The sequence below is a fragment of the Myroides odoratimimus genome (assembly GCF_004337635.1).
GTDB classification, from domain to species: Bacteria; Bacteroidota; Bacteroidia; order Flavobacteriales; family Flavobacteriaceae; genus Flavobacterium; species Flavobacterium odoratimimum.
Window position 1 is genome coordinate 173,015 of record NZ_CP037427.1, and the last position, 115,343, is coordinate 288,357.

Annotated in this window: 90 protein-coding genes, 14 tRNA genes and 6 rRNA genes (2 of these 110 running past the window's edge); 38 read left to right on the forward strand and 72 right to left on the reverse strand. The window is 35.7% G+C overall.

Translation table 11 applies throughout. The annotated features are described in order from the left end of the window. The 4 genes from E0Z07_RS00775 to E0Z07_RS00790 all read right to left on the reverse strand — a co-directional run. Window positions 1-135: the start of a metallophosphoesterase gene (locus E0Z07_RS00775; protein ID WP_006258730.1), read on the reverse strand. Its footprint begins 987 nt before the window's first position; the window shows 135 of its 1,122 coding nt (coding positions 1-135); the start codon lies at window positions 133-135; its stop codon lies off the left edge, out of view. A 3-nt stretch (window positions 136-138) separates the two neighbouring features. Next, window positions 139-3,096 carry a sensor histidine kinase gene (locus E0Z07_RS00780; protein ID WP_131540149.1) on the reverse strand — a complete coding sequence of 986 codons (2,958 nt, stop codon included), beginning with the start codon at window positions 3,094-3,096 and terminating at the stop codon, window positions 139-141. Further along, window positions 3,093-3,818: a LytR/AlgR family response regulator transcription factor gene (locus tag E0Z07_RS00785; RefSeq protein ID WP_006265922.1), complete on the reverse strand. Its 726-nt coding sequence runs from the start codon at window positions 3,816-3,818 to the stop codon at window positions 3,093-3,095. Before E0Z07_RS00785 ends, E0Z07_RS00780 begins: the two co-directional genes overlap by 4 nt. A 797-nt stretch (window positions 3,819-4,615) precedes the next feature. After that, complete coding sequence (locus tag E0Z07_RS00790) at window positions 4,616-6,214, reverse strand: ABC transporter substrate-binding protein (protein WP_131540150.1); 1,599 nt, start codon at window positions 6,212-6,214, stop codon at window positions 4,616-4,618. An 89-nt stretch (window positions 6,215-6,303) separates the two neighbouring features. On the opposite strand from E0Z07_RS00790, the gene mtaB reads away from it, so the two are divergent. Beyond that, on the forward strand, window positions 6,304-7,620 hold the full coding sequence (gene mtaB, locus E0Z07_RS00795; protein WP_006258735.1) for a tRNA (N(6)-L-threonylcarbamoyladenosine(37)-C(2))-methylthiotransferase MtaB: 1,317 nt from the start codon (window positions 6,304-6,306) through the stop codon (window positions 7,618-7,620). 160 nt (window positions 7,621-7,780) lie between these two features. On the opposite strand, the gene E0Z07_RS00800 is transcribed toward mtaB, so the two are convergent. Continuing rightward, window positions 7,781-8,062, reverse strand: a complete 282-nt coding sequence (locus E0Z07_RS00800; RefSeq protein ID WP_006258736.1) for a GNAT family N-acetyltransferase — start codon at window positions 8,060-8,062, stop codon at window positions 7,781-7,783. 341 nt (window positions 8,063-8,403) lie between these two features. Here E0Z07_RS00800 and E0Z07_RS00805 point away from each other — a divergent pair, with 341 nt between their 5' ends. The 3 genes from E0Z07_RS00805 to E0Z07_RS00815 all read left to right on the forward strand — a co-directional run bounded on the left by E0Z07_RS00805 (window position 8,404) and on the right by E0Z07_RS00815 (window position 10,286). After that, a complete protein-coding gene (locus E0Z07_RS00805) occupies window positions 8,404-9,081 on the forward strand; it encodes an alpha/beta hydrolase (RefSeq protein ID WP_131540151.1) in 678 nt (225 codons plus the stop codon). Next, window positions 9,065-9,964, forward strand: coding sequence for a lytic transglycosylase domain-containing protein (locus tag E0Z07_RS00810; protein ID WP_041893503.1), 900 nt, complete (start codon window positions 9,065-9,067; stop codon window positions 9,962-9,964). The genes E0Z07_RS00805 and E0Z07_RS00810 overlap by 17 nt, the downstream gene beginning before the upstream one ends. A gap of 118 nt (window positions 9,965-10,082) precedes the next feature. After that, window positions 10,083-10,286, forward strand: a complete 204-nt coding sequence (locus E0Z07_RS00815) for a hypothetical protein (protein ID WP_006261845.1) — start codon at window positions 10,083-10,085, stop codon at window positions 10,284-10,286. Here the strand turns inward: E0Z07_RS00815 and E0Z07_RS00820 are convergent, their stop codons facing one another. The 6 genes from E0Z07_RS00820 to E0Z07_RS00845 form a co-directional block, all read right to left on the reverse strand. Next, window positions 10,287-11,069, reverse strand: coding sequence for an alpha/beta fold hydrolase (locus E0Z07_RS00820; RefSeq protein WP_131540152.1), 783 nt, complete (start codon window positions 11,067-11,069; stop codon window positions 10,287-10,289). It abuts the gene before it with no gap. Window positions 11,070-11,354: 285 nt separating this feature from the next. Then, the gene (locus E0Z07_RS00825; RefSeq protein WP_225581751.1) at window positions 11,355-11,558 is read right to left on the reverse strand and encodes a type II toxin-antitoxin system HicA family toxin; all 204 of its coding nucleotides are present in this window, start codon (window positions 11,556-11,558) and stop codon (window positions 11,355-11,357) included. A 48-nt stretch (window positions 11,559-11,606) separates the two neighbouring features. Beyond that, window positions 11,607-11,993: a hypothetical protein gene (locus E0Z07_RS00830; RefSeq protein ID WP_006258743.1), complete on the reverse strand. Its 387-nt coding sequence runs from the start codon at window positions 11,991-11,993 to the stop codon at window positions 11,607-11,609. A 146-nt stretch (window positions 11,994-12,139) separates the two neighbouring features. Then, window positions 12,140-12,213 (reverse strand) — tRNA-Arg (locus E0Z07_RS00835). Window positions 12,214-12,244: 31 nt separating this feature from the next. Then, a tRNA-Pro gene (locus E0Z07_RS00840) sits at window positions 12,245-12,319 on the reverse strand. Window positions 12,320-12,326: 7 nt separating this feature from the next. Next, window positions 12,327-12,410: transfer RNA gene (locus tag E0Z07_RS00845), tRNA-Ser, on the reverse strand. A gap of 280 nt (window positions 12,411-12,690) precedes the next feature. On the opposite strand from E0Z07_RS00845, the gene E0Z07_RS00850 reads away from it, so the two are divergent. The 3 genes from E0Z07_RS00850 to E0Z07_RS00860 all read left to right on the forward strand — a co-directional run bounded on the left by E0Z07_RS00850 (window position 12,691) and on the right by E0Z07_RS00860 (window position 16,243). Further along, window positions 12,691-13,869, forward strand: a complete 1,179-nt coding sequence (locus E0Z07_RS00850) for an acetyl-CoA C-acyltransferase (RefSeq protein WP_006265928.1) — start codon at window positions 12,691-12,693, stop codon at window positions 13,867-13,869. A gap of 79 nt (window positions 13,870-13,948) precedes the next feature. Next, on the forward strand, window positions 13,949-14,710 hold the full coding sequence (locus tag E0Z07_RS00855) for a C40 family peptidase (protein WP_006258745.1): 762 nt from the start codon (window positions 13,949-13,951) through the stop codon (window positions 14,708-14,710). A gap of 183 nt (window positions 14,711-14,893) precedes the next feature. Further along, the gene (locus E0Z07_RS00860; protein ID WP_006258746.1) at window positions 14,894-16,243 is read left to right on the forward strand and encodes a DEAD/DEAH box helicase; all 1,350 of its coding nucleotides are present in this window, start codon (window positions 14,894-14,896) and stop codon (window positions 16,241-16,243) included. Between the two features lie 91 nt (window positions 16,244-16,334). Here the strand turns inward: E0Z07_RS00860 and E0Z07_RS00865 are convergent, their stop codons facing one another. The 6 genes from E0Z07_RS00865 to E0Z07_RS00890 all read right to left on the reverse strand — a co-directional run bounded on the left by E0Z07_RS00865 (window position 16,335) and on the right by E0Z07_RS00890 (window position 24,657). Beyond that, window positions 16,335-17,675: an MFS transporter gene (locus E0Z07_RS00865; RefSeq protein WP_006258747.1), complete on the reverse strand. Its 1,341-nt coding sequence runs from the start codon at window positions 17,673-17,675 to the stop codon at window positions 16,335-16,337. 80 nt (window positions 17,676-17,755) lie between these two features. After that, window positions 17,756-18,442, reverse strand: a complete 687-nt coding sequence (gene cmk / locus E0Z07_RS00870) for a (d)CMP kinase (RefSeq protein ID WP_006258748.1) — start codon at window positions 18,440-18,442, stop codon at window positions 17,756-17,758. A gap of 320 nt (window positions 18,443-18,762) precedes the next feature. Beyond that, complete coding sequence (lon, locus tag E0Z07_RS00875; protein WP_006258750.1) at window positions 18,763-21,231, reverse strand: endopeptidase La; 2,469 nt, start codon at window positions 21,229-21,231, stop codon at window positions 18,763-18,765. Window positions 21,232-21,432: 201 nt separating this feature from the next. Next, window positions 21,433-22,404, reverse strand: a complete 972-nt coding sequence (locus E0Z07_RS00880; RefSeq protein WP_006261852.1) for a hypothetical protein — start codon at window positions 22,402-22,404, stop codon at window positions 21,433-21,435. Window positions 22,405-22,491: 87 nt separating this feature from the next. Next, a complete protein-coding gene (locus E0Z07_RS00885; RefSeq protein WP_006258752.1) occupies window positions 22,492-23,790 on the reverse strand; it encodes an MFS transporter in 1,299 nt (432 codons plus the stop codon). Window positions 23,791-23,841: 51 nt separating this feature from the next. Further along, complete coding sequence (locus E0Z07_RS00890; protein ID WP_006258753.1) at window positions 23,842-24,657, reverse strand: M48 family metallopeptidase; 816 nt, start codon at window positions 24,655-24,657, stop codon at window positions 23,842-23,844. A 115-nt stretch (window positions 24,658-24,772) separates the two neighbouring features. Between E0Z07_RS00890 and E0Z07_RS00895 the strand changes: the two genes are divergently transcribed. Both E0Z07_RS00895 and msrB read left to right on the forward strand, forming a co-directional pair. Then, a complete protein-coding gene (locus E0Z07_RS00895) occupies window positions 24,773-25,639 on the forward strand; it encodes an alpha/beta hydrolase (protein ID WP_006258754.1) in 867 nt (288 codons plus the stop codon). A gap of 4 nt (window positions 25,640-25,643) precedes the next feature. After that, window positions 25,644-26,120, forward strand: coding sequence for a peptide-methionine (R)-S-oxide reductase MsrB (gene msrB / locus E0Z07_RS00900; protein ID WP_006258755.1), 477 nt, complete (start codon window positions 25,644-25,646; stop codon window positions 26,118-26,120). A 357-nt stretch (window positions 26,121-26,477) separates the two neighbouring features. Here the strand turns inward: msrB and E0Z07_RS00905 are convergent, their stop codons facing one another. Then, window positions 26,478-27,209 carry a biotin--[acetyl-CoA-carboxylase] ligase gene (locus E0Z07_RS00905; protein WP_006258756.1) on the reverse strand — a complete coding sequence of 244 codons (732 nt, stop codon included), beginning with the start codon at window positions 27,207-27,209 and terminating at the stop codon, window positions 26,478-26,480. Window positions 27,210-27,308: 99 nt separating this feature from the next. Here E0Z07_RS00905 and rsfS point away from each other — a divergent pair, with 99 nt between their 5' ends. The 7 genes from rsfS (at window position 27,309) to E0Z07_RS00940 (ending at window position 32,910) form a co-directional block, all read left to right on the forward strand. Beyond that, the gene (gene rsfS / locus E0Z07_RS00910) at window positions 27,309-27,680 is read left to right on the forward strand and encodes a ribosome silencing factor (protein WP_006258757.1); all 372 of its coding nucleotides are present in this window, start codon (window positions 27,309-27,311) and stop codon (window positions 27,678-27,680) included. An 18-nt stretch (window positions 27,681-27,698) separates the two neighbouring features. Continuing rightward, entirely contained in the window at window positions 27,699-29,663 is a 1,965-nt protein-coding gene (ftsH, locus tag E0Z07_RS00915) for an ATP-dependent zinc metalloprotease FtsH (protein WP_006258758.1), read from the forward strand. A gap of 114 nt (window positions 29,664-29,777) precedes the next feature. After that, the gene (locus tag E0Z07_RS00920) at window positions 29,778-30,389 is read left to right on the forward strand and encodes an LUD domain-containing protein (RefSeq protein WP_006258759.1); all 612 of its coding nucleotides are present in this window, start codon (window positions 29,778-29,780) and stop codon (window positions 30,387-30,389) included. Between the two features lies 1 nt (window position 30,390). Continuing rightward, entirely contained in the window at window positions 30,391-31,191 is an 801-nt protein-coding gene (locus E0Z07_RS00925) for a phosphatidate cytidylyltransferase (RefSeq protein ID WP_006258760.1), read from the forward strand. A gap of 2 nt (window positions 31,192-31,193) precedes the next feature. Next, on the forward strand, window positions 31,194-31,847 hold the full coding sequence (locus E0Z07_RS00930; protein WP_006258761.1) for a phosphatidylserine decarboxylase family protein: 654 nt from the start codon (window positions 31,194-31,196) through the stop codon (window positions 31,845-31,847). Between the two features lie 3 nt (window positions 31,848-31,850). Further along, on the forward strand, window positions 31,851-32,123 hold the full coding sequence (locus tag E0Z07_RS00935) for an acyl-CoA-binding protein (RefSeq protein WP_006258762.1): 273 nt from the start codon (window positions 31,851-31,853) through the stop codon (window positions 32,121-32,123). Beyond that, window positions 32,110-32,910, forward strand: coding sequence for a superoxide dismutase (locus tag E0Z07_RS00940; protein WP_006258764.1), 801 nt, complete (start codon window positions 32,110-32,112; stop codon window positions 32,908-32,910). Before E0Z07_RS00935 ends, E0Z07_RS00940 begins: the two co-directional genes overlap by 14 nt. A gap of 62 nt (window positions 32,911-32,972) precedes the next feature. On the opposite strand, the gene dnaB is transcribed toward E0Z07_RS00940, so the two are convergent. The 7 genes from dnaB to E0Z07_RS00975 all read right to left on the reverse strand — a co-directional run bounded on the left by dnaB (window position 32,973) and on the right by E0Z07_RS00975 (window position 41,074). After that, complete coding sequence (gene dnaB / locus E0Z07_RS00945; protein ID WP_006258765.1) at window positions 32,973-34,550, reverse strand: replicative DNA helicase; 1,578 nt, start codon at window positions 34,548-34,550, stop codon at window positions 32,973-32,975. 135 nt (window positions 34,551-34,685) lie between these two features. Then, window positions 34,686-35,639, reverse strand: coding sequence for an acetyl-CoA carboxylase carboxyltransferase subunit alpha (locus E0Z07_RS00950; protein ID WP_006258766.1), 954 nt, complete (start codon window positions 35,637-35,639; stop codon window positions 34,686-34,688). 63 nt (window positions 35,640-35,702) lie between these two features. Then, the gene (locus E0Z07_RS00955; protein ID WP_006258767.1) at window positions 35,703-36,596 is read right to left on the reverse strand and encodes a DMT family transporter; all 894 of its coding nucleotides are present in this window, start codon (window positions 36,594-36,596) and stop codon (window positions 35,703-35,705) included. Further along, on the reverse strand, window positions 36,583-37,656 hold the full coding sequence (locus E0Z07_RS00960; RefSeq protein WP_006258768.1) for an LptF/LptG family permease: 1,074 nt from the start codon (window positions 37,654-37,656) through the stop codon (window positions 36,583-36,585). Before E0Z07_RS00960 ends, E0Z07_RS00955 begins: the two co-directional genes overlap by 14 nt. A gap of 38 nt (window positions 37,657-37,694) precedes the next feature. Continuing rightward, window positions 37,695-38,825, reverse strand: a complete 1,131-nt coding sequence (tgt, locus tag E0Z07_RS00965) for a tRNA guanosine(34) transglycosylase Tgt (protein ID WP_006258769.1) — start codon at window positions 38,823-38,825, stop codon at window positions 37,695-37,697. 90 nt (window positions 38,826-38,915) lie between these two features. Next, window positions 38,916-39,929: an iron ABC transporter permease gene (locus tag E0Z07_RS00970; RefSeq protein WP_006258770.1), complete on the reverse strand. Its 1,014-nt coding sequence runs from the start codon at window positions 39,927-39,929 to the stop codon at window positions 38,916-38,918. A 2-nt stretch (window positions 39,930-39,931) separates the two neighbouring features. Then, window positions 39,932-41,074, reverse strand: a complete 1,143-nt coding sequence (locus tag E0Z07_RS00975) for an ABC transporter substrate-binding protein (RefSeq protein WP_131540153.1) — start codon at window positions 41,072-41,074, stop codon at window positions 39,932-39,934. 168 nt (window positions 41,075-41,242) lie between these two features. On the opposite strand from E0Z07_RS00975, the gene E0Z07_RS00980 reads away from it, so the two are divergent. Together E0Z07_RS00980 and E0Z07_RS00985 are read left to right on the forward strand one after the other, a co-directional pair. Continuing rightward, window positions 41,243-41,473 (forward strand): hypothetical protein, encoded by a 231-nt coding sequence (locus E0Z07_RS00980; protein ID WP_006258772.1) that lies wholly within the window; start codon window positions 41,243-41,245, stop codon window positions 41,471-41,473. Window positions 41,474-41,475: 2 nt separating this feature from the next. Continuing rightward, window positions 41,476-41,994, forward strand: a complete 519-nt coding sequence (locus E0Z07_RS00985) for a DUF4252 domain-containing protein (protein ID WP_006265942.1) — start codon at window positions 41,476-41,478, stop codon at window positions 41,992-41,994. Window positions 41,995-42,046: 52 nt separating this feature from the next. Here E0Z07_RS00985 and E0Z07_RS00990 read toward each other — a convergent pair. Then, window positions 42,047-42,119 (reverse strand) — tRNA-Lys (locus E0Z07_RS00990). A gap of 464 nt (window positions 42,120-42,583) precedes the next feature. Here E0Z07_RS00990 and E0Z07_RS17975 point away from each other — a divergent pair. Further along, window positions 42,584-42,742, forward strand: coding sequence for a hypothetical protein (locus E0Z07_RS17975; RefSeq protein WP_006258775.1), 159 nt, complete (start codon window positions 42,584-42,586; stop codon window positions 42,740-42,742). Window positions 42,743-42,815: 73 nt separating this feature from the next. Here E0Z07_RS17975 and E0Z07_RS00995 read toward each other — a convergent pair. The 6 genes from E0Z07_RS00995 to E0Z07_RS01020 form a co-directional block, all read right to left on the reverse strand. Continuing rightward, window positions 42,816-42,897, reverse strand: a tRNA-Leu gene (locus E0Z07_RS00995). Between the two features lie 91 nt (window positions 42,898-42,988). Beyond that, a tRNA-Lys gene (locus E0Z07_RS01000) sits at window positions 42,989-43,061 on the reverse strand. Between the two features lie 34 nt (window positions 43,062-43,095). Continuing rightward, window positions 43,096-43,168, reverse strand: a tRNA-Lys gene (locus E0Z07_RS01005). A gap of 39 nt (window positions 43,169-43,207) precedes the next feature. Beyond that, window positions 43,208-43,280, reverse strand: a tRNA-Lys gene (locus E0Z07_RS01010). Window positions 43,281-43,328: 48 nt separating this feature from the next. After that, window positions 43,329-43,401, reverse strand: a tRNA-Lys gene (locus tag E0Z07_RS01015). Between the two features lie 36 nt (window positions 43,402-43,437). After that, window positions 43,438-43,510: transfer RNA gene (locus E0Z07_RS01020), tRNA-Lys, on the reverse strand. A 129-nt stretch (window positions 43,511-43,639) separates the two neighbouring features. On the opposite strand from E0Z07_RS01020, the gene E0Z07_RS01025 reads away from it, so the two are divergent. Then, window positions 43,640-44,158 carry a shikimate kinase gene (locus E0Z07_RS01025; RefSeq protein ID WP_006264370.1) on the forward strand — a complete coding sequence of 173 codons (519 nt, stop codon included), beginning with the start codon at window positions 43,640-43,642 and terminating at the stop codon, window positions 44,156-44,158. Here the strand turns inward: E0Z07_RS01025 and E0Z07_RS01030 are convergent. Genes E0Z07_RS01030 through E0Z07_RS01040 form a run of 3 tightly spaced genes read right to left on the reverse strand, consistent with a single transcriptional unit; the run spans window position 44,155 to window position 45,662 of the window. Then, window positions 44,155-44,652: a phosphoribosyltransferase family protein gene (locus tag E0Z07_RS01030; protein ID WP_006261908.1), complete on the reverse strand. Its 498-nt coding sequence runs from the start codon at window positions 44,650-44,652 to the stop codon at window positions 44,155-44,157. The genes E0Z07_RS01025 and E0Z07_RS01030 overlap by 4 nt on opposite strands. Continuing rightward, the gene (locus tag E0Z07_RS01035) at window positions 44,645-45,229 is read right to left on the reverse strand and encodes a class I SAM-dependent methyltransferase (protein WP_016648848.1); all 585 of its coding nucleotides are present in this window, start codon (window positions 45,227-45,229) and stop codon (window positions 44,645-44,647) included. The genes E0Z07_RS01030 and E0Z07_RS01035 overlap by 8 nt, the downstream gene beginning before the upstream one ends. Further along, window positions 45,222-45,662, reverse strand: coding sequence for an RNA-binding S4 domain-containing protein (locus E0Z07_RS01040; protein WP_006261910.1), 441 nt, complete (start codon window positions 45,660-45,662; stop codon window positions 45,222-45,224). Before E0Z07_RS01040 ends, E0Z07_RS01035 begins: the two co-directional genes overlap by 8 nt. Window positions 45,663-45,742: 80 nt before the next feature. Between E0Z07_RS01040 and E0Z07_RS01045 the strand changes: the two genes are divergently transcribed. Continuing rightward, entirely contained in the window at window positions 45,743-46,906 is a 1,164-nt protein-coding gene (locus E0Z07_RS01045; protein ID WP_131540154.1) for an EF-hand domain-containing protein, read from the forward strand. Between the two features lie 134 nt (window positions 46,907-47,040). Here E0Z07_RS01045 and E0Z07_RS01050 read toward each other — a convergent pair whose 3' ends face one another. The 5 genes from E0Z07_RS01050 to E0Z07_RS01070 all read right to left on the reverse strand — a co-directional run bounded on the left by E0Z07_RS01050 (window position 47,041) and on the right by E0Z07_RS01070 (window position 56,188). Further along, the gene (locus E0Z07_RS01050; RefSeq protein WP_006261912.1) at window positions 47,041-48,003 is read right to left on the reverse strand and encodes a transketolase family protein; all 963 of its coding nucleotides are present in this window, start codon (window positions 48,001-48,003) and stop codon (window positions 47,041-47,043) included. A gap of 21 nt (window positions 48,004-48,024) precedes the next feature. Then, window positions 48,025-48,876, reverse strand: coding sequence for a transketolase (locus E0Z07_RS01055; protein WP_006258784.1), 852 nt, complete (start codon window positions 48,874-48,876; stop codon window positions 48,025-48,027). Between the two features lie 189 nt (window positions 48,877-49,065). After that, window positions 49,066-51,531: a phosphocholine-specific phospholipase C gene (locus tag E0Z07_RS01060; protein WP_131540155.1), complete on the reverse strand. Its 2,466-nt coding sequence runs from the start codon at window positions 51,529-51,531 to the stop codon at window positions 49,066-49,068. A 5-nt stretch (window positions 51,532-51,536) separates the two neighbouring features. After that, window positions 51,537-53,009 carry a SusD/RagB family nutrient-binding outer membrane lipoprotein gene (locus E0Z07_RS01065; protein WP_131540156.1) on the reverse strand — a complete coding sequence of 491 codons (1,473 nt, stop codon included), beginning with the start codon at window positions 53,007-53,009 and terminating at the stop codon, window positions 51,537-51,539. 11 nt (window positions 53,010-53,020) lie between these two features. After that, window positions 53,021-56,188 (reverse strand): SusC/RagA family TonB-linked outer membrane protein, encoded by a 3,168-nt coding sequence (locus E0Z07_RS01070; RefSeq protein ID WP_131540157.1) that lies wholly within the window; start codon window positions 56,186-56,188, stop codon window positions 53,021-53,023. 249 nt (window positions 56,189-56,437) lie between these two features. Here E0Z07_RS01070 and E0Z07_RS01075 point away from each other — a divergent pair, with 249 nt between their 5' ends. Continuing rightward, the gene (locus tag E0Z07_RS01075; protein WP_131540158.1) at window positions 56,438-57,223 is read left to right on the forward strand and encodes an ABC transporter ATP-binding protein; all 786 of its coding nucleotides are present in this window, start codon (window positions 56,438-56,440) and stop codon (window positions 57,221-57,223) included. Here E0Z07_RS01075 and E0Z07_RS01080 read toward each other — a convergent pair. The 3 genes from E0Z07_RS01080 to E0Z07_RS01090 all read right to left on the reverse strand — a co-directional run bounded on the left by E0Z07_RS01080 (window position 57,207) and on the right by E0Z07_RS01090 (window position 59,724). After that, window positions 57,207-58,211: a cation diffusion facilitator family transporter gene (locus tag E0Z07_RS01080; protein ID WP_006258789.1), complete on the reverse strand. Its 1,005-nt coding sequence runs from the start codon at window positions 58,209-58,211 to the stop codon at window positions 57,207-57,209. The genes E0Z07_RS01075 and E0Z07_RS01080 overlap by 17 nt on opposite strands. Window positions 58,212-58,222: 11 nt before the next feature. Further along, a complete protein-coding gene (locus tag E0Z07_RS01085; protein ID WP_006258790.1) occupies window positions 58,223-58,792 on the reverse strand; it encodes a pseudouridine synthase in 570 nt (189 codons plus the stop codon). A 104-nt stretch (window positions 58,793-58,896) separates the two neighbouring features. After that, window positions 58,897-59,724, reverse strand: a complete 828-nt coding sequence (locus tag E0Z07_RS01090; RefSeq protein WP_131540159.1) for an alpha/beta hydrolase — start codon at window positions 59,722-59,724, stop codon at window positions 58,897-58,899. 838 nt (window positions 59,725-60,562) lie between these two features. Here E0Z07_RS01090 and pepT point away from each other — a divergent pair. Next, entirely contained in the window at window positions 60,563-61,807 is a 1,245-nt protein-coding gene (gene pepT / locus E0Z07_RS01095) for a peptidase T (RefSeq protein ID WP_006258792.1), read from the forward strand. Between the two features lie 77 nt (window positions 61,808-61,884). Here pepT and E0Z07_RS01100 read toward each other — a convergent pair whose 3' ends face one another. The 19 genes from E0Z07_RS01100 to E0Z07_RS01190 form a co-directional block, all read right to left on the reverse strand. Continuing rightward, complete coding sequence (locus E0Z07_RS01100; protein WP_006258793.1) at window positions 61,885-62,973, reverse strand: toxic anion resistance protein; 1,089 nt, start codon at window positions 62,971-62,973, stop codon at window positions 61,885-61,887. A gap of 9 nt (window positions 62,974-62,982) precedes the next feature. Next, window positions 62,983-63,741: a hypothetical protein gene (locus E0Z07_RS01105; RefSeq protein WP_006258794.1), complete on the reverse strand. Its 759-nt coding sequence runs from the start codon at window positions 63,739-63,741 to the stop codon at window positions 62,983-62,985. Then, the gene (locus E0Z07_RS01110) at window positions 63,741-64,532 is read right to left on the reverse strand and encodes a hypothetical protein (RefSeq protein WP_006258795.1); all 792 of its coding nucleotides are present in this window, start codon (window positions 64,530-64,532) and stop codon (window positions 63,741-63,743) included. Before E0Z07_RS01110 ends, E0Z07_RS01105 begins: the two co-directional genes overlap by 1 nt. A 180-nt stretch (window positions 64,533-64,712) precedes the next feature. Further along, window positions 64,713-66,467, reverse strand: a complete 1,755-nt coding sequence (gene rpsA, locus E0Z07_RS01115; protein ID WP_006258796.1) for a 30S ribosomal protein S1 — start codon at window positions 66,465-66,467, stop codon at window positions 64,713-64,715. Window positions 66,468-66,734: 267 nt separating this feature from the next. Continuing rightward, the gene (locus E0Z07_RS01120; RefSeq protein WP_006258797.1) at window positions 66,735-67,757 is read right to left on the reverse strand and encodes an EamA family transporter; all 1,023 of its coding nucleotides are present in this window, start codon (window positions 67,755-67,757) and stop codon (window positions 66,735-66,737) included. 2 nt (window positions 67,758-67,759) lie between these two features. After that, entirely contained in the window at window positions 67,760-68,236 is a 477-nt protein-coding gene (locus E0Z07_RS01125) for an Lrp/AsnC family transcriptional regulator (protein ID WP_006261921.1), read from the reverse strand. Between the two features lie 259 nt (window positions 68,237-68,495). Further along, a 5S ribosomal RNA gene (gene rrf / locus E0Z07_RS01130) occupies window positions 68,496-68,605 on the reverse strand. A gap of 109 nt (window positions 68,606-68,714) precedes the next feature. Beyond that, window positions 68,715-71,598, reverse strand: a 23S ribosomal RNA gene (locus E0Z07_RS01135). 119 nt (window positions 71,599-71,717) lie between these two features. Continuing rightward, window positions 71,718-71,791: transfer RNA gene (locus E0Z07_RS01140), tRNA-Ala, on the reverse strand. Between the two features lie 91 nt (window positions 71,792-71,882). Further along, window positions 71,883-71,956, reverse strand: a tRNA-Ile gene (locus E0Z07_RS01145). Between the two features lie 80 nt (window positions 71,957-72,036). Beyond that, window positions 72,037-73,554: ribosomal RNA gene (locus E0Z07_RS01150) — 16S ribosomal RNA — on the reverse strand. A gap of 266 nt (window positions 73,555-73,820) precedes the next feature. Next, a 5S ribosomal RNA gene (gene rrf / locus E0Z07_RS01155) occupies window positions 73,821-73,930 on the reverse strand. A gap of 105 nt (window positions 73,931-74,035) precedes the next feature. After that, window positions 74,036-76,919: ribosomal RNA gene (locus E0Z07_RS01160) — 23S ribosomal RNA — on the reverse strand. A 151-nt stretch (window positions 76,920-77,070) separates the two neighbouring features. After that, window positions 77,071-77,144 (reverse strand) — tRNA-Ala (locus tag E0Z07_RS01165). Window positions 77,145-77,235: 91 nt separating this feature from the next. Further along, window positions 77,236-77,309 (reverse strand) — tRNA-Ile (locus tag E0Z07_RS01170). 82 nt (window positions 77,310-77,391) lie between these two features. Next, a 16S ribosomal RNA gene (locus E0Z07_RS01175) occupies window positions 77,392-78,909 on the reverse strand. Together the 16S, 23S and 5S rRNA genes with 4 tRNA genes alongside form the textbook arrangement of a ribosomal RNA operon. 690 nt (window positions 78,910-79,599) lie before the next feature. Next, window positions 79,600-80,787, reverse strand: coding sequence for a porin (locus E0Z07_RS01180; RefSeq protein WP_006260171.1), 1,188 nt, complete (start codon window positions 80,785-80,787; stop codon window positions 79,600-79,602). Between the two features lie 30 nt (window positions 80,788-80,817). Beyond that, window positions 80,818-82,164 carry an anaerobic C4-dicarboxylate transporter family protein gene (locus tag E0Z07_RS01185; protein WP_006264384.1) on the reverse strand — a complete coding sequence of 449 codons (1,347 nt, stop codon included), beginning with the start codon at window positions 82,162-82,164 and terminating at the stop codon, window positions 80,818-80,820. A gap of 113 nt (window positions 82,165-82,277) precedes the next feature. Next, the gene (locus E0Z07_RS01190; protein ID WP_006260173.1) at window positions 82,278-83,348 is read right to left on the reverse strand and encodes a type II asparaginase; all 1,071 of its coding nucleotides are present in this window, start codon (window positions 83,346-83,348) and stop codon (window positions 82,278-82,280) included. An 809-nt stretch (window positions 83,349-84,157) separates the two neighbouring features. On the opposite strand from E0Z07_RS01190, the gene E0Z07_RS01195 reads away from it, so the two are divergent. Then, complete coding sequence (locus E0Z07_RS01195; RefSeq protein ID WP_225581972.1) at window positions 84,158-84,568, forward strand: hypothetical protein; 411 nt, start codon at window positions 84,158-84,160, stop codon at window positions 84,566-84,568. 58 nt (window positions 84,569-84,626) lie between these two features. Here E0Z07_RS01195 and E0Z07_RS01200 read toward each other — a convergent pair whose 3' ends face one another. The 3 genes from E0Z07_RS01200 to E0Z07_RS01210 form a co-directional block, all read right to left on the reverse strand. Further along, window positions 84,627-85,004: a DUF2752 domain-containing protein gene (locus tag E0Z07_RS01200; RefSeq protein ID WP_006260175.1), complete on the reverse strand. Its 378-nt coding sequence runs from the start codon at window positions 85,002-85,004 to the stop codon at window positions 84,627-84,629. A 9-nt stretch (window positions 85,005-85,013) separates the two neighbouring features. Then, window positions 85,014-85,367: a CD225/dispanin family protein gene (locus tag E0Z07_RS01205; RefSeq protein ID WP_006261922.1), complete on the reverse strand. Its 354-nt coding sequence runs from the start codon at window positions 85,365-85,367 to the stop codon at window positions 85,014-85,016. Window positions 85,368-85,474: 107 nt separating this feature from the next. Next, window positions 85,475-86,056, reverse strand: coding sequence for a hypothetical protein (locus E0Z07_RS01210; RefSeq protein WP_006260177.1), 582 nt, complete (start codon window positions 86,054-86,056; stop codon window positions 85,475-85,477). Between the two features lie 389 nt (window positions 86,057-86,445). Between E0Z07_RS01210 and E0Z07_RS01215 the strand changes: the two genes are divergently transcribed. Beyond that, window positions 86,446-86,856: an NUDIX hydrolase gene (locus E0Z07_RS01215; RefSeq protein WP_006260178.1), complete on the forward strand. Its 411-nt coding sequence runs from the start codon at window positions 86,446-86,448 to the stop codon at window positions 86,854-86,856. 264 nt (window positions 86,857-87,120) lie between these two features. On the opposite strand, the gene E0Z07_RS01220 is transcribed toward E0Z07_RS01215, so the two are convergent. Beyond that, the gene (locus tag E0Z07_RS01220; RefSeq protein WP_006260179.1) at window positions 87,121-87,702 is read right to left on the reverse strand and encodes a PhnA domain-containing protein; all 582 of its coding nucleotides are present in this window, start codon (window positions 87,700-87,702) and stop codon (window positions 87,121-87,123) included. A 303-nt stretch (window positions 87,703-88,005) separates the two neighbouring features. Between E0Z07_RS01220 and E0Z07_RS01225 the strand changes: the two genes are divergently transcribed. The 6 genes from E0Z07_RS01225 (at window position 88,006) to E0Z07_RS01250 (ending at window position 101,452) form a co-directional block, all read left to right on the forward strand. Further along, entirely contained in the window at window positions 88,006-89,673 is a 1,668-nt protein-coding gene (locus E0Z07_RS01225; protein ID WP_006261923.1) for a formate--tetrahydrofolate ligase, read from the forward strand. 202 nt (window positions 89,674-89,875) lie between these two features. After that, complete coding sequence (locus E0Z07_RS01230; protein ID WP_016650495.1) at window positions 89,876-92,209, forward strand: TonB-dependent receptor; 2,334 nt, start codon at window positions 89,876-89,878, stop codon at window positions 92,207-92,209. A gap of 216 nt (window positions 92,210-92,425) precedes the next feature. After that, a complete protein-coding gene (locus E0Z07_RS01235) occupies window positions 92,426-93,151 on the forward strand; it encodes an OB-fold-containig protein (protein WP_006261925.1) in 726 nt (241 codons plus the stop codon). A gap of 25 nt (window positions 93,152-93,176) precedes the next feature. After that, window positions 93,177-95,252 carry a flotillin family protein gene (locus E0Z07_RS01240; protein ID WP_006261927.1) on the forward strand — a complete coding sequence of 692 codons (2,076 nt, stop codon included), beginning with the start codon at window positions 93,177-93,179 and terminating at the stop codon, window positions 95,250-95,252. A 118-nt stretch (window positions 95,253-95,370) separates the two neighbouring features. Continuing rightward, the gene (locus tag E0Z07_RS01245; protein WP_006261930.1) at window positions 95,371-100,212 is read left to right on the forward strand and encodes a DNA repair ATPase; all 4,842 of its coding nucleotides are present in this window, start codon (window positions 95,371-95,373) and stop codon (window positions 100,210-100,212) included. 76 nt (window positions 100,213-100,288) lie between these two features. Next, window positions 100,289-101,452, forward strand: a complete 1,164-nt coding sequence (locus E0Z07_RS01250) for an MFS transporter (RefSeq protein ID WP_006261931.1) — start codon at window positions 100,289-100,291, stop codon at window positions 101,450-101,452. 36 nt (window positions 101,453-101,488) lie between these two features. Here E0Z07_RS01250 and E0Z07_RS01255 read toward each other — a convergent pair whose 3' ends face one another. From E0Z07_RS01255 to E0Z07_RS01265, 3 genes are all read right to left on the reverse strand, one after another. Further along, window positions 101,489-101,791, reverse strand: coding sequence for a helix-turn-helix transcriptional regulator (locus E0Z07_RS01255; protein WP_006260186.1), 303 nt, complete (start codon window positions 101,789-101,791; stop codon window positions 101,489-101,491). Window positions 101,792-101,942: 151 nt separating this feature from the next. Next, complete coding sequence (locus tag E0Z07_RS01260) at window positions 101,943-104,987, reverse strand: SbcC/MukB-like Walker B domain-containing protein (protein WP_131540160.1); 3,045 nt, start codon at window positions 104,985-104,987, stop codon at window positions 101,943-101,945. A gap of 6 nt (window positions 104,988-104,993) precedes the next feature. After that, complete coding sequence (locus E0Z07_RS01265) at window positions 104,994-106,211, reverse strand: metallophosphoesterase family protein (RefSeq protein ID WP_006261933.1); 1,218 nt, start codon at window positions 106,209-106,211, stop codon at window positions 104,994-104,996. A gap of 362 nt (window positions 106,212-106,573) precedes the next feature. Here E0Z07_RS01265 and E0Z07_RS01270 point away from each other — a divergent pair, with 362 nt between their 5' ends. Both E0Z07_RS01270 and E0Z07_RS01275 read left to right on the forward strand, forming a co-directional pair. Then, complete coding sequence (locus E0Z07_RS01270) at window positions 106,574-107,335, forward strand: hypothetical protein (protein ID WP_006261934.1); 762 nt, start codon at window positions 106,574-106,576, stop codon at window positions 107,333-107,335. Window positions 107,336-107,435: 100 nt separating this feature from the next. Then, on the forward strand, window positions 107,436-107,903 hold the full coding sequence (locus E0Z07_RS01275; protein ID WP_006261935.1) for a hypothetical protein: 468 nt from the start codon (window positions 107,436-107,438) through the stop codon (window positions 107,901-107,903). 78 nt (window positions 107,904-107,981) lie between these two features. On the opposite strand, the gene E0Z07_RS01280 is transcribed toward E0Z07_RS01275, so the two are convergent. Further along, the gene (locus E0Z07_RS01280; protein ID WP_006260189.1) at window positions 107,982-108,686 is read right to left on the reverse strand and encodes a DsbA family oxidoreductase; all 705 of its coding nucleotides are present in this window, start codon (window positions 108,684-108,686) and stop codon (window positions 107,982-107,984) included. 140 nt (window positions 108,687-108,826) lie between these two features. Between E0Z07_RS01280 and E0Z07_RS01285 the strand changes: the two genes are divergently transcribed. The 3 genes from E0Z07_RS01285 to E0Z07_RS01295 all read left to right on the forward strand — a co-directional run bounded on the left by E0Z07_RS01285 (window position 108,827) and on the right by E0Z07_RS01295 (window position 111,049). Next, entirely contained in the window at window positions 108,827-109,042 is a 216-nt protein-coding gene (locus E0Z07_RS01285) for a DUF2905 domain-containing protein (protein WP_230456751.1), read from the forward strand. 107 nt (window positions 109,043-109,149) lie between these two features. Beyond that, window positions 109,150-110,598, forward strand: coding sequence for an ATP-binding protein (locus tag E0Z07_RS18115; protein WP_006261937.1), 1,449 nt, complete (start codon window positions 109,150-109,152; stop codon window positions 110,596-110,598). Continuing rightward, the gene (locus E0Z07_RS01295; RefSeq protein WP_006261938.1) at window positions 110,588-111,049 is read left to right on the forward strand and encodes a hypothetical protein; all 462 of its coding nucleotides are present in this window, start codon (window positions 110,588-110,590) and stop codon (window positions 111,047-111,049) included. Before E0Z07_RS18115 ends, E0Z07_RS01295 begins: the two co-directional genes overlap by 11 nt. 46 nt (window positions 111,050-111,095) lie before the next feature. Here the strand turns inward: E0Z07_RS01295 and E0Z07_RS01300 are convergent, their stop codons facing one another. Beyond that, window positions 111,096-112,292: a CynX/NimT family MFS transporter gene (locus E0Z07_RS01300; protein WP_006261939.1), complete on the reverse strand. Its 1,197-nt coding sequence runs from the start codon at window positions 112,290-112,292 to the stop codon at window positions 111,096-111,098. A 100-nt stretch (window positions 112,293-112,392) separates the two neighbouring features. Between E0Z07_RS01300 and E0Z07_RS01305 the strand changes: the two genes are divergently transcribed. Both E0Z07_RS01305 and E0Z07_RS01310 read left to right on the forward strand, forming a co-directional pair. Further along, window positions 112,393-113,175, forward strand: a complete 783-nt coding sequence (locus tag E0Z07_RS01305) for an AraC family transcriptional regulator (protein ID WP_131540161.1) — start codon at window positions 112,393-112,395, stop codon at window positions 113,173-113,175. 17 nt (window positions 113,176-113,192) lie between these two features. After that, window positions 113,193-113,510 carry a hypothetical protein gene (locus E0Z07_RS01310; protein ID WP_006261941.1) on the forward strand — a complete coding sequence of 106 codons (318 nt, stop codon included), beginning with the start codon at window positions 113,193-113,195 and terminating at the stop codon, window positions 113,508-113,510. Between the two features lie 49 nt (window positions 113,511-113,559). On the opposite strand, the gene E0Z07_RS01315 is transcribed toward E0Z07_RS01310, so the two are convergent. After that, window positions 113,560-115,343, reverse strand: partial view of a dipeptidyl-peptidase 3 family protein gene (locus tag E0Z07_RS01315; RefSeq protein WP_006261942.1) — the 3' portion only. 253 nt of this gene lie beyond the right edge of the window; 1,784 of the gene's 2,037 nt are visible here — the last part of the coding sequence; its start codon lies off the right edge, out of view; the stop codon is at window positions 113,560-113,562.

The following is a 115,343-nucleotide window of genomic DNA, read 5'->3' on the forward strand; positions in this document are numbered from 1 at the left end:
CGTCAATGCTATAGCACCAAATAACACCTTTATACTAAAATCACTATCTCTAACTAATGCACTATAATTAAAAAACACATACACATTAGACAGCATATACATAATGAATATGCCTAAAAAAAGAAATCTCTTCATTGATTACTTTAAAACATTTTTTAATACTATTCTCACTAATGTTCCTTCGCTATCATGCTTGATGATTAAGTCATCATCTAGATACGATTGGATTAGTGAGATTCTCTCTTTCACGATCGCCATACCTTTAGACTCATGTTTCTTATTATTCACAGCAGTATTTCCTACTCCATTGTCCTTTATTTCTATAGCTAAATACTCTTCTTCTGTTTTATAAATACGAATCACAATACGAGGACTCTTTATATGCTGAGGAAAAGCATGTACTAAACTATTCTCTACGAAAGGCTGTAGTAATAAAGGAGGAACTAATATACCTCTTAGATCTACTCCCTTTGCATCTATCTCGAAACTCACCCTTCCGTCTAATCGCATATTTTCAATCTCGACGTATGTGCTCAGGTACTCGCATTCCTCATTTAAGGTAATGCGTTCTCTGGTAGACATATCTAATGTTGTCCTAATCAATTGAGCAAAACGCTCTAAATAAAAGAGTGCATCATCTACCTCTTCTTTTATAATATAGTACTGAATAGAACTCAATACATTAAAGATAAAGTGAGAGTTCATTTGACTACGTACAGACTGTAGTTTTACCTCTGCTAATCTCTTTTGATATTCTAGCCTTTTACGTTCTGCTATTTGAACTTTTCTCAACTGTTTAAACCTAAATAAATAGAATAAAGAAGAAACAGTTAATAGTAGAATAGCACATAGTATAATAAACCAAGCCTTTGCATAAAAAGGCTTATCTACCTCTACTAATAAGAGTGGGTATATCAATTCATTACCACTGTCATAGTCATACACCTTAATATCGATAGGATATAGTCCTGACTCTAGATAATGTAAATCTAGTCTATTCTCTTTTACACTAATCCAATTCTCGCCTAACTTTAAGCGATACTGAAACTCTAATTTGCCTGGAAACTTCGTTCCTAATACTTCGAAGCCTATCTGAATATTATTCTCTCTGCTATCTAATTCTAACTTTCGTATATGATGATAGACCTCTCCATTTTTTTCTAATTCATGTCCATTGACTGTAATCTCTGAAATATTGACCTCATACTGAACATTTCTTCTTTTAAAATAAGTGATATCTAACGTATACACCCCATCTACTGTCCCTATGAATAGTAAATTATCCTTTAACTCATAAGATAGGACCTCTTCATTGCCAAAGCCTTGTTCCTTATTAAATTGAAACTTGTGATTATCATCTATAACGGTTAACCCTTTACTCGTTCCTATTAAGATCTTTTGTCCTATACACTTGAGCAAGGTTATATTGGCTCCTACAATATCTTTATTTGAGATAAAATCCTTCACCATATACTTTCCGCTCTGCGTCTCTAGTATATAAATGTCATTAAAGTCCGTAGCTACGTAAAGCGTATTATTAGCTCCTCTCTCTATCTTCTTTAATCTATTCTCAGGAAACAGATTGCGCTTAGACAAGGACATAAAGTTCTTTCCATCGAAAGTATACAATCCATCTAGAGCTCCTGCCAAAAACATCTTGTCTCCTACATACTCTATATCTACGATATCTCTTGGTATATCCTCACTATCTACCCTAAAGTGGTACTGATAGTTCATCTTATTCAAATCCTGATACACCCTTACTCCTCCAAAAGGATTAGTCTCAATAAATCGGTTTTGATAAAAGCCAAACTGGTAGGTATGAATAGAATGATAAGATAAAATATACCCATTATACCCTATCTGAAACACACCTATATTACTACTAACCCAAATCGCACCATTATACTCTACTGCGGAGTAGAATATAATCTTATCTGCAGGCACCGTATAATCAATCTCAAAAAAGTGATTGCTTTTCGTAGTTATAGCTAAATGTTTGCGATAATGCTGTTCTTGATAATGCTTAAATGCTGATAGAGGTATAGTCCCTACTTCCTCATCTTTATTCTGTATCAACACTCCTTTTTGAGTAAAGAAGAACACTCTGTCTTTCAACTTTTTTATAACAGATACTCCTCCGTGTGAGCTATCATAACTCAGAGGAGAGAATAAATCGATCTGAAATACCCCTTGAGATTTAGTCCCTATATATAAGAAGTCATTCTTTTCATCATATCCCACAGAATAGAAGTCCGTAGAAGCTACTCCTAAGTACTCTGTGATATTATCTAATGAGACTCCATCCCATCTATACAGTCGCCCATTATTATCATCTACTCCACCACTGACGATATACAGCTGATTATTTGCTTTCTTTATATCCTTGACTGGTGGAATATCATACTTGGCTATCACTTTTTTAGTAGATAAATCTTTGACTACTAAGCCATCCTGACCTCCGATAAACACCTTATCGTCAAAACCAATAGCAGCAAATATTCTTCCCTCTTTTTCTACTAGAACTAACTCATTATTTATGAGCTTAAATATTCCATCATTAATCGTAGCTACATATACCTCTCCTCGATACTCAAAGAAATCACTTACCTCAAATGGGTGATGCTTATTCGTAACAAAACTAGGAGTAATAACTGAGAAGTCTTTTTTAGAGATCAGAGACACCCCATCAGAGGTAGCTACATAGATATAATCACCATTGTGATATAATCGCCTTATTCTATTAGAGATAAGCCCTTGCTGTACACTGATGATGCGTACCTCACCTTTACCTCTATATAAGATACCTTGCCCATAACTCCCTACCCAGATACCCTGCTTATCATCCTCTATGATATCTGTTATATTAGTATATCGGTATCGAGCAGCATCCTCATTGGCTTTTACTAATCCTTGTATTTTTTGTGCTAGACCAGATCGAGATCCTATCCATACTATTCCCTTAGAATCCACACATAGCGCACGTACATCATTAGCCATCAGACCATTCTCTATGGTATACTGCTTCGTGATAATCCCCTGCCCGAATCCTATAAAGTAAAAGAATACAAAAAATACGGTTAGTAAATATCTCATATATTAAGGCTATTAAGCTCCTTCATCATAGCAGAAGCCACCGTAATCACATTATCCACCTCTTCATGATTCACTACCATCTGTTCTTTAAAACAAATCACATTCGTATCCTTATCGATATAATCGATATGATCTACATTCACTAAATAAGAGCGATTCACACGTTTAAAGTTTTTATGCTTTATTTTATCTTCCACATTCTTTAATGTCTTAGACACTAAATATTTCTGATCTTTTAAATAAATCTCACAGTAGTTATCCGCAGCCTTACAGTACACGATGTCCTCTACTCGTACGATATAGCGCTTCTGATTATTCTTTATGATCTTATAAAAGTAGTGATACCCCTCTAACTCTTTATACTTGTCGAATACGTTCTGTACATCCTGTATCCCTATCGGCTTCAGTAGATACTTCAGACAGTCATACTTATTAATGGCCTCTATAGCATACTGGTCATACGCTGTAGTAAACACCACCTCAAAAGTACTTTGATCAACATAATTAAATAACTCAAATCCATCCTCTTCTGGCATGTGAATATCTAAGAATACTATATCTGGCAAAATAGCATTAACTTCTTTTGCAGCTTCTTGCACAGAATGGGCAGTATGTACGACTATTCGTTCGTGGTATACTACTTTTTTCTCTATAATCGTTTTGAGTACTTCAGCTACTTTAGGTTCATCATCTACAACTAAAACAACTAGTTCATTCATCATGTTCGTAAGGTATTTATTTTATAATAATGGTGGTATACGCAAAAATAAACAATACATCCATATCCTCACTACATCTACTGATATAAATAGGCAATAATATTCATCCTACTGGTACTTACAGCTGATGACTCACTTATGTTTTACTTGATGAAATACAATCAAAACACGACACTATTCTAATGCATTTCTGATTTATGTGATACATTCAAAACTACAACACTGATTCTCAATTCCTACAAACCTGTAAGATGTATTCAAAATTAATTAGTTTACTTTTTTATTTTTCAGCTAGTATAAAGACTTATAAAGACTAAAAAAGTCACTTCTATCTCTCTTTTTTTATCCTTCTCCCCCAAAAAACCTGCTAAACAGAGTAATTAATAAAAAAACAATCTCATTTTTTTTACACCCTAAAAATAATCAAAACTCTATATATCAACACATTAAACACAAAATACCTAATTATACACTTCCTCTTAAAATGCCCACAACCCCTATAAACATTAACGATATCTGCAAATCCCTCGACAATACATGGACAATACCTCGAGAATGGTGGAGCTAGAAGCTTGTTTGTCGAACAATGCTTCTTTTGTATTCCACCTATTCTCCTCTAACAAGCTCATCTGAATAACAGAAAAAAAAGGAGAAGTTTCTCTAAATGATCTCATACTATCTATTCATAAATAAGCACAAAACTGATACACTTCTAAAAACAAAAAAGTCAGTCCACACAAGATCGTGTGAACTGACTTTTTGTATTCTTATCCCACAGTAGGTACTGCGGCGGGACTATATTATTCTTTGTAAACTCTCTTTAAGAATAAATTGTTCATAGGGTTAATCCCTAGTCCTTTTACATTCTGATGAGAGAACCTCGCTGCTCTGTCGTAAAACAAGATGATAGCGGGTACCTCATCTGCTATAATCTGATCCATCTGTTGATAGATACTATTTCGCTTCTCTTCTGACACTTCTTTAAAAGCTTGTTCATAGAGCTGATCAAACTTTTGATTAGTGAAGCGAGTATAGTTAGGCCCATTAGGAGCCTTGTTCTTTGAATAAAATAACGAAAGGTAATTCTCTGCATCAGGATAGTCTGCTATCCAACTTCCTCTGAAGAATGACACCTTACCTGATGCCATACCCTGACGTAGAGAAGCAGGCGGTGTCACATCTACTATTACTTCTATCCCTAGTTTTTTCCACTCGCGTTGTAGGTATTCTGCGATATCGAGATAGTTAGCATTCGTAGACAAGGTGATCTCTACCTTACTCTCTTTACTCGTCTTCTTATAATCATCCACTAGTGCTTTAGCCTCTTCTGGATTATAGAGTTTATCAGTACTAAAGTGCCCTCCGAGACCCTGTGGTATAATTCCTCCTACTGCTCCATCTCCCATACCACTACGCAGATACAACAACATCTTGTTTCGGTCAAACCCCATATTTAGGGCTTTGCGTATTCTTACATCTTGTATAGCACCTGGTGCCTCTAAGTTAAAGCCTAGGTACTCTGTATTTAGATAAGGGCCTGTCACCATCTGCACCTTCTCCTTATACTTCGGATTTAACTCTCCATTCTCTGTGATAATATCATCCTTATAAGATGGATCTAAGCCGGATATAAAATCTAGATTACCTTGCAAAAACTGTAAAAAACCACTCTGCTTATCTGGCAAGAATGTTATAGCTACTGCCTCAAGATAAGGTAACTGATTGCCTTTCTCATCTTTTTCAAAATAATTTGGATTTTTGCGAAGGACTAACTTAATGTTCTCTTCCCAAAATTTAAAATAGAAAGGCCCTGTCCCAATGGGATGAGAACGAAAGTCTATCGTCTTATCCTCTACTATCTCTCTCGGCACTACAGAAGCGTACCTCATCGACAGCAATCCTAAAAAGGCAGGAAAGGCTTCTTTTAATTCGATGCGAAAGACGGTATCATTAATTGCCTTAAAATTCTTTACCTTCTGGAATATCCACGCTCCTGGCGAAACCACATCTGCATCTAATACTCTATTAAAGCTGTATTCAAAATCACTAGCTACTACTGTACGAGTACTATCTGCCCCAAAGTGGCTATGCTTGTGAAAATAGACATCCCTTCTCAGCATAAAGTCATACTGCTTACCGTCTTCACTGATTGTCCATGACTTGGCGATATCTGCTTGTATATGCAGGCTATCGTCTAACTGCACTAATCCGTTAAAGAGTTGATTACACGGCCAGATGATAGCCATATTTCTGGCAAAAGCAGGGTCTAGTGTCTGAATATTAGCATTCTCGTTATATCTAAAAACTAAATTTTTATCCTGATTAGCTGTTTTTTTCTGACAAGAAAACGTCAGTGCACAGACACAAAATATTGAAACGTAATGAATTATTGATTTCATCAAACCGATTTTTGTACGTAAATTTGCAAACCTTTTCAATATTGAAAAAGTAAATATAATTCAAAGTTACTACTTAGTAAGTAATCATTATGGAAAATAGAAAAAAAGTAGCTTTCTATACATTAGGTTGTAAGCTTAACTTCTCAGAAACTTCCACTATCGCTAGAAATTTTGCAGAGGAAGGATTCGATAGAGTAGATTTCGAAGAAGTGGCTGATATATATGTTATCAATACATGTTCTGTAACAGAAAATGCAGATAAACAATTTAAGCAAATAGTAAAAAAGGCTCAGAAGAAAAACGATAAAGCTTTCGTAGCTGCAGTAGGATGCTATGCTCAATTAAAACCAGAAGAACTAGCTTCTGTAGATGGTGTAGACTTAGTATTAGGAGCGACAGAGAAGTTTAAAATAACAGATTACATCAATGACTTGTCTAAAAATGAAATGGGACAAGTGCATTCATGCGAAATTTCAGAAGCTGACTTCTACGTAGGGAGTTATTCTATAGGTGACAGAACACGTGCTTTCCTTAAAGTACAGGATGGATGTGATTATAAATGTACATACTGTACCATCCCATTAGCTCGTGGTATCTCTCGTAGTGATACTATGGATAACGTATTGAAAAATGCAGCTGAGATCTCTGCTCAGAATATAAAAGAGATCGTACTGACAGGAGTGAATATCGGTGACTATGGTAAAGGAGAGTTTGGGAATAAGAAACACGAACACACTTTCTTAGAATTAGTACAAGAATTAGATAAAGTAGAAGGTATCGAGAGACTTCGTATCTCTTCTATCGAGCCTAACTTATTAAAGAATGAGACAATAGATTTCGTATCGAAGAGTAGAACATTCGTTCCTCACTTCCACATTCCTTTACAGTCTGGATGTAACGACATTCTTAAAAAAATGAAACGTCGTTACCTACGCGAATTATATGTAGAGAGAGTAGAGAAGATCAGAGAAGTGATGCCAGACTGCTGTATCGGTGTGGATGTGATCGTAGGGTTCCCTGGGGAGTCTGACGAGAAATTCTTAGAGACGTATAATTTCTTAAGTGATTTAGACATTTCATACCTACACGTATTTACATACTCAGAGCGCGATAATACAGAGGCTGTAGATATGGATGAAGTGGTACCTATGAATGTACGTAATAAGAGAAGTAAAATGCTAAGAGGACTTTCCGTAAAGAAACGTCGTGCGTTCTATGAGTCTCAAATCGGCAAAGAGAAAACAGTTCTGTTCGAAGGTGAGAATAAAGAAGGTTATATCCACGGATTCACAGAAAACTATGTGAAGGTAAAAACACCATGGGATCCAGCGTTAGTAAATACATTACACGCAGTGAAGTTAACGAAGATAGATGAGGATGGTATCGTAAGGTTAGAGTTTATCTAACACAAGTTTATACACGACATCAATAGACCGTCACAGATTAGAAATCTGATACAATATAGAAATATAAAAAAGCCTGTTTAGAAGATTCTAAACAGGCTTTTTTATATAATTACATTCTAGTCCTTATTATTTTAAAAGGCTATAACGTGTATAATATTACTTAGATACGGATACCAGGAGGTAACATCTCTTTATACGTAGGGTTCTTTCTAAAGAAAGAAACAATCTTAGGATGTGTAGGTACTACTCTTAACCTTTTCTCTCTTAACATCTCCAAAATACCTTTTAAAAAGTCAGATGCTTGTGTTGGTAAAGCTTCTTCTAATCCAGTAAGTTTTGTAAGAAAAATCTTTCTTTCTTGTAGTGAATACTCTACACTAAGCAACCCTTGCTCAGTCTCATACTCGAACTGACGTAGTAACTCATTGTCTTTAATTTCCATTATATCTCCAAGTTTTATGATTACAAAACAAATTATAATAACTGCAGTGCTTCCTAAACTAATTAGGAGGGTAAGTGTATACTCCTACTCTCTAACGACCAACTAATACACTATAGCATATAACAGTACCTCAGGTATGCTAAATGATTATCTCTAATCACTAATATACCTCATGATGTGTATGCGATAAATCTGCTCTTATTGGATTATTTGTCGTTAAAACTGTAGTAAAAAATAAAATATCTAGTATTTCTTTTTTTAAGTTACTATAATCTCTATATTTAGCAAAGTTCGGGATTTTTTTCCACATAACCTTATAAAAACGATTTAAAATATTTATAATGAGCAAAATACCTATTTATTTCTTCCCAGGTATGTCCTCTACTTCTTTGATTTTTGAACATCTTAGTTTGAATCAAGAAAAGTTTGAAATTGTCTTTTTAGAATGGTTACCTATAAATAAATCTGAATCACTAGAACAGTATGTAAAGCATTATCTCCCCCTGATCACACATGATAATCCTATCTTAATAGGCGTTTCTTTTGGAGGAATTATAGCTCAAGAAATAAGTAAATTAATTTCTGTAAGAAAGACAATTATTATTTCGAGTGTACGTTCTAATAAAGAGTTCCCTAAACGCTATCGAATCGCTAGAAAAACAGGACTCTATAAATGGTTGCCTACATCTTTTATCCCTACTCTTTGGAACGTTATCAAAAAAACAGCTTCAGAGAAAAAAAAGAAAAGATTAGCACTATATGATCGCTATCTCCCAATAAGAGATAAGGAATATGTAGACTGGTGTATCAGAGAAGTACTGCATTGGAAACAAGACAAACCATTAGCTAACGTAGTACACATACACGGGACTAACGATGAGATATTCCCTTACAAGAATATACAATCTGCCATCGAGGTAAAAGGAGGTACTCATGCGATGATTATCATCAAGCACAAATGGTTTAATGAAAATTTAGAAACGATTATACTTAAGAAAAATAATGAAAAAGACACTTAGAACTGTATTTGTAACCGCTGCTATTATAGCAGTAGCTTCTTCGTTTATGTTTGCTACTACTATATCTAGCGCTACGGAGGATCATAATGAAGCTGCCTTACACGCTCATCCTCTACCGCTATCTGCTAACTTCGCTGGAGAAAAAGCTCCTTTAGACAAGATAGATGTAAAAGAAAGATTTGACCGAGAAATGATCATCAATACGAATCTTCACGGTACTACTATAACAACGATAAAAAGAGCGAATAGATTCTTCCCTATCATCGAACCAATCTTAAAAAAGAATGGTATTCCTGATGACTTTAAGTACTTATGTGTGATAGAGAGCGGACTAGCTAATGCGGTATCTCCTGCTGGAGCTAGTGGATTCTGGCAGTTCATGAAAGGAACATCTAAGGACTTTAACTTATACATAGATGAATACGTAGACGAACGATACGACTTAATCAAAGTAACAGAAGCTGCGTGTAAATACTTCCAAAGTGCCAAAAACCGTTTCGGTAGCTGGACAATGGCTGCTGCGTCTTATAATAGAGGAATGGCAGGTATGTCACGTGCTATGGAAAGTCAATATGTAGAGGACTACTATGACTTATTCTTAAACCAAGAGACTTCTAGATACGTATTCAGAATATTAGCCTTAAAAGAGATTATGTCTAACCCTGTAAAATACGGTTTTGACGTACCTGAATCTGAAAAATATCCAATAGTACCTACTAAAAAAGTGAGTGTATCTTATGATATAGATGATTTAGCTTTATTCGCAAAAGAACAAGGTATCAACTACAAATTACTAAAACTATACAACCCGTGGTTAGTAAACACTAGTTTAAAAGTAAAAGGTAAAGTATATGAAATAGAGATTCCAACTAAAGGAATCTAATCTAGATATAAAACCAAGACAAAGAGCGCTTATTTAATGTATTAAATAAGCGCTCTTTGTTTTTTTAATGCTTCTGAATTCTGTGTACCTTTGTACTCTAAATTACATCTGTAGAATCATGGATAAACAACAATACATCAACAACGCATTCGAAATTATTCTTTCTAAGAATCTAAGTACACCTTTTCACCTAGACCCTGGAAGTACTGTACCTGATCTAAACAAATACTTAGAAAGCTTAAAGAGCGCTTATTTGAGTAGTGTTGATCCAAGATTAGAAAAACTATTCTATGACAAAATAGAAGCGCTAAAAGCACTCTAATTAGATGTTCTTTTGAAAGAACGATACTATGACCTCTAGCGTCTGCTCTTTTATCTCTTTATGCGGAGTATGCCCTACATTAGGAAAAATAACCTTCTCTGCAATTCCTTGAGCCTTCGCTATTGTTTTCTCTACTTGGTCTAGACTACCGTACTCATCTTGATCTCCTTGTATAAATAACAATGGAGACACTATTCCCTTCATCTCCTCTTCTACTGTCCAATCTTGGTATTCTGAAGATAACCAAGTATCTACCCATGCTCGGACTACATCATCTACCTTAGTTCCGTGATATTTCACTAAGCGCTCAGCTAAATCTGTAGTTTCATAAGCAGTCTTAGCAGCTTGCACTCCTTCTAAAGTTACTTTCTCTACAAAGATATGTGCAGCCTCAGCCACTAAGGCTAAAGTGTGATCTGGATACATTGCTGCAAATAATAAAGCAATAGACGCACCATCACTATGCCCAAATAAAGCAACGCGCTCTAACTCTAATTCTTCCAATAAGTCTTTTAAGAATACTGCTTCTTGCTTTAGATAGTCTTTTCCTCTCTTCGTAGTATCCATCTTATCTGATAGTCCATACCCTACTCTGTCATATACTAATACATCACACTGCAACCGTTCTGCTAACAATTCTGGCCAATCTCTCCACAGGGTAACACAGCCTAATGAATCATGTAGTAATACTAGTGTGTACTTACTCTCTCCTTGATAAAAAAAGTGTTTATAAAAAATATTCTTTTGATTGACTAAGACACAATCTTGAATAGCTGTAATCATTTACGGTAAGTTTTATTGTCGTTAGTCTCAAAAATAAAAAGGATATCTGGGGTGTGCAAATAAGATTCTGTAGGATATTCTTATTCTATCAGACCTAGATTATAGGATAGATTTGATTTTACCTAGTGACAAAATATTGACACCACTTCTAGATTTAACTATTCTCCCTCCTAACAAGACACATTACTGTAAAAAAGAAAAGAACTAAAAACTACTGTTATGAAGAATAAAATAAGCATTCCATTTGAACGCAAAAAGACAAATAATCTCTTATATATTCTATACTTAATAATAAGCTTTTAAATACTCATGAAACTGCTTTTTATCAAAACCTAAATGCCGAAGAATCTGCTTAACAATAAACTCAGGCACAGGATCTATATGTGATTGTATAATAATCGGTCTAGTCAAGTCTTTTCTTACATATTTTTTATGCCCACCTATTCCTCCGACATCCTTACATCCATTATGTTCTATAAACCAACACATTGTTTTGAGAGGAATGTTACTGAGCTTATAGGTATTCATACGTAGTTATTAAATAGGGATTACTACTTCTTTACTTGAGGTTTGTAAAGATTGATTATTCAATAAATCCGCTAAATAATCATTTTTTATTATCAACTGACTCAATAGAGGAGCTGATATTTTTTTTGGCTTTTTCTCACTCCCTTTTATAAGTTTCCAACCTAAATCAGATAAAGTCTTATACAAAGTATTTTTATTAGTTGTATAGTCTAGAAACATCTCTAGCGAATTCTCGAAAGAATTTAGGGCTTCTTCATAAGTATTACCATATCCACTTATATCTAATTGAGGAGTATACACTATGAATGTATTATCTTCTTTAAAAGACAACACAGAAATACTAGCAACTACACTTCCTGCTTTATTTGTAAACCTTAAAGACACTTGTTTACCCATAATTAGATATTATTCAATTATTTAGTTTATATAAAGATATAACATTTAAGCTTTTATAGAATAAAATAAATGTTATTATTCTGTTTAAAGAAATCAACTAAAACAATTTAAAAACAAAAAAGCCTCAACTTACGTTGAGGCTTCTGTGATCCAATCAGGATTCGAACCTGAGACCTACTGCTTAGAAGGCAGTTGCTCTATCCAGCTGAGCTATTGGACCTAACCAAAAAACATTAGATGTTTTTCTTTCGTCGGGGTGGCAGGATTCGAACCTGCGACCTCCTGCTCCCAAAGCAGGCGCGATGACCGGGCTACGCTACACCCCGAAAAAAGCGGAGAGACAGGGACTCGAACCCTGGCATCGGTTACCCGATGACAGATTAGCAATCTGCTCCGTTACCACTCCGGCACCTCTCCGTTGCTAAGAGAATTACTTCTCTAATGCGGATGCAAACTTAGCACTACTTTTGGTTCTATGCAAGCTTTTGAAAGAAAAAAACAACAAAAAATTACCACATAAAAACAAACCTATTCATAGTCAATGAAGTAAACACAAATAAAAAAAACATTATTTTTTTATTTCTTAGATAATTATCCAAAATCAAGATATTTTATGTATTTTCCCACATCTTTATTGAGCCTTACAGAAGGTCTAAAGTTTTAAAACAAAAATCAAACTTAATTAATTCTATAAATTATGAGTAAAAAAGTAGTTATTGTTTCTGCTGCTAGAACACCAATAGGAAGTTTCTTAGGAAGTTTATCAACTGTACCAGCTACAGTATTAGGTGCTACTGCTATTAAAGGGGCACTAGATAAGATCAACCTTGATGCTAATCTAGTAGATGAAGTATTGATGGGGAATGTAGTTCAAGCAGGAGAAGGACAAGCACCTGCACGTCAAGCGGCTTTAAAAGCAGGTTTGTCTAAAGAGGTAGCTTGTACTACAATAAATAAAGTTTGTGCATCAGGTATGAAAGCGATTATGCAAGGGACACAAGCTATTATGGCAGGTGATGCAGAAATAGTTGTAGCGGGTGGAATGGAGAATATGAGTATGATTCCTCATTATGTACACATGCGTAATGGTAACAAATTTGGTCCTGCAACTATCATTGATGGTTTACAAAATGACGGTCTAGTAGATGCTTATGACAATAATGCTATGGGAGTATCTGCTGACTTATGCGCTAGTACACATAATATCTCAAGAGAAGAACAAGATAACTTCGCTATTAAATCTTATGAGCGTTCTGCAAAAGCATGGGATGCTGGTAAGTTTAACAACGAGGTAGTTCCTGTATCTGTACCTCAACGAAGAGGAGATGCTATCGTAGTTTCTAAGGATGAGGAATACACAAATGTAAAATTAGATAAGATTACTTCTTTACGCCCTGCTTTTACAAAAGAAGGAACTGTAACTGCTGCTAATGCTTCTACTATCAATGATGGAGCTGCTGCTGTAGTAATCATGAGTGAAGAAAAAGCATTAAGCTTAGGATTAAAACCTCTAGCTTATATCAAAGGATATGCGGATGCTGCTCAAGAGCCTGAGTGGTTTACTACTGCTCCTGCTAAAGCATTGCCTAAAGCGCTTAAAAAAGCGAATGTAGCTATCGAAGATGTGGACTTCTTCGAATTTAACGAAGCGTTCTCTGTAGTTGGTATTGCAAATACTAAATTACTTAATATCGATCCAGAAAAGGTAAACGTAAACGGTGGAGCTGTTTCTTTAGGTCACCCTCTAGGATGTTCTGGTGCTCGTATCATCGTAACATTATTAAGTGTATTAGAACAAAACAATGCAAAAATAGGAGCTGCTGCTATCTGTAATGGTGGTGGTGGTGCATCAGCATTAGTTATCGAAAGAGCTTAATTTTTAATAATATATTCAAGATGAGTTTGATTAGTTCAAACTCATCTTTTATTTTTGTACTTTAATTCAAACCTATATTATGTTTGCATATTGCAACCTTGCCATTGTACCCTTAAGACTTGAACCAAGCGACAGAAGCGAAATGGTCTCTCAAGTCCTTTTCGGTGAACACTTTACTATTTTAGAAAGAACAGAGAAGTGGTCGAAAATAGAATTAGCTTTCGACAAGTACCAAGGTTGGATAGATAATAAACAATATCAAGAAATCTCTGAAGAAGATTATAAATACCTTCAAAACACATCTGTTATTCACTCTGCGGAGTTAGTAGACTTTATTTCTTCTAACAACAATCACTTAATGGCAGTACCTCTTGGTAGTTGTCTTACAGGATTAAAAAAGAACAGCATCAATACAGATAACTTCACTTATGAAGGACTGACTATCACTGGTCAATTTACAAAACAAACTTTTCTAAAGACTGCGTTTATGTACTTAAATACTCCTTACTTATGGGGAGGGAAAACGCCTTTCGGAATAGACTGTTCTGGTTTTACACAAATGGTTTACAGAATCAATGGATATAGAATTCCTCGTGATGCCTCACAACAAGCAGCTATAGGAGAAGCCTTAAGCTTCATCGAAGAAAGCGAAATAGGTGACTTAGCTTTCTTTGACAATGCTGAGGGTAATATCATCCATGTAGGGATAATCATGGAGAACAACTATATCATACATGCTCATGGAAAAGTCCGTATAGACAGACTAGATCACTTAGGAATTTATAATATCGATTCTGGTAGACATACTCATAAACTAAGAGTAATCAAGAAAATCATTTAAGTCTATAGTAAGTTTAGGTCTCCACTTTTCTAATGGGAGCACAATTCATTACAAGGACTTATGTAATTGTTTTTTTATTAGCTATTTTATCCTATTTAGCTCAAAAACTATTCGTTAAGACAATAGAAACTATTTGATATTGCAAAAAAAATAAACGTATCTTTGCTGCAAATATCGACATATATGAATACTTTCGAGCAATTTAATCTACCGAAAGCCCTTGAAAAAGCTCTTAATGAGCTTAATATTATTTCACCAACTCCTATACAAGCTAAATCATTTCCAGTTATTCTTTCTGGAAGAGATATGATGGGTATTGCCCAAACAGGTACAGGAAAGACATTTGCCTACCTTCTACCTATCTTAAAACAATGGAAGTTTAGCCATGCTGAATCTCCTAGAGTAGTGATACTAGTACCTACACGTGAACTTGTAGTACAAGTAGTAGATGAAGTAGAAAAGCTTACAGCCTATATGTCTGTAAGAACATTAGGGGTATATGGTGGTACCAATATCAATACACAACGAAAAGCTGTCTATGAAGGTGTAGATATCCTAGTAGGTACACCTGGACGTATGATGGACTTAGCTCTAGATGGAGTATTGCGTTTTGATAATTTACAGAAGTTAGTCATTGATGAATTTGATGAAATACTAAACTTAGGGTTTAGAACACAGCTTACATCTATTCTTACAATGATGAAAGGAAAACGTCAAAATATCTTATTCTCTGCTACTATGACAGAAGAAGTAGACGAAGTACTTGACGAATATTTTGACTTCCCTGAAGAAGTATCTCTTGCTCCTTCTGGAACTCCGTTAGAGAATATAGATCAACAGATATATAATGTACCTAACTTCAACACGAAGTTAAATCTATTAATGCACTTACTTAGCAATAAAGAAGAGTTTAATAGAGTACTTATCTTTATCAACAGTAAACGTCTTGCAGATGTTGTAATGGAAAAGCTAGACGCAGCCTTTCCTGAAGAGTTCACTGTAATTCACTCTAACAAATCTCAGAACTTCCGTATGAGATCTATGGCTGAGTTCCAAGCGAATGAATTAAGAGGTCTTCTAACTACAGATATAATGGCTCGTGGACTTGATATCTCTGATATTAGCCACGTAATCAACTTACAGTTCACTGACTCTCCAGAACAGTATATTCACCGAATAGGACGTACAGGACGTGCTGATAAAAAAGGTACGGCTATCTCTATCGTAGACCCTAAAGAGGAAGAAGTAAAATTAGCTGCAGAGATTCTAATGGAGAAAGAACTTAGAGCAATGACAATCCCAGAAGAAGTAGTCATCTCTGAGTCACTTATGGAGTTTGAAAAATCTAAGTTAAAGTCTAAACAACTTGCTAAGGTTAAAAAGCCAATAGAAAAAGGAGCTGCTTTCCACGAGAAAAAAGACAAAAACCAAAAGGTAAATCTTGGAGGTCCTGGTAAACGTAACCCACGTAAAACTAAACCTCGTAACAGAGCAGTAGAAGCCAAAAGAGCTGCTAAACGCAAGAACAAATAAGATAATCGAACCATAAAAAAGCGTGCTAAATCAAGATTTAGCACGCTTTTTTTATATCTAAAAATATTCTCTTAAAAGAAAGAATACATATTTACTCTTTTATGTTTTCTTCTACAGCCTGTGGATTGTGTTTATACTTAAATATAATAGCAAACAATATAGTTACTACTAAAGCATATCCTGCGAATATAAGCCATGAATGTCTCCAACCTTCTAACTGTAAAGTAACATCTTCTTGGCTATATACAAAGTGATTCACAATGTACTGAGCGATAAGCATACCTATTGTTGCTCCAAAACCGTTAGTCATCATCATAAATACTCCTTGTGCAGAAGAACGAATATCTTCACTTGTCTCATTATCTACATATAGAGAACCTGATACATTAAAGAAGTCAAATGCAATTCCATAAACAATCATAGACAATATAAACATCCATACTCCATTTCCTGGATCACCTATACCAAAGAATCCAAAACGAAGAACCCAAGCAAACATTGACATCAACATTACTACTTTAATACCAAATTTTCTAAGAACAAATGGAATTAACAAGATACACAAGGTTTCTGAAACTTGTGATAACGAGATTAACGCATTAGCATTATGTGCTCCCCAAGAGTCAGCGTATTCTGGTACTTTAGAGAAACTCGTAATAAAAGGATTCGCATACCCATTCGTAATCTGTAATGACACTCCTAGCAACATTGAGAAGATAAAGAATACTGCCATCTTCTTCTCTTTAAACAAACTGAATGCCTTTAGTCCAAAAGCATCTGCTAAACTCTGCTTCTCATTAGATTTATTAATAGGGCAATTAGGCAATACGAAACTGTATAAGAAAAGAACTATTCCTAAAACACCTGATACAAAGAATTGATAATAATTAGATTGAAAACTCTCAAAAGCGATATCTCCACCAAAGTTAAACCCTAAAGAACCATCACTGTGGAACCCAAAAAAGTTAACAAACAACATCGCACAGATAAATCCTACTGTACCAAAAGTACGTATAGGCGGAAAGGCCTTAATCGTATCGAGGTGATTCTGTTTTAATATTGCATAAGAAGTTGAATTAGATAAAGCGATTGTAGGCATAAAGAAAGCTACACTACAAGTGTAAAGTGTAAAGATCGTTGTAAAGTCTACATCCCCTCCTGCTATAAAACCGTAATAACCTGTAGCAATCATAAAAATAGCTGCGGCTAAGTGATTCAATCCTAACAACCTCTGAACTGGTATCCATCTATCAGCTACTATTCCCATGATAGCAGGCATAAAAATAGATACTATACCTTGCATGGCATAAAAAAGACCAATCTTAGGCCCTAGCCCAACTGATCCTAAATAGTTCCCCATAGATGTTAAATAAGCCCCCCAAACAGCAAATTCGAGGTAACTCATCAACGTCAATTTTGCTTTTACATTCATTACGTGTGATATTATTTCTGTGTTATTAGTTTAAGAGTTTATGCCCTTAAACCTCGTTTTATAAGTGTGTTTATAATAATTTATTTAATTCTTTTTTGCGCTAAATCCAGAATTAAATTAAACTGTTCTTCTATAGTTAAATTAGAATTATCTACCTCTACAGCATCATCTGCCTTTACTAGTGGTGAATCTGCTCTGCTTGTATCTATTTTATCCCTTTCTACTACATTGTGAAACACTGCATCATAACTCACATTAGGGTCTTTATCTTTCAATTCATCAAAGCGTCTTTGAGCACGTATTTCTGGAGAGGCAGTCATAAATATCTTTAACTCTGCATCAGGAAACACAACTGTTCCTATATCTCTTCCATCCATTACTACCCCCTTAGACTTACCTAAATTTTGTTGTTGTTCTACCAACTTTCTTCTTACCTCAGGTACTTCTGCTATCTGACTTACAAACTGTGATACCTCTAAACTGCGTATCACACCTTCTACATTCTCTTGGTTTAAGAACACTTCTGCAAATCCTTTCTCTGGATTGTACTCAAAGTGTAGTTCTACTGATGGTAATGACTCTATTAACCCTTCTCTATTGAAGTAATTTTCTTTTATCAAACCTTTTCTCATTGCAGACAAAGTAACCGCTCTATACATAGCTCCTGTGTCTATATATACATAGCTAAGAGACTTCGCTAATGATTTCGCTAATGTACTTTTCCCGGTAGAGGAAAAACCATCAATCGCTATAGTAATCTTTTTCAAATTGAAAAATTTAAAATTAGTTTAAAACTCATTGATTTGTCAAATATAGTAGTATTTATAAGCTTTCGTATCTTTTTAAAAACACTTTATAAATAGCTATTTCTAATCAAAACACCTTTTTAAAACACTCATTGTAAAACAAATACTAAAAAAGCACCTTAAAAATACGACTATTTTCTACAATAATGGCTAGCAAAAGTAAGTTAATCTGTAAAAATTCCCATCATTTTAAGGTCACAAAATACAGCCAAGAACCTCTTATAACTAAAAAAGCCTCACTTTTATAAAAGTGAGGCTTTCTCTATCCTATCTAATAAGTTTTACTTTTTAGCTACTTCTAGCTTCTTAGCATTCTTTACCTTCTGATTTGTAATTGCGATCTCTAAGACTTCTTCCATTTTATCTACATAATGGAAAGTCAATCCTTTAAGATACTCTTCTTTAATATCATCGATGTCTTTTCTATTATCTTTACACAAGATGATCTCTTTCACATTAGCACGCTTAGCTGCAAGAATCTTCTCTTTAATACCTCCTACAGGAAGCACCTTTCCTCTTAAAGTTATCTCACCTGTCATCGCTAAGTTCTTTTTCACCTTGCGTTGAGTAAATGACGATACCATAGAGGTTAACATCGTAATACCTGCACTAGGTCCGTCCTTAGGCGTTGCCCCTTCTGGTACGTGGATATGTATCTTATAATTATCAAATACTTCTTGAGCTATATCTAACTCTTCTGCATGAGCCTTAATATACTCTAATGCGATAGTAGCAGACTCTTTCATCACTGTACCTAAGTTACCCGTGATAGATAGTTCTCCTTTACCTTTAGAGATAATTGATTCTATATATAGAATATCTCCTCCTACACTAGTCCACGCTAATCCTGTTACTACACCAGCCACATCATTATTCTCATACTTATCATTTTCAAAACGTGGTGTACCTAAGATCTTTTTGATATCCTCTTCTGTCATCTTCACATTATACTCCTCTTCCATCACGATATTCTTAGCCACACCTCTAGCGATGTGTGCTAGTTGTTTATCTAAGCCACGTACTCCAGACTCTCTTGTATAATTCGTGATGATAAACTCCATCTGTTTTTTACCAATCACTACATCTTTAGAAGTTACTCCATGTGCCTTTAATTGTTTTTCTAACAGGTGCTGTTTTCCTATCTCTACTTTTTCTTCTATCGTATACCCTGTCATCTCGATAATCTCCATACGGTCTCTTAATGCAGGTTGTATAGTGCTTAGACTATTAGATGTCGCGATGAACATCACCTTAGACAAGTCATACCCCATCTCTAAGAAGTTGTCATAGAACTCGTGATTTTGTTCTGGATCTAATACTTCTAACAATGCAGAAGAAGGATCACCATTATGACTAGAAGACAGCTTATCTATCTCATCTAATAAAAACACAGGATTAGATGTCTTTGCTTTCTTTAGACTCTGAATAATACGTCCAGGCATAGCCCCGATATATGTCTTTCTATGCCCTCTGATCTCTGCCTCATCGCGTAACCCTCCTAGAGAAATACGTACATACTCACGACCTAATGCATCTGCTATAGATCTACCGATAGAGGTCTTACCTACTCCTGGAGGTCCATATAGACATAGAATAGGAGACTTAAGATCGTTTCTTAACTTCAGAACAGCCATGTGCTCTAAGACACGCTTCTTCACCTCTTCTATTCCATAATGATCTTTATCTAACTGCTTCTGAGCATTCTTTAAATTAAAGACATCCTTAGAATAATGATTCCAAGGCAACTCTAAAAACAATTCTAAATAGTTTCGTTGAATACCAAACTCAGCTACTTGAGGGTTCATTCTTTGGAACTTCATTAACTCCTTATCGAAGCGCTCCTGTACTTCCTTAGACCACTTTTTATTAGCAGCTTTCTTACGCATTTCTTCAAACTCCTCTTCATTTGAGAAACCACCCAATTCTTCTTGGATTGTTTTCATTTGTTGGTGTAAGAAATACTCTTTTTGCTGCTGGTCTAAATCAACTCTAACTTTCGTTTGAATATCATTGCGCAACTGAAGTTTTTGCAACTCTAAAGTCATCATCTTTAAAGCTTCTAATCCTCTAGCATTTAGATCATCTATATTAAGTAATCGTTGCTTATCAGCAATATCCATACTCATATTAGAAGAAACGAAGTTAATTAAGAAAGATTCACTAGAAATATTCTCAATAGCAAATGCTGCATCTGATGGTATATTAGGATTCTCTTTGATAATTTCTAAAGCAGTCTCCTTAATAGAATCAACTATAGCTGAGAACTCTTTATTCTTCTTGCTAGGGCGCTTCTCTTCACGAGCCACCACATTAGCCTTCATATAAGGTTCTTCTTGTGTTAGTTCTGTAATCTCAAAACGTTTTTTACCCTGTAAGATAACTGTGATATTTCCGTCAGGCAACTTTAATAACTTGATAATACGAGCCACTGTCCCTGTATGGTATATCTCATTGATACCAGGATCATCAGTACCCTCATCTATCTGCGCTACTACACCTATCGTTTTATCTCCTTTATTTGCTCTATTTAATAATTCAATAGACTTATCTCTACCTGCTGTAATAGGAATCACTACACCTGGAAATAATACCATGTTTCGCAATGGTAATATCGGAAGTGAAGTAGGTAACTCTTCTTTATTCATTTCTTCTTCATCTTCACTCGAAAAAATTGGAATAAACTCTGAATCACCATCTCCTAAATCTTGTAACGACAAGTTGTCAAATGTTATTATTTTTTGATTTGCCATATGTATTTTTACGTCATTTTGTCAGTTAACAGTTTTTTTTCGACATAGCCTAACTACAACCACACCCATAACCTACTGATTACCAACAAAAACATTAATTTTTAATTGTTCTACCTATATAATATTTCAATCTTTATGCCACAAAAAAATCCTTACTCTTATGGCAAGGATTTTTTCTCTTTTATGTTAAAATACAAAATATTATTTACTCGGAGAAGAAATAATTATAACAGAAAAATCTCCATAAGTGATTTTTACTCTTTTATCTTGGTCTTCTTCTTCCACTCCTACTAAAGTAGCTTCAAATCTACCTTTTAATAAAAACTTATTAGGATCATCTTTATCTTTCTCTGCATAATCAAAACGCAAGAAACCTTCACTCTCTGCCACATCTTTAGACGTGTACTTAACTCCATAAGGAGAAGTATACTCTACGTTAAACCATCCTAATTTCTTAAAATCTTTAGGATCATTCGATACAACGATATCATTATTATAAGGAAAATCTAATACTATCTTCTGTGTCTTCTCTACACCATCTATACTAGATACGTATGCTCTTCCTGCCTTTACTTCTACAGACTCCTCAGGATTAGTAAAAGGTTCATTATCTGCAAACGCTTCTAAGTACGTAGCCTCTTTTCTAACAAAAGGGATATCTACAAAGTTTCCACTAATAGGAAATGACTTTAAGTTAGGGTCATCTTGTATACTTGGCATCATGCGCTTAATATCAAAATCACCAGACAATACTCTTGCCTTTCTATTAATATTACCTATAGACATAATCCCTGTCACGATATTAGGACGCAATGTGTCCTTCGTAGTATACAGAAGCTTATTCTCCCAAGAATAGTAATTACTCTCATTCACATTAGTAGGAAAGTTACCTGACTGAAACTTTAAAGTTCTAAGGATCAGTTCGTCATTTTCATAATTCTCACTTCCTGTTAACTTCACTTTTATTTCTAAACGTCCGTTTTTATCTAACTCAGCTACTATTCCTTCTCTCATTAAGATAGTCTCTCCCTGATTATGAATAGTCATAATCGGCTTACCTACTCCCTGCTCACCTTCTATGATAGAGTCATAAGATTCATTATCACACGAAGCTACGGTCATAGCTGTGATAGAAAATAAACTAATCGCTAATATTCTAAATGTCTTTTTCATATTATATCTTACTATTCGTAAAGTAATCAATTTTTAAAAATATTTCAATAACAAAAATACAATCTTATTTCTTTTTTAATACTAATTCTATCTTTTATTAGGTATTCTTAATAGTAGAACGAAACCTACAGCAAAAAATAAGATTAAAAACAATATAGCATTCTGCATCTTACCTGTTATATCACTCACTAGTCCATACATAGACATCCCTAGTACAATACCCAACTTCTCCGTTACATCATAAAAGCTAAAGAATGAAGTAGTATCCGTAGTCTCTGGTAGTAGTTTAGAATAAGTAGATCGAGACAACGATTGTATTCCTCCCATTACTAATCCCACAAAACTAGCTGCCACATAGAACTCATTAGGTGTGATTATAGTATATGCATATAGACATATTATAATCCATAACGCATTTAATACACATAACGTATAAATATTTCCAATTTTTTTTGACAATAGAGAAGTCAGATAAGCTCCTAGTACAGCTACTAACTGGATCATCAGTATACTTAATATTAAGCCTGTCGTACGCTGAGTATCGTTTTCCCATGCGATTTCCTTTTCTCCAAAATAAGCTGCGATAATCATCACCGTCTGTACAGCCATACTATAAACAAAAAAAGCGACTAAATACCTCTTTAATGCAACATACTCTTTTAGCTCTCCCCACACTCTTTTTAACTCTCTAAATCCTTTAAAAAATAACGATTTAGTAATTTTCTTCTCATTTTTAAAATCTGGTAAATACCTAAAAGTATAAAGGCTAAACCCTATCCACCATAACCCTACTAATATAAAGGAGAAACGCATCGCTGTCATCGCTGTTGTAAAACCAAAGAAGTCATACTTCATGACTAACAATAAGTTTAATAATAACAGTATCACACTCCCGATATATCCTAGTGCATATCCTTTTGCACTTATTCTATCTTGTTGTTCAGTAAATGCTATATCAGGAAGATATGAATTATAAAAAACCAAACTTCCCCAAAAACCAATTAACCCAAACATATAGATCAATAAGCTCAATAGCATATAGTCTAGACTAAAAAAATAAAGAAGCATACACGATATAGACCCTATACCACAGAACAACTTCATAAAGAACTTTTTAGTCCCTAGATAATCTGCTATTCCTGATAATATAGGCGATAGTATACATACTATTAAGAATCCTATCGCAGTGATATAACTAATAATTGACTCACTCTTAATAGAGGTTCCCCAAAAGTCAAAACTATCAATGTTCAACTCTCTAAATAAAGATCCATAATACAACGGAAAGATAGATGACGAAATAACTAAAGCATATACAGAATTAGCCCAATCATAAAACGCCCATGCATTTAAAAGTTTTTTATCCCCTTTTACAAAACTTTTCATAGTCTAGTCTATTTAAAAAAATAAGCTACCCAAAGGTAGCTTACTCTATTTTTATCTTCCGAAAGATACACCAAATTTTGCTGCTTCAGCTTTCGCTTCAGGAATTAATTTCTTCAAATTAGCAATACGCTCTTGATTACTAGGGTGTGTGCTCATCCATGAGCTCCCACCTCCACTTCCATCTCTGGCAGCCATTCTACTCCAAAAACTAACTGCTTCTTCTGGATTATACCCAGCGATAGCCATTAGTGTCAGGCCTATCTTATCAGCCTCAGTCTCATGTGATCTACTGAAGGGCAACATTCCTGCCACATTACTACCATACCCATATAGTCCTGCGCTTAACTGTTTAGTCGTAGCGCTAGACTTAGCAGTAGCTGCATCTATTGCCACAGCTCCTGCCTGCTGTAACATACCTGCACTCATGCGCTGTTGTCCGTGATTAGCTAATGCGTGAGCGACTTCATGCCCCATCACTACAGCTATTCCTGCATCTGTCTGACAATATGGCAAAATACCTGTGTAGAACACAATCTTACCTCCAGGCATACACCACGCATTCACTTCCTTATCATCTACTAAGTTATACTCCCACTTATAGTCATTAAGATAACTCCCATACCCATTAGCCGTCAACCAAACCTCTGCTGCTTTCTTAATTTTTACACCTACGTCAGCTACACGTTGTGCATCTTTTGTCCCTTTTATCACCTTATGTTCCTTTAAGAAAGTATCATATTGTGAAAAAGACATTGGAAACAACTCAGCATTAGAAGTAAATGCCATCGTTTTTTTTCCTGTAAAAGGATTTGTTGCACAAGCAGTTAACAACAAAAAAGTTCCGATAGAGAATACGATTTTTTTCATTATTTTTTATTTTCAAAATTAATAGGAATTCGCATAATTCAAAAACTTTTACTTTTATAATAATTCTTTTAGATTCTTTTATTTTGTAATTTTACCTCCTTAGAACATTATTATAATGCAAAGTCAAAAACCAAAACAATCGCTTGAAATACCAAAAAGCATAATAGTAATAGGAAAAACATTACAATTATTTTCAAATAACCTAGCGACTAGATTTGCTCAGAACTTATTCATCACTCCTCTTAAATTTAAACCACCAAAAAGAGAGAAGGAGATGTTTGATAAAAGTGTTGTCACTAAAATAACCGTGCCAGCTCTGCGCAAAGACATCGTAGTATACCAATATGGAACCAATAAAGCTGCTGATAAAAAAGCACTTCTTATACACGGATGGAACGGTAGAGGTACACAGCTAGTGACTATTGCTAATATGCTCATGAGGTCTGGATATGACGTCGTTAGCTTCGATGCACCTGGTCATGGCAAGTCTCCTAAGACGAAGACGAATATGACAGAATTTATTGCTTCTGCATTCGAAGTAGAGAAACAGTTCGGTCCATTCGAACTCGTTATCGGTCACTCACTAGGAGGAATGACTACCATGAATGCGCTTAGAGATGGTCTAAAAGCTAAAAAAGCTGTCATACTAGGAAGTGGAGACGTGGTAAAGGATGTAATAGATGACTTCGTCAAACAAATAGAACTAAAACCTATTATCTCTAAAAAGATTCAAGAACGATTCGAAACTCAGTTTAACCAAACTATGGAGAGCTACACTGTACACTTAGCAGCAGAAGAAATAGACATTCCGCTTCTAATTATGCATGATGAAGATGATGTAGACGTTAATGTAAGAGCAGCTTATGCGATTAAAAAACACAGCAAGAATGCAGAGATTATGATCACATCAGGTCTTGGACACCGCAAGATCTTAGGAGATAAAAAAATAATAGAACGCATCAAAGCTTTCATAGAACAATAGATAAATGAAAATAGTTGTATTCGGTTGTATCATTCTAAGTATATTAGCCTGTAAAGATGTAAACTATCAAAAGATACCAAAGATGAAAAAAGATAAAACAACAACAGAACAAGAATGGCAACAAGCCCTTACCCCTGCTGAGTACTATGTACTACGAGAAAAAGGGACTGAACGTCCATTCACTGGAGAATACAACGACTTTAACGAAAAAGGGACATATCACTGTGCAGGATGTGGACAACTATTGTTCAGCTCTGATACTAAATTTGATGCACACTGTGGCTGGCCATCATTTGACAAAGCGATAGAAGGTTCTGTGACTTACATAGAAGACCTATCTCATGGAATGAAGAGAATCGAAGTGACCTGTTCTAACTGTAATGGACATCTAGGACATATCTTCCCAGATGGACCTACTGAGACTACAGGTATGAGATACTGTATGAACTCCATCTCATTAAAATTCAAAAAACAAGAATAACTATAGATAAAGAGAATAATGATTTAATTATTCTCTTTTTTTGTTTGTATACTTCCTATTTCACTTCACTCATATTTCTATCTAGCAGCGAATGAGTCCGTAGTGAGTCCGTTATGAGTCCGTAGTGAGTCCGTTAAAACATCTAATATAACGGAGTCAACACAGACAAACCATACTATGATTAAGTACGCATCACTTACAAGTATAAAACAAGATATAAAGGAAAGAGAAAGAAGACACACTAAACACAACACTACAGCATAACTATATCATACTACTTTATCACAATAAGTGATAAGATACTAAATCTACTGGCAGTACAGCCCTTAAGAAGGGCTCTTCCTTCCGGAGCAGTTATCAGTATAATAACTTCACTTGTTTAATATCAAATAGCGCTACACTATCATCTTCTTTTTTCACACTGAGTAGTCCATTCTTAGTCACCCCTAGTATAATTCCCATAAAACGAATACCACTAGGCAGTTCAAAAACACTAGGAACATTAATACGGTATAGACTTCGATGATATTCTTCCCATATAAATGTGCTACCAGAAGCTAGATACTTCTGACAGTATACTGTCAGCGACTCTAGTATGCTATGCATAAGTTCATCCTTATTTACTTTATCACCACATAATTTGAATAATGACGTGGCTTGTGGTAAATGATCGAAGTTTTCTTGGTTAGCATTTATACCTATACCTACTATTGACAAGGTTTCTCCGGAAGCTTTGATAATATTTTCGATCAAAATGCCACCTATTTTCTTATTATATGACAATATGTCGTTTGGCCACTTTATACTAAATGGCAGATTGTATAACTTTTTAAGACTAGAATATACACTTAAAGCAACTAGAATATTTAGATCAAAAACGTGCTCAGGGGTCTCTAACAATTCTTTCACTAACACACTAAACGTTAAGCTACTACCTACTTCCCCCTTCCATACACTTCCTCTCTGACCTTTGCCCTGAAACTGGTTTTCAGTAACGACAACAGTAAAGTTTTCTAGATTCGAATGCGTTAATATTTCCTTCAAATAAGTATTCGTTGACCCTATGGCATCGAGTTTGATAATATTCATGTAAAATAATTATAGACTAATCTGATCGATTTCATTATATTTGAATCCAAAATTAGCAAACATTACATTTAAACTAGAATAAAATAAGACAAAAAATAAATGGCAGACAAAAATATTAATAACGACGAATTGATTGCAAACATTGTAAAAGGGATAGAATCAGTTAAAGGTGAGAACATTACAATAATCGATTTAAGAGAAATAGACAACACTCCTTGCGATTACTTTATCATAGCTGATGGTAACTCTAACACTCAAGTTAATGCCATTTCAGGTTCTGTACAAAAATTAGTCTCTAAAGAATTACGTGATAAACCTTGGCACGTAGAAGGTGAAGATAATGCAGAATGGATTTTAATGGACTACGTAAACGTTGTTGTACACGTGTTTCAAAAACACATCCGTGAATTCTACAACATTGAAAGCTTATGGGGAGACGCTAAAATCACGACTATTGACAGCCAGTATTAACCACTAAACCAAAATTTCATGTCGGAAAATATGAAACCTAACCAAAATAAATCAAGATTTAATCCATGGGTATTATATGGTAGTATCTTGGTAATTATATTGGTGATAAATTTCCTTACTAATGGAAGCAGCTTTGGAAACTCAAGACAACTGGGACTTTCTAAGCTATATGAATATGTAGATAAAGGATATGTTGAAAGAATTGACTTTAGCCGTTCTGTTGCTAAAGTATATTTAACACCAGAAGCTCAAAAGAGCAAAGAATTTGAAGATTTAAACAAAAATAATATTCTTGGAAGAGAAAACGCAGGACCTCAATTCTTAACTGATATTGGAGATTCTAAATTGTTTCAAGAAAAACTAGACAAAGCTACTACTGAAGGAAAGATTAAAGAATATAAATCTGAACCAGAAAGCAACTGGGGAGATATCTTAATCAGCTTCTTACCTATCATCATCATCATCGGATTCTGGTTATTCATGATGAGAAGAATGACTGGTGGCGGAGGAGCTGGTGGTGGAGGTCAAATCTTCTCTATCGGTAAATCTAAAGCAAAGTTATTTGACGAGAAAAACGACATTAAAGTTAGCTTTAAAGATGTAGCTGGATTAGAGGGTGCGAAAGAAGAAATCGTTGAAATCGTTGAATTCTTAAAGAACCCTGAAAAATATACTTCTATCGGAGGTAAGATACCTAAAGGAGCACTATTAGTAGGGCCTCCAGGTACAGGTAAGACTTTATTAGCTAAGGCTGTTGCTGGTGAGGCTCAAGTTCCTTTCTTCTCTCTATCGGGATCTGATTTCGTAGAGATGTTTGTAGGAGTAGGTGCTTCTCGTGTAAGAGACTTATTTAAACAAGCGAAAGAGAAATCTCCTGCAATTATCTTTATTGATGAGATTGATGCTGTAGGACGTGCTCGTGGTAAGAGTAACTTCTCTGGTTCTAACGACGAAAGAGAAAACACTTTAAACCAATTACTAACAGAGATGGATGGTTTTGGTTCTAATACTAACGTGATTGTATTAGCCGCTACTAACCGTGCTGAGATATTAGATAAAGCATTACTAAGAGCTGGACGTTTTGACAGACAGATCTATGTAGACTTACCAGACGTTAAAGAACGTGAGGCTATCTTTAAGGTACACTTACGCAACATTAAGAAAGTAGATAACCTAGATATCGACTTCTTATCTAAGCAAACACCTGGTTTCTCTGGTGCTGATATCGCTAACGTATGTAACGAGGCTGCATTAACAGCTGCTCGTAAAGATAAAAAAGAGGTGGATATGCAAGACTTCTTAGACGCTGTAGATAGAATCATCGGTGGTCTAGAGAAGAAAAATAAAATCATCTCTCCTGAAGAGAAATATGCTATCGCTATACATGAGGCAGGTCACGCTACAGTAAGCTGGATGTGTGAGCACGCTTCTCCACTAGTGAAAGTAACTATCGTTCCTAGAGGACAGAGTTTAGGAGCTGCATGGTACTTACCTACAGAAAGACAAATCGTGAGAACAGAACAAATGTTAGACGAGATGTGTGCTACTATGGGTGGACGTGCTGCTGAGAAGATAATCTTCGATAAGATATCTACTGGTGCATTAAGCGATCTAGAGAAAGTAACTAAACAAGCTAAGGCTATGGTTACTATTTACGGTCTAAACGAAAAACTAGGTAATATTACTTATTATGATTCGTCTGGACAAAGTGAATACAGTTTCGCTAAACCGTACTCAGAAGAAACTGCTCGTGTAATAGACCAAGAGATATCTTCTCTGATAGAAGGTCAATACGCAAGAGCTATTTCTATCTTGTCAGAGAACAAAGAAAAACTAGTACAACTAGCAGATTTACTTTGTGAAAAAGAAGTAATTTTCAAACAAGATTTAGAGAACATCTTCGGTCCTAGACCCTTTGATAAAGAAGGAGCAGTAGAACTTAATCTAACTACTGAAACAAAAACTGAAGACAACATAGAATAATAGAGGTTCAAGCTCTATAAACATTAAAAATCTTAACCTAAAGGCAACTTTAAGTTAAGATTTTTTTTATCTTTGAATACTTAATCAATTTATTTCATCGGAGTTTATTTTAATATGAGTTTTTTCAAGAAGTTATTAAAAGTATTTCAACCTTCTGACCCAGTAGAGGAAAGCCCTGCTGTGCATAAAAGTCAATACTTACCTGAAGAAAAACTTCCTGTGGATGAACTTTTTACTTTAAACTTTAAAGAGAATGGCGGCAAGTTTCTATACTGTGAAACGCTAGATGAACTAAATGAATCTTTTATCAATATTCTCGTAGAGAATGATTGGTTTGAAACTGAAGCACAAACGTATGAAAGTCCTCTGTACTCAATGTTACAAGAGAACAATATAAAATATGGCGAAGTAAAGAACCCAACTTTCTTTTTCTCTGGGTGCGAAAACTTAATAGCCGAAGACGGTTCTATTCTATTTTGTGATAAACAAATCAAGAATAACAAAGCACACGATTTACCTGATAATATTGTAGTCCTAGCTAAGACTAGTCAAATGACAAGAACAAAAAGTGATGGCTTAAGAGAAATCAAGAGAAAATATGGTAGTGCACTACCTAGTAACATTACAACATTTAATTGCTTTAAACAATCTACCAATGAAAGCGATTTTTTAAGTTATGGTAGAACTCCCAAGAATTTGTATTTATTACTTTTAGAAGATCTATAATATGTCAGAAACAGTTACTCGAGCAATATCAGGCGTTGTATACATTGCGCTTTTGATTGGAGCAACGTTGTACTCACCTACTAGCTTTGAAATTCTTTTCGGAGCATTTATGTTCATTGCATCATACGAATTTGCAAAACTAATCAAGCTACCAAAATCATTAGCCATGATTATCTCTCTTATGGCTTCTGCATGTCTTGCGTGGTATAGAGATATATTACCTATTAACGCGATAGCTATATTCGCAGCAGTAGTACTTCTTGCATTATTAGCAGAACTATTCACTACAAAAAAACCTAATCGATCATTTCCTATCAAAATGATTATATTCTTAGGTTATGTAATATCATCATTTGTGACACTTCAGTACTTACCGTTTGTTAATGATGGTAATCAGCCTGTATATGTTCCTCAAATCATTATTGGTATTTTAATAATGATCTGGACTAATGATACTTTTGCTTATATCACAGGAAAGAAATTTGGTAAAAATAAATTATTCGAAAGAATATCACCTAAGAAAACAATAGAAGGTTTTTTAGGGGGAATGTTGTTTACAATTATTGCAGGAACAATCTTAAGTCAATATTTCGACTTTTTTAATATTGTAATTTGGATAAGTAGTGCTATTTTTGTCAGCATTTTTGGAACGATCGGGGATTTAGTAGAATCTCATTTCAAAAGAGAGGCTGGTGTAAAAGACAGCGGTGCTATCATGCCAGGGCATGGTGGGATCTTAGATCGACTAGACAGTGTTATATTTGTAGCACCATTTTTGTATTTAATATATCAAATTTTATAACTATGTTTCACAAAGAAGGAACTAAAATCATTTTCTTTTCATTAGTAATAGCTGCTGTATTAGTAGTTTTAGCTGATGTACTATGTGCTAGTATTCCATGGCTAAGAGTAGTCCTGCAATCAATAGTATTAATCTTTTTAATTCTAATATTACAATTCTTTAGAAACCCTGACAGAACTGTTACGGCTGATGATAATAAAATCTTAGCTCCCGTAGACGGTAAAGTTGTTGTTATAGAAGAAGTTTACGAACCAGAATACTTTAAAGAAAAAAGATTAATGGTATCTGTGTTCATGTCCCCTATCAATGTACACGTAACACGTTATGCTTTAAGCGGACTTATCAAATACAGCCAATACCACGCTGGTAAATACTTAGTAGCTTGGCATCCAAAAGCTAGTGAAGAGAACGAGCGTACTACTGTAGTAGTAGAAAATCCTGTTTTCGGAGAAGTAATGTACAGACAAATCGCTGGAGCATTAGCTAAACGTATTGTTAACTATGCTAAACCAGGTATGCAAGTAGTACAAGGTACTGATGCTGGATTTATTAAATTCGGTTCAAGAGTAGACTTATATTTACCATTAGGCACAAAAGTTGATGTGGTATTAAATCAAAAAGCAATTGGTAATAAAACTGTTATTGCGCACAAATAAATAATGAGCAATTTAGATTTAGATTTTACAGAAGCATACGAGCGAATTTCAAGAGAGGCTAAGAACCTTCCTCCTGATGTAATGTTGCGCATCTATGCTTTTTACAAACAAGCTACAAATGGATTAAGCCACCAAGATTTCGAAGATATGTCTAGTGATCTTAAACGTGCTTTTAAATTTAATGCTTGGACACAAGTAAGTCATTTAACAATAGAAGAAGCTAAATTAGAATACATTAAGTTAGCGAAAGAAATATTAGATAATGAAAAAGCTTAAGGTAACATTAATCACTGTAATCACTCTGAACTTTGTTCTACTTACTTCTTGTAATAACAAGGAAGAACTAACAGAAGTACAGATACCAGAAAGGGAATCTTTTATCACTAAAAATTCTAACTTTCCGGATCCTAATACTATCAAAACTAAACAAGGACCATTCGAAATGCAAGGTATTGGTCATGGTTTTGGTGATTATGTTGATATATTAAAACCTGAAAGCGTTTATATACATTACGACAAATACCATCTAAGCTATACTAATAAATTAAACACCTCTGTACATGGTACTCCATTTGAAAGAGATAGTATATCTGGCTTAGTGGCTAAAATTGATAATAATTACCCTAAACTAAAGAATTTCTCAGGAGCATATTACAATCATAATATCTACTGGCGTTCTATTTCTCCATTAGAAGAAAAAACTCCTAATGAGAGCCTTAAAAATGCTATAACAGAATCCTTTGGTTCTATGGCAGAGTTTAAGAAAGAGTTTATAACGCAAGGAAATGCTCTAATTGGGTCTGGCTGGCTATGGTTAGTACAGGTTAACGGAACATTACAAGTCATTACAACTGTAAACAACGACTCTCCTACAATGCCTGAAGTAGCTAAAGGAAGTCCTCTTCTGGGAATAGACTTATGGGAACATGCCTATTACCCTACTTACGAAGAAGACATTACAGCCTATTTAGAAATGTGTTTTAAACATTTGAATTGGGATTATGCTAACAAACTTTATAGACCTAAAGTTATTACTACAACTCCTATTACACAAGTTCAATAATAAGATATCATCTATACAAAAAAACGCCTACTTTATAAAGTAGGCGTTTTTTGTATATTTAGTTAAAAAGGAACATCATCATCATTCTGATAGCCCCCTTGGTAACTACCTTGACTAGGAGCTGAACCAAATACAGAATCACCAGATGGTAAATTCCCTACAAAGTTCTGTCTATAATCTCCTCCCTCTTGATTATTCATTGCAGATGAGAATGTATTACCAAATCCAATCATATCATCATCTAAATTATCAAACTTACCGAACTGCCCTAAGAACTTAAGACGAATATTATCTAATCCACCATTTCTGTGTTTCGCTACGATAAATTCTGCTTGTCCTGCAGTTGGACTTCTTTCCTCATCATCCCATTCTTCAATTTTATAGTACTCTGGACGATAAATAAACGATACAATATCCGCATCCTGCTCAATCGCTCCAGACTCCCTTAAATCGGATAATAAAGGCCTTTTAGAAGCACCTCGTGTCTCTACCGCACGAGATAACTGAGATAAGGCAATAACAGGCACGTCTAATTCTTTTGCCAATGCCTTAAGCGTTCTTGAGATAGTTGAAATCTCTTGCTCACGGTTCCCTCCCCCTTTAGAGTTCCCACCAGCTGTCATTAACTGTAAATAATCGATAATAATCAATTTAATTCCGTGCTGAGAAGCTAAACGACGAGCTTTAGCTCTTAAGTCAAAAATAGATAAAGACGGAGTATCATCTATATACAATGGTGCACGCTCTAAGTCTTTTACTTTTACGTTTAATTGTTCCCACTCATGTGTTTCTAATTTTCCTGTACGCAGTTTTTCTGATGAAAGTCCTGTCTCCGAAGAAATAAGACGTGTAATCAACTGTACAGAAGACATCTCTAATGAGAAAACCGCAACACCAGCACCTGTCTCAATAGCAATATTTCTAGCCATAGATAATACAAAGGCTGTCTTCCCCATACCAGGACGAGCTGCTATAATAATCAAGTCACTTGGTTGCCATCCAGACGTAAGCTCATCTAACTTATGGAAACCTGTTGCTAATCCACTTAGTCCTTCTTTAGTACTGATTTCCTCAATTCTTTTCTTTGCTTGCGCAACTAAAGACTGAGCTGTCTCCGAACTTTTCTTTATATTTCCTTGTGTAACTTCATATAATCTAGATTCAGCTTTATCTAATAAGTCAAATACATCACTTGTCTCATCATAAGCATCTTCAATTATCTCATTCGAAATACGTATCAAACTACGTTGAATGAATTTCTGTAAAATAATGCGTGAATGGAATTCAATATGCGCAGAAGAAGTAATCTTTTGTGTAAGACTAACCAGGTAATAATCACCACCAACTTGATCTAATTTACCATTCTTACGCAATTGCGTAGATACAGTTAATAAATCTATAGGTTGATTACTTACGAATAATTGATCGATTGCTTCAAATATATGTTTGTGAGCATCTTTATAGAAAGCATCAGGTTGTAATATATCAATAACCTCATCAATACCTTTCTTATCAATCATCATGGCTCCCAATACAGCCTCTTCTAAGTCAATAGCCTGTGGTGGAAGTTTTCCTTTCTCTAAAGACACAACTTCTCTAGAAAAAGATTGCTTTGGTCTAAATTCTTTTGCTTGTTCCATAATGCGAAATTAATCCTTTTTGACGATAACTCAATCCTTATTTATACAATTAGCTTGTTAATAAGATAACTAATAATTAGTGAAAAAAAAATCCGAGATAGACTCTCGGATTTTAGTATTTCTATATATTCAGAACTAGTCTTTATACTCACCCATTTCGAAGTATTTCTCCATGCGTTTTTCTATTAACTTATCTGTTGATAACTTAGCTAAGCTACTATATGTATCTACGATATATTTCTTAACAGTAGCGAAAGTTTCTTCTCTATTAGTATGTGCTCCTCCAAGTGGTTCTGGAATGATATCATCAACTAATTTGTTTTTCTTCATATCATAAGAAGTCAACTTTAAAGCATCTGCTGCTCTTTCTTTATACTCCCAACTTCTCCATAAAATAGAAGAACATGATTCTGGTGAAATTACAGAATACCAAGTATTCTCTAACATCGTTACTTTATCACCAACACCAATACCTAAGGCACCTCCTGAAGCTCCTTCACCTACGATAATACAGATGATAGGCACTTTAATACGGAACATTTCATAGATATTACGAGCGATAGCTTCACCTTGTCCTCTTTCTTCTGCTTCTAAACCTGGGTATGCACCTGGAGTATCAATCAAAGTGACAATAGGAATATTAAACTTCTCTGCCATTTGCATTAAACGCAAAGCTTTTCTATATCCTTCTGGATTAGCCATACCGAAGTTTCTATACTGTCTAGTCTTAGTATTATATCCTTTTTGTTGACCAACGAACATAAAACTTTGATCACCAATCTTACCAAGACCACCTACCATTGCTTTGTCGTCTTTTACATTTCTATCACCAAAAAGCTCTAGGAAAGTATCTCCACATAAAGCCTTAATATAATCTAATGTATAAGGTCTATTAGGGTGTCTAGACAATTGAACTCTCTGCCAAGCAGTCAAGTTTTTGTATATATTCTTCTTAGTTTCTTCTAATTTCTTCTCAATTTGCTTACAAGTTGCTGACACATCAACATCAGATTCTTCACCGATCAAAGCACATTTATTCAGCTGTTCTTCAAGCTCTTTAATTGGAAGTTCAAAATCTAAATATTCCATTTATGATTAAGTTTTAGTTTCAATTACGAATGACAAAGATAAAACAATACTCGGATAGATAAGCTATCTAGTACTAAGTTTTCTCTTTTTTCTATTTTTAACAATACCATTTAGTACCACTGTACTCAAAATCAACAGGGCTCCTATATAAAACTCCAAGGTCATTTTCTCACTGTCTTTAAAGATGGCCACAGCTAATAAAATACCATACACAGGTTCTAGGTTAATAGTCAGCATCACTGTAAAAGGTGTTAAATAGCGCATAATATAGACTGAACCTAAAAAAGCAAATGCTGTACATACTGTACCTAAAAGTAAAAGCCACATCCAATCATTTAGACTAACCTCAAAAAATTCTATAGTAAAACCTCCTGTAATCAATAATACTAAGGAAAGAACTATAAGTCCTCCTAACATTTCGTAAAATGTAATAACTGGAGCAGCAGTATGCACGATTAGTTTACTATTAATAATAGAAAACAAAGCTGACAAACAAGCTGCAATTAGTCCTAAGAGTATTCCTTCTATATACTCTCCACTCACACTAAAGATTAAAGTCAAAGCACATATAACTACAAAGCCAAAGAACACTTCATAGCTTACTACCTTTCTCTTTAAAATTAATGGTTCTAAAATGGAGGCAAAAAAGGCTCCTGTGGACAAACAAGCTAATGTGATAGAAATATTAGAAACCTTTATGGCTAAAAAGAAAGTTAGCCAGTGTAGCGCAATAACTACACCTGCTCCTAAAAACTGTATAATACGATGTTTGGGCGCTTTTATAGATTGCTTTGTAAAAACATAAAATACTAATAATGTAATTACTGCTATTAAAATTCGATACCATACTAATGGCAGAGCTTCTAGAGAAATTAATTGTCCTAGAATTGCTGTAAATCCCCATATAAAAACAATTAAATGGAGATATATCTGACTTTTTATATTATCTGCGAGCATTTCGAAGTAAGAATATTGCTAGAATACCAAAAACAACATTAGGTAGCCATACCGCTACTAAAGGTGGAATACTAGACGCTTCTGCCAATGTACCAAATATCTTATCAAAGAAGACATAGATAAATGCTAAAGCAATCCCTATGGCTAAGTTCATTCCCATCCCTCCTCTTCTCTTCATAGAAGAAACAGATACCGCAATAATCGTTAGAATAAACGCTGATACAGGTACACTATATTTTTTATACAAAACGACTAAATATACATTAATATTAGAAGACCCTCTCATTTGCTCCTTTTCTATGAATCGTTTTAAAGGCCCTAATTGCATTGTTTCTGCAGCGTATACTACAGGAGTAAGATCATCTATATCGAAGTCAAGCTTCATTTCTTTCTCATCAGCTCTTTCAAAATGATCTTCAGTTTCACCTATCTCTCTATTAAAATAACTAAATAACGTATAGGTCTCTGTCTCAGGATTCCATACAATACGGTTAGCCGTCGTTTTTGAAGTCATCTTATTTCCATCGAATACTTCTAATGAAAAGTTATATCCTGTCTTACTATTGTAGTTAAAGTTACTTACATAAATAAACTCAGTAGGGCTAATTTGTCGATATACGTTCTGGCTCTCCCGTACCTCTGTACTCTTCATATACTTATAACGGAAATCATTATACCCTTGACTAGCTTTAGGTACAATAAAAACAGACATTACTAAAGCAAAAATAGAAATGAAAGTAGCCCCGATAATATAAGGTCGTAAAAAACGAGTAAAGGAAATTCCCGAACTAAGTATTGCTACAATTTCTGTATTATTAGCTAGCTTAGAAGTAAACCAGATAATAGAGATAAATAACAATATAGGAAACAACATATTAGCAAAATAGATTGTAAAGTCCAAGTAGTACATTAGTACTGCTGGCAAGGGTACCTTATTTGCTAATATCTTGTTTATTTTTTCAGAAACATCAATTATGATTCCTATAGGCACAAAAAGCAATAATAACACAAAGAACGTTACTAAGTATCTTTTGAGTATATACCAATCTAATATTTTCATATAATTACTATTTGATGCTTCTTTATATTTTGATTAAATTATAAACGGTTATCCATTTGTTTCACCATCTTATTTTTCCACTCTGTAAAAGTACCTGCTAAAATCTGACGACGAGCTTCACGTACTAACCATAAATAGAATCCTAAGTTGTGTATCGTTGCGATTTGTTTACCTAATGATTCATTAGCTGCAAACAAGTGACGTAAATAAGCTTTTGAATAAGCTGTATCTACCCATGTATATCCATTCTCATCAATAGGAGAGAAATCATCTTCCCATTTCTTATTTTTCATATTCATAGATCCATGAGCTGTGAATAACATACCATTACGAGCATTACGCGTTGGCATTACACAGTCAAACATATCTACTCCTAAAGCAATATTCTCTAGAATATTAATAGGAGTACCTACTCCCATTAAATAACGAGGTTTGTCCTTTGGTAAAATATTAGTTACTAATTCTGTCATTGCATACATTTCTTCTGCTGGCTCACCTACTGATAACCCTCCAATGGCATTACCATCAGCACCTATATTAGCAATATACTCTGCAGACTGTTCACGTAAATCCTTAAAAGTACTTCCTTGTACAATAGGGAATAACGTTTGAGAATACCCATACATCTCTGGTACTTTAGTTAAATGATCTACACATCTATCTAACCATCTATGTGTACGATGCATAGATCTCTTAGCATATCTATAATCACATGGATAAGGAGTACACTCATCAAAAGCCATAATAATATCAGCCCCGATAGTACGTTGAATCTCCATTACGCTCTCTGGTGAAAAGAAATGATAAGAACCATCAATATGAGACTTAAACTTCACCCCTTCTTCTTTAATCTTTCTATTAGATGATAAAGAATATACCTGAAATCCTCCACTATCTGTTAAGATATTACGATCCCAGTTCATAAACTTGTGTAACCCTCCTGCCTGTTTAAGAATCTCCATTTTAGGTCTTAAATAAAGGTGATAAGTATTACCTAAAATAATGTCAGGATTAATCTCTTCTGATAATTCACGTTGATGAACTCCTTTAACAGAAGCTACAGTACCAACTGGCATAAAAATAGGTGTCTCAATAACACCGTGATCAAGCGTAATCTTCCCAGCACGTGCACGAGAATTTACGTCTGTATGTAATAAATCGAACTTCATAATTATTATTTACAACTCGCAAAGATAAAGCAAAACTATGGATGCTTTTAATTTTTAATATTTTTTTCTATTCTACTCTCAAACGAACTCTTACTGAACTTTTCTTCTTAAAATAAGCCATATTACAATAGGCGCTCCGAATATAGAAGTAACAGCATTAATAGGCAACAAGAACTGCTCTCCTTTTATTTGGGTAAGCATATCACATATCAACATTAAGACTCCTCCTAATAAAGCTGTAGTAATAATCAAATAGCGATGACTACTCACTTTTAATATAAGTCTCGCTATATGAGGCACTGCTAATCCGATAAACGCAATAGGTCCTACTAATGCAGTCGATATCCCTGCTAGAAGACTAGTGACTAAAATAATCATATTACGCGCCTTCTTAACATTAATCCCCATAGAAGATGCGTAATTATCACCCAATAACATTGCGTCTAAAGCTCTAATAAGTAACATACTTCCTAATACTCCTATCCCAACAACAATAGCAAAAAGAGTAATACTTTCCCAACTCAAGTTACCTAAACTTCCCAATGACCAAAACGCAAAACGCTTTAACTGCTCTGCAGAACTAAAATAGGTCAATATACCAACTATCGCATTAGCAAAGCTTCCAAACATTAATCCTACAATTAGAACAGTAACTGTATTTCGGACAGAATTAGAAACTAATAACACTAAAAAAAGTAAACCTAAGCTTCCTAAAATAGATACAAGAGCGATACCATAAGTAGAAGTAAAAATAGAAACAACAGTTGTTGGTAAAAAAGATACACCTAATATCAATATAGCAACACCTAAGCTCGCTCCAGAACTTATTCCTAACACATAACTTTCTGCCATAGGGTTCCGAAACAGCGTCTGCATAAGCAGCCCACTTATAGAAAGGGCTACTCCTACCAGAACAGCTACAATGGCTTTAGGCAATCTATAATTAAGAATAATATAACGCCATGTCTCTTTCACCTCTTCCTCTCCTAGTAGCACACTTATCACTTTACTAAAAGGAATATGTATACTACCCATAGATATATTGAAAATAAACAGGATTAACAAAGCTATCACTAAACCTATGATACCAAATTTTTTACTCATAATTACTTTAGTTGTTCAAAAAACACAGGTTGGTAATTAGGTATAGATATCTCTGGATGTAAAATATAGATCAAATCTTTTAATACTAAATCAGGGCGTGTCGGTCCTAATTCATAGAATAGACTTCCTCCTGTCTCTCCTTTTCTTGGAGAGAATGAATATACATTCTTATTTTTAAAAGCATTAAACTTAGCATAGTGCGGATTAGCATCTACTAACTGTTGAAGAGTTTCATATTGGGCTGGGTTAATCCAGAAAGATGCATCTATAGCTTTATCAAGTACCACCTCTAATGACAGAGATAAACTCCCCGTACCTTCTGTTTCTTTCCATAAATAGTCAGACTTAGCATCTTTAAAATATATAGCCATCCAGCTTTGCCCTTGAGGAGTGTACCATACATCTTGATACATAGCACCACTCATCACAGTCGGGTTATTTTTAGCATCTTTCACTAAAGCTTGTGCTTCCTTATAATCTTGAACTATTTTATCAAAAAAGATCTTCGCTTCCTTCTCTTTACCATATAAAGCCCCAAATAGTTTAATCCACTCCGCTTTACCTAAAGGTGTCTGTTCTACCCAATCACCATTATATACTACAGGTATCCCGCTCTTTTCTATTAATTGTAAAGCTTGATTAGAACCATCCATAGCGAATGCTACAATAACTGAAGGATTTAAATCTAATAATAACTCTGTATTTAATTGTTCATTTTGTCCAACTTCCTTAATCTGACTATCATTTATTAACTTTCTAATCGAAGGAGATGATACATAATTTAACCCCGGAAAACCTTTCAATGACTTTTCTTCTTCTAACACTACTAATGAAGGAAGGTGTGTAGTTGAAGTAACTACTATAGACTGAACAGGTACTTTAAGACTAGGAAGTGTTCTTAACGAATCAGGAATAACCTCTTTACCTTCTTTATATAACACATATTTAAAACTTTTATCTGCACCTACCCAAGCCTGCTTTACATTTACCACCGAGTATTGATCATAAGCTTCTATAGTAAATCCTTTTGCATATTCTATTGTATTAGTATCATCAGAAGTAATTACAGTATTACTCTCTTTTTTACAAGAGACAAATACAGTCGTTACTAAGAATAGTATAGAATAAATCTTCCAGTTTTTCATAATTATCTTATTGGTTTAAATACAAAAATAGAACATTATTAAATATTAAAAATATAAATCGACTACCTCAGTAATAGATTGATCAAATACGATTTTCGAAAACTACGTAGGAATTATTCAAAAACTTATTTACATTTATATTATGTTTGTACATATAGATCAATATAAATGAAGAAAAAGACATCTATTAAAAACTTACTTTTCTTTGGAGCACTAGTATTAGGAGCTATTATGACTTTTATATACTTCCCAACCAAAAGTGACACCAAACCTACTTTAAAACAAAATGAGTATGGAACTTTTAATAATCCAGAAGTGGCTTATAAAGAATGTCAAAAATTACTAATTCAACTTTCTAATGACCTGAATAAAGGGATCCCTACTAACAAAACAAAGTAACCATGAAAAATACAGTAAAAGCAATATTTATCTTTTTATTTACCTTGAGCGCTATCAATACATTTGCTCAAGATGAATTTCAAGCATTCGAAAAGAACAAACAAGTAAATGCTGTAGTTGTAAATCAAAAGATGTTCGAAATGATGGCCAATGTAAAGGTAGAACCTACAAGCCAAGAAGAAAAAGCATATTTAAATCTAATCAAAAAATTAACTTCATTAAAGGTATTTAATACCGCTTCAGCTTCTTTAAAAGAAGAAATGAAAGCAGCAGTATCTAAGCATGTCTCTTCTGCTTCTTTAAAAGAGTTCTCTAGCAATAAAGATAATGGTGGTAATATCACGATATATATCAATCAAAATGGGTCTGCTAACAACATAAGCAACCTACTTCTTTTCAACGAAAACAGTAAAGAGAATATAGTAATGATCTTGACAGGGCAGTTCTCACTAAATGAGATATCGTCTTTAACCTCTAAAATGAATTTACCGATTGGAGATTCATTAAACAAAATAAAGTAATCAAAATATAAAGCATAAAAAAAGCAGAGATTATAATCTCTGCTTTTTTTTGTGACCCGACTGGGGCTCGAACCCAGGACCCCAACATTAAAAGTGTTGTGCTCTACCAACTGAGCTATCGAGTCATTGACAAACTGTTTGTTTCTCAATTGCTATGCAAAGGTAGACCTTTTTTTATATCTCACAAATTACAAACCAACCTTTTTTCCTAGATTTATCAAGGGATAGCCGTAAAACACAGTAAATGAATTAATAGCATTTTAAAAAAATATAAACTTTTTTATTATACTACTTTCTTGCTATTTTTAAGAATAACGATTAATCTAAATAGACTTTCTAACTATACAATTAGACACAGCTTCTAAACATTCTCCTATTTTTTGACTACAAATATCTTATTTAACTTATCACCCTCCATTTAAAAAAAGAACATATACTTTTAATATACAATTAGTTACTCTCCTAATTCACGATAAAACCTCGCTTCTACCTCATCAAATAACTCCCATATAAATTAGATGACAATTATCATTTTAAATGTTAAAAATATTCTATACTTTAGTGTTAAAATAACAAAAATAAACAGATTATGACTTTACAAAACCTACCTCTTTACAACTTCAACAACGGTACCTTCATGATTATTATCTTTGGATTAGTCTGCGTAGGTCTAGTTGTGGCTTTATTTTTACTAATGGGGCCTTCTAAGAAAAATGACGAGAATAGTGATGAGACAAATCAACAGTAAAAAAAAAAGCTACTTAACCAAATTAAGTAGCTTTTTCTTTTAAAGGCCCCCTACAGCGCTTCTATCTTATATGTGACCATGATGGGATTCGAACCCATACGTCTTGCGACACCACCCCCTCAAGATGGCGAGTCTACCAATTCCTCCACATGGCCTTAAACGAATACATTTACCAACACCTTACTAAAGGTAAAGAAAATTAATATTCAAAAACAAAAAAAGCTACTCTTATTAGAATAGCTTTTGTGACCCGACTGGGGCTCGAACCCAGGACCCCAACATTAAAAGTGTTGTGCTCTACCAACTGAGCTATCGAGTCCGATATCGTTTTTGAAATAGATTTTTTACTTTAGTGACCCGACTGGGGCTCGAACCCAGGACCCCAACATTAAAAGTGTTGTGCTCTACCAACTGAGCTATCGAGTCAATTTATTTCTAAAACTGATATCTGTATGTATTATTTTGTGACCCGACTGGGGCTCGAACCCAGGACCCCAACATTAAAAGTGTTGTGCTCTACCAACTGAGCTATCGAGTCAAATACCAATTCCTAAAAATTGATATAATAATATATGTGTTTTCTTAGTGACCCGACTGGGGCTCGAACCCAGGACCCCAACATTAAAAGTGTTGTGCTCTACCAACTGAGCTATCGAGTCATGCAATTTTGAAATAGAAATGTTAAGTCTTCTTAGTGACCCGACTGGGGCTCGAACCCAGGACCCCAACATTAAAAGTGTTGTGCTCTACCAACTGAGCTATCGAGTCGTTATTTCAATTCCTGATTGCGGGTGCAAATATAGAAGCTTTTTTTAAAAATCCGACACATATTTGTTTTATTTTTGACTTTTATTTTTCAATTCATCCTAACACTCTAATAAACAACCCCTTGTTTTTATGAAAAAAATTATTCTTTTAGGCTATATGGGTTCTGGTAAATCAACTATTGGTAAAATACTGGCAGAACAACTAAAACTAAACTTTATAGATTTAGACAACGAAATAGAGAAAAAACATCAAATATCGATTTCAACCCTGTTTGAAACGAAAGGAGAAATCTATTTTAGGAAGCAAGAACACCTATTATTACACGAGATAATAGATACTCAAGATAACTTTATTCTTAGCTTAGGTGGAGGAACACCATGCTATGCTAATAATCATTTAGCTCTACAGAGAGAGGATATCTCCTCATTCTATTTAAAAGGTTCTATTAAAACACTAGCAGATCGTCTAGAAAAAGAAAAAGAGCATCGTCCTCTTCTTAATCAGAATTCAGACGATACTCTTGAAATTTTCATTGCTAAGCATTTATTTGATCGTAGTTATTTCTACCATCAGGCTAAAACTATTATAGCTATAGATGATAAAACTCCTGAGCAAGTAACCCAAGACATCCTTAATCATCTTAATTAGCTTAAATAAGCATACTCTTCGTCTCCATCAAAGACAACCTGAATATGCTCTAATAATGATGTAGATAATGATATCCCTTTAAAGTCCGCTTTAACGGGATATTTTTTATGGTTACGGTCTACTAGTACCGCCGTTTTTAGTTTCTTTAATGGCACTTCTAAGAAATGCTTTACACCATATATTAATGTTGCTCCAGAATTTAACACGTCATCTACTAGTACAACACACTTATCAGTATAGACTGTACTATCTAATGAAGTCTCTATTGGATTAATCGGATTCTGTTTATCTATACGCACTTCACAAAGAATTACTTTTATAGAAGAAATCTCTTGTAATGCTTCACTGATCTTTTGAGCAAAAGTATATCCACTATTTGCTACACCAGCGATTACTATTTCATCCTCATCTATATAAGTCTCATAGATCTGATAAGCTATACGTTTAGTAGTAAACTTAATTTGCTCTTTAGTTAAAATGATTTTTTTAGTCATGTTGTTTATTAATTATAAAAAATAACTCTCTACCTGCTCTAGGCTTAATAGAGTTATGTGCTGTTTCTAAAACTTGTATATTGAACTTTTCCTTAAACAACTCTAAGTACTCTTCTTTATTACCACCAAAAGGAGGAGTCTCTTGATTAAAGTAACAATCAAATAATACCCCTACTAGCTTTCCTCCTGGTTTTAATAAGTCATGCATCTTCTCTACATAATCACTTCTCTTATTGATAGGCAACGAACAGAAGAATGTTTGCTCTATAATAAGGTCGTATTGCCCCTCATGTTCAAAGAAATCTTCTAAAATCACATCACCATAAGGAAAGTTATTCATCAAGCCATAAGCTTCTAATGCCCCTACAATAGTAAAGTCTAATCCACTAATATTAGTAAAATCATTTTCATATAAATACATCAACTCATGTCCATGTCCTATACCTGGTACTAAAATAGCTAAATCTTTCTTTGTCAATTGATCTATATATTCCTTAATAGGCGTAGTGATGCTTCCTGCATTCCATTGCGCCTCACTATTAGCATACTTCTTCTCCCAAAACTCTTTATCAAACATCCTCTTCCCTATCTTTAAAAGAATTATCTCTCTCTATACTATCTTCTCCTTCTATGATATCATCGTCTTCATAGTCGTGAAAATCATCTATATCTCTTCTATCTTTCTTAGTAGGACGTCCAGTCCCTTTAGCTCTATAATAGTCCTTCGATAACTTTAATAACTCTAAGTGCTCAAATGCCTCTGCAGGAGTCTCATCCTTGCGGTAAATATCAACTAACTTAGCTCCTACTCTATTAGCAGGTATATCTAATACTGTTAATTTATAAGTTATTTGATCTTTTCTCAATGTGATTTTATCCGTAGGGAAGACTTCTCTAGAGGCTTTAGCCGCTTGTCCATTCACTGTGATATGTCCCTTTTTACAAGCTTCCGTTGCTATATTTCTAGTTTTATAGTATCTAATACACCATAAATATTTATCAATTCGCATAATTTCGTATTAAATTTCTCTAACAAAGTACACAAAAATAAAGTAAAATTGTATCTTGCACTACTAAAATAAGTCAAAAAATGAATAGATTATTTACAGTTTTAGGTCTTGCTTTTCTAGGACTAACAGCTGCCAATTGTAATAAAGATGACGGTAATGGTGGAAATGAAGTTGTAAACCTAAGAGACCGTAAAGAAGTTCGTGATGAAAATGCAAAGCAAATAGAAGAGTTCTTAGCTAAAAACTACTTGATTATTGAAGGAGATAATATTCGTTTTGATAGTATTAGTAATCCTAATGTAGTACCTCTTAAAGATGATAAAAGAATCAAAATAGAGCAACAAATCATTACATCTGACAACTACGAATACGAAGCTGTTAGAAACCCTAATGGTACTACTTCTTTAAAGTTTTCTAAACCTAAAGACGAATTAGAATATACTATTGCTTATTTTATTGTTCCTGATGCTGATGGAAACAAACAAGAAGGAAAAGGTGATTATATCTCTACTATAGATTCTGTGTTTGTAAAGACAAAATCTTACTCTCTAAAGAATGAATCTTTTGACAATAATGGAAGTATAGGTAATTATTACTCATTCCCTATCACATTACAGGAGTTCGCTCTTATGTCACAAGGTAATTATGGTCTTATACCTGCTCAGTTAAAAACAGCAGAAAGACAACTATTAACTAAAGTAAAAACAGCTACTGGTATACAATTAGGTGATAATGGTATCCCTACTTATGAAAAAGGATCAGCAGGTAGAATTATTGCTTTTATCCCATCAGGAGTAGGATATTTCAATGCTGGATTCGGGTCTAAACTTAAAGCATACCAACCACATATCATCGATATGACGCTTGTAGCGAAAAGAGAGCGTGATCACGATGGGGATGGTATCCTTTCAAAATATGAAGCGAAACAAGTAATCGAAAAATCATCAGAACTAGGAAGAGCACTTACAGATGATGAGATACGTGCACTTAAATTAACGATTAAAGATTACTTTGACTTTGATACAGATGGTGACGGTGTACCTAACTTCTTAGACGATGACGATGATGGTGATGGTGTACTTACTAAAACTGAATTACAGTATAAAGACAAAAACAACAAAAAAGCATATTACCAATACTATGACCCTATTCTAAAAACTTGTTCTAATGTATTTAGATACCTAGACAGAGCATGTTTCCCAGATCAAAAAGATGGTGAGGTAATTTGGCCTACTAAAAAATAACAAATAAGATTATATACAAAGAGGTAGATTGATTCTACCTCTTTTTTTTGTCCTACTCCACTCATTATACTACTATACAAAAAAAACCTGCTTGATTGCTCAAGCAGGTTTTTATATATTAGATATACTCTTAATTATCTTTTGAATTTACGGTTGATTACTAACTGTGCTTTCTCAACGATAGCTGCAGCGTTTAAACCATATTTTTCCATTAATTGCTCTGGAGTACCAGATTCACCGAAAGTATCTTGTACAGCTACAAATTCTTGTGGTAATGGGTTATTTAAAGCTAATACTCTAGATACGCTTTCTCCTAGACCTCCTAAGAAGTTGTGCTCTTCAGCAGTAACTATACATCCTGTTTTTGCTACAGATTTTAAGATAGCCTCTTCATCAAGAGGTTTGATAGTATGGATATTGATTACCTCAGCAGAGATTCCTTTTGCTTCTAACTCTTCAGCAGCGATTAAAGCTTCCCATACTAAGTGTCCTGTAGCTACGATAGTCACATCTGTACCCTCGTTTAACATAACAGCTTTACCGATAACAAACTTCTCATCAGCAGGCATAAAGTTAGGCACTACTGGACGTCCAAATCTTAAATAAACAGGTCCATCATACTCAGCAATAGCTAAAGTAGCCGCTTTGGTTTGGTTGTAATCACATGTATTGATTACAGTCATATTAGGCAACATCTTCATTAATCCGATATCTTCTAAGATTTGGTGAGTAGCACCATCTTCACCTAGTGTTAATCCAGCGTGAGAAGCACATATCTTCACATTCTTCTCAGAGTATGCTACAGACTGACGAATTTGATCATAAACACGTCCTGTAGAGAAGTTAGCAAAAGTTCCTGTAAAAGGAATTTTACCTCCGATAGTCATACCTGCAGCTAATCCAATCATATTCGCTTCAGCAATTCCTACTTGAAAGAAACGCTCTGGGTGATTCTTTTTAAAATCATCCATTTTTAACGAACCGATTAAGTCAGCACATAATGCTACTACATTCTCATTCTTTTGTCCTAATTCAGTAAGTCCTGCACCGAATCCTGAACGTGTATCTTTACTTCCTGTATTTGTATATTTTTTCATTTTTGATTCAATTTAAGTGGATTAATAATCTCCGAATGATGTTTCTGGATTTTGTTTTAAAGCTTCTTCTAATTGTGCATCACTAGGAGCTTTACCATGCCATGCATGTGTATTCATCATGAAGTCTACTCCATTACCCATTTCTGTTTTTAACAATACACATACAGGTTTTCCTTTACCTGTTTTAGCTTTTGCTAATTCATATCCAGCTACGATTGAATCAATATCATTTCCTTTCTCTATCTCTATAACCTCCCAATCAAATGCTTCAAACTTAGCTTTCATAGAACCTAAATTTAATACATCATCAGTTGGTCCGTCGATTTGTTTTCCGTTTAAATCTACAGTAGCGATTACATTATCCACCTTCTTAGCAGATGCATACATAATAGCTTCCCAGTTTTGTCCTTCTTGTAACTCACCATCTCCCATTAAAACATAAACAAGGTGATTATCCTTATTTAATTTTTTAGCTTGAGCTGCTCCTACTGCTACTGAAAGTCCTTGTCCTAATGAACCTGACGCCATACGCACTCCTGGTAATCTATCATGAGTACATGGATGTCCTTGTAAACGCGTATTGATTTTTCTGAAAGTAGCTAATTCACTTACTGGAAAATATCCACTGCGTGACAATACGCTATAAAATACTGGTGAAATATGTCCATTAGATAAGAAGAAGATATCCTCCTCTGTTCCGTCCATATTAAACCCTTCTTTTCTATCCATTAACTTTTGATACAAAGTCACTAAAAACTCTGCACATCCTAAAGATCCTCCTGGGTGTCCAGAACTTACAGCATGTACCATTCTAAGAATATCTCTTCTTACTTGAGTAGTTAACTCTGTTAATTGTTGTGTGTTTGGTTTCATTATTTTTTCAATAAATATTTACACACAAATATAAGATTATTTTACGGTAATCACTGTCTTTTTAAAACACTAAATAGTTCATAAATCTTTACCGTAAGAAGTCTTCTTATAAAACTCTTTATGAATACTTATTTAAAACAAAAAAAGGAGACCTTATCAGTCTCCTCTTCTATCTCATATAGATTGCTGTTATTTAGACAGACTTGCCATAAATGGATCCGTTATACTTGATTGACCATTTTCGATATGACCGGCATAATGTTGCTTCCACTCTTTATCTTCTTTACAACTTATCATTAAATCATACCAACCATTTGATCCAGTATAATCCCATTTAAGTAACTCTTCTTTATTAGGAGACAACTCTATAATCATTGCCTTTTTCAGATATAAACTATTGTCTAAAGCAACATTTACAGTATCCATACCATTGTTTTTTAATTTCACAGAGATACTTAAATCTGTGTGTAAAAGAACCTCAACATAAATATCTAAATTCTTTTTACTTCCCTTAAAGCTTCTAAAGAACCCATTAGGTCCATGTACATTATAGTGATACTGTTCTCCATCTTCTACCTTCCAGTAATAATCCATTGGTTCATTATCTCTAACCGCAAAGTCCCAAATGCCTCTTGACTGATTACCACCTATCATATCATATACTTGTACAGGAGCTGCATACACCTTATTCTTTAACTGATTAGACTCAACCGTGAAATCCATTTGTAACTGCGTTTTACTTCCTGCCAGTTTCACATTTGCATTCAGGTTATAAGGTAAAGCACATGCCTTCTTTATTCCTTCTTCTTGTTTAGGAAATTTGGATAACAGTGTCCAATGTTTAGCCCCTAATACCTCTTTTTTTGTAAACGCATTAAAGTCTCCAGGTACTTTCTTCTCTTTTGCATTCATGATTCTAGCGATGTAATCCTTGCGATCTACGAAATCTAAGTTTACCTCTCTTAGGTCACGCTCAGATTGGAATACACTCGTCATATTACCACACACCTCTCTTCTCCAGCTAGATATATTCTCTTCGATAACTTGTTTACCAGTCTTTTTTTCGATAAAATATTCTAAGAACTGTATCGTAGAGGTCAAGTCTAACACCTCTGAGTTTACCCAGCCTCCTCTAGTCCAAGGCGAGGCTATAATCATAGGCACTCTATACCCTAATCCTATCGGGCTAGCTAATTGACTATCAGGTTTACCTGTTCTTACTCTTTCTTGTTCTTTAGTGACCCACTCATCTTGTGTATCCATTCCCTTAGCCACTTTTCCCATCGTCTTATCAGTCGTTAGTGGGGGCACAAAAGGAGCAATATGATCAAAATAACCATCATTCTCATCGTATGTCAACACAAATATAGTCTTCTTCCACACCTCTGGGTTCTTCGTTAAGATATCTATCGCTTCTGATAAGTACCACGCCCCAAACCAAGGCGCTGAAGGATGATCAGAAAAATTACACGGTGCAACTAACCAACTTACCATAGGCAACTTATTTTCATCTACATCCTTTCTAAACTGATAAAAGATATCCCCCTTAGGCACCTCCATTGTTTTCTCCACGCCTCTCTCCATATAGGTCATCTCCTCTAGCTTGTGATAATCTGGATCACTTGTATTAGTAGTAAATGCCTTCTTGTGAATAGCTTTATCAAATTCGCTTAATGCTTCAAATTTAGAAGGAGAGTATAGAACAATATCTTTTTCTAGCTGTTGTATCTTACTTTCTACTTCTTGTATTTTATCTTTAGCGAGAGTCTTGTCACTCAAGCTTCCCTTTAGTCTCTCCAACTCTAATACCATATAGTCATAATGAGCCTTGTGAAAACGCACATTATATTGCTTATAGAACTCTAAATTATTATCTGTAAAATTCGCTAACCAACTCTCTGCATGCCAATCAAATCCTACAGGAATACTTAATTCATTCTGATATACTCTCCACGACACATTCGCTTTTTCTAATCGTTCTGGGTAAGTAGTCCAGCTGACATCTTTATAGTTTATCTGTCCATTATCCACATGAGCTATAGAGTTGGGATCTCTTGGTTTCTCGCGAATAGCCCCAGCCCAAAAATAAGATCGATTAGCACTAGTACCTGTCAAAGAAGAACAAAAGTGTTGATCACATACTGTAAAGGCATCTGCTAGAGCATAATAAAAGGGAATATCTGCCCGCGAGAAATATCCCATCGTCAGAGGTAAATCCTTATACTCAGCATTTCCTGGTCGTTTAGCTATCAGCCAATTATCCATTTTACCTTCGTTACGAGCCTCTACCATATCCTTCCAACTATGTGGTAAGCCTCCCATCCAAGTCACCTTAGTATTCTCAATATCAAGTCTAAAAGGGCTATAAATATTTTTATGAATATCTGACTGAAACCAAACAGGCAGACCATCCTTAAGCTTCATCGCTCTAGGATCATTAAATCCTCTTACCCCTTTTAAAGTCCCAAAACAATGATCAAAAGATCTATTCTCTTGCATTAAGAAAACAATATGTTCTGCATCTAAGAACGTAGATCCTTCAGGAGCTTTGATATCAAATGCTCTCTGAATAGATGCAGGCATAGCCTCTGCGAAAAAGAGTCCACTTGAAAATAAAGCGGATTTCTTTATAAAATCTCTTCTTGTTGTACTCATATACCTTATTTTAACCACCAAGTGATACCGCGGATATTATCAGCTCCACCGAATTGGCTATTTAATGCTTCTTGTAATTTAGCCTGATTTCTATTGTATTCTGTTTGTGGATATAGCCATCTTGTAGGAGGTGTTATTCCTTCTTGTATTTTAAACTCAGGATATCCTGTACGCAAATGGTCGTAATAAATCGTCCAATTCGATTGGTGAAACATAGTAATATACTTCTGAGTCAAAATCTGTTTTAATTGCACATTTAAACTTCCTGTTTGATACTTCACCTTAGACTGATTTATATAATTGATAAAAGCTTCTTTTGTATAATAACTAGCCATTCCCTTCGCATACGTATTATAGAAATTAAAGTTTGCCTCTATCGCTTTATTATAAAAATCAGCTGCACTACCTCCTATCCAGTTACGCGCTACAGCCTCAGCTAATATAAACTGCAACTCAGAATAGCTCAATATAGAAGTAGGCTCGTTAGTAGGATCTAAATAATAACGACTTTTGATTTTAGATATATTCTTGGTTTGCACTAACTTTTCATTCTCTGCATAAGGCACTGTAGGATCCCCTCCATTATATCCACTAAAATCTGTAATAGGCAAACCTTTTTCTAATGCTGTTGACGTTTGTTGTGCAAAAGCAAATAACCTAGGATCTTTTAAATCTTGTAGTAAATTAATAAATGTTCCTGACATATACATGCTTGATCCATAAGAACTTGAATTAAACTGGGGATAGCGACTACCTGCTTGATCGAAATACATAAGTTGTCCACTATCTGCATTACTTTCTAATAGGTTTCCTGCGTTATATATTTTTGCAAATTGTTCTGCTACTTGAATCGTACCAACTGTTTTTTTCTTAGATAAACTCATCAATACCTTTAATTGATATGAGTTTATTAACTTTTTCCATTTATCAGTATTTCCTCCATAGATTATATCTCCTTTAATAGAGGGTTTGTTTTGAATCATAGAGGCTGCTAATTCCAATTCTTTTAAAACCCCTACAAAAACATCCTCTTGTTTATCATACTTAGGGAAAGGAACTTTCTTCTCTCCTAATAAGGCTTCTGAGTAAGGTACATCACCGAAGGTAATCGCTAATTCATAAAAGAACCTAGCTTTAAGAAAATGACCTACCGCTATATATTCTTCCTTATTGGTACGTTTCGCTTCATCCATCATTTTTTGTACTTGTAACAACTCCTGATACGCTGAAAAACTAGAACTATTCCACTTAAAGTATTGACTAGTATTCTCTCCATCCGTCTGAATAATCATTCTAGAAGCATACTCTTTGCTAATTCCATTTAATGCAAAAGCTGACTTACTTACTTTGGGCAATAGTAAATAAGGATCTGCCTCTTTTACTCGGTTAGGGTCTTCGCTTAATTTATCTAAATCTTGACAACTCCCCATTGATATAATTACTAGAGCTAATGCAGCTATTTTTATATATTTTTTCATTTGTATCAGTATTAAAATTTAATATTCACTCCTAAACCTACCCATCTCGTTGATGGATCTTGAATATCATTAGAAGTAGTGATTTCGTAATCTGGATCAGAATAAAGTCCTTTTGATTTTTTCCATATCAATAAGTTATACCCTGTTAAAGAAGCAGATAACTGAGTAATTTTCTTAGATTTAATCATCTCTGTAAAGTCATAAGAGATAGCCAATGTTCTTAGCTTAAAATACGTTCGATCAAATACGTTCGCAAATAGTTTATTCTCTTTCTCTGTTACTCGAGCACGATAAGGATAATTCTGTGCCCAACTTTGCCAACTTACTGCTCCTGTATGCTTTTGGAACTGACGTGTATCAGATACTACATTGCCATTTACATCTGTAATTAATTCTCCAGATACTATATTTACTCCTTCTGGTACATAAATAGGTTTACCTGTAGCATACTCCTGATCTCTATATTGGGTTGATTTAGGATGTTTTCCTCCCCACCACATTTTTTCTACCACTTGAGAGCGAGTAACTCCTCCCCATATTCCATCTATACCAATATTTACATTCCACTTTTTATACTTAAAGTTATTATTCCACCCTAAAGTCCATTTAGGATCGAAGTTTCCTAGTTTAGTAGCTTGCTTATTCCCTGTTGGCATTCCTGTTTTAGCATCTAAGATTACTTGACCATCTGGAGCTTTCATCCATTCTATATCGTAATAAGAATCTGCTCTATCGTTCAATTTTAAATTTCCGTATTTAGCAGCGCCTCCATGTATCTTAGTAATTCTTCGTTCTCTTGTACTCCAATTTATAGTAGAGTTCCATTGAAAATCATCTTTTTTAATCACGGCTCCTGATAGACTAAGTTCCCATCCTTTAGTAGTATATTCATTTCCGTTAAGCAGCATATTATCAAAGCCTGAAGCTTCTGATACTGGGAATTTAATTAAGAAGTTAGAATCCAATACTCTATAATAAGTCAAATCAAAGTTTAGTCGTTTATTAAAGAAAGCAGATGACAATCCTAGTTCAAAAGATTTAGATTTCTCTGGTAGAAGACTTAAATCTAATATAGAGTTAGGATATGATACCATAGGATTACCATTAAATGAAGGCGTTACTGGAGAATAAGCTGACTGCAACTGGTAAGGATCTAAGTCACTTGATACCTGAGCCCATGAAGTATATAGTTTTAAATAATCTACTTGTTTTGGCATTTCTATCAGATTAGATAACAATACACTCAAAGAAGTAGAAGGGTAAAAATATGACCTATTTTCTTTTATTAAACTTGATGACCAGTCATTTCTAGCGGCAAATGTAAAGAAGAACGAGTTAAAGAAATCTAACTCTACAGTACCATATACACTATTTACAGCTTTCTTTTCTAGACGATTCTCTGCTGTCACAGGACCTGTAGAATTCCCTAGATTATATACCCCTGGTACTGTTAATCCATCTGCTGCAGAATAACTTCTGTTGTACTGACTATATCTAGACGCTGCCCCAGCATTGACATCTATACTCATATAGTCAGTTAGATCCTTCGTATACATCGCTAAGAAATCATATTCTAGTTTTAAGTCTTTAATATTATTGATACTAAAACCACCTTCTCTACTAGCGCTGTAATTAAAGTAAGATTTAGGACTCTGTAACTCTTCTTTATTGCTTGATGATACTACAGAAGCTCTTCCTTGAAACTTCAGGTCATCCGTAGCATCATATCTTAGCGCCATCTGTCCTGTCACAATATCTTTATTCCAAATTCTCTTAAAATTTTCAACCCCAAACCAAGGGTTATTATACCACGCATAATTCCAGTTCGCTTGGCGATATCCTTCCATACCAGGTACCCACAGATTATTCTTTAAGTCTCTACCACTTACATCTGACCCCAGCCATATTAGGACAGTATACATATGCCCACTCGGATTATAGTCATAATTAGGAATATTAGGAGAATAGATATTTGCATAAGTAAGTTTGGCATCTAACGCTAGTTTCTCTGTTAATTGAGTTGTTGATTTAAAAGAAAGGTTACCTCTGTATAAACTCGTATTCGGTACACGATCTTTATTATAGTTAAACTCTCCTCCTAGTCGATAAGATGTTTTCTCCCCTCTGTTGGCAACAGAAAAGCTTGTTCTTGAGTTCACTCCTGTCTCTAGAAATTCTTTTAAGTTATCGTGATATTCCCATGCGATAGGTACACGTTCATACCTAGACTTATCATTATACATTGTTCCTTCAACATTTCCATACCAATTAATTACTTGTCCTGTTTGCTTATCACGAATAGGGCTATTCCATTGGGCTATTTTTAACCCTGGTGTAAACTTAGGCCCCCAGTTCATATCTCCATCACTAATACCACCGTCTTTTCCATCCCAGAATTCATATTTACCATCTGATCCGTTACCATACTCTTTTTGTGTTTTTGGATAGACTGTAAATCCTGCACTTATCATCGTGTTCTGTGTAAGCGTCACTTCTAGTCCTTCTTTTTTAGCTCCTTTAGTTGTGATAAGGATAGCACCATTACGCCCACGAGACCCGTATAGAGCAGAAGCACTTGTTCCTTTCAGTACATTAATATCTGCTATATCTTCTGGTGCTATATCATAAAAATCTGTATCTACAGGGATATTATCTACGATGACTAAAGGAGTTTTTCCCCTAAGAGAGAACTTAGGTCCTTGTAATAGTCCAGGAGCATTAGACACCTGAAGTCCTGACACCTGTCCTGATAATAAACTTCCCATATTAGGAGTAGCTACTTCTTGAGTTCTAGCTACATCTACTTTTTGTGTAGAATATCCTACTTTTTTTTCAGCTTTACTGATACCTAAAGCAGTAATAATAACCTCGTCTAAAGAAGAGCCTTCTGGGTCTAGAGCCACCTTTATACTCTGTTGTACACCCACAGGTACTTCTTTATTATTATATCCGATGAATGAAAATACGAGTACATCTGTGTCTAATACTTCTATCTTAAAAGTACCATCTAAATCAGTACTAGTTCCGTCTGTTTTATTTTTGATATAAACAGATGCGCCAGGTAGAGAAATACCTGATTCATCCACTACACTTCCTTGAAGTGTACGCTTTTCTTGAGCATAAGTAAGGGTTATACAAAAGAATTGGACAATAATTCCAAAAAGTAGTTTTTGTTTCATTTGATCGTGTTATTATTATGTACTCAAATCTAGACTAGCCATTTTATCTAAATATTAACACAACACTAACTAATCACTATATTCTCATTTTCAAAATGATAGAATTGAAATAATCACTTAACCATAAAGAAACAATATCATAAAAAACGTCACTCTATCTTAACCTCAAGAGTATGTCTAAACATATTACTTTCATAATACAGTTCATTTAACTACATTTAATTTTTCTTATTCTAGTATATATAACACATGAACACACCTATTTTAAAAACACAAGAACTGAGTATAGGGTACCCACTAAAGAAAGGACATTATAAAATAGTTCAGCAACACCTAAACATTGAATTAAAGCCAGGTACACTGACTTCTCTTTTAGGAATTAATGGAATAGGAAAATCCACTTTATTAAGAACACTATCTGCTAACCAACAGATAATAAGTGGAAAAATACAATTATTAGGAGAAGAGCTACACACTTACAGCAACTCTAAATTAGCGACCATCATCAGTATAGTACTAACAGAGAAAATACCAGTCTCTGAACTAACAGTAAGAGAATTAATACAGATAGGAAGAACTCCTTATCTAAATCATTATAGTAACTTAACCGACAAGGACTATACACTAATAAATAGAGCTATAGAACTAACAGATATACAAGAGCTAGTCGATAGGAATATGAGCCAACTCAGTGATGGGCAGTTACAACGTGTGCTCATCGCTAGAGCCATCGCTCAGGATACACCTATCATTATCTTAGACGAACCTACTAATCACTTAGACTTGCATCATAAAGTAGCCCTGTTTAAACTACTGCGAAAGTTAGCCCATGAAGAACAAAAAGCTATTCTATTCTCTTGTCATGACATGGATTTGGCCATCGCTTTTAGCGATGATATCATTGTACTCAAAAAAGATTCGAATACACAGGGAGAAACTGACACACTAATAGAACAAGGGGTCTTCGACAACTTCTTCGAAGATGATAATCTTAGCTTTGATAGAACACAAAAGCGTTTTATCCTTGCGGAGTAGTTGAGCTATTATGTCTCTTATTCTTAGAGATATTCTCTATCGTCCATTCTATCTGATGTTCAAATTCGGCCTGACGATAAGCACAATTCTCCACTTTACAGATCACACATGAGAAGGGCTTACAGTCATCCATGTGAACGAATAACTCCATATCTGCTCCGAACTTCTCGATTATCTCCTGTTCTAATTGTTCTACCTCTTTATGTCCTTCGACGATATTAAAATACCATGGTATGGTCATATGACAGTCAAAGTGTAATACTGCTCCATACTTAATAATACGTAGATTATGAAGATCTATCCAATTGGCTCTGCGGTGTTCTTGTAGATATTCTACAACTTCTTTTAACAAAAGTTCATCCGTTTCGTCCATTATACCAGATATCGCACCACGTACAATCTTGTATCCCGTGACAATAATGATCCCTGCAAATAATAATGCAACACCACTATCTAACCATCCATATCCCGTAAAATAAAGTAAAATCAAACCGATAATAATACCTATAGTAGAATAGGTATCTGACTGAAGATGTCTACCACTCGCTACTAAAGCAAGTGACTTATTCGTTTTTCCTTTTTTAATAGCGTACCAACCTAGAATATAGTTTACTACTGCTGTTATCGCTACAAGGATAATTCCGTAATCTAGTTGTCCTACAGGTTGTGGGTGTAGTAAATTACGTACTGCTTCGAAGATAATCACTAGCCCTGCTAGAATAATCATTCCCCCTTCTACAGTGGCTGAGATAAACTCTACCTTTCCATGCCCATAAGGGTGATTTCTATCTCGAGGTAATGCTGATAAATATAAACTATATAGTCCTACAAAGCCACTAATCACATTAATAACACTTTCTAAGGCATCTGTCAATATAGCTACTGAATGCGTTAAAGACCAAGCAAGTATTTTAATAACAAATAATAATACTCCTACTATGGCTACTATCTTCTGAAATTGATAATTCTCTTTTGCTTTAGTATTCATACTGGCTTAGATTATAATTGATCTACTTCTTTTACTTCTCCTACTTGCATCCCCTCTAATGATATCTCTCCGATGCGCACACGCACTAATCTTAGTGTCGCATGTCCCACATGAGCTGTCATCTTTCTTACTTGTCTAAACTTACCTTCTGTTAGGACTATACGTACCCAACTCGTAGGACCATGTCTCTCATCTCTAATGCGTCTGCCTACTCCTACCCACTCCGGTAATTGTTCTAATCGTTCTGCTACACAAGGTTTAGTTAAGTATTTCTCTCCTTTTACCCCGATAAGCACTCCATTTCTCATTTGTTCTACAGCCTCTTCTGAGATAACACCATCTACCTGCGCATAATACTCCTTTTCATAATGTGCTCCTCTTACGCGCTCACTAGTCATCCCGTCTGTAGTCAAAAACAGCAATCCCTCAGAATTCTCATCTAATCTACCGATAGCCATAGTCCCTTCTGGAAAATCATATAACTCTCCTAACTTATGCTTGGTTCTCTTCTTCTCGTATATGAATTGGCTGATATAACCATGTGGTTTATATAACAAAAAATGTCTATGTGTAGATTCCATTATTAATGTCTCTATGGGGATTTATTCTGCGGACAAAGTTAGTTATTAAATAGAGTATGATTATTAGGATTCGATTATAATTTATTTCGAATGTGCTATCTCTCTTATTTACTTTCTACTACAGTATTCATATTATTCATAAAGGTATCTATAGCCTTAATATATCGCTCTCCATGTGTGGCATCAGACAACGCCTGAAATCCCTGAAGATGAGCCCCTTTATACAATACGACTTCACTCTTAGCATTCAAAAACTTAGCTCGATAGCTATCATTAGGAGACGTCAGTCCATCCCTATCTCCTGCAAAATATAAGACTGGTAAGGTCAGCTTACTCAACGCTAACTCATACTGTGCTGCACTGCTAGGCAATGTGTACTCTTTCTCTAAAAACTGTTTTAACTTACTAATGATATCCTGCGGACTAGATACAAACCCTTCTGCTATCAAGAAATCAAACTTCAAATCGGTATATAATAGTGTACTAGCTATCGTACCCATAGAAAGAGCCCAAACACCTACTGGCTGCTCAAATCTCTTCTGACTATACTCTACTACTGCTTTTAAGTCTGTGACAAATTCGTCATAGTACAGCTGTGTCTCTATCATATCGAATGCCTGACTCTCTCCATATCCTCTATAATCAAACATCACGACAGTATACCCATGCTTCGCTACTTCTAAGACTTGTCTTACATAATAAGACATATTGCCTGCATCGCCATAGGCTAATACCAAGACTTTCTTTAAGTCCTTATCCTTAGGCGGAAAACAAATCCAAGATTTCAATTTATAATCATCCTTCGTTACAATCTCTAAGGCTTCAAAATTCACTGTCGAATTAGCAGGATGATCCACATACTCCCTCAACGGCTCTACTGCCCAAGACATATAACTGATTAATACTAAAAATATAGATAGAATAATTCTCATCTCAACTCTTATTTTGTTTCTTCACTCAAATATACAATTTTACAATAGTCTGACGCCATTAAACTTACTTTCTAACAATAAGTTCCTAACCTCCTTTCCCTTCTTCTAAATTTCAATAGTACAGATATTCTAAAAAAGACGCATTTATTTTTTTGTTATTTAGGATAAAAGAGAGTATAAAAAGCTTCTATTTCAGAAAATTTACTCCGTTTTTTTTATAATTGACTCCTTTTAGTCCTTTTATAAGCCCATTATTGAAAAAAATACCTTCTTTTTTTATTTACTCAAAAAACACAACATACTAATAAACAACAAATTAACCTCTTTTAATAAATTTACAACAAATTTAAACCTAGTTATAAACCCAACAAATACGGACTATACAGCCAGATCCTTCGACAATACATGGACAATAAGTCGAGTTTAATGGAGCTAGAGGCACTTTTGTCCAACAAACCTCCTTTTATATTCCTCGTATTCTCCACTCACTTGGTACTATATTGCATTATATAAATACCCGTCCCTTCTTGATAGATTTACAACAAGCCACAGATATATAAATAAAATATTACTGTTATATCTAAGTATCAATACTATAAATCATCTCCAATAGAAAACATCAATTCACCTAGAATACAGATCAACTAGCAAATAAAAAGAGCTGTTTATCAATTTCAATGAACAAATTCAAAAAGGAGGGTTTTAATACAATGTCCGTAAATCCTTTAAAGCCAAACTCTTTTACTTCCTCTAGTTTATCTTTTTAATAATACCCTAGTGATAATCCTTCTAATCAACTTTTAATTATTATTTTTGTTACACTAAAATATTATACATTATGCAACATATCATTGACCGTTTCATCAGTTATGTAACTGTTGATACTGAATCTGATTCATCTTCAAATACTTGTCCAAGTACTGAGAAACAATGGGATTTAGCTAACAAATTAGTTGAAGAGTTAAAACAAATAGGTCTAGAAGACGTAACTATCGATGAGAACGCTTACATCATGGCTACATTACCTAGTAATGTAGATCACGAAGTGCCTACTATCGGGTTTATCGCACACTTCGATACTTCTCCTGACTTTAGTGGTGCTAATGTTAAACCTCAAATCGTAGAAAACTATGATGGTGGTGATATCGTATTAAACGAAGAGTTAAACGTTGTTTTATCTCCATCTTACTTTAAAGACCTTCTTCAATATAAAGGACAAACAATCATCACTACTGATGGTACTACTTTATTAGGAGCTGATGATAAAGCAGGGATCACAGAGATCGTATCTGCTATGGAATATCTAATCCAACATCCAGAAATCAAACATGGTAAAATCCGTATCGGATTTACACCTGATGAAGAGATCGGAAGAGGAGCACACTTATTTGACGTTAAAAAATTCGGTGCTGAGTGGGCATATACTATGGATGGTAGCCAAATCGGTGAATTAGAATACGAAAACTTCAATGCTGGGTATGCTAAACTTACTTTTAATGGTAAAAGTGTTCACCCAGGATATGCTAAAGGTAAGATGGTTAACTCTATCTTATTAGCAAACAAATTTATGTCTAAATTACCTAAAGATGAAGTTCCTCAAAAAACAACAGGTTATGAAGGATTCTTCCACGTACATACGGTAACAGGTAGTATAGAAGAGTCTGTGGTAGAGCTAATCATCCGTGACCACAACCTTAAAAAATATGAGAAACGCAAAAAGCTTGTGGCTAAATTAGCAGATAAGTTTAATAAAAAACATGCTAAGAAATTCGGTGGACCTATCGTTAACTGCGAAATCGGTGACCAATACTTCAATATGCGTGAGAAGGTAGAACCTGTGATGCATATCGTAGATATCGCTGAGGAAGCTATGAAGCAATTAGATATCAAACCATTAATCAAAGCTATTCGTGGTGGTACTGATGGTTCTCAACTTTCTTATATGGGATTACCATGTCCTAATATCTTCGCTGGAGGACATAACTTCCACGGAAAATATGAGTATGTACCTGTAGAAAGCATCGTTAAAGCAACACAAGTAATCGTTAAGATCGCTGAGCTTACTGCTGCAAAAGCAAAGTAATTCTTATTTGACTATATACAAAAAGGAGATTCTGATGAATCTCCTTTTTGTATTTCTACCTTTTATAATATTACATACTACTTTACAGTATCACTATTGCCTAGCAAATGTTTCTTTAGTTCATTCTCTTGTTCTCTTAACTCCACTTCTACAGCACGTCTCTTTTCTTTTCCTTCTTCTTGGATACGCACTATGTCATCAATAGTGTTAATAATATCAGAGTTAACCTTGCGAATAGTCTCTATATCTACGATACCTCTCTCTGTCTCCTGTGCGATCTGAACTGTAGAGTCTCTAAGCAACTCACTATTGCGACTCAATAATTCGTTAGTCGCATCTGTCACGGCACGTTGTGCTCCTAGTGCCTGCTGTGAACGAGCTATACCAAGTGTCAAGACCATCTGATTTTTCCATAATGGAATAGTGTTTACAATACTTGATTGTAACTTCTCCATTAGCATCAAGCTATTGTTCTGTACCATCCTGATCTGTGGAGAAGACTGAAGAACAACCATTCTAGTCAACTTTAAATCATGTACCTTTCGGTCAAATCGAATTACTTGTTGTTCTAAATCTTTATACTCTTGTATCTTCGCTGGATCATTATCCTTCTCCGCTTCAGCTTTTAATTGTGGTAATTCTACTGTATTTAATTCTTTTAGTTTCTCTTCTCCAGCTGCTATATATAAAGACAACTCATTAAAGTAATTCTTATTCTCTTCAAACAGCTTATCGAACATCGCTACATCTTTCATCATAATCTTATAATGACGTTCTAGCTGAAGTTCTATAGCATTGATATTGGTTTCTACTTTACTATACTGGGTCTGAAGACGTGCTATCTTTTTCTTAAATGAATCAAACATTGGGAATAAGCTTTTCTTATTCGCAATACCTTCAAAAGACTTTACTTCTTCTTTTAAATTGACTAATACACTAGAAGTTTCTCCTAAATCCTTCGTCTGTACTTGTTTTAATATTTCTGTAGCAAAAGTACTTGCTTTTAACTGACTATTAGCTCCATACTGTATCACCTGAGTTGTATTACTTAAGTCAATACCTTTCTTATATGATTCGATTTGTTTTAGTTCTTGTGGCGTGAACTCTACATTCACTGAAGGTGCTAACACGTTCTCATCACGCATTTGTTGAATATCTTTTTCCATAACTTCTTTTTATAATAAACCTCTATTTTTTAGATCTTGTATATAGACTTCAGAATCTAAATCTATGGTTAAATGGTTAAATCTCGTTTTATTACTTAATTCATTTTCGAATGCACTAATAACACTAAGAAGGGTTGTTCTTATTTTACTTTCAGCTAATCGAATAATATCATTATCTAATTTTGATAATTCTATCTGATGATACTGTTGTAACATATTTTCTATAGAGTAAGCGTGTCGTTCAATAAACAATTCGCTGATATGCTTATTATCTTTAGTAATAGATTTAGTCAACTGAATCATGCTAGCAATACTTCCTCTTACTTCTTGTTGTTTTATCTCTTGTTGCCAAGTTACTAAATGATCTATAAAATCACTAACAGACAATACTTCTGATATTTTCTTTCTGCGCATAAAGTCTAAATAGTCATAATCAGTATTCCATCTTATTTTAATAATAGACTTAAGGTGCACTCTCCTCAAGAATTCTTTTAAATACATAGCGATAACCAATGCACCACTCAAAAGAATAGCAAACAACAAAATGTCTAATCTACCAGAGTCCTTATAAAAGAGATACAGAAAATAACCTCCTACATATAAACCACTCCATAAGATACTAGCAATAACTAAATTCTTAATCTTACCTACCACTCCCATATAAAGCATAGCCAATGGAGGTAGTACAAAAGGAAAGAGAATAGCTAAATAACTAAGCCACCCTACTTTTAACTCCCAATTTTTAGATTGATGTGTAAACCATCCCATTATAACAATCCTTTTCCTTTTAATACTGATAAATAAACTGAAGCTTCTCCATCTACTGTTAGAACTTGAGTCTCTATTATCTTAGATAGCTCGTTCTCTAATGCAATTCGTGCATACTTAACTAAGTTTTCTAACTTAGATATAGATTGCTTTACTTCGTTATTTATATGATAGCTATTATTCAACTCTATATACTGAATTAAAGCATTCTCTATAGTAGACACATGACGTTCTAACAGCAAATCAGTACTAGCTGATTCTTTTAGTACTATAACGTCTATTAAGCGAAGAATCTCATCGATCTCATTAACTATACTAGGATTAGATATCTGTCTTCTAAATGTCCTTAAATTAGCCATAAAAGACTCTTTTAATGACTCTGAAGACTGTACATCTTCCAGCTGTTCCATGATTACATAATAATTGTATTCTTTGTTCTTTTCTAACTTAATATAGTTTTTTAAATCTAACCTCTGTAGATACTCAGGTAAGTACAGTGCCAAATACACAACATAAATATAAAAGCTTATATAATTCAACGTTAACAATGAAACAGGGCTTTCTCCTGCTAAATAAACAAATAAAGCAATCAATAAAACTAATAAGTAAACAAGTGAAATCAAGAAAGAGGTCTTAATCCAACGCGTAACCTTTACTTGATAGCCAAATATCATCACCACTAAAGGGGTAAGAACTCCTAAACTTAAAAAGCTAATAATACCTACAGTACCTAATAGTACAAGCCCTTCCCTTATTTCCCAAGTCTTATTTCGGTTAGTAAACCACCCCATTTATATTTGTTTAATAGATATTTTAAAGATATTAAAATTTTCTATAATACTCAATAAATTACACTTAAGCAGTTACTAGATTATAAAGTAAATTCATAAAAGAAATGACATACTTGAGTTTACTGCATAAAAAAAGCCCCAACATAAATGTTAGGGCTTTTGAAATTTATAGGTTAGGAATTATTTTCCTTTCTCCATTCTTTCTTTTAATTCAGCTAAAGCGTCGATATCACCTAAAGTTGTTTTTTCTGCAGAATTATTTGCAGTTTCAACAGCTTTTACATTTTTCTCTTCTTCTTCACGGAAGATAGAAGTGTGAGAAGCAACTACTCTTTTGAATTCTTTGTTGAACTCAATAATTTTGAATTCAGCAGTTTCACCTTTTTTCAACTTTTTACCGTCTTCTTTTTCTAAGTGACGAGTTGGGATGAAAGCTACAACATCATCTTCGAATACTACAGTAGCACCTTTGTCAACTAATTCAGAGATTTCTCCTGAATGTACAGTTCCAACAGCGTAAGCATCTTCGTATTTATCCCAAGGATTAGCAGTAGTTTGTTTGTGTCCTAAAGATAATTTACGTCCTTCAACGTCTAACTCTAATACAACTACGTCTAATTTATCTCCTACGTTTACAAACTCAGATGGGTGTTTGATTTTCTTAGTCCAAGATAAGTCAGAGATGTAAATTAATCCATCAATTCCTTCTTCTAATTCTACAAATACACCGAAGTTAGTAAAGTTACGAACGATACCATTATGTTTAGAACCTACAGGGTACTTAGAAGTGATATCAGTCCAAGGGTCTTGAGTTAATTGTTTAATACCTAAAGACATTTTTCTCTCTTCTCTATCAAGAGTTAAGATAACTGCCTCTACTTCGTCTCCTACTTTAACGAAATCTTGAGCTGATCTTAAGTGAGTAGACCAAGACATTTCAGAAACGTGGATTAAACCTTCAACACCTTCAGCAACTTCGATGAAAGCACCGTAATCAGCTAAAACAACTACTTTACCTTTAACTTTGTCACCAACGTTTAAGTTAGCATCTAAAGCATCCCATGGGTGAGCGTATAATTGTTTTAAACCTAATTGAATTCTTGTTTTCTCATCATCAAAGTCTAAGATAACAACGTTTAATTTTTGGTCTAACTCTAATACTTCACTTGGGTGGTTAATTCTTGACCAAGATAAGTCAGTGATGTGGATTAATCCATCTACACCTCCTAAGTCAATGAATACTCCGTAAGAAGTGATGTTTTTAACAACACCTTCTAACACTTGACCTTTTTGTAATTGACCGATAATTTCTTTCTTTTGAACTTCGATATCAGCCTCGATAAGTGCTTTGTGAGATACAACAACGTTTTTGAATTCGTGGTTAATTTTAACTACTTTGAATTCCATTGTTTTGTTCACGTATTGATCGTAATCACGGATTGGTTTAACGTCAATTTGAGAACCTGGTAAGAATGCTTCGATTCCGAATACGTCAACGATCATACCACCTTTAGTTCTACATTTAACGAATCCATTAACAATCTCTCCAGACTCGTGAGCAGCGATAACTCTATCCCAAGCTTTGATTGTACGAGCTTTTCTGTGAGATAATACTAATTGTCCGTATTTATCTTCTCTTACGTCGATTAATACTTCAACTTTGTCTCCAACTTTTAAGTTTGGATTGTAACGGAACTCGTTTAAAGAAATAACACCTTCAGATTTAGCGTTGATATCAACGATAGCGTCTCTGTCAGTAATTCTAACTACAACTCCTTCTACTACTTCTTCGTCATCAGTAGAAATAAATGTTTTTTCTACTAGGCTTTCGAATTCTTTTAATTGAGTCTCTTCAACTGCATCGATACCATTTTCGTAGTTTTCCCAGTTAAAATCCTTTAAGAACTCTTCTTGTGTTTTAATATTTTCAGACATCTCTGATAAAAAATTTGTATTCTAGATTTTATAAGTTTCTATATATCAGAATAAAATACTAGAAGTTGTTTAACATTTAAAATAAACACCCTTAGCGAAACTTCTCTGAACTAAAAGCGGTGCAAAAGTATAACTTTATATTATATATACAACTATATAATAACATAATTTTATTATTAATAGCTTGCTAATCAATCTCATTATAGAACAAAAAAGGTCTATGCTATAAGCGATAGACCTTAATTATATATTAAAAGAATTAAATATCTAATTAGTCATGTTTAACTTCTCGTTATCACTAGTTGAAGCTTTAGCTTTTTTATTAAATATCTTAATAAACTTACTATTCTTATATAAGTCCCAGTTCATTAAACCTACACTTAATAATACAACTACTAATCCTCCAATTTGTAAACTAGTGATAATATCATCTGTAAAGAAATAGCTCAATGCCACAGCTACAACAGGATTAACATAAGCATAAGTACTAACCTCTACTACTGGTCTATTCTGAATTAGCCAAATATAAGAGCCAAAAGCTAAAATAGAACCAAAAGTTATTAGATATCCTAATGAAAACCATCCTGACACAGACACTTCTATAGGATCAAATGCAGCAAACTCTCCATTTAATAATGCTACTAAACAAAATAGCACACCTGCAGTAATCATCTGCCAAGACGTTTTAACCATAACATGAAGATCTTCTCCTTCATCAGTATTCTTATCTTTAGAATATTTCGAATACAATGATCCAGCTGTCCAAGCTATAGATCCTAAAATCAGCAATACCATACAGAAAATATTCAACAGACGTTGTGATTCATCACTAGCAATATTAATCTGTTCAGCAAATAACATAATCACACCAACAAAACCAAGAATCAAACCTAATACAGTTGGTATACTTGAAAAGTTATTCTTCCATTGAGGCTTATCCAATATGACAAACCATAAAGCTGCTGCTGCTGCCATAATAGCGGCAATACCACTAGATACATGTTGTTCTGCCCAAATCAAAGCCCCCATATCAATAAATAGTAATAAGAACCCAGTAATACATGCTTGCTTAACTACTTTCTTATTAAACAATTTATACCCTTTCATTTTACAGTAAGTCAATAAAAGAATACTTGCACTAAAGAAACGTAACGTTCCTAAAACAAAAGGTGTAAAATCACTTAATGCTTTGTGAATAAAAAAGAATGTTGATCCCCAAACAAAATATACAACGATATAAGCTGCAACAACAGTGCTTTTACTTGTGCTATTTGTACTAACTGCTCCCATAACTAATACTCTAACCTTTCTGGTATAATTAATTTATTTTCTTCTTTAACTGTTTGTAAAACTATAATTGTTCTAGTTGAAATAATTCCTTGAATTCTTGATAGTGAATTTCTCATTAAATGCACTAAAGCTAATGAATCTGTTGTTCGTACTTTAATCATATAACCATCATCACCTGCTATATCATGAACTTCTAAAACTTCTGGAATCTCTGCCAAGAGTCTCCCTGTTTCTTCATCTCCAATAATTTCATCAACTTTAATAAAAATAAAAGAAAGCATTTTTTGATCTAAAGCTTTAGGATTAACCTTTGCATGATAAGCTAATAGAACATCCTTATTCTCTAACTTCTTCACTCTTTCCAATACTGCAGAAGGAGCCATACCAAGTTCCTTTGCTATATCTGAATTATTAATTCTAGCATTATCCTGCATCATTCGCAGAATCTTTAAATCAATCTCATCTAACTTATACTCCATCATATCGTATTTAACGAGTGCAAAGATACATACAAAAAGAATTATATACAAACATTTTAAATAAATTTAGAATATAATTCGGTCAATTATTTTAATAACAGAATTATATACAAATAAAAAACAAAGAAATAGAATTGTGGGGAAGTAAAAAAAGATAATATACAAAAATAGAACAACATATTGTCTGCAGAAACAAAATATGACTAATCCATATAAACAAAAAATCCCCAACCTCATACGAGATTGGGGATTCTATAAAGAAAGGCGGCGACATACTCTCCCACTGGTTAGCAGTACCATCTGCGCTAGCGGGCTTAACTTCTCTGTTCGAAATGGATAGAGGTGAGCCCCGCTGCAATAACCACCTTAAATCGGTTGTTACACGATTGAGCGTAACTAATATTTTTAACTATATTGATATTTTAAACTTAACTATACTTTAGAAAGTTGCCCTCCCCTTGTATTAACAAGGGGAGATTCACATAAGCTTACGGGTTATTAGTACTACTCGACTTTGACATTACTGTCTTTACATCTATAGCCTATCAACGTTGTAATCTCCAACGACCCTTTAAAGAAATCTCATCTTGTGGTGGGTTTCGCACTTATATGCTTTCAGCGCTTATCCCTTCCCAACGTAGCTACTCTGCGATGCCCCTGGCGAGACAACAGATGCACTAGAGGTTGGTCCAATTCGGTCCTCTCGTACTAGAATCAGATCCACTCAAATTTCTAACGCCCACAGTAGATAGAGACCGAACTGTCTCACGACGTTCTGAACCCAGCTCGCGTGCCACTTTAATGGGCGAACAGCCCAACCCTTGGGACCTTCTCCAGCCCCAGGATGTGACGAGCCGACATCGAGGTGCCAAACCCCCCCGTCGATATGAGCTCTTGGGGGAGATCAGCCTGTTATCCCCGGCGTACCTTTTATCCTTTGAGCGATGGCCCTTCCATGCGGAACCACCGGATCACTATGCTCTACTTTCGTACCTGTTCGACTTGTTAGTCTTTCAGTCAAGCTCCCTTATACCATTGCACTCTACGCACGGTTACCAAGCGTGCTGAGGGAACCTTTAGAAGCCTCCGTTACTCTTTTGGAGGCGACCACCCCAGTCAAACTACCCACCAAGCAATGTCCTCCTCAATCAAGGAGTTAGATCTCAAATAAGCAAAGGGTGGTATTTCAACAATGACTCCACAACGCCTAGCGACGCCATTTCACAGTCTCCCACCTATCCTACACATCACTTATCCAAGAACAATACTAAGCTATAGTAAAGGTGCACAGGGTCTTTTCGTCCCACTGCGGGTAATCGGCATCTTCACCGATACTACAATTTCACCGAGCTCATGGCTGAGACAGTGTCCAGATCGTTACACCATTCGTGCAGGTCGGAACTTACCCGACAAGGAATTTCGCTACCTTAGGACCGTTATAGTTACGGCCGCCGTTTACTGGGGCTTCAATTCAATGCTTCTCCGAAGATAACATCTCCTCTTAACCTTCCAGCACCGGGCAGGTGTCAGGCCCTATACGTCATCTTACGATTTTGCAGAGCCCTGTGTTTTTGATAAACAGTCGCCTGGACCTTTTCACTGCGGCCAGCTTGCGCTGGCGACCTTTCTCCCGAAGTTACAGGTCTATTTTGCCTAGTTCCTTAGCCATGAATCTCTCGAGCGCCTTAGGATACTCTCCTCGACTACCTGTGTCGGTTTACGGTACGGGTACTAATAATCTAAGTTTAGAAGCTTTTCTTGACAGCCCTTAGGCACACTATCTCCTTGTCCGAAGACTCAAAGTACTATCGCATTTCTCCAAGTCTGACGCATTTTACTATCAAACCTATAGGTACGTGCTTCAACGAACTATTCCGTCAGTTCGCGGTGCTTTCATCACTGTGTCACTCCATCACAATTATTAGTAGTACGGGAATATTAACCCGTTGGCCATCGACGTCCCCCTTCGGGTGTGCCTTAGGTCCCGACTAACCCTCAGCTGATTAGCATAGCTGAGGAAACCTTAGTCTTACGGCGGGGGTGTTTCTCGCACCCCTTATCGTTACTTATGCCTACATTTTCTTTTCTAAAAGCTCCAGCAATTCTCACAAATCACCTTCTGCGCCGTTAGAATGCTCCCCTACCACTCACGCAACTAAATGCGCAAATCCATAGCTTCGGTAGTATACTTATGCCCGATTATTATCCATGCTCGATCGCTCGACTAGTGAGCTGTTACGCACTCTTTAAATGAATGGCTGCTTCCAAGCCAACATCCTAGCTGTCTGGGCAATCAAACCGCGTTTTTTCAACTTAGCATACATTTGGGGACCTTAGCTGATGGTCTGGGTTCTTTCCCTCTCGGACATGGACCTTAGCACCCATGCCCTCACTGATGACTATCATTACTTAGCATTCGGAGTTTGTCAGGAATTGGTAGGCGGTGAAGCCCCCGCATCCAATCAGTAGCTCTACCTCTAAGTAACTATCGATCATCGCTGCACCTAAATGCATTTCGGGGAGTACGAGCTATTTCCGAGTTTGATTGGCCTTTCACCCCTACCCACAGGTCATCCGAAAACTTTTCAGCGTTAAACGGTTCGGTCCTCCATTTAGTGTTACCTAAACTTCAACCTGCCCATGGGTAGATCACACGGTTTCGCGTCTACCACTACTGACTAAAGCGCCCTATTAAGACTCGCTTTCGCTACGGATCCATGACTTAATCACTTATCCTTGCCAGCAACGGTAACTCGTAGGCTCATTATGCAAAAGGCACGCCGTCACCCCACAAAAGGGCTCCGACCGCTTGTAGGCGTATGGTTTCAGGATCTGTTTCACTCCGTTATTCACGGTTCTTTTCACCTTTCCCTCACGGTACTGGTTCACTATCGGTCTCTCAGGAGTATTTAGCCTTAGCGGATGGTCCCGCCAGTTTCAATCAAGGTTTCACGTGCCCCGACCTACTCAGGATACCACTATTCTTATCTTCTCTTACTTATACGGGACTATCACCCTCTTCGGTTTACCTTTCCAGGTAATTCTAATTAAATCCGCAAGAAATCTCGTGGTCCTACAACCCCAAAATTGCCGTAACAACTTTGGTTTGGGCTATTCCGCGTTCGCTCGCCACTACTTACGGAATCACTTTTGTTTTCTTCTCCTCCGCCTACTTAGATGTTTCAGTTCAGCGGGTTCGCCTCCATATTGGATAGTATGTCTTCAACATACTGGGTTGCCCCATTCGGATATCTACGGATCAACTCGTGTGTGCCAATCCCCGTAGCTTTTCGCAGCTTATCACGTCCTTCTTCGCCTCTGAGAGCCTAGGCATTCCCCATACGCCCTTATTTTGCTTATGTGCTTACAATTCTTTCGAATCGTACTTTCTATATATTTCTATATCTTTTTTATTCTTTCTAACTGTTTTGTTAGTTAAGTTTTATCAATATGTCAATGAACTTGTGGCAATTATGCCTAGTGGAGAATATCGGAGTCGAACCGATGACCTCCTGCGTGCAAGGCAGGCGCTCTAGCCAGCTGAGCTAATCCCCCATATCTAGTGTTTGGTTAACAGCTTACAGTTAACAGTAACTTTTGGGCGGTTAGTTTAACCTCTAGTATTTCCTTTGAATTAGTAATTTAGTAGTCCCGGGCAGACTCGAACTGCCGACCCCTACATTATCAGTGTAGTACTCTAACCAGCTGAGCTACGAGACTCTGTATTACTTAATTCTTTTATTCTATTTTTGGTATTAACAGCGAGAGTAAAGTATCATACTTCTATAATTATTCTCTAGAAAGGAGGTGTTCCAGCCGCACCTTCCGGTACGGCTACCTTGTTACGACTTAGCCCTAGTTACTAGTTTTACCCTAGGCAGCTCCTTGCGGTCACCGACTTCAGGTACCCCCAGCTTCCATGGCTTGACGGGCGGTGTGTACAAGGCCCGGGAACGTATTCACCGGATCATGGCTGATATCCGATTACTAGCGATTCCAGCTTCATAGAGTCGAGTTGCAGACTCCAATCCGAACTGAGACAAGCTTTGGAGATTCGCATCCTGTTGCCAGGTAGCTGCTTTCTGTACTTGCCATTGTAGCACGTGTGTAGCCCAGGACGTAAGGGCCGTGATGATTTGACGTCATCCCCACCTTCCTCACGGTTTGCACCGGCAGTCTTGCTAGAGTCCCCGCCTTAACGCGCTGGTAACTAACAATAGGGGTTGCGCTCGTTATAGGACTTAACCTGACACCTCACGGCACGAGCTGACGACAACCATGCAGCACCTTGTAAATTGTCCGAAGAAAAATCTGTTTCCAAATCTGTCAATCTACATTTAAGCCCTGGTAAGGTTCCTCGCGTATCATCGAATTAAACCACATGCTCCACCGCTTGTGCGGGCCCCCGTCAATTCCTTTGAGTTTCATTCTTGCGAACGTACTCCCCAGGTGGGATACTTATCACTTTCGCTTAGCCACTCAGTCCGAAAACCGAACAGCTAGTATCCATCGTTTACGGCGTGGACTACCAGGGTATCTAATCCTGTTCGCTCCCCACGCTTTCGTTCATCAGCGTCAATAAGTACGTAGTAACCTGCCTTCGCAATTGGTATTCCATGTAATATCTAAGCATTTCACCGCTACACTACATATTCTAGTTACTTCCATACTATTCAAGTCAAACAGTATCAATGGCCGTGTCCTAGTTAAGCTAGGAAATTTCACCACTGACTTATCTGACCGCCTACGAACCCTTTAAACCCAATAATTCCGGATAACGCTCGGATCCTCCGTATTACCGCGGCTGCTGGCACGGAGTTAGCCGATCCTTATTCTTACAGTACCGTCAAGTCCCTACTCGTAGGGAGGTTTCTTCCTGTACAAAAGCAGTTTACAATCCATAGGACCGTCATCCTGCACGCGGCATGGCTGGTTCAGAGTTGCCTCCATTGACCAATATTCCTCACTGCTGCCTCCCGTAGGAGTCTGGTCCGTGTCTCAGTACCAGTGTGGGGGATCTCCCTCTCAGGACCCCTAATCATCGTTGCCTTGGTATGCCGTTACCACACCAACTAGCTAATGATACGCATGCCCATCTTATACCGATAAATCTTTATTATCAATACGATGCCATATCGATAAACCATGGAGCATTAATCCGAATTTCTTCGGGCTATTCCCCTGTATAAGGTAGGTTGCATACGCGTTACTCACCCGTGCGCCGGTCTCAAAAAAGCAAGCTCTTTCTACCCCTCGACTTGCATGTGTTAGGCCTGCCGCTAGCGTTCATCCTGAGCCAGGATCAAACTCTTCATCGTATATTTTTAATTTCGTAAATTAAAAAAGTATAATTCCAAATCTTAGCGATTTGCCTTACTCTCTTATTTGTATGCTGTCAATCCAATATGTTTATGAACGTGTCTTCTTATTTCTAAGCCTCACTTGTTTTTCAAAGCGAGTGCAAAAGTAGAACTTTATTTTTTACAATCCAAATGAATTTGAATATTTATTTAAAGTTTTTCCTTTTTTCAGTAAAATTTGTAGATAAAAAATCCTCGCTAGAAAATCAGCGAGGATTTCTAAAGAAAGGCGGCGACATACTCTCCCACTGGTTAGCAGTACCATCTGCGCTAGCGGGCTTAACTTCTCTGTTCGAAATGGATAGAGGTGAGCCCCGCTGCAATAACCACCTTAAATCGGTTGTTACTTTAACGTAACTAATATTTTTAACTATATTGATATTTTAAACTTAACTATACTTTAGAAAGTTGCCCTCCCCTTGTTAATACAAGGGGAGACTCACATAAGCTTACGGGTTATTAGTACTACTCGACTTTGACATTACTGTCTTTACATCTATAGCCTATCAACGTTGTAATCTCCAACGACCCTTTAAAGAAATCTCATCTTGTGGTGGGTTTCGCACTTATATGCTTTCAGCGCTTATCCCTTCCCAACGTAGCTACTCTGCGATGCCCCTGGCGAGACAACAGATGCACTAGAGGTTGGTCCAATTCGGTCCTCTCGTACTAGAATCAGATCCACTCAAATTTCTAACGCCCACAGTAGATAGAGACCGAACTGTCTCACGACGTTCTGAACCCAGCTCGCGTGCCACTTTAATGGGCGAACAGCCCAACCCTTGGGACCTTCTCCAGCCCCAGGATGTGACGAGCCGACATCGAGGTGCCAAACCCCCCCGTCGATATGAGCTCTTGGGGGAGATCAGCCTGTTATCCCCGGCGTACCTTTTATCCTTTGAGCGATGGCCCTTCCATGCGGAACCACCGGATCACTATGCTCTACTTTCGTACCTGTTCGACTTGTTAGTCTTTCAGTCAAGCTCCCTTATACCATTGCACTCTACGCACGGTTACCAAGCGTGCTGAGGGAACCTTTAGAAGCCTCCGTTACTCTTTTGGAGGCGACCACCCCAGTCAAACTACCCACCAAGCAATGTCCTCCCCAATAAGGGAGTTAGATCTCAAATAAGCAAAGGGTGGTATTTCAACAATGACTCCACAACGCCTAGCGACGCCATTTCACAGTCTCCCACCTATCCTACACATCACTTATCCAAGAACAATACTAAGCTATAGTAAAGGTGCACAGGGTCTTTTCGTCCCACTGCGGGTAATCGGCATCTTCACCGATACTACAATTTCACCGAGCTCATGGCTGAGACAGTGTCCAGATCGTTACACCATTCGTGCAGGTCGGAACTTACCCGACAAGGAATTTCGCTACCTTAGGACCGTTATAGTTACGGCCGCCGTTTACTGGGGCTTCAATTCAATGCTTCTCCGAAGATAACATCTCCTCTTAACCTTCCAGCACCGGGCAGGTGTCAGGCCCTATACGTCATCTTACGATTTTGCAGAGCCCTGTGTTTTTGATAAACAGTCGCCTGGACCTTTTCACTGCGGCCAGCTTGCGCTGGCGACCTTTCTCCCGAAGTTACAGGTCTATTTTGCCTAGTTCCTTAGCCATGAATCTCTCGAGCGCCTTAGGATACTCTCCTCGACTACCTGTGTCGGTTTACGGTACGGGTACTAATAATCTAAGTTTAGAAGCTTTTCTTGACAGCCCTTAGGCACACTATCTCGTTGTCCGAAGACTCAAAGTACTATCGCATTTCTCCAAGTCTGACGCATTTTACTATCAAACCTATAGGTACGTGCTTCAACGAACTATTCCGTCAGTTCGCGGTGCTTTCATCACTGTGTCACTCCATCACAATTATCAGTAGTACGGGAATATTAACCCGTTGGCCATCGACGTCCCCCTTCGGGTGTGCCTTAGGTCCCGACTAACCCTCAGCTGATTAGCATAGCTGAGGAAACCTTAGTCTTACGGCGGGGGTGTTTCTCGCACCCCTTATCGTTACTTATGCCTACATTTTCTTTTCTAAAAGCTCCAGCAATTCTCACAAATCACCTTCTGCGCCGTTAGAATGCTCCCCTACCACTCACGCAACTAAATGCGCAAATCCATAGCTTCGGTAGTATACTTATGCCCGATTATTATCCATGCTCGATCGCTCGACTAGTGAGCTGTTACGCACTCTTTAAATGAATGGCTGCTTCCAAGCCAACATCCTAGCTGTCTGGGCAATCAAACCGCGTTTTTTCAACTTAGCATACATTTGGGGACCTTAGCTGATGGTCTGGGTTCTTTCCCTCTCGGACATGGACCTTAGCACCCATGCCCTCACTGATGATTATCATTACTTAGCATTCGGAGTTTGTCAGGAATTGGTAGGCGGTGAAGCCCCCGCATCCAATCAGTAGCTCTACCTCTAAGTAACTATCGATCATCGCTGCACCTAAATGCATTTCGGGGAGTACGAGCTATTTCCGAGTTTGATTGGCCTTTCACCCCTACCCACAGGTCATCCGAAAACTTTTCAGCGTTAAACGGTTCGGTCCTCCATTTAGTGTTACCTAAACTTCAACCTGCCCATGGGTAGATCACACGGTTTCGCGTCTACCACTACTGACTTAAGCGCCCTATTAAGACTCGCTTTCGCTACGGATCCATGACTTAATCACTTATCCTTGCCAGCAACGGTAACTCGTAGGCTCATTATGCAAAAGGCACGCCGTCACTTCACGTAGAAGCTCCGACCGCTTGTAGGCGTATGGTTTCAGGATCTGTTTCACTCCGTTATTCACGGTTCTTTTCACCTTTCCCTCACGGTACTGGTTCACTATCGGTCTCTCAGGAGTATTTAGCCTTAGCGGATGGTCCCGCCAGTTTCAATCAAGGTTTCACGTGCCCCGACCTACTCAGGATACCACTATCCTTATCTTCTCTTACCAATACGGGACTATCACCCTCTTCGGTTTACCTTTCCAGGTAATTCTTATTAAATCCGCAAGAAATGTCGTGGTCCTACAACCCCAAAATTGCCGTAACAACTTTGGTTTGGGCTATTCCGCGTTCGCTCGCCACTACTTACGGAATCACTTTTGTTTTCTTCTCCTCCGCCTACTTAGATGTTTCAGTTCAGCGGGTTCGCCTCCATATTGGATAGTATGTCTTCAACATACTGGGTTGCCCCATTCGGATATCTACGGATCAACTCGTGTGTGCCAATCCCCGTAGCTTTTCGCAGCTTATCACGTCCTTCTTCGCCTCTGAGAGCCTAGGCATTCCCCATACGCCCTTATTTTGCTTATGTGCTTACAATTCTTTCGAATCGTACTTTCTATATATTTCTATATCTTTTTTATTCTTTCTAACTGTTTTGTTAGTTAAGTTTTATCAATATGTCAATGAACTTGTGGCGAATCGCCACTGATAATTAAACCAGTTTTGATTTTATGCCGTAGTGGAGAATATCGGAGTCGAACCGATGACCTCCTGCGTGCAAGGCAGGCGCTCTAGCCAGCTGAGCTAATCCCCCATATCTAGTGTTTGGTTAACAGCTTACAGTTAACAGTAACTTTTGGGCGGTTAGTTTAACCTCTAGTATTTCCTTCAAATTAGTAAATTAGTAGTCCCGGGCAGACTCGAACTGCCGACCCCTACATTATCAGTGTAGTACTCTAACCAGCTGAGCTACGAGACTCTGTATTACTTAATTCTTTTATTCTTTTTTTTTGGTATTAACAGCGAGAGTAAAGTATCATACTTCTATAATTATTCTCTAGAAAGGAGGTGTTCCAGCCGCACCTTCCGGTACGGCTACCTTGTTACGACTTAGCCCTAGTTACTAGTTTTACCCTAGGCAGCTCCTTGCGGTCACCGACTTCAGGTACCCCCAGCTTCCATGGCTTGACGGGCGGTGTGTACAAGGCCCGGGAACGTATTCACCGGATCATGGCTGATATCCGATTACTAGCGATTCCAGCTTCATAGAGTCGAGTTGCAGACTCCAATCCGAACTGAGACAAGCTTTGGAGATTCGCATCCTGTTGCCAGGTAGCTGCTTTCTGTACTTGCCATTGTAGCACGTGTGTAGCCCAGGACGTAAGGGCCGTGATGATTTGACGTCATCCCCACCTTCCTCACGGTTTGCACCGGCAGTCTTGCTAGAGTCCCCGCCACTACGCGCTGGTAACTAACAATAGGGGTTGCGCTCGTTATAGGACTTAACCTGACACCTCACGGCACGAGCTGACGACAACCATGCAGCACCTTGTAAATTGTCCGAAGAAAAATCTGTTTCCAAATCTATCAATCTACATTTAAGCCCTGGTAAGGTTCCTCGCGTATCATCGAATTAAACCACATGCTCCACCGCTTGTGCGGGCCCCCGTCAATTCCTTTGAGTTTCATTCTTGCGAACGTACTCCCCAGGTGGGATACTTATCACTTTCGCTTAGCCACTCAGTCCGAAAACCGAACAGCTAGTATCCATCGTTTACGGCGTGGACTACCAGGGTATCTAATCCTGTTCGCTCCCCACGCTTTCGTTCATCAGCGTCAATAAGTACGTAGTAACCTGCCTTCGCAATTGGTATTCCATGTAATATCTAAGCATTTCACCGCTACACTACATATTCTAGTTACTTCCATACTATTCAAGTCAAACAGTATCAATGGCCGTGTCTTAGTTAAGCTAAGAAATTTCACCACTGACTTATCTGACCGCCTACGAACCCTTTAAACCCAATAATTCCGGATAACGCTCGGATCCTCCGTATTACCGCGGCTGCTGGCACGGAGTTAGCCGATCCTTATTCTTACAGTACCGTCAAGTCCCTACTCGTAGGGAGGTTTCTTCCTGTACAAAAGCAGTTTACAATCCATAGGACCGTCATCCTGCACGCGGCATGGCTGGTTCAGAGTTGCCTCCATTGACCAATATTCCTCACTGCTGCCTCCCGTAGGAGTCTGGTCCGTGTCTCAGTACCAGTGTGGGGGATCTCCCTCTCAGGACCCCTAATCATCGTTGCCTTGGTATGCCGTTACCACACCAACTAGCTAATGATACGCATGCCCATCTTATACCGATAAATCTTTATTATCAATACGATGCCATATCGATAAACCATGGAGCATTAATCCGAATTTCTTCGGGCTATTCCCCTGTATAAGGTAGGTTGCATACGCGTTACTCACCCGTGCGCCGGTCTCAAAAAAGCAAGCTCTTTCTACCCCTCGACTTGCATGTGTTAGGCCTGCCGCTAGCGTTCATCCTGAGCCAGGATCAAACTCTTCATCGTATATTTTTAATTTCGTAAATTAAAAAAGTATAATTCCAAATCTTTTCGATTTGCCTTACTCTCTTATTTGTATGCTGTCAATCCAATATGTTTATGAACGTTGTCTTCTTATTTCTAAGCCTCACTTGTTTTTCAAAGCGAGTGCAAAAGTAAAAACTTATTTTGAATTAGCAAAACTTTTTAAGAAAATATTTTTCTTTATTTTTTCGCTCAACTCCCGTTTTTACTGAAGCGGACTGCAAAGATACTACCTTATTTTTTACTTATCCAAATTTATTTTTGTAAATTTTTTAAAGCTTATTTTTTAGTCGCTCTTGCTTCAATTTTTGTTTATGATCGTCTGCTCTTCGAGACATCGTTACCGTAGCAACTACTTCTCTAATGCGGATGCAAAAGTAGTATCTTTTCTCTTACTTCCAAACTTATCTTTACCTTTTTTTCAATGTTTTTGAAAAGTATTTCATAACTCATTATTATACCACCTTTTACGATCGAAAGTTTTTTTGTCTTTTTTTAAAGGTTATAGCCTTTAGGCATATCTATACTATATATACGTAACGCTAGAGGGCGAAATATATTTAATATTGTACTATAGTATATATAGTAAGGCACTATTGACCTACTCCTATAAAAAAGATAAGCTCTAAGTCAGTAGACTTAGAGCTTATACTTATTATTATGACATATTTATTATAGTATCAATAAAGGAGCAACAAATCCTATTGTCAATCTTCCTGTATTATAATTTTCTAATCCTAAATTATTCTTAGCATAAGATGAGTAATTGTAATATCTTCCTACATAAGACACAAAGAACCTCACATTAATATCCTTAAATGGTATATACTGTACTGTTGGTATAAAACCATAACTTGTTCTCAAGCGATCTGTACCACTTGTAGTACTCTCTATATTCTTACCATAAGCGTTACTAGTCATCAATGTTAATGATAAATTTAACTTAGGAGTAACTAAGTAATCTGCCTTAATCCAGTTATCCATATAAGCTACATTTTCACTCACATGTCCTTTAACACCATCTGCTAAGGTATTATTCACCATATAACTAACCATCCCTTTACGATCTAGATCTTCCTTGCTATACTGGAAGTCATACATAATGGTTAATTTATCATCTTGATACTTATGACCAAGGGACACATAGTTCATCACTTTACTTTTGGCTTCTTGAAAGTAACTATAACTATAATTTGTTTGGAACTTACCACCAAAGAAATTACCTCTCCAATTCGTAACAAAAGCCAAAGGCATTTTTGCTTTTTCTATATTAGTAATATCAAAATCCTGATACTGGTCTTCAAAATGCTGTGTTCTAGAATTTAGCACTTGCAATCCAAAAGAATGCCCATTATCCAGAGTATGTGTAACCCCAACTCCTGTCAAGAAATTATCAGCATGTTGCAATATATCATTATACTGTAAAATCTCGATTGGATTTAAATCAAACTCAAATCCTCCCCAGTCAGTACTCATCTTACCAATGTCTAATCTAGTCTTAGGATCAAGGTAAATTCCAACAAATGCCATATCAACCCCTCTTTCGATATGATCTTTAGTTCCTATTTCAGATTTCTGAGTATATCTATTCCTAAATCTAAAATACACTCGATCATGTATTTTCCCCTTTATCTCAATACGTGCTTGATTATTATCAAACTCAGAGTTTGTAAAAGTTCCGTTATCAAAATAACTCTCAAACCCTACTCTAGTATGAAATAGAACGTCTATATTTTTTAACAATCCTACTTTCTCGACGGGGATAATAGGTTTTACAATTGTGTCTGTAGAAGATTGCGGTTCCTGAGCCATTGCTCCCGCACTTACAAACATCGTCATTAATAATAATGCCTTTTTCATTTTCATTTTTTTTATTTAATTCTTCATTTTTTATAATAATATAGCTCCTAATAAGAAACCGGCTGTTACTGCAACACCTATAGCAACTAACCCTGGAATCATAAAACTGTGATTCACTACAAACTTCCCGATTTTAGTACTTCCTGTTCTATCAAAATTAATTGCTGCTAGCAATGTTGGATAACCTGGTAATACGAAATCCGCATTTACTGCTGGGAAAATTGCAATCAACGCTGGATTAGACAATCCTAAAGACACCCCTAGAGGCATCATCGTTTTAGTTGTAGCTGCTTGACTAAACATCAAGGCACCTAAAATAAATACAGCAATAGCAAAAGTCCACGGATATGCAGAAACCACATCGGTCATAAATGCTTTTATCACCACCTCATTATGCGCCATAAAAGTAGAGCTCATCCATACTACCCCAAACACAGAGACTACCGCAGTAGCCATAGAACTAAAGAGACTAACCTTTGTCACTGCTATAGCACTTGTCTTGGTCGTAATCATCATTAGAGCAGACGCAGTCAATGTAATCATACTTATCACTGCTACCATCTGTAGTTCTCCATTAGCCTTAAGCACTAAGCTTGCAGCCCCAGGTTCAAACACAGGAAGTAATTGAGGAAAAGCACCCGCTAGAACAATTAATAACACTGCTATAGAAAATATAACAACAGAACTCTTCGCTCCTTTTTTTAACTCTTTTTTCTCTCCTACCTCGTCTGCATCAAGACTTTTAGCAAACTCAGGGTCTCTCATCTTCTCAATAAATATAGGATCATCTTCTAACTCTTTCCCTTTCTTAAGAACAGATAAACAACCTATTAAAATACCAATAAGACAAGCTGGTATACACACCTTCATAATATCTATCAAAGCTCCTTGATAAGCTAAAATACTAGCTCCTGCAAAAGCAGCTGTCGCGGCACTCATCGGACTTCCTGTTATAGCTAAGTGAGAAGCGATAACTGATATACTTAAAGGGCGCTCAGGTCTAATTCTCTTTTTAGCTGCTACCTCAGAAATAATAGGTAATAAAGAATATAGTAAGTGCGCTGTACCAGCAAAAAGGCAAAAGAAATAAACCGTAAATGGTGCGATAAACACAATATTAGAAGGGTTACTTCGAATCACTTTTTCCGCTAATTGTACTAAGTAATCAAGTCCACCACAGGCTTGAAGTGTAGCAGCTGTAGACACAATTGCCATAATCACAAGCATTACATCTATAGGAGGGTCACCAGGACGCATACCGAATACAAATACGAATATACTTAAGCCAACCATTCCCATAACACCAAGACCAATTCCTTTCATTTGCGATCCGATAAGAATCATTCCTATCAAGATGCAGAACTGTAATAGTAACATAGCCACAAAATTTTAATTATACCTTTAGTATAGATTCTATATAAAAGGAGCGCTACACTGTATATACATTCAGTAGGCGCTCCTCTTATATTAATGGTTATAACTTATCTCTTTTAATATTTGAAGAACATATCTTGAATCACAGCTCTATCTTTGGTCTCAGTAAGTGCTAACATTAATAAGATTCTAGCTTTCTGAGGACTTAAATCATCTGCTACCACAAAACCAAGCGCATTATCATCCACCTCATTAAATAAAGTCACTCTACCTGCTCCAGCTCTTGCTGAACGACAAACTATAATACCTGATTTTGCAGCTGCTATTAAAGCATCTCCTACAGGAGCATTAAAGTTACCATTCCCCATACCAGCGTATACTATACCAGCTACACCTTCTTCTTTGGCAGCAGTCACTGCTCTAGGACTAGCATCAGCATAACCGTAAACGATTTCTACCTGAGGAAGTTTAGTTAATCCCTTTACATTAAACTTCTTCTCTGGAGATCTCAATGTTTTATAGTAGTAACTCACTTTCCCATCAAAGATCAATCCTATTGGTCCAAAATTTCTAGATTGAAATGTAGCCATATTAGTTGTCACTGTTTTTGTGACATCTCTAGCTGCAAATACTGCTTCATTCATTGCAATCACCACCCCTGCTTCTTTACTTTCAGGAGATGCAGCCACCATCACAGCATCTAATAAGTTTCTATTCCCATCTTGACTCATCGCTGTCGCAGGTCTCATCGCTCCCACTAATACCACAGGCTTATTAGAATTAATAGTCAATTCTAAAAAATAAGCAGTCTCCTCTTGGGTATCCGTTCCATGAGTGATCACTACTCCATCAGCCTCGTCTTTCTCGAATATCTCATTAATACGATTACTTAATTTCAACCAAGTTTCAATATTCATATCTTGACTACCAATCTGAGCAATCTGTTCCCCTTTAACTTTGCCAAACTTATGCATCTCAGGTACAGCATTTAGAAGATTCTCAATCGGAATTTTACCTGCAGTATAAGCTGCCTTCGTTGCCGACTCTCCTGACCCTGCTATTGTTCCTCCTGTTGCAAGGATAATCACACGAGGTTCATCCTTTGATGTATTTGAAGCTCCTTTAGTCTGAGCTTGCATTTGAAATGCTAACAATACACCGAACATTAAACTAAATACCTTTTTCATGGTTACTATAATTATAATTAATCAACTTCTACTTTTTTAAACCAATCTTCTATTCTATATCAGAGATAGATAACTCATATCGTTCTAAACTACACACCACAACTTTCATTCCCTTTTCTTATTTTTTAAAAAAAACGAATAATAAAATCTCCTATTTCCTAAAAATAATTTCTCTTAAAAATATATCAATACCCTACATCACTTTATTTTTTCACACTTTTACCTCAGAACACTAAACTTCTATATTTTTTATTTTGCCATTGTTTTAAAACAGAAAAATATAATCAAAAAAATGTCAAATAAAGTCACTTTAACACAACACTGATCTAAATAATATATAAAACTACGACAATAATTAACAATATCAAATAAGTAAAAGTAAAAAAGAATAAATAAATATTCGGCAATAATATTCCAAACTACAGCTTTTTTTTAAACATATTTCAATATAATAAAAAAAACTGCAGCTATAAGAGCTTATTATTTCGTCTCTTTTATTCGATAAATAGTGAAATTTTAGATAAAAAATAATACAATCATTTTTCTGAATCAATTCTGTTAAAAAAAACACAATAAAACTTTACTCCATACACTTTTAATGACAACGTCTATTAACTATATATAACGACAATTTAACTACTAGTCTAGAAGTCATCGATGGTGTAATCTGTATCATTGGACAAAACGATGTTATCGGAGTTGGTCAAGATGGAAATATTATATACCACAACACGTATAAAGAACCAGGAGAAGCAGGAAGACGTTTACTAAAATCAGCGTCTATAGCTGGTAATGCTTATATGGGGGCTATGAATACTAAAAACCAAGCCATAACAAGTGCGACCTATTCTGTATCTTATCGCAATGCTAATGGTCAAGTAGTAGAAAGCAAAGACTATGTATTCAGTGAGAAAGATCGTGCTAAAGCACAAAAAACACTAAATACTCAACAGTCCCTTATGAATGACCTGAATAGTACTATCACTCCATTGGTACAAAGTAGATTTAATGCTCTTAAACAAACTGCTGAATACGCTTATGTATTCGCTAGAGGTACTGAAGGAGAAACTACACAACTAGTCAAAGTGAGAAAGAAAGACGGTAAAGAAGTAGATAAAATAGCTATTGATAACAATAGACCTCTATACGAAATAGACCCTATCACAAGTAGTATATACTATGTATATAAAAATGAACTACGCACTTTTAAAGATAAATAAGAACCTAATCTTCTTATAAATACAAAAGCCCCTTAGATTAACTAAGGGGCTTTTTACTTTACCATATATTTCTGACTATAAAGAATACAATAATAAGTGCTAGAAAAGAATAGGCAAACCAATTCGGAATAGCATATTTCTGCAAAAACTTATCATTCTTTACAATATACACTTCCACTAATGCTATATATAAAAAAGCAAGTAGAGGAAAGTATACTAATATCATTACATTATATTCTATAGCCTCTCTAAAATGTCCATGTAGTAATGCATGCAAGGCACGCTGTCCTCCACACCCAGGGCATAACCACCCTGTCTCACGATAGAACATACACGATAGACCACCATTATCACCACTCCCAAAAAACTGATAGTAATAATATAATCCAAAAAGAGGAATTATTAGAAATATGATTCTAAGTATCCAATTCTTCATTATAGTCTATTACATATTTTGAGCTGCTCTCACTTGCTCCATAATTGTTTCGAAGTATGCATTAATACCACCTGCACTCACAATATCAAAAACAGCTTTACCAATAGCGATTACAAATAATAAAATAGCTACTAAAGCTAATTTCTTCGCTGTACTAGCTGCTTTAACAGAAGCCTCATACTCACCATTATTATATTTACTAGTAGACTGACTAGACATTACGATAGCGATAATACCTAATATTAACCCAATACACCAGAAAGAACACATACCTAATACTGTAGAAGTAATAGACAGCCCCATATAGTTATTAGGCTTCTCACGTTGTTCTGTAACTTGATTTTCAAATTGATTAAATTCCATATTTTTTTATTTTGTTGAGCAAGATAGTTATTTTTATTAACATATCTATAACAAAAAAGAGAGGAAATTCCTCTCTTTTCATTATACTTATCTTATTTCTTTTATACTTATGCAAACTTTGCTATAAATTGCTCTAACTCATCAGCAAATTGATCTTGTGCATTTGCAATCACTTCATCTATAGCTTCTATTGTAAGAATTGGTTTTAATTTCGCATCAGTACGAAGCCAATCTAAGAATTCTTTATTGAACTCTGCAGCATCGAATTCTCCTTCTTCTATCAGTTCCTCTTTATCAGGGAAATAGAATTCTTCCATAAACACAACTGCTTCCACATCATAAGCTGATATCTGTAATAGCTCTTTGATATTCTTAGCAACGATAAAAACTCCTCCTTCATCACCAAAAACAACGATAGGACAGTTATCCAAACTTTTTACCGCTTTATCCTGTACCCAAAAAGCAAAAATACTACCAGTACTATTAGCCTCTGCAAAAGGAACAAACGAATTTACAAATTCTTCTTCTTCTGAAATAGATTCGATGATTCCTGGATCCTCGTCTATTAAATAGATAGCGTTAGAATAATAAGATGGAATATTCTCAGATGTCTGAAATTCCAATAAACTTTTAATTTCATTAGGTACTTTATACCCTTTAAATAATGCAGTAAATTCTTCTTTTACCATTGTGATGTTCATTTTCGCCTCTTATCAGGCTTACGGATTTTAAAAATTAAAACTAATGTAATACACTAAATCTTATTCTATACTAAGTATTACTTTGATAGAATAAAGATAAAATATTTTTTTATTGAAAAACATATTTTCACAACAAACTTATATTTTTTTTATCATTTAAGTCGATTGATATATGTAATTCATTTATTTCGTTGGTAAAAGTAATAAACTTTACTAAATGGACGACTAATTATTTAAATATTAACCATTTAATTTTAGTACTTATTCTTCTTTAATTAACCTTTTTGTACTGTTTTACTCAAGATAAAGTTTCGCAAAACATGATTGAACAGTTATTTTTAATAATACTATCTTTACATTTTAAAAAACTGTCTAATATGACAACTCCTACTATTCTATATTTAGCATCAGCATTAATAACAGATCAAGATAACCGATTACTGACTGTACGCAAAAAAACGTCTACCTATTATATGATGGCAGGTGGTAAAATCGAAAAAGGAGAAACTCCTGAACAAGCCTTAGTAAGAGAGTTAAAAGAAGAGCTAAACTTAACAGTAAACACAAATGAACTAACCCTACTGGGTACACATAGTACAGAAGCTGTGAATGAAAAGAATACTATAGTGAAAGCTCATATCTATCATATTATAATCAATCATCAAACGCTAGAAGTAGCTTCAGAAATAGCAGAAGCAAAGTGGCTCACAAGAGAAACTTATAAAGAGACTAAACTTGCACATCTCTTAGAAGAATTTAGTGTTCCTATTTGGTTAAGTTTATTCTAATCCTCTCATGCTACTAAAATATACTCTCAACATAATCACCAAGACTCTCTCAGGCTTCTAGTTTCATCTAGTACCGTACCTATTTACTTTGTAATATCAGCATTACCTTACTATAACACCTAAGTAATGACTGCGTTATTTATCGAGAATTAACGGAGTCACTACGGACTCATAACGGACTCACTACGGACTCACCGCTACCAAAAGCCAATAAAAAAGCCTCTAAGTCTAAAACAAAGAGGCTGTTATATCAGTATATGCTTATTATGCTTGTTTCTTTACGAACTTGGTTAAGATAACGATTTGTTGACCATCTATCTTTCCTTCGATTTGTTCTGTATTATCGTGTACTAAACGGATATTTCTAACAGCAGTACCGATCTTAGCATTAATAGTAGATCCTTTTACATCAAGATCTTTAATTAATGTCACAGTATCTCCTCCTACTAATACATTACCATTACAGTCCTTGTGAAGGTCTACACTTCCATCCCCTGTATGATCTCCTGTAAGTTTAGCAAACTCTAAAAGTTCATCGTCTAAATACATCATCTCTAAACTATCTGCTGCCCAACTTTCGTTACGGAAACGGTTCAGCATACGCCAAGCTACTACTTGTACAGCTGGAAATTCACTCCACATTGATGTAGTCAGACATTGCCAGTGATTAGCATCTAATTCAGCTTTCTTCTCTACTTGCTCTAAACAAGTATCACAAATATAGATTTCTCTATCTGCTTCATTAGCTGCTGCAGGTGGTACTTCATATACATTTAAATGTCCAGTTGCCTCACATAGTTCGCATTTATTACCACTTCTTTCTATTAATTGTGCTTCAGTCTTCATTTATAAAACAATATATTATTAAAGTTGTAAAGATATATGTTATTATTTAGATATAAAAAATAATAAAACACTTCAGTAATTAAACCATTTACACTACACAGATATGAATTTAATAAAACACTTAATTTTTTAGAAGCAATCTAAAAATTGAATCCTAGAATTATGGTTTCGACTTATATGTCCTGGTTTTCATTACACAATTCGCCATAATACTTATACCTTCTTTAATTAAGTACAATAGCGATAATTGCCCTTACAAAAAACCTTATCTTTACTCTTCAATAACACAAACTATCATTATAAATGAAAACAGATATCGAAATTGCTCGTGAATGTGAGTTAAAGAGAATACAAGATGTAGCACACTCTATCGGTGTAAATGAAGAAGAGCTTATCCCTTACGGAAAGTATATGGCTAAGGTTCCTCTAGATGCTATGAATACAGAGAACATCAATAAGTCAAATTTAATATTAGTTACTTCAATCACTCCTACTAAAGCAGGTATCGGTAAGACTACTGTATCTATAGGTCTAGCGTTGGGGTTAAATAAAATAGGTAAGAAAGCTGTAGTAGCTCTACGCGAGCCTTCCTTAGGTCCATGCTTTGGGATGAAAGGTGGAGCTGCAGGAGGTGGATATGCTCAGGTATTGCCTATGGAGAATATCAACCTACACTTCACAGGAGATTTTCACGCTATCACATCAGCTCATAATACGATAAGTGCTTTATTTGATAACTATATCTATCAGAATAGAGCTAATGAAAACGGAATTAAAGAAATATTGTGGAAAAGAGTATTAGATGTGAATGACCGTAGCTTGCGTTATATCAACACTGGGCTAAGAGGTAGTGCTAATGGAGTACCACAAGAATCAGGATTTGACATTACTCCAGCCTCTGAGATTATGGCTATTATGTGTCTGGCGACAGATATAGAAGACCTTAGACGCAGAATCGAAAATATCTTATTAGGGTATCGATATGACGGAAGTATGTTTACAGTAAAAGATCTAGGTGTAGCTGGAGCTATTACGGTACTATTAAAAGATGCACTTAATCCTAACTTAGTACAAACTACGGAAAACACTGCCGCCTTTATTCACGGTGGACCATTCGCTAATATTGCACATGGTTGTAACTCTGTTATCGCTACTAAAATGGCTATGAGCTATGGAGACTATGTTATCACTGAAGCAGGCTTTGGTGCAGACTTAGGTGCCGAAAAATTCTTTGATATCAAGTGTCGTAAATCTGGTTTACAACCAAAACTGACAGTGGTAGTAGCTACTGCGCAAGGATTAAAAATGCACGGTGGTGTAGCTATCGAAGATATCAAAGCTAAAAATACAGATGGTATCCGCAAAGGATTAGAGAACTTAGCTAAGCATGTAGAGAATATTAAATCTTATGGGCAAAGCATAGTAGTTGCCTTCAATAAATATGCAACTGATGATACAGAGGAACTACAAATAGTGGAGCAATACTGTAAGGATAACCACATTGGATTTGCGATTAACAATGCATTCGTAGAAGGTGGTGAAGGCGCTAAAGCCCTAGCTGAAGTAGTTGTAAACACAATAGCAAACAACCCGAGTAAACCTCTTCACTTCCCTTATCAAGACAGTGAAACAATAGCTGTAAAAATAGAGAATATCGCTAAGAAGATATATGGAGCTAATAAAGTAGAGTTCTCCTCTGCTGCTAAAAAGAAATTAGCCCAACTAAAAAACACAGATATGGATCAATATCCAGTATGTATTGCCAAAACACAATATTCATTCTCTGCAGATGCAACAGCATACGGTGTAGCTAAAGATTTTGACATTGTAATCAATGATTTAGTGATCAATAGAGGTTCTGAGTTCATCGTGGCTATAGCAGGAGATATTATGCGTATGCCTGGATTGCCAAAATCACCACAAGCGCTAAGAATTGACTTAGTAGATGGATTAATAGAAGGATTGAGCTAATCGCTGATATCATATACTATAATAGTAGGGTCGCCTTATAAAGGTGGCCCTATTCATTTTATAATAACTGTGAAATAATCAAAATTAAACATCTACTATTCAAAACTTTAACTACATATGCCTCTCAATTTACGGTCTGTTTTTTTTAATAAAGTGATGCTTTTGTATAAATTTATTCAGAATAATTCTAAATAAATAAGTTATGAAATTACTATCCTCCCGAAAAGAGAAACTCTACATCACACTATTCTCTTCATTATCAATGCTCTCACAGGCACAGCATTTAAATCTTCAAGTAAAAAATCCTTCTGGTCATGCTGTTCCTAATGTAGTTGTAGAGATAAATAATCAAAATGTAGGTATTACTGACGATACTGGTATATTCTCCCTAACAGATACTCATTCTTCTACTGTTGACTTAAGGTTAAAAGTCTTTGATTACGCTGATTACTATACGACACTTGAGTTACAAAAAGATACGATTAACAACTTTACAATTACACTTACTGTTAATCCTGAGACTATAAATGAAATTATCATTACTGCTGGCCGAAAACCAGAACACATCTCTACAGTCCCCTCTTCTGTAACGATACTTACCAAACAAGAAATAGAAACACAGAGTGATATTAATAGTAATATCAGCTATATCTTAGGTAATACAGTACCTGGACTCGCTACAGCTACTAATAAAGTAGCCAATACAGGGCAGACACTGAGAGGAAGACCTCTTCTAGTTTTAATAGATGGTATTCCACAATCTCTCCCTTTAATGAATGGAGCCCGGAGTATACGTTCTCTAGATCCTTATGTTATCGAAAAAATAGAAGTAAGAAAAGGAGCAACGTCTATCTATGGCAATGGATCTGCGGGTGGTATTATCAATTATATTACTAGAAAAGATGTAGGCAACAAACCACTAAGTGGGCAAACTAAAATAGGTACTACCTTTAACCCTTATCACAGTAGTGGAACCTTAGGCTATCAAATAGGACAGTACTTCTCAGGTAGAATAAATAACTTCAGCTACGCTATAGGTGGGCATCTTAAATACAATGGCTTACAAAGAGATGGTGAAGGCTTGCCATTAGGACAACTGGGTGGTCTATCTAATTCTTATGAGCGAAACATCTTCACAAAACTATCTTATCAGCTCAATGATTCCTCCTCATTACAACTACTCTACAATTATTACACTACCGTACAAGATGAGAAGTACAAAACGAAACCAGGACGTTATGGACAGGAGCCTGCTATAGGCATAAGAGGTAGTGAAGGTGGAAAACCAGTAGGTACACCATACAATCACAATGCTATGCTGACCTATACTAACGATGCACTTTATGCTAATACCCGATTAGACATTAGTGCTTACATCACTTCCTTTCAATCGATGAATCGTTATGTACCGAAAGGAACAGTCTGGTATGGTCCAGGTCAAACTAGGATAATATCAAAAAAGAAAGGAATGAGAACTAACTTTAATACTCCTTTTACGCTTTATAATACTCCTATTGAAATTACTTATGGTTTTGATCTACTCAGTGATATGACTATGCAAGACCTCACAGATGGTAGAATATTAACTCCCCAAATGAAAATGCTAAGCATAGCCCCTTATGCACAGTTAAAGATAGATATATTAGATGACTTTATCTTTAAAGGAGGGATTCGTTATGAAAATTCGAATGTAAAAATCAATGATTACACCACTATATCAACAGGCCCTAATAACGAAGGCTCTATAGCTGTCAATGGAGGTAAACTAACTTATAGAGCCACAGTATTTAACGCAGGTATCCGATACACTAAATATGATTACTTCAATCCATTTATCAGTTACTCACAAGGTTTTTCCCTCAATGAAGTAGGAAAAATATTGAGAAGAGCAGATGCTAATACGCTGAATAATTTAGAGACTTCCCCTGTGATTACTAATAATTACGAAATAGGTTTCTCTAGTAAATACAGCATTTTCTCACTACAAACCTCATATTATATCAGCACTTCTAAATATGGTATTAACCTTATAGATGTCGGAGGATATCTGATGCCTAGTAGAGAACCTGAAAAGATTAAAGGTTTCGAAATAGCTTTAGAGGCTAGAGTAATGAAGAGCTTAAAAATGGGTGGTACTTTCACCACTATAGAAGGAAAAACAGAGAATAAAAAAGGCATCTTAGAATATCTAGGAGGAGATAGAATACCGCCTAATAAAGCAACTGCATTTATTACATATACTCCATTCAATAAGGCTACTCTATCCTTATTTTGGATAAATACAGGAAATAGAAAACACTTTAGCCCCAACATCAATGGAAAATATAAAAACGGACAAGGTCCCATAAGTGAAGTCAATCTATTTAACCTTAGTGCAAATTATAAACCTAATAACCATTGGTCACTCTCACTTGGCATTGACAATTTATTCAATAAAACCTACTATCCGCCAGTAAGTCAATACAGAGGTATTCACGCTGACTATACTAGAGGAGTTGGAACTACAATGTCAATCCATGCAACTTATTCCTTTTAATAAAACAGATAAATAATCACTCATAAGATTGCAATTATTCTATTTGGTATCATAGAAATAAGTATATCCCAGTCCTATTTCTCAAAAGAGGTATCCTAAAAGGATAAATTGTTCGTTCATGTTATAATATTGTCAAAATAAAGCAGAACACTTTCTTAAAATTAAGTTATATTTGGTAAATTTTAAACACATATTAATATAATACGCTATTCATAAATGACAGAAATAATTCATCATTTATTCAATCCGCTTCCAAACGCTATTATGAGCGTATTAATGGGGATAACCTTTATCTATTGGATATTCTCGGCTTTATTAGGAGGTTTTGATGGTTTTGATATTGATATGGATGTCAACCCTGAAATAGATGTTGACATAGACATAGATGCAGATGTAGATACAGACTTTGATTTGCAACAAAGTCATCTAGACATTACTCATGATAAAGAGGTGGATGTAGCAGATCATGTAGATGTACGTCAGCCAAGTATCTTTATGCAGATACTTGAGTTTATGAATGTAGGGAAGATCCCTTTCATGATTGTATTAACCATCTTTAAATTCTTTACTTGGGCAGGTACATTATTAACTACTACAATCCCTAAAGTAGTGAATCTAAGTTTTTGGTCTGTTTTAATATTAATTCCACTTTCTTTTATAGCGATTATCTTAACACACTATGCTACACTTCCGCTAGTTAAGTTTTTAAAAAATACAGGCTATCACGGAGAGAAGGCAATAGACTTTATCGGAAAAGAAGGTGTTATGTTATCAAGTATCACTGCAGATAAACAAGGAAATATGGAGGTAGTCATCGATCAAGATCCAATCAAGATATTGGTACAGAGTACAGATGGTAACCAAATAAAATATGGAGAGAAAGTCATTATCATTAAAAAATGTGATAAAGAAAATATCTTCCAAGTAAGAAGAATACATTAATTATTAACTATAAACACTAAAATCTATGGGTGAGTTTGGTCTAGGGACATTAATAGCTATTATTATAGGCGCACTTTTTCTATTAGTATTATTATTTTTTGCAATACTTGCATCTTTCTATAAGAAGATACCACAAGGTAAATCTATAGTAAGAACTGGGGTTGGAGGAACTAAAGTAGCTTTCAACAAAGGTATTTATGTAATTCCTGTATTCCATAAAATGGAGATTATGGATATCTCTGTAAAAAAACTACAAATCGATAGAATGCAAAACGAAGGTCTTATCTGTAAAGACAATATTCGTGCAGATATTAAAGTAGCTTTCTTTATCAGAGTTAACAAGTCTATAGAAGACGTAATTAATGTGGCACAAACATTAGGTTGTGAGCGTGCAAGTGATGTAGAAACGCTAAGAAACATATTCGAAGCGAAGTTTTCTGAAGCTTTAAAAACAGTAGGTAAGAAATTTGAATTTATCGAATTATACGAAGCTCGTAGAGAGTTTAGAGAAGAGATTATTAATATCATAGGTAGAGACTTAAACGGGTACATCTTAGATGACTGTGCTATTGACTACTTAGAACAAACAAATATCTCTTACTTAGATCCTCAGAACATTCTTGACTCTGAAGGTATCAAAAAGATTACTGAACTTACTGCATTACAAAACATCAATGCTAATCTTATCCGTAGAGATGAGCAAAAGGTAATCAAGAAGCAAGACGTGGAAGCTCGTGAAGCTATCTTAGAACTCGAAAGACAGTTATCAGAAAAAGAAGAGAAACAACGCAGAGAAGTGGATAATATCCGCGCTCGTGAAGAAGCTGAGATTCAAAAGGTACGTGAAGAAGAACGTCTTAAATCTGAGAGTGTACGCATCTCTACTGAAGAAAGTCTAGCTGTATTAGAAGAGAATAAACTACGTCAAGTAATCATCGCTGCTAAAAATAAAGAGCGTACTGATGCTGTGGAAACAGAAAGAGTAGAAAAAGACAGAGCGTTAGAACAAACTGAAAGAGAGCGTATCGTAACATTGGCTCAAATCAACAAAGAACGCGCTGTAGAGGAAGAGAAAAAGACTATACAAGATGTTATTCGCGAAAGAGTACAGCTTGAAAAAGGAGTTGTGGAAGAACAACAAAATATCAAAGACGTCGAAGCACTACGCGCTGTAGAAAGAGAGAAACAAGTAGGTATCACTCAAGCAAGTAGACAAGCAGAAGAAAACTTAATCAGAACAGTGAAAGAGGCAGAAGCTAAAAAATCTGCTCAAGAGCAAATCTCTCAACAAATGCTAATCGAAGCAGAAGCAGAGAAAGAAGCTTCTATTAAACAAGCTGAGGCACGTAAGATACTTGCAGATGCAAAAGCTCGTGAAGATGCTACTATCGGATTAGCTGAGGCAGAAGTAATCAAAGCAAAAGCAGAGGCTGTAGAACAACAAAGTATCGTAGATGCTGCTAAAATACAACGTATAGCAACTGCTGAGGCAGCTGGTATCGAAGCGAAAGCAGAAGCGAAGAGAAAAGAAGGATTGGCTGAAGCAGAAGTGATGAAAGAAAAAGCAATAGCAGATGCTGAAGGATTAAAAGAGAAAGCAAATGCTATGAAGCAAATGGATGGTGTAGGTAAAGAACACGAAGAGTTCAAACTTCAACTTCAGAAAGAAAAAGAAGTGGAATTGGCTGCTATCACAATCCAAAAAGACATTGCTCAATCACAAGCTAACGTATTATCTTCTGCACTTCAGACTGCTAAGATTGATATCGTAGGTGGAGAAACAATGTTCTTCGAAAACATTATCAATCAAGTGACTCGTGCAAAAGGATTTGACCAATTAATCGACAAGAGTCAGAATGCTCAAGATATTAAACTTGCTTTATTAGGTGATGGTTCTACTATCAGTCAAGGTGAGTTATTTAATAATATTAAGCACTATGCAAGTCAGTTTAATATCACAACTGAAGATTTAAAGAATCTTAGTATTGCATCATTAGTACTTAAGATGCAACAAAACGCAACTGAGGACAATATGGGCTTACTAAGCAATATAGCTGATGCTGTTCAGAGTTTCGGTATAGGGAATAGAAAGTTATCTTAATGTATACTAATCACTCTTCTCTGTAGAGAAGAGTGATTTTTCTCCTATTTACCCCTACTCTATTTTTAATTTACCTACGTATTAGTCTTATCGTTCTAATACAAAGTATCCTTTATATATGGCTGAATTAGAAAACCAAAATATAGAATCATTAGATTCTAACACTTATGAGATTATACAGAAGAGACTACAGAGTCAGAAGAGTGAATTAATCCAACGATTAAATGCACTGAATGACGACCGTAAAGAGGTCTTTACTTCTGTTGATCTAAAACTTATCGCCAATCAACGTATTACGACAGAAAACAACTGTACTGCCAGAGGTATTATTGCCTTTGACACGACTTGTATTTTTGCCTATAACGTACACTTTGGGCTAAAGACTGATATTCAGTTAAGTGATGTATTTAGTATATACCGCTTTGAAAATGATCAGTTCTTACCTCAACCTTTAGATTTTATCTATGATGAGAACTTCATCAGTGATTATAAAAACTTATATAAATACTATAGAGACTCTATCTTCAGCAGATTTAAGAAGACAGAGAATTACCTCTATATGGTATTCCAAACAAGTAAGAATGCAGATAACTTAAAAGCATTTAAGTGGTTAATCAAAGATAATCAATTGATTTATCAGGATGACCGTAGCATTCACGAAGTAGTAAAGAGTCCTCAGTTTGAGTTCAATTGGATTAAGACTAATCTTGAGAACAGACGCTTAGGAGTACACCCTCACGTATCTATACAAGACAAGGTATTTATAGAAGCAGTAGGTGGTGATATTACTTTTAAAATAGAAGACAACACAGATAATGGACAAGGAATATACTCTGAACCTGTAAAGAATGCCGATCAGCAGTTAGATGATGCTGATTACTTCTACGCTGACTTAGGTAACTTTATCGCTATACGCATTAAACCTTACCAAGAGGATTTCCGTGCTTTTATCTTTAATAATAGAACAAAACAAGTTATCAATGTACCTGCTTTAAACGAGACAGGTATTCTACTTCCTGATGGACAAGGTATCTTATTCTCTAATGGATACTACTTACAGAATGGAGATTATAAAATATTTGATAACAGTGTTCACAATTTAGAGTTTGTAAGAACTATCCCTTCTCATAATGGGGAGGACTACTTATATCTATTCTATCAAGCAGAGAACAATATCTATACCCTGATGTCTTATAACATCATCAAACAACAAGTAGAAACTCCTATCGTATGTAGTGGTTTTACGTTGTTTAACGATGGTAAGTTAATCTATTTTCGCTCAGAGAATGAGGCAGTAAGACATCACGTAGTACAAATATGGGAAACTCCTTATGCTGCTACATTAATAGAGAATAAGGAACAAAAAGAGAATCACTTATACAAAATAGGGAATAAGGACATCGTTAAAGCGATGGCTGAATGTCAAGAGATCATCCACCTCATCGATAAAGAAGATTCGTATGAAGGGCTGTACGGTGATATAGCTAAGAAAGCAAATGACATTATAGATGCCTACTTCTGGATAAGAACCAAAGAAACTAAAAGCTTAGATGAACCATTAGAGCAGATAAGAAGTATCGCTAATACTGCTATAGATGAGTTTGAAAAAGTACAAGAGCAACGCAAGAGAGCCGCTGGTCTATTAACTGATCTAAAAGCGAAAGTAGATAAACAGCTCTTTAATGTTAAGAATGCTAAAGGTGATACGCTGGAAGGATTAGTACATCTATTAGCTGAAAACAGAAAGCTATTAGGTGAAGTCATCAGTGCTCGTCAGACTAAATATGTTGACTTAACTATCTTAGAGAATTATCAAGAGCAATTAGGTAAAACCAATGAATCACTATCTGATAAAACAATCGCTTTCTTACTACAAGAACAAGCACTCGTTCCTTATGAGCAAAAAGTAGTAGATCAAAAGGCTAAAGTAAATGAGGTAGTCAAAGTAATTGATGCTAATGCTATAGACGAAAACTGTAAGGCAATATCAGCTGAATTAGAACTGCTGATAGACATACTAAACAGTTTAAAAATAGAAGACACTACACAGGCGACAAAGATTATAGAGAAGATATCTGTAATATTTGCTTCGCTTAATGAGGTGCGTTCTCAACTGAAGAGAAAGATAGACTCTCTACGTACGAATGAATCTATCGCAGAGTTTCATGCTCAATTAACCTTACTTGACCAAAGTATCATCAACTTCTTAGAATTATCTAATTCTCCTGAGAAGTGTGACGAATACCATTCTAAAGTAAGTGTTCAAGTAGAAGAGTTAGAAAGTAAGTTTGCTGACTTTGATGATTTTATTCTAAAGATAGCAGATAAGCGAGAGGAAGTGTCTAAAGCTTTTGATACGCGTAAGACTCAATTAGTAGAACAAATCAATAGACGTACGAGTTCGTTAGAACAGATAGGTCTACGTATATTAAAGAATATAGAGAATAAGTCTTCTTCTTTCAAAACGAAAGAGGAGATACTTGCATTTTTCTCTACTGACCTTATGGTCGATAAGGTACGTCAATTAGTTATTGAGTTAAATGACTTAGGAGATGTATCTAAAGCTGAAAATTTAGAGAACAGCGTTAAGACGAGTCAAGAAGATGCACTGCGTACACTGAGAGATAAACAAGACCTATTCGCTGATGGAGAAAATGTCATCAGTTTAGGTACTCACAAATTCTTAGTCAACAAACAGCCATTAGACCTTACTATCGTTAGACGTAACGATATTCTGTATTATCACTTAACAGGTACCAGCTTTACTTATCCTATTCAAAATGATAAGATCTATGCCTATAAGGAGATATGGAATCAAGACATTATCTCTGAGAATAACGAAGTATATAGAGCAGAGTACTTAGCTTATCAAATAGTAAAAGAACTACGTACTAATCCTTCTTTAGATATTAATGAAGCAGTTAAATTTAGAACAGAACAGAACTACTCTGAAGGATATCTAAAAGGTGTACACGACTTTGATGGATTAGAGATTACACAAGCCTTACTGAAGCTAAAAGCAGAATTAGGAATATTGACGTATGCTCCCGCTGTTCGTGTTTCGGCACAAGTATTCTGGTATAAATTAGAAGCGGAAGTAAGAGAGTCTTTATTGAAAAATATCAATAATGCTGCCGCTGTACAAAAGGTATTCCCTAACAGTACTAACTATCAATATATAATTAGTCAATTAGAGGAGTTATATGCACAATGGCAATCACCATTGCGTGAATTAGCATACAAGAAGGAGATAGCACATTATATTTTTGAAGAGTTCTCATCAGGAGTATTCTTTACAAAAGCAGAACAAGCTTCTCTATTAAAGAAACAGTTCATTGCTTTCTTACAACAAAAGAATGCAAGTGTAACCTTTGAGAATGATATTAACGATACTACCTTATCTACATTAGATGCTTTTTATTTAATACAAAACTGGTTGTATTCTTATATAGATAACGAACCTAAAGCTGCTATATATAAAAAGTATATTGATGAAGCTTGCTGTTTATTGTTATTTGAAAAGCAATATAACTATACTTTAAAAGAGAGTACTGACACTGTAGTCTTAAACAGCTTAAAAGGGAACCACACTTTAATAGTACAAGATACTTATACATTAGACTATCACGAATATATGCACAAGCTTGAAGTATTCGAGACTGAGCGTGTCCCTATGTTTACAGACTTTATTGCTACTAAAGATATGTTGTTAAGCGAATACAAGAAATCATTAAAAGTAAACGAACTGAAACCTCGTGTACTGACTTCTTTTGTTCGTAATAAACTGATTAATGAAGTTTACTTTCCATTAATTGGAAATAACTTAGCCAAACAGATAGGAGTTTATGGTGATAACAAACGTACAGCTCGTATGGGAATGTTATTATTAGTATCTCCTCCAGGATATGGTAAGACTACTCTAATGGAATACTTGGCCAATGCTCTAGGTCTTCACTTCGTTAAGATTAACGGACCTACTATCGGACACTCTATTACTTCTATTGATCCTACAGAAGCTAAGACTTCTGGTGCAAGAGAAGAACTAAAGAAAATAAACTTATCTTTTGAGATGGCGGATAACGTAATGCTATACTTAGACGATATACAGCACTGTAGTTCTGAATTTCTACAGAAGTTTATATCTCTAGCCGATGGACAGCGTAAGATGGATGGTATCTTCGAAGGAGAGAGTAAGACTTATGACTTAAGAGGTAAGCGATTCTGTATCATTATGGCAGGTAACCCATACACAGAATCAGGAGAGAAGTTTCAGATACCTGATATGTTAGCTAACCGTGCTGATACCTATAACTTAGGAGATGTGATTGGTAGTACAGAGCATTTGTTTAAGCTAAGTTTATTAGAAAACGCGATTGCTGAGAATACCTATTTACAGAAGTTGAGTAGTAATTCATTAGACGATTTCTATAAACTGATTAACCATATCGAAACGAAGTCTGAGGAGTCACTATCATTAGAAGGAAACTTTAGTGGACAAGAGATAGAAGAGTTCACTGCTGTATTAAAGAAATCAATCACAGTAAGAGATATTGTACTAAAGGTAAATCAACAGTATATCTTAAGTGCAAGTATGGACAATGCTTATAGAACAGAGCCTGCCTTTAAACTACAAGGTTCTTACCGTGATATGAATAAGATGATGAGTAGGATCGTTCCACTGATGAACGATAGTGAAATAGATGAGTTAATCTTAACACACTATGAGAACGAATCACAGACCTTGACATCTGACACAGAAGCAAACTTACTTAAACTAAAAGAACTAGCTAACCGACTGACAGATGTAGAGCGCAAACGTTGGGAGGATATTAAAGATATCTTTATTAAACAAAACAAATTAGGTATGGCAGGTAAGGATAATCAAGTGGCTCAAGTATTAGGTCAGCTGATGGACTTCAACCAAAACTTAGAAAGCATTGCTAAAGCAATCAAAAAATAAAATTACCTAAACGGTCTGTATAAATAACAGACCGTTTTTTTTATTTATACATTTACTGCCTTCAATCTAAAACCTTATGTCAAAACACTTAGCCCGTATAGCCGTTACTGCATTATTCTTCATCTTTGGAGGGATATCTGCCTCATGGGCATCGCGTATTCCTACTATTAAAGAAGCTTTTGGAGTAAATGACTCTGCTTGGGGATTTGTCTTATTATACATCTCTATAGGAACTTTAATAACTCTTCCTATAGCGGGTAGAATAATAGAGAAATTAGGCAGTAAAAAAGCAACCCTACTCTTCCTATTAACTTATTTAGTACTGTTAGTAGGTATTGGATATTGGGAGGTATTATGGCAACTAAAAGTAAACTTAGTCTTATTTGGAGCGATTAGTAATATCACTAATATTTCTATTAACACACAGGCTATTAAAGTCTCTAAACTATACAAAGGACAAATCATAGGCTCTCTACACGGTACTTGGAGTATAGGAGGCTTTGCTGCTTCATGGTTAGGCGCAGAGATGATCAGTAGTTATGTCCCACCTTTAGAACATTTTATCTATTACTCTACCGTAGGGATTATTATTTCTCTACTGCTTTTTAAATACCTTATTCCTGAAACGAACGACACTACTAGTGATAATCCTATACTAACAGAAAAGAAAGGCTTTCAATTACCTGATAAGAACTTAGTCCTTTTAGGGCTATTAGCTTTCTTCGCTATGGTAGCAGAAGGAATGATGACAGATTGGTCAAGTGAATATATGAAGCATGTTACGCATGCTCCTATACAGCTTATCGGGTATGGGCTGACCGCTTATATGTTTGCGATGGCTAGTGGTCGTTTTATATCAGACTTCACAGTAAGGCGATTTGGAGAGCAGAGAACTTTACTCTTCTGTGGTATCCTCCTTTTTATAGGATTAGGAGCCTCAGTATTATTTCCTGGAGTATATACTACTATTATCTCTTTTATGATTGTAGGTTTAGGTGTATCCGCAGTAGTACCCATGTGTTATAACTTAGCAGGACATACTAAAACAATGCCACCTCAGCAGGCCTTAACGTTAATTACTAGTATCGGTTTTATCGGTTTCTTTTTAGGGCCACCAGTTATAGGGTTTATTGCACAGCACTCTTCTCTTAAGACCGCCTTTGCTATAGTAGCCTTTTTTGGGTTAGCTATCTCTCTACTGAGTAGATTTATAGTTATCGAATCTACCTCATCAAAATAAACAAAAAGCCCAATCATCACTGACTGGGCTGTATATTTATAGTTCAATGGATATTGTCACCTTTCCGCCTAATCCTTTTTCTACAATATCATATAACGTCTTTAATGTCATATTACTTCCATTATTTTCTACTCGAGAGATATATTCTCTCTTCTTATTCACTAAACTAGCTAGTTCTGCTTGAGTTAGTTTTTTCTCTTCTCTTGCCTTTCTAAGCAATAATCCTACTTTAAAAGTCTCTACTTCTCTCTCTATCTCATCTCTTTTCGGTTCGCCAACTACACCAAACACCTCATCTTTTACTTGTGACCAAGTCTTCACATCTCTATTTTCTTTCATGGTGCTATTAATTTATTTTAACACTTCAAAGGTAATTTAAAAGTTACTTAAAAACAATACAAACTATAAATCACCGTATTAAACCACTAAAACTATACCATAAAAAAAGCCCAATCATCACTGACTGGGCTATATTACCTAATAAGATTTACTAATAATTTATTACTACCTCACTACCTCGTTCTTCATCTTTTACCACAGATAGAGACATAGGGATGCGCTCTTGTAGTTCGTCTACGTGAGAGATAATACCTACTATTCTATTCTCCTTATGCAAATTGCTCAACGTTTCGAATACAATATTAACTGACTCACTATCCTGTGTACCGAATCCCTCATCTATAAAGAAGAAGTTTCTATCTGACTTAGACAGACTCTGTACACTCTCTGCTAACGCTAACGCTAGAGATAAAGACACCTGAAAGCTCTGTCCTCCTGATAAGGTCTTCACACTTCTCGCTTTCCCATTGTTTAAATAATCTATGATCTCAAACTCATTCGCTTCGTTTAACTGTAAGCTCAATTGGTTATTCGTCAATCGATGGAAACGAGCATTCGCCATATCGCATAAGTTCTTTAAATAGATAGCTGACACATAGTTTACAAAACCAGCTCCACTAAACATCGTCAATAGTGTATTCAGATTCTTCACCCGTTTTTCTATTGTATCATAATGCTTCTGTAAGTTCTGCTTCTTCGCATAGTCCTTTTCTAAACGGTCTATCTCTCCTGCCAACTTAGCCACAGCCTCTGTCGCTTCTTTAACCTGTAGTTCTAACTTCGTTATTACTTCTTGCTGTTTAGCGAACTTCTCTTGATCAAAAGAGATACCTTCTAACTTCACTTGTAAAGTACTCACTGCATTGCGAACCACCTCTAGTTGTACTACGAATGCTTGTATCTGTTCTCTGCGTTCTACTACATTAATCTGTTTATCTAACACATTACGTACTTCCTCTACAGATTGTATTTGATGAGTGACTAATAAAGCCTTAATCTGTTCGTTAAACTGATCAACAGCTACTTTCAGTTCATTTAACTCTACCAGTACACTATTGCTCTCTGTCTGTAAGCTTGCCAACTTAGGAGACATCATCTGATATTGGTTCGTTAGATCTTTATAGCGTTGTTCTACTAAGATTACATTAGCTTCTCGTTGTTGTGCTTGTTGTGCTAATAAAGTCTCCTCTAAACTTAGATAAGTTTCTATCTGCAGTCTTATAATCTGTGTACTCTTAGACTTGATCTCACTATCTAAACTAACTCCTTCTACCTCTATCGCATTTAGTTCTTTGGTAAACTTGTCTACATGACCTCTGTGCTGTTCTACTTCTTTTCCTACTGTAGTATATTGTATCTCTAGAGCTTCTACTTGCTTATTCGCTAACTCAGCTCTTTGTTTTAACTCGATAAACTGTGTTTCATTCCCCTTCTCTATCACTGTCCAAACAAAGTTCTGCTGATGAGAGACTAACTCTTGTTGCAAGTGTTGTTCTCTCTGTTGGCTTTCTTGCCATTGTGTTGTTAAGAGTTTCTTTTTATCAAAAAGACCAGTAGCTTTTCTTTCATACTTCTTTAGTCGCTCCTGTTTATCCTTTATACCACTTAGACGAAGTTCACACTGCTGTATAGCAGAAGACACATCGTTGCCCTGAAGAATATGAGGGTGATGTGCAGATCCACATAAAGGACAAGGTTGCCCCTCATGAAGCTCATTAGCATACTGTGCTAACTGTTGTGCTACTCTGTGATTGCGCAACTCTACTTCTATCGCATTGATCTCTTGTTCAAAGTGGTTTCTGTACTTCTCTATCTCTTGTTCCCAATGATTGATATCCTTTAACTTTAGACCTAAGATATCCTTTTCTACTATTTGTAACTCTGTCTGTAGTGCATTCATATGCTGTTGCACATCTTGAATCCCTTTGTGAATAAAAGATTGCTGACCGAACCATGCCTCTATAGCCATCAGCATCGTTGTATCTACTCTAGCTGTTTTGGCAGTATTTAGTTCTATCTCCTTTTGTGCTAAAGCAAGTTTGCTCCCTTCTAATGCCTTCTCAGCATCTACCACGAAAGACTTCCCTTTATGGAAACGTTCCAATAAAGCCTCCTTAGCGAGATTAGCTTTCTTGATTTCTTTGATCAAATTCAACTCATACAACTCTGCTTTGAGGTGTTCTAAACCTGCATACTGTTGTTCTGCTACTTTGAGCTCATCTGTCACTTTCTTAAACTGGCTTTGTAGCTCTGTAGTTTCTTTTATCAATGTAGCTAATCGAGCCTCTCGATTCACTGCCTTATCAGCTGTCTTTTGTTGTTCTAACAGCACAGTAGAGAATGCTTTATCTAATTGCTCATACTGAGACAATTCGTTCTTCTGGGCAGTTATCTCAGGTAACTTCACTTCTAATGTACCTAACTCTACTTTCTTTATCGCCAAGGCCTCGAAGTCATCCTTCACTGCTTTGACCTTTTGATAACTGTCGTTCTCTTCCTTAAAAGTCTTATTCAGTAGGTTAAACTTCTCCGTCTCTTGAAGGTGTAGCGCTTTTTGCTCTGCTATCTGCTCCGTTGTGACTTGGCTAAAGCTCTTTAGCTCTCCTTCTACTAAATTCAGACTCTCCTTAGTCGAGCTATATAATCGTTTAGTCTTATCAGCAAGGTCAAAACGGTCTAAGCCGAATATCTCTTGCATCATCTTCGTTCTGTCCTTCCCTCCTAATTCTATAAACTCTCTGAACTTACCTTGTGGGATAATGATAGTACGCTTAAAGTTCTCGTAGCTCAGCCCCACTACTTCCTGTATATTCAACTCTTTCTGAGGTACCCAGATACCATCTTCATCTTTATACAGTGTTGCCTCACCTCTCTTTACATCATCGAAGCGCTTAGAGTTTCTTCTAAACTCTCTATAGATGCGGTATTTCTCATCTTTAAAATTATAAAACTCAAAGTCTATTACCGAACGGTCAGACTTTAGGTTCATCATATTATATGCACGGTTATCACGAGAGTTCATACGCTCTGTCTCTCCGTAAAGCCCAAAAGAAATAGCTTCCAAAATAGAAGACTTTCCCGATCCTACCTTACCGAATATACCAAATAACCCTGCCTCTATCAGACTGGTGAAATCAATAACTTGTTTTTCTTGATAAGAATACAGTCCTTCTATCGTTAACTTAATTGGTATCATACTGCTCTAATCTAAAATCTCGTTAAACAAATCCATCAACTCCTCATTAGGTTCTTGCCCCTTATTGCGCTGTTTAAAGTAATCTCTAAACAATCCTTGCATATCTTGCTCTAAGTTCACCTGTTTTACATTCGCTTGTTCTCCTTTATCCCCCAATGTTACTTGTGGGATAATCGTAATAATACCATCATGCGCAGTGTATAACCTCTTGATATCATCCCCATTTAAGAAGGTATCACTTACTATGGTTAACTCTACTAGATGATACGGATTTGCTACTAACCACTCCACAGCATCATCTACACTATCAAACTTCACTCGTGACAGTTGTCTTCCACTCTCTAGTGCCACCTTCGTATAGGTAATAGGTTTGCCAGCTTCTGCCTCTAAGATCATCACATACTTCTGCTGACCTGCTTCACTAAAACTGTAACTCAATGGGCTCCCCGAATAAACCACAGGTCTATCTTCTACCCCCACCTGATGTGCTCTATGCAAATGTCCTAGTGCCGTGTACTGCACTTGCTCTGGAATAATATCGCTGTATATAATATCTGCATTACCTACCTTCAGCGGTTTCTCTCCATCAGGTTCTTCTAATAACTCTCCATTTCGGTTCATCATATACAGATGCGAGATCAATAGATTCACCCCTTTAGTCTTACAATACTTATCTGCTAAAGCTTGCCAACTCTCGCCTAACACCTCATTAAGAGCTGCTCCTTTATCTTCTGTGTCTAGTGCTTTCTTTAGCCTTACCTCATTCGCATAAGGAGTGTGTAGTATACGTATCGGTTGTTTAAATCGATCTAATCTCAATTCAAAAAAACCATTTGTTGACTTCGATATTTTAAACTGATTTTCGATCTCAAAAGGAGTAACCTCAGTATGAGGTAGTCCGACTAAGATAATCCCGCATTCTCGTGCTAACGGATCTGGTGCGTCTATACGCTCAGGGCTATCGTGGTTACCAGCTATAGCGATGACAGGTCTCTCTCCGTTCTTCGCTAAGCGTTTAAGTGTTTTATAAAATAATTCTACAGCCTCTACTGGAGGGTTAAACGTATCAAATAAATCTCCTGCTACTAAGACTACATCTACTGCTTCGCGTTCTGCTATCTCGCATATTTCGTCTAGCACTATACGCTGTTCGTCTAGGCGGCTAAAGTTATCTAATCTCTTCCCTAAGTGCCAGTCGGCTGTATGTAGAATCTTCAATCCCATGTATCTTTCTTTGTTTTCTAGTGCCTCAAAGATACTAACTATATAGAGGTTTCTCAGTCTATTTTAGGATTAGCTTCCTCATTTTTTTTGTCTCAAAACCGATGTTACAAAAGAATTATAGCGACTTTCTTCCACGTGATTCCATACTGCTCCCCTTCTGATAGGCTAGTGATGGGCTATTTTTGGCACTTTTAAGCCGACCAAATGCCCATCACTAGCCGACCACATGCCGATCACCCTATCTAAAATGGCAGTAAAAAGACATTCATACCCACACACAATTTTAAATTAAACAATTCGTTTTCAATTTAATATTGATTCTAATACCTATTCGCTTATCTAACAACTTTACTTAAAACACTATGCTAAAAAGAATCTTACTATACTTCACACTCCCTATAATTCTACTCTCTTGTCAAGAGCCTAAGAAATTTGGAGACCTTAAGATGGATATTGAGACATTTGATTATGACTTCCCAGTAGAAGACTTTTACGCTTTTAATGGCAATAACGATGGGAGTATCACAGCTGATGCAGATGCTAATGTGATGACAGTAGTTAAAGAACTAAAACCTATAGAGATCACACACTATAGAGTAGCTCCTAAGAGATATAATGATTCTCTTAGAGACATAATCGGCAAAGAGTATAGTATGAGGATGTGGATAGAGTCTGACAGTGTGGCGAAGTATGGGGACTATTACTTCGATAAGGTAGATATGCTACAGAGTCTAAATAAAGACCTAATCGGAGTAGCCTGCTCTGACCTAAAAGGTGACGAAAACAAGGCTATACAACTCCGTGACTATATCATCTCTAAAGAAGGAGAACCTGTAGAGAAAATCGCTTTTATGGTGTATGACTGTATCGTCTATACTTGGCAAAAAGAGGACAGGGTATTAGCCTTAGTAGTGCGCTACCACGAGATAACTGAACCTCCCTTTATAGCAGAACATATCTCTGCTGAAGAACAAAAAGTATATACTCCCTCTCGTGTACAAGTAAGACTGTTCAGTATCAACAATAAGTACAAAGGTCTTGTGTTCAACAATCTATACCGAGGAGAATGGGCGTATATGCAATACAATGACACACCTACCAAGGATCGAAGACTTCCTCTGTAGAATGTTCTTATTAGAGTAGGATAAACTCCTTACACTATTCAAACATTATTCAGCTTCAATTTAATAGAGGTTACTATTTCACTATCTTTAAAATAAAAAGATGGACAAAAGAATATTTCACAATGTGATATGGGACTTCTCAGAAGAATTACCTGAAACCCAAGAAGAATTAAACCAAGAAGTAATTGCTAAGCAAATTAGAAACTTCGGAAACTCCGACAATTGGGATCCTACTGAGATTATAATAGATCAGCCAGAAGTAGTAATTTGTTACGATGCAATCATGTATTCTAAAGACGACAAATACATTAATGAAGAAATTATCAAATTCGAATTACTACCACATTGGGAAGAGGCAGGATCAGATAGACCCGAATTTTATAGTACTATTCACGCAACTTTAAAAGCAGATAATAACCAAAATTTTCCTGCCTTAGAGTTGTTATATAAACTTCATGAGCTATTTCTCAATAAAGGCACTCCTGCAAAGCTATATTTAGACGGTTTAGAGAAAAACGAAAAACCTAAAAACAAGTATGATTACTTTGTTCATATAGACTTTGATTAAAATATATCTAATAACAAAACACCCCATTCATACGCTGTATAAATGGGGTGTTCTTATTTATAAATCAACTATAGGTACTTATATCTCGCATCCTTCTGGGCCACATGCTGCCGCATCACTACCACCTTTCATTTCGAATTTAGGTTGGCTTTCTTGGAATGCTTGTGTCAGTGCTTCTACAAAAGACTCTGTAGGTTGAGCTCCTGATACACCGTATTTTCTATCTAATACGAAGAATGGCACTCCTGATATTCCTAGAGCACGTGCTTCTGTAATATCTGCATTCACTTCTTCTAGTTGTCCATCAGTAGCTAAGAATGTTTTGATTTCCTCAGCACTCAGTCCTATTTCAGTACCTAAAGCAGCTAACACCTCAATATCACCTACATTTTTTCCATCTGTAAAATAAGCTTTAAACACTACTTCTTTAGCCTCATTCCCTTTTCCTTGTAACTGTGCAAAGTGTATAAAACGATGAGCTCTGATTGTATTTACAGGAATAGACTGGTCTTGTTTAAAATCAATTCCAACTGCCTGTCCTGCTTGTTTTAAGTTTTCTAGCATTCCTTGTATCTGTTGCTCTGGCATACCTTTGCGTTTAGCTAGGTATTCTTTAGTAGACATATCTAACCCTTCTACTGGTAAGTCTGGATCTAGCTGAAAACTCTTCCACTCTACTTCTATCTTATCTGCGAAAGGCAACTGTACCAATGCATTCTCAAAATTCTTCTTTCCGACGTAACAGAATGGACACATAATGTCCGACCATATCTCTACTTTCATATCTTATCTTTTTAAATGAGGAGTTACCTCAATAACTCTATACTCAAAGATACTATTAAAACACCCTAATACCTGTCTCCTTAACAATAATTAAATAGTTTCCTAAAGGGAAGTGCATGTATTTTTATACCTTTACTCTTATGGGAAAAACAATCATATTTATCGGTTGTATCATCGTCATCATAGGTCTATTGATACAATTCACTTCGTTTAATCTGGATTGGTTTGGCAAATTGCCTGGTGATATCTGTATCCAGCGCCCAGGTTTTTCATTCTTTATGCCGATTACCTCTATGATTATTGTATCTGTAGTAGGCACAGGATTACTATGGTTATACAGAAAGTTCTTTAGCTGATAAAGGTTTACTTCACCTAATCTATAAACACAATTGCTACAATAATTTTAGTACTTTTGTATAACAGCAGTTATGCTATATCTATAAACACTAATATCATACTAAAGATGAGAAGATTAACTATTAAAAATGTTGGCCCTATTAAATCAATAACTATTGATTTAAAACGCATTAATGTTTTGATAGGACTTCAAAGCTCAGGTAAAAGTACTATTAACAAAATAGCGTGTTATTGTTCTTGGGTTGAAAAAGAAATTTTCGTCAACCAATCTGCTGAAGACTTTCAGAAAGAAGGATACTTTGAAAATAACTTAGTAGAGTTTCACAAACTTGAAGGTTTTTTATCTTCTAAATCGACTATTGAATTTGAAACATCTATTCTAAAATTCACTTATTCGAAAAAAGACAACTCATTTATTTTTAATTGGAAAACTGAAAATCACATAGTTGGATATAAAAGAATCAAGACTTTATATATTCCAACAGAACGAAATATTGTTGCTGTTATCCCTAATTGGTTTGATATCAAGCTTGACAATTCTAACTTAAGAAGCTTTCTATCAGATTGGCAAGAAGCAAGAAATTTATATAGTAAAACCAATTTTTCTATTTTAAATCTAGGTATAAACTACAAGTATAATCAAGAATTAAATATTGATGAACTAACTTTAGAACAAGAAAATAAAAAGATAAACTTTAGAAATGCTTCTAGTGGTTTACATTCACTTGTTCCATTATATACATTAATAGAGTATAGTACTAAAGATATTTTTAAAAATAACCAAATAGATACCTTCAAAGGCAAGTTCAAAAAATTTGAATTCTTAGCCAAAACAACAAAGCTTTATAATGAATATTTAAACAATGAGATTGCGAAAAACATTGATTTAAAATCAATTCAAGACCGGATAGTTTCTAATATTAATAGAAAAGAAAAAGCAGAGAACTTTGATGAAAGTAATAAAATAGAATCACAAATAAAACAAGAAGTTGATTACGAAATCGATAATTTATTTAAAAATAAAAAAATTATTACAAAAATCAACAAAAAAGTCGAATCAAAAATCAATGATTTCTTAAATCATAACTACAAAGAAGATTATGATATTAGTACCATTGATTATGATACTATCAAACAAATTATTCTAATTCAACAATCAAGTATATTTTTAGAAGAGCCTGAAATAAACTTGTTTCCTATTACTCAAAGAGAATTAGTGAAGTACTTAGTAAAATCAACCTATCACGATACTGAAGGTAGAGAACACAGTCTGTTCCTGACTACACATAGTCCGTATATACTGACGACTCTGAATAACCTTATCTATGCGAATGACTGTGCTAAGACAGCTAGTGAAGAAGTAAAAGACATCATAGGTGAAGAATATTGGGTTGATTTTAATGATGTGGGAGTATGGTTTGTTAAAGATGGTGTGGTAGAAGATATACTAGATTATGAAGAAAGACAGATTGATGCCGTTAGAATAGACGAGGTATCTCAGCTGTTAAATAATGAGTTTGATAATCTATTAGATACACAGTACCATGAAGTTTAATGAGAAATACTATTCCCTAAAACAACATATCTACTGTGATGATAATCGTAAAACATTATCTTTAGAAGAGACTAAAGGTGTTAAGTACATCGGTACTAATAAAAATGCAATAGAGTATACCGTATATAGAGTAGACAAAGGACTTATTAGTACAAATGAAACGAAACAGTGTGACTTCGCTATCTATGTACCATCATCGGATTCTGTCCGTCTGATAGAACTAAAAGGAGGAAATATAGATGATGGAGTTGAGCAGTTAATACAGACAATAGATGTATTAATCAAACGCCCTAATATTTCTGTTACTAAACTATATGCGATACTCGTAGCTAAGAAATTTAATACACCTGCATTACTTACGACTAAAATGAAAAAACTAAAAACACTAGTAAAATCATATAAAGGAGAAGTAATTCCTAAAAGTATTAAACACGAAGAACCTATAAACTAACAAAGGAGACTAATATGATTTAGTCTCCTTTGTTAGTTATTATGGATTACTTGACCCAATCGTTCTTACCAGCGATACCTCCTGATACAATCAAAGTAATAGACATAACTAATAAAAATATCAAAGACATAGACCAAGACTGTGTCACATCGAATAATGCTCCAAATACTGGTGGTCCACATGCTGCGATTAGGTATCCGATAGACTGTGCCATACCTGATAATTCTGCTGCTTGGGTAGTGCTACTTGTACGCAATACGAAGAATAGCATCGATAAACTAAAGGCTAATCCACTCGCTGTTCCGATTAATACACACCATAGCGCGATCATATTTACCTTAAAGATCAATAAACCTGCTATCCCAATAGCAAACAGTACTCCTGTACCGATAGCTAGCAGTTTCTGATTAGATAACTTACTCGCTATGATAGCACCGATGAATGTCATAGGCAACTGTGCGAACTGCATATAAGACAATAACCATCCTGCATCTTCTTTAGGTATACCCCATGTGATAGCCACTTTAGGTAACCATGCTGCTAAACAGTAGAACAGTAGAGACTGTACTCCCATAAATACTGTAACTGCCCAAGCTAACTTAGACGAGTACATATTTACTTTCTTCTCTTCTGTGAAGCCTTTATTACTTCCTTCGATTGCTTGTTTCTTTTTTACTTGAGGAAGCCAAATCAATATAGTCGCGATACTCAGTACTAACCATACTCCTATCGAACCTTTCCATCCCATCTCTGTGAATTTACCCAAGCTGATACTAAACCCTGCTGCTAACGCTGCTGTTAAGTTCATAGCTACTGAATATATTCCCATCATGGTCCCTACATTCTTCTGATAATTACTTTTGATATAAGCTGGCATCAATACGTTACCTACTGTAATCGCTATCCCTACTAAGGCAGCTCCTAAAAACAAAGTAACTAAACTACCATAAGGTCTAATGACTAATCCTATACTCAATAGAATCAATGATCCTAATAATACAAGCTCCATACCGTATCTACGTGAGATCTTTGGCACCATACTAGATAAGAATCCGAATGCCATTAAGGGTATCGTCGTTACTAATCCTGCTGTAGTGTTAGACAGAGCTAGTGATTTACTTATCTCTGATATAACAGGCCCTACAGATGTAAGTGGAGCTCTTAGATTAGAAGCAATAAATATGATACCTAACAACATCAGTAATTTCTTCATTTTAGAGATCTCTTCTATCTTATTTTCCATTGTTATTTAATTTATTATTTACACATTGTTATTTCTAAGTGCAAAATTAAATGCTAATAAATGATTATATTCGCCATAAATCATAACTAAAACGACAACAATGAGTAAACCACAATTAGTCGATCAAGTTGGAAAGGAAGGGTTTTCTTGGCATGCTGAGTATTGGAAACACAACAATGAGTTTCACCATCATAAGAAATCCCAACTAGTTTATGTAGAGTCCGGATATCAATACTTACACGTAGAATCGTGCCAATTCTTATTACCTCAGAATCATGTGGCCTATATCCCATCTAATGTCCCTCATAAAACTACTCATGCATCTGAGCATGTCTCTCTGCGTACATTATACTTCGATGTGGATGACTTACCTCCGTTTTATGATGAGTTATACCTATTCTCTATCCCAAGCGTGTTAAGAGAAATGATTATGTACACGGAGAAATGGTCTATGAATATGAAATACGAGGAGAGTGAACAGACGTTCTTAAGAGCAATCTTGTTAGAATTGCCTTCTTTTGTACAGAATTCTGTACCTCTTATTACCCCTGTACCACGTACTAAAGTATTACTCGATGCTACAGCTTATATTCACAAACACTATCGATCTACTATCACTATAGATGAGTTAGCTCAACTATGCTTTATGAGTATTCGTACTTTAGAACGTCAGTTCAAGAAAGAAACGGGTATCAGTATCGCTAAATATATACAGATGGTACGCATCATCAAGTCAATAGAACTGCTGAGTGAAGGACAGTATACTATCAATGAGATAGCGTTACTCGTAGGGTATAACAGTGCCCAGTCTTACAGTAATGTATTCACTAAACTGATGGGACAACGCCCTACTGAGTTTATACAACATACATTCACGCTATAACCTATATCCTATCGTCTATGAAAGATATTATCTCTCTACTACAAAAACAGAAACAAGATATAATCGTAGAGCTAAAACAAGGTGATACTACTAATCAATACCTAATAGCCCAATTAGACAAGTCTATCTCTTGGCTAACGATGGTAGAAGATCATCAGTTAGACACGGTTAATCACTATGATGTACATGCTCTACCTGATACCACTCATGGTATGTCTTATTATCACCTGATGATAGACTGTGAAAGTAGTGATCCTGTAGATTGGGTAGAATATACTCCTCATAATCGTCCTATAGAGATGTGCATGGGAGATCTCATGATAGTCAAAAAATAAAAAAAGTCGGTTTATAACAAACCGACTTTCTTGTATAATCTTCTTGTAATTAGTTTACAAGTGGTAAGAAACCATATTCTTTAGCATAACGCAACATTTGTTCTTCAAATGATTTAGGTTGTTCGATTACATAGTCAGTCACCTCTCCTTTATCATTCTTCACTGGTACAATGTATGGGTTTACAAATCCTCTATATGGAGCAGAGTTAAACTTAGCATTACGCTCTAAAACTTCTTTGTGGATAGCTTGATCTACTTTCACACCATAAGTCTCTACTAACGCTTGTCCTGCTTTATAATCACCTTCAGATTTGATACGTTGAGTCTCTTTTAAAAGTTGTCCGAATAGATCGTGTAACTTATCATAATCCGTAATATTATAATATGTCTTACCATCGCGAACTACTTTCTCAATTACATTATCTTTCTTTCCTTTTTCGAATACCCAAGCACTCACCCATTGGCGGTTACGCATGTGAGCTTCTTCTATATCAGCACCTGGCTCTAAGCGCACTAACTGCGTCATTAATCCATTACGGATATATCCATCATAAGCTGCTTTACCTACTGACTTCCAATCGTCAACTAATCCTAACTCTTGTAACTTAGGATTGTATAAATAGAATAGACCCACTAAGTCAGCACGTCCTTCTTCTAATGTAGAAGCATAGCTCTTCAGTGTTTCTTTTGGTTGTCCTACTCCTTTGTTGATTTGTCCAGATGCATGTCCGATTACCTCGTGAAGAGCTGTGTGTAGCTTATCTGCCAACTCACCGTATTTCTCCTCTAATTGTAACTCTTCCTCATCGTGAACGAACTCTTTTAACTTATCCGAACCACCTGCATGATTATATGCATCAATAATATTACCTAAAGAGATAGACTTAGAACCGTGCTCTGCTCTAATCCAATCCGCATTCGGTAAATTCACTCCGATAGGTGTACTTGGCGATGCATCACCAGACTCAGACGCTACGATCACTGTCTTATACGATACTCCTGTTACATTTTTCTTTTTATGCTCTGCCATTAATGGAGAGTTATCCTCGAACCACTGAGCTTCTTTAGAAAGAACAGCCATCTTCTTAGACATATCAAAGTCGTTGATTTGAACAACGCTTTCGTAAGATCCTTTATGTCCTAATGGGTCTGCATATACTTCGATAAATCCACTGTTGTAATCAATGTTTCCTTTAGTAGCTTTCACCCATGCAACGTTATAATCATCCCAAAGTTGAAGATCTCCAGTTTGGTAATATTTGATTAATAACTTAAGCGCATCTGCTTGCTCTTGGTTCTCTGCAACTGTAACAGCTTTTTCTAACCAAAAGATGATTTGATCAATAGCTGCTCCATACATTCCACCACTCTTCCATACTTTCTCTACTAACTTACCATTCTCTTTTACTACTTTAGAGTTTAGTCCTGTAGATAATGGACGGTGTGGGTCTGGACTCTTCATCGCATTATAGAATGCCTCTATCTCATCTTCTGTAATCCCTTCTCCATAGAAGTTAACTGCAGATCCTTTTACAAGACCTTTCGCTAAATCAAGATTTACTTTTTTACTATCTACATTATTAAATAGTACATTCGCTACATTCTGATCTAATGTAGTGTTAGTCTCTTTTAATAAAATAGAGAAATAAGCTTGAGAGAATCCTGGTTTTATCTTTTCGTTAGAATAATGGTGGTGAATACCATTAGAGAACCATACTCTCTTCACATACGTCACGAACTCTTTCCAATCCTCTGATTCTTTGTCTCCTTTATAGTTTTCGTAAATATTCTCTAATGCTTTACGAATAGTCAAATTGTGTTTATAGTTCTGAT

What these genes read in the sequence shown, in the direction of transcription:
- E0Z07_RS00860 (WP_006258746.1), top strand. Translation starts at nt 14,894, where the DNA reads ATGAATACTTTCGAGCAATTTAATCTACCGAAAGCCCTTGAAAAAGCT.
- E0Z07_RS01255 (WP_006260186.1), bottom strand. Translation starts at nt 101,791, where the DNA reads ATGAAAGAAAATAGAGATGTGAAGACTTGGTCACAAGTAAAAGATGAG.
- E0Z07_RS01195 (WP_225581972.1), top strand. Translation starts at nt 84,158, where the DNA reads ATGAATACTAAAAACCAAGCCATAACAAGTGCGACCTATTCTGTATCT.
- E0Z07_RS00930 (WP_006258761.1), top strand. Translation starts at nt 31,194, where the DNA reads ATGTTTCACAAAGAAGGAACTAAAATCATTTTCTTTTCATTAGTAATA.
- E0Z07_RS01060 (WP_131540155.1), bottom strand. Translation starts at nt 51,531, where the DNA reads ATGAGTACAACAAGAAGAGATTTTATAAAGAAATCCGCTTTATTTTCA.
- E0Z07_RS01285 (WP_230456751.1), top strand. Translation starts at nt 108,827, where the DNA reads ATGGGAAAAACAATCATATTTATCGGTTGTATCATCGTCATCATAGGT.
- E0Z07_RS01185 (WP_006264384.1), bottom strand. Translation starts at nt 82,164, where the DNA reads ATGTTACTATTACAGTTCTGCATCTTGATAGGAATGATTCTTATCGGA.
- E0Z07_RS00940 (WP_006258764.1), top strand. Translation starts at nt 32,110, where the DNA reads ATGAAAAAGCTTAAGGTAACATTAATCACTGTAATCACTCTGAACTTT.
- E0Z07_RS01265 (WP_006261933.1), bottom strand. Translation starts at nt 106,211, where the DNA reads ATGGGATTGAAGATTCTACATACAGCCGACTGGCACTTAGGGAAGAGA.
- E0Z07_RS01215 (WP_006260178.1), top strand. Translation starts at nt 86,446, where the DNA reads ATGACAACTCCTACTATTCTATATTTAGCATCAGCATTAATAACAGAT.
- E0Z07_RS01030 (WP_006261908.1), bottom strand. Translation starts at nt 44,652, where the DNA reads ATGACTAAAAAAATCATTTTAACTAAAGAGCAAATTAAGTTTACTACT.
- lon (WP_006258750.1), bottom strand. Translation starts at nt 21,231, where the DNA reads ATGGCAAATCAAAAAATAATAACATTTGACAACTTGTCGTTACAAGAT.
- E0Z07_RS00865 (WP_006258747.1), bottom strand. Translation starts at nt 17,675, where the DNA reads ATGAATGTAAAAGCAAAATTGACGTTGATGAGTTACCTCGAATTTGCT.
- E0Z07_RS01240 (WP_006261927.1), top strand. Translation starts at nt 93,177, where the DNA reads ATGGGTGAGTTTGGTCTAGGGACATTAATAGCTATTATTATAGGCGCA.
- tgt (WP_006258769.1), bottom strand. Translation starts at nt 38,825, where the DNA reads ATGAAGTTCGATTTATTACATACAGACGTAAATTCTCGTGCACGTGCT.
- E0Z07_RS01305 (WP_131540161.1), top strand. Translation starts at nt 112,393, where the DNA reads ATGAGTAAACCACAATTAGTCGATCAAGTTGGAAAGGAAGGGTTTTCT.
- E0Z07_RS00825 (WP_225581751.1), bottom strand. Translation starts at nt 11,558, where the DNA reads ATGTGTTGGTTTATAGAACATAATGGATGTAAGGATGTCGGAGGAATA.
- E0Z07_RS01180 (WP_006260171.1), bottom strand. Translation starts at nt 80,787, where the DNA reads ATGAAAAAGGCATTATTATTAATGACGATGTTTGTAAGTGCGGGAGCA.
- E0Z07_RS00895 (WP_006258754.1), top strand. Translation starts at nt 24,773, where the DNA reads ATGCAAAGTCAAAAACCAAAACAATCGCTTGAAATACCAAAAAGCATA.
- E0Z07_RS01080 (WP_006258789.1), bottom strand. Translation starts at nt 58,211, where the DNA reads ATGAATACTAAAGCAAAAGAGAATTATCAATTTCAGAAGATAGTAGCC.
- E0Z07_RS01200 (WP_006260175.1), bottom strand. Translation starts at nt 85,004, where the DNA reads ATGAAGAATTGGATACTTAGAATCATATTTCTAATAATTCCTCTTTTT.
- E0Z07_RS01300 (WP_006261939.1), bottom strand. Translation starts at nt 112,292, where the DNA reads ATGGAAAATAAGATAGAAGAGATCTCTAAAATGAAGAAATTACTGATG.
- msrB (WP_006258755.1), top strand. Translation starts at nt 25,644, where the DNA reads ATGAAAATAGTTGTATTCGGTTGTATCATTCTAAGTATATTAGCCTGT.
- E0Z07_RS01105 (WP_006258794.1), bottom strand. Translation starts at nt 63,741, where the DNA reads ATGGGATGGTTTACACATCAATCTAAAAATTGGGAGTTAAAAGTAGGG.
- E0Z07_RS00855 (WP_006258745.1), top strand. Translation starts at nt 13,949, where the DNA reads ATGTTTGCATATTGCAACCTTGCCATTGTACCCTTAAGACTTGAACCA.
- E0Z07_RS01260 (WP_131540160.1), bottom strand. Translation starts at nt 104,987, where the DNA reads ATGATACCAATTAAGTTAACGATAGAAGGACTGTATTCTTATCAAGAA.
- E0Z07_RS01235 (WP_006261925.1), top strand. Translation starts at nt 92,426, where the DNA reads ATGACAGAAATAATTCATCATTTATTCAATCCGCTTCCAAACGCTATT.
- E0Z07_RS01110 (WP_006258795.1), bottom strand. Translation starts at nt 64,532, where the DNA reads ATGGGGTGGTTTACTAACCGAAATAAGACTTGGGAAATAAGGGAAGGG.
- rsfS (WP_006258757.1), top strand. Translation starts at nt 27,309, where the DNA reads ATGGCAGACAAAAATATTAATAACGACGAATTGATTGCAAACATTGTA.
- rpsA (WP_006258796.1), bottom strand. Translation starts at nt 66,467, where the DNA reads ATGTCTGAAAATATTAAAACACAAGAAGAGTTCTTAAAGGATTTTAAC.
- E0Z07_RS01070 (WP_131540157.1), bottom strand. Translation starts at nt 56,188, where the DNA reads ATGAAACAAAAACTACTTTTTGGAATTATTGTCCAATTCTTTTGTATA.
- E0Z07_RS00780 (WP_131540149.1), bottom strand. Translation starts at nt 3,096, where the DNA reads ATGAGATATTTACTAACCGTATTTTTTGTATTCTTTTACTTTATAGGA.
- E0Z07_RS00970 (WP_006258770.1), bottom strand. Translation starts at nt 39,929, where the DNA reads ATGAGTAAAAAATTTGGTATCATAGGTTTAGTGATAGCTTTGTTAATC.
- E0Z07_RS01190 (WP_006260173.1), bottom strand. Translation starts at nt 83,348, where the DNA reads ATGAAAAAGGTATTTAGTTTAATGTTCGGTGTATTGTTAGCATTTCAA.
- E0Z07_RS18115 (WP_006261937.1), top strand. Translation starts at nt 109,150, where the DNA reads ATGAGAAGATTAACTATTAAAAATGTTGGCCCTATTAAATCAATAACT.
- E0Z07_RS01125 (WP_006261921.1), bottom strand. Translation starts at nt 68,236, where the DNA reads ATGGAGTATAAGTTAGATGAGATTGATTTAAAGATTCTGCGAATGATG.
- E0Z07_RS01040 (WP_006261910.1), bottom strand. Translation starts at nt 45,662, where the DNA reads ATGCGAATTGATAAATATTTATGGTGTATTAGATACTATAAAACTAGA.
- E0Z07_RS00955 (WP_006258767.1), bottom strand. Translation starts at nt 36,596, where the DNA reads ATGCTCGCAGATAATATAAAAAGTCAGATATATCTCCATTTAATTGTT.
- E0Z07_RS01250 (WP_006261931.1), top strand. Translation starts at nt 100,289, where the DNA reads ATGTCAAAACACTTAGCCCGTATAGCCGTTACTGCATTATTCTTCATC.
- E0Z07_RS01270 (WP_006261934.1), top strand. Translation starts at nt 106,574, where the DNA reads ATGCTAAAAAGAATCTTACTATACTTCACACTCCCTATAATTCTACTC.
- E0Z07_RS01055 (WP_006258784.1), bottom strand. Translation starts at nt 48,876, where the DNA reads ATGAAACCAAACACACAACAATTAACAGAGTTAACTACTCAAGTAAGA.
- E0Z07_RS00890 (WP_006258753.1), bottom strand. Translation starts at nt 24,657, where the DNA reads ATGAAAAAAATCGTATTCTCTATCGGAACTTTTTTGTTGTTAACTGCT.
- E0Z07_RS00905 (WP_006258756.1), bottom strand. Translation starts at nt 27,209, where the DNA reads ATGAATATTATCAAACTCGATGCCATAGGGTCAACGAATACTTATTTG.
- E0Z07_RS01085 (WP_006258790.1), bottom strand. Translation starts at nt 58,792, where the DNA reads ATGGAATCTACACATAGACATTTTTTGTTATATAAACCACATGGTTAT.
- E0Z07_RS01220 (WP_006260179.1), bottom strand. Translation starts at nt 87,702, where the DNA reads ATGAAGACTGAAGCACAATTAATAGAAAGAAGTGGTAATAAATGCGAA.
- E0Z07_RS00925 (WP_006258760.1), top strand. Translation starts at nt 30,391, where the DNA reads ATGTCAGAAACAGTTACTCGAGCAATATCAGGCGTTGTATACATTGCG.
- E0Z07_RS01245 (WP_006261930.1), top strand. Translation starts at nt 95,371, where the DNA reads ATGGCTGAATTAGAAAACCAAAATATAGAATCATTAGATTCTAACACT.
- E0Z07_RS01295 (WP_006261938.1), top strand. Translation starts at nt 110,588, where the DNA reads ATGAAGTTTAATGAGAAATACTATTCCCTAAAACAACATATCTACTGT.
- E0Z07_RS00830 (WP_006258743.1), bottom strand. Translation starts at nt 11,993, where the DNA reads ATGGGTAAACAAGTGTCTTTAAGGTTTACAAATAAAGCAGGAAGTGTA.
- E0Z07_RS01045 (WP_131540154.1), top strand. Translation starts at nt 45,743, where the DNA reads ATGAATAGATTATTTACAGTTTTAGGTCTTGCTTTTCTAGGACTAACA.
- dnaB (WP_006258765.1), bottom strand. Translation starts at nt 34,550, where the DNA reads ATGGAACAAGCAAAAGAATTTAGACCAAAGCAATCTTTTTCTAGAGAA.
- E0Z07_RS00885 (WP_006258752.1), bottom strand. Translation starts at nt 23,790, where the DNA reads ATGAAAAGTTTTGTAAAAGGGGATAAAAAACTTTTAAATGCATGGGCG.
- E0Z07_RS01230 (WP_016650495.1), top strand. Translation starts at nt 89,876, where the DNA reads ATGAAATTACTATCCTCCCGAAAAGAGAAACTCTACATCACACTATTC.
- E0Z07_RS00800 (WP_006258736.1), bottom strand. Translation starts at nt 8,062, where the DNA reads ATGGAAATTAAAGACAATGAGTTACTACGTCAGTTCGAGTATGAGACT.
- E0Z07_RS01120 (WP_006258797.1), bottom strand. Translation starts at nt 67,757, where the DNA reads ATGGGAGCAGTTAGTACAAATAGCACAAGTAAAAGCACTGTTGTTGCA.
- E0Z07_RS01075 (WP_131540158.1), top strand. Translation starts at nt 56,438, where the DNA reads ATGAACACACCTATTTTAAAAACACAAGAACTGAGTATAGGGTACCCA.
- E0Z07_RS00810 (WP_041893503.1), top strand. Translation starts at nt 9,065, where the DNA reads ATGAAAAAGACACTTAGAACTGTATTTGTAACCGCTGCTATTATAGCA.
- E0Z07_RS00850 (WP_006265928.1), top strand. Translation starts at nt 12,691, where the DNA reads ATGAGTAAAAAAGTAGTTATTGTTTCTGCTGCTAGAACACCAATAGGA.
- ftsH (WP_006258758.1), top strand. Translation starts at nt 27,699, where the DNA reads ATGTCGGAAAATATGAAACCTAACCAAAATAAATCAAGATTTAATCCA.
- E0Z07_RS01090 (WP_131540159.1), bottom strand. Translation starts at nt 59,724, where the DNA reads ATGAGAATTATTCTATCTATATTTTTAGTATTAATCAGTTATATGTCT.
- E0Z07_RS01035 (WP_016648848.1), bottom strand. Translation starts at nt 45,229, where the DNA reads ATGTTTGATAAAGAGTTTTGGGAGAAGAAGTATGCTAATAGTGAGGCG.
- E0Z07_RS00980 (WP_006258772.1), top strand. Translation starts at nt 41,243, where the DNA reads ATGAAGAAAAAGACATCTATTAAAAACTTACTTTTCTTTGGAGCACTA.
- E0Z07_RS01225 (WP_006261923.1), top strand. Translation starts at nt 88,006, where the DNA reads ATGAAAACAGATATCGAAATTGCTCGTGAATGTGAGTTAAAGAGAATA.
- pepT (WP_006258792.1), top strand. Translation starts at nt 60,563, where the DNA reads ATGCAACATATCATTGACCGTTTCATCAGTTATGTAACTGTTGATACT.
- E0Z07_RS01210 (WP_006260177.1), bottom strand. Translation starts at nt 86,056, where the DNA reads ATGGTAAAAGAAGAATTTACTGCATTATTTAAAGGGTATAAAGTACCT.
- E0Z07_RS00985 (WP_006265942.1), top strand. Translation starts at nt 41,476, where the DNA reads ATGAAAAATACAGTAAAAGCAATATTTATCTTTTTATTTACCTTGAGC.
- E0Z07_RS00805 (WP_131540151.1), top strand. Translation starts at nt 8,404, where the DNA reads ATGAGCAAAATACCTATTTATTTCTTCCCAGGTATGTCCTCTACTTCT.
- E0Z07_RS00950 (WP_006258766.1), bottom strand. Translation starts at nt 35,639, where the DNA reads ATGGAATATTTAGATTTTGAACTTCCAATTAAAGAGCTTGAAGAACAG.
- E0Z07_RS01280 (WP_006260189.1), bottom strand. Translation starts at nt 108,686, where the DNA reads ATGAAAGTAGAGATATGGTCGGACATTATGTGTCCATTCTGTTACGTC.
- E0Z07_RS01050 (WP_006261912.1), bottom strand. Translation starts at nt 48,003, where the DNA reads ATGAAAAAATATACAAATACAGGAAGTAAAGATACACGTTCAGGATTC.
- E0Z07_RS17975 (WP_006258775.1), top strand. Translation starts at nt 42,584, where the DNA reads ATGACTTTACAAAACCTACCTCTTTACAACTTCAACAACGGTACCTTC.
- E0Z07_RS01065 (WP_131540156.1), bottom strand. Translation starts at nt 53,009, where the DNA reads ATGAAAAAATATATAAAAATAGCTGCATTAGCTCTAGTAATTATATCA.
- E0Z07_RS00920 (WP_006258759.1), top strand. Translation starts at nt 29,778, where the DNA reads ATGAGTTTTTTCAAGAAGTTATTAAAAGTATTTCAACCTTCTGACCCA.
- E0Z07_RS00785 (WP_006265922.1), bottom strand. Translation starts at nt 3,818, where the DNA reads ATGATGAATGAACTAGTTGTTTTAGTTGTAGATGATGAACCTAAAGTA.
- E0Z07_RS00790 (WP_131540150.1), bottom strand. Translation starts at nt 6,214, where the DNA reads ATGAAATCAATAATTCATTACGTTTCAATATTTTGTGTCTGTGCACTG.
- E0Z07_RS01275 (WP_006261935.1), top strand. Translation starts at nt 107,436, where the DNA reads ATGGACAAAAGAATATTTCACAATGTGATATGGGACTTCTCAGAAGAA.
- E0Z07_RS00935 (WP_006258762.1), top strand. Translation starts at nt 31,851, where the DNA reads ATGAGCAATTTAGATTTAGATTTTACAGAAGCATACGAGCGAATTTCA.
- E0Z07_RS01025 (WP_006264370.1), top strand. Translation starts at nt 43,640, where the DNA reads ATGAAAAAAATTATTCTTTTAGGCTATATGGGTTCTGGTAAATCAACT.
- E0Z07_RS01205 (WP_006261922.1), bottom strand. Translation starts at nt 85,367, where the DNA reads ATGGAATTTAATCAATTTGAAAATCAAGTTACAGAACAACGTGAGAAG.
- mtaB (WP_006258735.1), top strand. Translation starts at nt 6,304, where the DNA reads ATGGAAAATAGAAAAAAAGTAGCTTTCTATACATTAGGTTGTAAGCTT.
- E0Z07_RS00975 (WP_131540153.1), bottom strand. Translation starts at nt 41,074, where the DNA reads ATGAAAAACTGGAAGATTTATTCTATACTATTCTTAGTAACGACTGTA.
- E0Z07_RS00960 (WP_006258768.1), bottom strand. Translation starts at nt 37,656, where the DNA reads ATGAAAATATTAGATTGGTATATACTCAAAAGATACTTAGTAACGTTC.
- E0Z07_RS01310 (WP_006261941.1), top strand. Translation starts at nt 113,193, where the DNA reads ATGAAAGATATTATCTCTCTACTACAAAAACAGAAACAAGATATAATC.
- E0Z07_RS01100 (WP_006258793.1), bottom strand. Translation starts at nt 62,973, where the DNA reads ATGGAAAAAGATATTCAACAAATGCGTGATGAGAACGTGTTAGCACCT.
- E0Z07_RS00880 (WP_006261852.1), bottom strand. Translation starts at nt 22,404, where the DNA reads ATGAAAAAGACATTTAGAATATTAGCGATTAGTTTATTTTCTATCACA.
- E0Z07_RS00815 (WP_006261845.1), top strand. Translation starts at nt 10,083, where the DNA reads ATGGATAAACAACAATACATCAACAACGCATTCGAAATTATTCTTTCT.
- E0Z07_RS00820 (WP_131540152.1), bottom strand. Translation starts at nt 11,069, where the DNA reads ATGATTACAGCTATTCAAGATTGTGTCTTAGTCAATCAAAAGAATATT.